Here is an 87,740-nt window from a genome sequence, read left to right as displayed (position 1 = left end):
CCGGCCGAACGGCGAAGAGGCGAGCATCAGGCAGATATATCGTGAAGATTCAAATTTTCGCGCCTGGCTACAAATCAAACCGCTAGCCCATTTTCCTATCGTTTTGGTTCTTAACTTAACGGCATTGACCGTATGCGTATGGGTTGGGGAATCCCATAATGTTCATTGATCCCAATGGTTTGCAGACCAAAGTTTTCCAATACATAAATATAGACAATGGCACTCGCGGCTGGGTTTATATTCATGAAGACGAATTCAATAGAGCAATAAGCGGAAAAGACTTTATGTACTCTACTGCTGTATATGATAATCCGGTATTCCCAAGTGCTGGCGAGCTTCGGTTTCATGATGCAATTAGAGGGAAAACATCAGACGAGATTCGTCTATATATCATGCGAGATCTGGGCGGAATAGCACTTGGGAGTCGATATAAAAGATTTCTTATATTGGACTCCTCTACATCTAAGCTGGACAGTAGTTCTCCAACGGAAATAATTGAAGATGCGGGATGGAATATTATTGCAAAATCAAGAGCGCTTCCTGGTGGCATTTTGGATGTTGCGGCAACCAATCTTGAAACTTTTTTGACTGGATCTGCTCAAGTTGAAAAAATGAAGAACGGGAAATGGAGAAGAGTCGTATATTTTGATCCAGAATTTGTAATGGAGTCTTCAGTAGTGCGAGATACCCAAGAACGCAATATAGATGCGGCAGTTTTAAAGTTGGCTACAAAGAGTGGTAAATTGAGGCCAGGAGAACAAGGAACCATTAAAGAAGAACAAATAGGATGGGTTGTTTATCAAGATGGTTTTTATTTTGATCCATTTTTCTGGGCCGCCGGAAGTTCAAAATTAACTAGCAACGTGGTTTTGAACTTTTCGAAAGAGAGAGGAGTTATTGTTGCTGAAGGCTATGTCTACAATGTTTGGAGTGATGTTTACGATTGGAACCCAGGGCAAGATGAACATGGGGATTACTACGACAAGTCTGTTGTTTTGCCAGGTATTTTATTTGGCCAGACGAGAAAGAAGTTGGTTGTTTTTGATTCTGCTTGGTTGTCCCTAGAGGAGTCAAGCCTTCATCCGGCAAAATCCTTTGAAATGGAGTCCACATGGCGACAAAAAATTAAGATTGTTATTTCTGGGTCCAAGATCGACATCATTCTATCTGAAAGGTACGAACAAAGGTGAGGTCAATGAATCGTTTCGTTTTTGTGATAATTTTAATGACTTCTGCATTCCTTGTTGATTTATGGGTTGTCAGAGTTGGCACAGCGAGAACTGCTTCCTTTTTCTTTTTATTTCACTATCCTGTTGTGTACTTTTTGTGGCCATCATATTTACTTACCGCTGTATTCGCTGCAGTCAAAGTCGACTTAGCTAAAAGAATATTTTTGTTCCAAGCCGTGATTCAACTTTTCTCGATTGCAGTTTTTATAATTTTTACATTTGGTGTAGTGCCTCACAATGCAATATTGTTAAAGCTGGTTAATGCCGTGCTGTTTGTCGTTGTGGTTTTTTATATAAAACCTAAGAAGCGCGTAGTGTCCCAAAAATAAACACGTAACCCAATTCCCTCGAAGCCCAAGCAGTGAAACAAGAACCGACCCGTAGTGTCCCAAAAATATACAGGCCGCCCAATCACCCTGAATTCCCTGCCGCGCAACAAGAGCCGACCTTCCGTTTTCTGGAAATTCGCCAAAAACTTTGCCCGAGCGAGGTGTTTCTTTGATGTAAAGGCTTCATTTGGGCGCACTTTGGCCTTGGATTTCGCTCCGAATCCACCGTACTCTTAACCTGAAACGCGATCATAAAAACTGAGCAAGCCGCCCAAACGGGTTCGTCGCCGGATCCTTCCCTCTGACTTCCCCTGCATGCCGGAGATCAACCGGTTTCCCAGCCCTTGGTGGGGGCGCTCCTCATGGTAGTGCGCCACATATTCACGCAAAAGGTATTCAAGTTGTCCTTTCGAGAAAATCACGAATCGGTCCAAACATTCTTCACGAATGCTCCGAATCACACGCTCCACATGTGCGTTCAGGTTGGGCGAGCGGGCCGGCAATTTGACCGTGGTCACACCAGTTGCGGCCAAGGTGGCCTTAAACTTTTCGCCGAAAACCGCCGCTCGATCATGAATCAAATAAGCGCCCTCTTTCAGGAAGCCGCGTTCCTCGTCCGTTTCGTTGCGTGCGACCTGCACCAGCCATGCCTGCGTCGGCTCGTTCACAATGCCGGCGATGTGGATTCTTCGTGTCGCCAGGTGCATCATGACCAAAACATGCACCCGCTGAATCCCCCAGTCACGTGTCAGTTCCACGGTGAAGAAATCGGCGGCGACCATGCTCGACCACTGCTGCTCCAAGAAACAACGCCATGAGCGCGTGCGTTTCGGGGCCGGGCTCAAACCCGCATCTTCCAAAATCCGAGCCACGGTGTTTTTTGAAAGCGTTACCCCGAGATGCTTCAGCGCCCCGACAATCCGCCGGTAGCCCCAACTTGGATTTTGTTCGGCCAAACGCCGCACCAAAGCGGCCGTTTCAGGCGAAGTGACCGGCCGTCCTTGCCGCCGACGCGGTTCGGGCTTATATTTCTGATGCACCAACCTTTGATACCAACGCAAAAACGTGTCCAGGCTGTAAATCAGCGCCGCGAGGCTTTGCAAAAAATCATTGGGAACCGCCCTTGCCAGGATCGCAAGCCGGCGCCGCTGCCGGTCGGTCAAACGTTTATCCCTACCTTTATTTAATGAACGAATCGTTTCCCGCTGAACCTGAATCAGACAAAAAAGTAAATCAAACACGGCTTTTTGGCGCGTTTCCATCTTCCCAAGAAACAGGACCAACCACAAAACGTTCAGCCAGGACATCGATCCTCTTTTTGTACCCATCCAAGTTGCATGGTCTTTCGTTGATTTGGAACTGAAGACAGAAAGCAGGTAATATCCATAAATCCAAGCGGGGTGTTGCGCCACTGCAGCACCCCGTTGTTTTCCGAGAAAGGGCAGTCTTCTGCAAGAAGCTGAAAAAAGCGGGATTACCTTTCGGGCCTTGTCGGCATTATTGCGTTGACGGGGGCCGCTTTACGGGAATTGCTCGTGGGAATGAGGGCAAGGCAAGGGGTCATTCACCGACCGTTGGAGCGGGGCTATCCTGGGAGTCAAAGCTGTTGGCAAATCCTGGCTGCTCAGCACACGAACCTAATCAAGGGGTGTCCGTTTTGTCTCTCCCGCTTTGGTTTGTGCCGTGGTGGCATCACGATTCAAGGACGCGCCCGGGGGACGCGTCCTTGAATCGCGGCGAAGGATCGCCGCATCTCGTGTGCTTGGGTTAGCCCGTATTTCTCACAAGGAATTCTGCTGCGAAGCCGAGAGCCATGCGATTACTTCGATTACTCGGTCGAGCCGCCTTCACCGTAGCGCTGCTACGCCTGTGCCGTCTCTCGGTCGTAATCTTCGTACTCACAAGGCTTTCTGCTTCTCGCGACGAATCCTTGTGAGAAATGCGGGTTAGGGGTTGATTTTGAAGGCGATGGTTACCTTGTTGTTGTTTTCGTTGGTTTCGGGAACCACGTTGTTGGGGTCAATTTTGTAGATCAAGTAGTAGTCGCCGGGGGTTAAACCCAAGCTGTTGGGCCACAGCATTTGTTTGGTTTTTGAGTAGGACGCGCCACCTTCGAGGTTGGGGACCGAGAACCAGGTCAATCGGGGATCGTCCGAGGACAAGGAACTGTCCGTGTAGATGTAGACGTAGACCGCGTTAGATTGGGCGAAGCTGGAGGAAGATCCGCTGTTTTCCGCGGTGATGCGCAGGGTGATGGGATCGCCCACTTGGATTTCGCTCAGGGCCACGCTCGCTTGGGTGAGTTCCAAGTCCGGCAGAGAGCCGGTTGCGGTGCGGCTGATTTCAATCGCGGCGACGTTGTTGTTTTCGTTGCTTTCGTCGATGACGTCGTCACGGTCCGCGACGAACAGCAGGTAGCTGGTACCTTCCGGCAGGTTGCTCGGCATGGTGATGTGCCGTGCGTTGTAAGAACCGGCGCCGGAGCTCAGGACACCTACGGTACGCTCGAACAACAAGGTGTCGTTTCCGCTAAGGGTCTGGTCGGTGGAAAGGTAGATGGCCGCGGTGGTGTTGCCGGCGGTGCTGGTGCCGCGGTTGGCAACGCGGTGGGTGACCCACAGCGCGTCGCCGGGCATTATGTTGGACGTGGGGCTTGCGGTAAAGCGCTCGTTGTAGAGGTCCTTGCCTTCGCCGGTGATGAAGATTTCGAAGCTGCCGGCGTTGTTGGTTTCGTTGAGTTCATGGATCACGTTGTGGAAATCAGCGACCCACAGGATGTGCCAGGTACCGCCGACGTTGGGGACGTCGATGAAGTTGTGGATGCTCATGACGGGGTTTACGACACCGACGTTTTGGAATTTCAGAGGGATGTCGCCGTCGTCGTAGGTTTGGTCTTGGGACAAGAAGTAACCCACGGTTTGCTCCGGTGGTACGCCGTGGCCGGCGTTGCGCAGGGTCGCGCTCAGGGTGATGCGGTCACCGGCAACCACGTTGGTTGGGGTGGCGGTGGTGTTTTCAACAACCATGTCGGGCAAAAGCGTGTTGTTGACGTGAATGGCGCGGTATTCGATGTTGTTGTTGGTGTTGATTTCGGTGACGCTGCCGGTGGTGTTGGCAACGAAGAAGATGTACTTGGGGCCCCAGGGCGTGCTGGGGGGAATGCGCACGGAGTGGCTTTGCGCGCTGGTGGCGCCGGCGCCCAGGGGTGGGACGTTTTCGACTCCCAAGCGTACGTCGTCTTGGGGGTTGAAGCGAATGTCGTTGGAGAGGTAGTAGTGCAGTTCGCTGCTTGATGCGTCTTGTGAACCGATGTTTTCGACGATGGCGGAAACGTAGAGGTAACGGCCGGCATCGATGTTGTCGGTGTGCGTGTCGTGGGTGGAGATGGCCAGGTCAACGCCGTCCAAGCCGATCTGGAGTGGCAGGGCGCGATCATTGTTGCCGATGGGGCCTTCATCCAAGGTGGCGCCGTGGTTGACGACGGCATGCAGCCATTGGTCGGTGGCGCCGGCATTGGCGGGGATGGTGTAGGGGATGTTGAGGACGAACTGACCGTTTACGGGAACGTCTTCGACGGTGTAGGTGCGGGGCGCGACGTTGTAGTCGATGCGGTCGGTATCGCTGAGGTACAGGGCCAGGCGGGAGCTGCCCGCGTGGGTTTCGCTCAAGTTGGCGACGGTGATGCTCAGGTTAATGGTCTCGCCGGGCATGGGTGCGGGGTTGGCGGTGGTGAAGCCGGTCACGGCAAGGTCGGGTTTCACGTCTTCTTTGATTTGAACGGCGCTGCCGGGGGTGATGTTGGTCAGGGTTTGTTGTTTGCCGGAGGCCCAGTCGACGGTGATGGAAACGGGGGCCGGATTGGTGCCCAGACCGAAGTGTTGTTCCAAGCTGTTCATGATGCCGAAGCCGTGGCCGGCGCGAACGTCGCGGATTTGGGTGGTTTCGGTTCCGGTTGCGCGGGTGCTTTCACCGAAGCCGTCGTTTTTGGCGGACTGCGTCACGGTGATGCGAGAGCCGATGCCGTGGGCGGGGCTATCGTCGCCGGTCAGCGAAACCTTCACAAAGCCGTTGCTGTTGCCGTTGTTGAGCCACAGTTGGTCGGGGCGGTTGGCGGCGGCGACGTTGGCGATCTTGCCGAAGCCGTCGATGAAGTCGACGTAACCGGCGTAGATGTCGAGGAAGCCGTCGTTGTTGAGATCACCCACGGAGAGGGTGCCGGGATTCTGCATGGCACCGTTGATGGAGACACGGAAATCGGTGACGGGGGTGAAGTCGCCGGTGCCGGTGTTGCGCCACAGGCGGGTGGTGCCGTTGGTGTCGCCGGCCAGCAACAGGTCTTGGTAGCCGTCGTTGTCAAAGTCGGCCAGAATCAATTGGGCGCCTTTGAAGCCGAGTGAGACGCCGAAACTGGTGTCTTCAAAGAAACGGCCGTAGCTGTCTTGACGGAACAAACGCGCGCCGCCGTGGGCGCTGCCGGGTTTGGTGTGGTCCAGAACAATCGCTTCCATTAAGCCGTCATTGTCAAGGTCGGCGAATTCAGCCGCATAACTTTGTTCGCTGTCGTTGAGGCGAATGGTTGATGCGCGTTCGCGGTAGCTGTGGCTGCCGTCTTGGGCGAATTGGCTCTGGAAAAACATGTTGCGGCGACGCAGGTCGCTGCTTGAGGCGCCGTCCAGTGCTTTGGCGAGGTACAGGTCGAAGTCGCCGTCGCCGTCGACGTCGGTCCAGGTAGCGGAACGGTTACCGCCGCTGGGGGTGGGGTTGGAGGAGAGCAGGTGGTCGGCGGTCTGCAGGGTGGTGCCGCCGGCGTAGGTCCACAGCATGTTTTTGCCTTCGCCGCCGGCGACGAACAGTTCCAAGTTACCGTCGTGGTTGAGGTCGAGGAACGACGCGCCTTGGGCAAAGAAGGTTTGGCCGGAGGGGAGGTTCAGCGGGAGGCGTGCGCCGCCGAAGTTTTGCCAACCGTCTTTGCCGAGCAGCAGGTTGCGGCGGTTGTTGTCACCGCCCGCGAAAATGTCCATGGTGCCGTCGCCGTCGATGTCGGCCATCGCGGTGGACCAGACGGGATAACCCAGATCAATGGTTTTGTGGTTGGAGAAACCACGGCTGCTGTTTTGCAGGGTGATCACGACTTGGGAGCCTTGGTGGATGCGGACAATATCGTCGCGCCCGTCGCCGTTCATGTCAACGACACCGATGGCGATGCCGCTGTAGGCGGGTTCGCCGCTGGTCGAGCCACCGCGGGTGCCTTCGGAAGCGAAGCCGCCGCCGATATCGGGAAGTTGGCTGCTTTGATTGGTAAAGGATTGGGCTTGGGCTGAAACACAAGCGAAAATTGCGAATATGAGTAGATGAACGATAAATCGTGCGTTTCGCACAATTTGCGAACAATGCAACATAGGACACCTCTGAGTAAGATACTGACCCTGATCGGATAAGGTAGGGATGGGCGGGAATAACCAGTCGCCCCTTGTCAGAGGTACACGTGCCGATGTGTACAAAAAGCGGTCACACTTTTTTAGATGGGATGATGACAGATGGTTTTAATACCTAAGAAGCGCGATAAGAGCGAGGGATTTTGGCTAAAGATCTGGAGCGAAATGGTTTGGGGGAAGCGGAAGCTCACCCATTGGGTGCGGTGAGCATTTTCACAGACCGTTGCAGCCCAGAGGTTTAGTCAAAATCGCCGCGAGTTATCGCGCTTCTTAGGTAATAGGGTTAGGAGGTTGTTTTTTTTGAGGGGGCCGGGTTGGCGTGGTTTTATTTCTCAGGACGTTTGGATGAAATGAGGATGGGCGGTGTGTGTTGTGCCCGGCCACGGGGGAATCGCGCCTTGGATGGATGGTGTCGCGTTGAGGCGGCCGTGTGCAACCATGGAGGGATGCGTCTTGCGGGCGGGCGGCGGCGCCTTGGTCTATGGGGCTCTTTGGCGAGGGCGGAGGTGGAACTATCCGTTTTCCCACAAAGAAATAACGGCTTCATCCGTGTCGGGAAGCGGTGACAGAGGGAAAAGGGCAAATCCGCATCCTCAAGTTATCGAAATATACTGAGAAATAACGAATACCAAGCCAGGCCTCGAACGAGCGTTCAGCCAAACAATCCCCAACCCATCCTAGCCAATGAAGCCGACGGCGGCGCGAACCCGGCGCATCGTTTCTTGGGCGGTGGCGCGTGCGGTTTTGGCGCCGGCGCGCAGAACATCCAACACCTCGTCCTCGTTTTTGACCAGGTGGTTGTAGCGCTCGCGATGGGGCTCGAGGAAGTGGTTGAGTTTTTCGAGCAGGGCCAACTTGGCGTGGCCGTAGCCGTACCCGCCGGCGCGGTAATTGGCAGCCATCTCGGCGATCTCTTCCTTGTTGGCGAAGAACTTGTACAGGGCGAACACGTTACAGGTATCGGGATCCTTGGGCTCTTCCAGGCCTTTTGAATCGGTTTCAATGCGCATGACCTGTTTTTTGAGTTCTTTTTTGGTGCCGAACAGGTCGATGGTGTTTTGGTAGGACTTGCTCATCTTCTGGCCGTCGATGCCGGGGATGACGGCGACCTCGTCTTTGATCATGCCGTCGGGCACGACCAAGGTCTCGCCGTAACGGATGTTGAATTTTTGGGCCAGGTCGCGGCACACCTCAATGTGTTGCTTTTGGTCGGAACCGACGGGAACAAAATGGGAATCGTAAATGAGGATGTCGGCGGCTTGTAACACGGGATAGGCGAACAGGCCGTGATTGGCTTCAATGCCGCGCGCGACCTTGTCTTTGTAACTGGTGCAGCGTTGCAACAGACCCATGGGTGCCAAGCAGGTGAGGATCCAAGCCAGTTCGGTGACCTCGGGGACGTCGGTTTGCATGAAGAGCAGCGACTTTTCCGGGTCGAGGCCGAGCGCGAGGTAGGTACGGGCGACGTCGAGCGTCCATTCGCGTAGGGTTTCCGGGTCGGGATGGGAGGTGAGTGAATGGTAATTGGCGATAAAAAAGTAACGGTCCCAATCGGCTTGGTTCTGGCTGTCGATATGCTGGCGAATGGCGCCGAGATAGTTGCCGATATGCAATTTACCGGAAGGTTGAATGCCGGAAAGTACGCGTTTCTTCATGGTGGGTCCCCCGCCGCGCGGCCAAAACGGCCGAAATCAAATTAATAACGCGCGATTTTACCTAAAAAGTGCGCGGCGTGCCGATGATTTTCGTGGATGGTGCGGCTTATCGGGTGGGGATCTGGCGCCGCGGTCGGATTCGGGCTGTCGGGGACGGCCCGAATCAAGGGGGCGGTATCGGGGGCTTTACCAAAAAATGACGCGAGGCGACCTTGTTACAAAGTTGTTAAAATTGAGGAGGTTGCCGGAGTGATGCCGCAATGCGACGCGTTTTTGTGAACGGCGGTTCAGTTTCTTCTTTACAGCGCTTGTTCATTTTGGTTTACTAAAATCCAGCCAATTCGGAAACGGTTTCCGGCATTTTATTTTTCGTGTTATCTTGGCCTCAAATTTCGGGCAACACGCCGGTTACCTCGCTCACTTTTCTTTACCTTTTCACACACACGAATTTGCGCTGCGACATCGCAAAACGGCTGCCCGACGAAACCTTTATTTTCGGAAAAGTGGCAACATCTTCTAAGGAGTTCCTGCATGAGCAACCTCAACATCGCTTGTCTTCTGTCACCGATGGCGGATACGGAAGGGCCGATGGACATCGCCGGCGGTAACACGCTGACCGGCTCCAAAAAGATCATGGGTAAGTACGGTGAAGTCGGCTTGGAAGCCACGATCACCTTCGCTGAAGAAAACCCGAACAGCATCCACACCGACCTTCTTTCCATTGGTAAATCCAAAGAAGTTACCTCGCTGCAACAAACCGCGATTGCGATGATTCAACCCAAAAAACACCCTGGCACCTTGGGTGTGCATGCAGTGAATGACGATGCGATTGATTCGCGCGATGCTTTTGAAGTTGCCGAGATGTTGGTGGCCATGGTCAACAAGCTCGAAAACAAACCCGACATGATTTTTGCCGGTCGTGAATCATGGGACTACGCGCACGGTGTGGTCGGTCCCGCCGTCGCGGCCAAGTTGGGTTACCCTTACTATTCCGGTGTCAACGAGGTGAAGTTGAACGACGGGATGAAATCGGTCACCGCGACCTTTATCGAAGGCAACGACAAGATCGTTTACGACATCCCCCTGCCCGCGGTCTTCGGCACGACCGATTGGTTGAACGGCAAAGACAGCGCGCGTTTCACCTCTTTGAAAGGTGTGATGGGTGCCAAAAAGTTCAAGCGCAACCAAATGACGGTGGAAGATCTGGGCATTAGCGCCGCTTCCAAAACCACGATCACCAACATTGAAGTGGTGAAGTCCGAGCGCAAGAACCGCAAAGTGGCCGCCGACGAATCCGGCGCCATCGCCAAAGAAATGATCGACGTGTTGGTCAACCAAGACAAAGCGCTCGCCGCCGGTGGTACCGGTGACAGCGATGCCGGCGCCGGTGGTACCGCAAATTGGGCGGCGGCCGACGCGGCAAGTCTCAACCTTGCCGACGACGTGGTGGTCATCGCCGACCACGACCACAAGGCGTTGCGCCTCTCCACCAAACAAGCGGTTAGCCAAGCACGCAAGGTCGCCGACGCGACCGGTAAAAAAGTTACCCTGTTGGTTCTGGCCAAAGAAGCGGGCACTATTGGTGATTCTTGCTTTGGTTTCGGCGTTGACCGCGTGGTTGCGGCTACCTCCGATCTCTTCGAACACACCCACGTGAACTCCGCCGGCAAAGCCATCGCCCAACTCTTGGGTGGCGCGCCGAGCTTCCTGGTCACCATCGCCAACGACCTGGGTCGTGATTTGGCGGCTTCTCTGGCGACCCGATTTGACGGCGGCCTGTTACAAGACGTGGTTTCTCTGGAAGTTGACGGCGGCAAATTGGCCGGCACGCGTATCGTTTCCAACGCGCGTTTCATCACCTCCGAGAAAATCACCGCCGACGGCCCACAAATCGTCAGCGTTCGCGCGACCGCGTTTGACCCCATTGCCGGCGACATCCAACCCAGCTTCCACACGGTTGCCGTTTCCGGCATCGAGGTGAACGCCAAGGTTTCCGGCGTGACCAAAGGTGAAGCGTCCACGGGCGTGCCCCTCAACGAAGCGAAAATCATCGTTTCCGGTGGTCGCGGTATGAAAGACGCGGCCAATTTCGGTCAACTGCAAGAGCTGGCCGGCATGTTCGGTGGCGCCATGGGGGCTTCCCGCGCGGTGACCGATCTGGACTGGGTCCCCCACAATCTGCAAATCGGCCAGACCGGCACCACGGTTGCCCCTGATGTTTATTTCGCGGTTGGTATCTCCGGTGCGATCCAGCACTTGACCGGCATGCTCGGTTCTAAGTACATCGTGGCGGTGAACCCCGACGGCGACGCGCCGATCCACAAGCACGCGGATCTGAGCGTGGTTGACAAGTGGGAGAACGTGATCCCCGCGTTCAGCGCGGAAATGAAAAAAGCCCTCGGCTAACGAGGACGATTCGCCAAAAAGAAAGGGCCCCGCTCGTTTGAGTGGGGCCTTTTTCTTTTTGGGGCGAGGACTCGGCGGGTTAGTCACGTCGGAATTAATTCGGCGGGTTATAGCTCGATGGTGGGATCCAGGAAAACGGCCTCGGGAAAAAGGAGTTTGGTGAAGGCGGAACCGCCGTCTTGGTTGGTGACCAAATCCATTTTGCGGAGCGCCGCCTTTCGGTCGGTTTCCGAACCCATCTCAAGAAAGGTCCGTTCACCGCGTTTTTGGTCCTCGGCCACGACGGGTTCCAATTGCAGGGACCAGGTCGGGCGATCATCGAAACGCGTCACGAAAAGCGCTTTTTCTTTTTCGTAGATGGTGAGCGAACCTTCCGGTGCCAAACCCAGGGATTTGGCGATGAGGATCAAACAGGTACGTTCGGTGTCGTGCATGTCGGGATCCTGGTCGGCGGCTTTGAACATGTCGGCGACGGTTTCTTGGGCGGTGCGGCCAATGCCGGTTTCGCCGCGCAGGTTTTTGGCAAAGGCGGCGACGGTTTTCAAGAAGCGGGTGATGGGTAGTAACATGACGGGGTTGTCGTTGCGCGGCACGTAGTAAGCGAAATTGACACGGTAGTAGAAACCGCGGGTGATGTTGGTGGTGTGAAAAAGCTGGCGCAGGGCCAGGTTGGTGTCGCCGGAGGTGCGCAGTGGTTGCGCTTTTTCGGTGCCGATAAAGTGGTAGAGCGAATTCACCACCAGGTCCAACTGAATTTGACGGCTGAGGCGGAGTTGGCGGAACACGGTTAAGAGCAGAATCGCGGTGTAGAACTGGATCCGCAAATCCTTCAGGGGCAGATCAATGTTAAGCAGGCCGCGGATGTAACGGGGATAGCGTTCGTTGACGCGAATCAGGTTGAGAATCACCCGGTAGGCGGCGTCCATCGGGTGGTTGACGTCTTGAATGACGGCCTCGTTCATTTGCTCGAGGAAGTAGAGGAGTTTTAGGGCGTTGCGCATGGCGTATTGGGCGGCATGGCGTTCGTCGATCATGGTCGATGGAAAGGTTTCTTCCTCGAGGTTGTCGAGGGCGGTGATTTTGTAGCAGTCGTACCCGCTTAAGGCTTCTTGAACCTCGATGACGCCGCTGACCGGTTCGCGAACCATGACATTGGCCAGGGCGATCAGGTTTTTGGGTAAGTCGGTTTCTTCCACGAAGTTGGCGCTGAAGGAAATGCCGCCGATATCGATGCGTTCGAACAGGCCGGCGAGGTGCTGAACCGGTTCCAACATGCTTTTCTCGATAAAAATTCGCCGCTCGACGATGTGGACGCTTTGACGGGTGACCCGCAGCGAACAACCCTTGAGTTCCTTAAACGAGGTTTCAATGACCTCGCGTAATTCGCGGGTCAGGTCGTCGTAAGAGCCGACCATGTTTTTGCTTCCGCCGGTGAGGTTGCGAAACAGCTTGCTGAGCTGGAAGGTGAGCCGTTGGCCGAGCGCTTGAATGCGTTTGAAGTCCTTGCGTGAGGTGGTTTCCATAAGTTACTTCTCCAGCAAAAGCTTGCAATAGCGGATCAATTCTTTGTTGCCGCCAATCTGAAACTTGCCGGCCGCTTTTTTGAGGGCGTTCATGCCGGCGGGCGACCCTTCTTGTTTGAGGAGGTAGGCGGCGTGTTTTTGGTGAACCAGGGTAATGCCTTCGGCCTCCGCGCCTTTGGCGGTAAGCACCTGAATCAAAAACTCCTGGCCGTCCCAAGACTTGGTGCGTTCGGCCAACTCAAAGACTTTTTCTTTTTCGGGTTCGGTCAAACGCGCGAATTTGCGCACCTCGTAAAACACTTTTAGGGTTTCTTCTTGGGCTTGCGGGGCAATGATTTCGAGCGCATGCCACGCGGCTTTTCGCGATGCATGGTAAGCGTCGTCCTCTTCCTGTGCGCAGTTCTGGAGGATCGAGCGGCGTTCGGGGAAATCCCGTTGGCTGATCAGGTCGATCAAGGCGAGTCGGGTTTTGGTGCCGGGATGATTGAGCCAACGCAGGAAAATTTTGCTGTCCACATCCTCGGGTAACTCGCTGAAGCAAGGGAGGAACATCGCGGCGGCGGCGTCGCTGAGGTTCACGGCCCAATCGACCAATTTGAGCGCCTCGTCCTCGCGGGCGGCGTGCAGGCATAACTTGGCGAGGAATTTTTTGTGAAACGGCTCCTCCTCTTCGACGAAGAGGTGGAAGAGTTCGGTGACGGTTTGCTCGGCGTTACACCATCGGCAGATCTGTTTGAGTTCACTTTCAAATTGATTGAGCTCGCGCTCCTGCTTGTGGTTGATCATGCGGAAAAATTCCGGGCTCGCCAGTTGGATGCGTGGGTCGGTTACCCCGGAGCGAACCAGTTCGCCCTCGCTGCGCCACTTATCAAGGTGGTGGAGGATGCTGACGGCCATGTCGAAATCGTTGTCCGACACGCAGTTACGGATCAGTGCGTCGACCAAGCGAGCTTGGGTATGGCCGAGTGGGCCGGCAGGTCCGTCTTGAATGTGACGCAAGCAGATGTCGATTGCCTCGCGGCGCATGATGGGGTCGGCGTCGCGGCCGAGCTGCTCGCGAATCTTGCGGGGTTTGATTTGGCTGAACTTTTCCTCGATGTCCAGGTACAGCGATTCCAACTCGGTGAAGGGGATCGCATCGCCCTCGATGAAGCGGTTTTCGTCCCAGGTATCGGTGTAACGCAGTTGCTCTTCCAGCTCACGCAGACGATCCCGCGAGAAGTCGTCCTCATAAACGGTGTCCACGTAATCGGCGCGGATGCGGCCCAGGTCCAGTTGGAACATCAGCGTGACCGCATCAATGCCGTTGACCTTGCTGCCGTTGAGGAATGCGACGATACCCTCCATGAAGGCTTTCAGATCGTTGAGCAACAGGCCTCGGTAAAAGGTGATGTTGCGAATGCCGTCCTCGTAGAAATGGAAGCTGAAGCTTTTGGGGCCTTGATCTTCTTGGTAAACCAGGGTGCCGTCGTGCATCAGACCGATGGCGGTGACGGTCAGGTCGAGTCGGTCCCAGGTTTCAAAGTAACGCATAAAATAGAGATGGAGACCGCGCAATTCCAAAATCGGGGTTTGATCCAATTTGACGGCCATGAAGGCGCGGCCGAATTGATCCATCAGTTTCTGCACCAACCCTGCTTTGGTATCGCCCGAGTTGGGGGCCATATCGGCTTGGAGGTAGCGCATCAAATCTTCGATGCTGTGCAGCACCTCGGAGGCCGATTCAAAACGGTTATCGGGATTCTTTTTCAGGCATTTAAGCACGAAGTATTCGAAGTTGGGGTTGACCGAGGCCTCCAACTCACGCAAGGTCGGCGGGGGTTCCTTCAAGTGTTTGGTGACCACGTCGTACCAATTATTGCCGGTGAAAGGGCGTTTCCCGGTCACCATCTGGAAGGCGGTAACGCCCATGCTGTACAGGTCGGCGCGGAAGTCCACGATCCGTCCGCCGCCCGCTTGCTCAGGTGCCATGTAATAAGGGGTGCCGGTGAGGTTTTTCAATTTAACGCTCGGTTGCTGCGTATCCTCACCATGGCTGTCGTAGTCAAGAATTCTGGCCAAGCCGAAATCGGTGATGAGGACCTGGCCGTTCTCGTGCAACATGATGTTTTTGGGTTTGATGTCCAGGTGGACCACGTCGTGGTTGTGAGCGTATTTTAGGGCGCCGGCCACATCGCGCAAAATTTCCAGGGTGCGGATCTGGTCAAAGCGGCCTTTGGTTTTTAAGACCCGATCCAGCGACCAACCTTTAATGAACTGCATGGTGTAGTAAACCATGCGCTGCGGGTGGTCCTTGAGCACAGCGGGTGGAAAATCCAAGTAGGCGCTGTATTCCTCTTCCTCAATTTCGCCGGTATCAAATTCCTGGGCGATGTTGGGATGACGGAACTTTGAGACAATCTGTGCCTCGTGGATGAACTGGTCGCGGACCCGTTGCTTGCGTGCGTACTTGGGTTTCAGTACCTTCATCGCCGCTTCGATGTTCTTTTTGCGATCTTGAACCAAATAAATTTCGGCAAAGCTACCCTCACCCACCTTGCGAATGAAATGGTAACGGCCTTTTTTGCCGATGGTCGGCGGGGCGCTGGTTTCGATTTCCTCGAGGTCGTAGTCGAGGGATTCCGGGGCGATGGGCGCGACGGCGAGGCCGCGATCCTGCAGGAATTGTTTAAATTCCTTGGAGGCGCCCAAGATGCGCACGCCGATGCGGTAGAAATCGCCTTCCTCGCGGGAAATCGTTCGCCGGTTTTTTTCGGTGACCTTAAGCGAGAACACGGAACGATCCGGTAGCTGACATTTAATGAGGTAGTAGCGGTTGGCCGGGAAATTGATCGGGGCGTAGAAGCACAGGCCCTTGGGGCCGAAATCTTGGCTGCGTCCCCGGAACACGGTTTCGGCGACCTTGACCAGAATGGGTAATTTAACACGCAGGCGATTTTGTGAGCGGCGGTCGTTGAGGGGATCCTCGCCGTCGTAACCGGCGGCCAATGCTTGGTCGATGACCTCGTTGTGGTTGGGGAGGTCGCCGCGGTTGAACATATCGATTTTGACCAGGAACTGGTCGAAACCTTCGTTGGCCGAGATGATGCCGAGGCCGATGCGCCACAGCTTGCCGAAGGGAGTGTGTACCTCGGCGCGGCTTTTTTCCTCAACACGCAGGTCAAAGGTCAGCTTCTGCTGGCCGAAGCATTTGATCGGGAACCGTTCCAGTTTGGGGAATTCCATGGGGGCCAGAATGCTGAGGCCTTTGGCGCCGAACTCGATGGAACGGCAGCGGTGGGTTTTTTCGCCCGCCTTGGCCAGCACCGGGATTTGCACATAGGCGCGTCGCTGGCTGCGTCGGTTGTCGTTGCCGAGTTCCAGCTTGAGACCGGCGGCGAGGGCGCGATCCACATCACTCAGCTCGGAGCGCGGTTTGAAGATGCGGTGCCGCGACAGAAAGGTTTCGAAGTTAGGACTGTATTTGAGGATTTTTAGGCCGATTCGGGTTTGGTAACCCGATTCCGTCCACACTTGCTCGCGGTGTTTTTCCTGGACCTTGAGGTCGAATTCCATCAATTGGTTTTCGCGGCATTTTAGGCGGAATTGATCAATGATCGGGATGTCGCTGGTAAATACCGCGCTGAGCCCTTTGGCGCTGAAATCGACGGTAGCGCCTTGGAACATCAATTGCCCGATCATGGCGTGACAGTCCAGTTGGAGCTGCACCCGCTTGGTCAAACGTTTGTCCGAGCGGGTTTCGATTTCTTCGTCCACGGGGGTTGCTTCCTGAACAGCCGTGGTTTCGGCCAAGGAGTCGAGTCCGTCGGCGTAGGTCATGTCCATGCTGTGGTCGAGTGGCGGCGATTCGGGGTCGCCGGGCCGTGGCGTGTCGCGGTTGCTTTCCACGCCGGGCATGGGAATGGGGAAGGCGTTGAAGTTGCCGGAGATGTTGAGGGTGCCTTCCAGTTCTTCGATGCTGTCGGCCGAATCGTCGAGGATGTAGGTCGGCGGCGGGCCGTTTTCCTGGATGACCGTTTCGTCAAGCGAGCGGCTGGGCACCAAAACTTGGTTGAGGGTTTCGTCCAGGGAAAGCCAAGGGGGAAGGGTTTGGGTGACCGAGACGTCTTCGAGATCTTCCAAGCTTTTGATGTTGTCCGTGTGGGCTCGGTCCAGGGCGTCGCGCAGCTCTTTTTCCAAGTCGATGTCGCTGGGCGCCAGGGATAAAATACGTAACCCGTGTTTGGTAAAACGTTTGTTTTTCAGGGCGACTGGTTTGCGGTTACGGGCTTCGACATGGATGACGATTTCCAAATCGGCTCGGGGCATCATCGTTATGCGAAACTGATTGGCAAGCGGCATTTCCGAGGTGGAAAGGATGCTCAGGCCCTTGGGCCCGAAGTCAATCGTCTGCGCGCGATAGGGACGTCCGTTAATATGGCACTGAATGTCCATTTTCAGGACAATACGTTCCGTTAAACGGCGATTGGGTGGGTTTTCGTTGTCGATCATCTGTGGCCGGTCTCCGACAAGGGCGAATCCTGCAAATAAGATCCATCAGGTGTGGCGTCAAACGATAGGAACACCTGAAGCGCTTAAGTTAAGGGAAGGGCGCATCGGTAGCAGGAAGGTGGAGCTCCATTATAGAGAATGCCGCCGAAATTCGAAAAGCGGATTCGCGTTTCGTGGTGCTGAATTCGAAAGTGTGGCTATTGTCCCCTCACATGGCGGGACTGTGGTAATTTAAGCCGGTAGCTCCAGACCTCTTGAATCGGCTTTTTCCAGGGTAAAACGAACCGCTTGTGATCATGGTTTCGTCAAGGTGCCGGTTGTGGCCGCGTGGTCGACCAGGTTGCCCGTCTGAGCGAAACGAAACTATGGTTGATGAGCCAACCCATGCGACGGCCCGCGTCGGTCGTTTGCGCCGTCAAATTGCCATTGGCAAGGAAGTGACTGTGACGACACAAAACGCGGAGGCGACGGCCTCGCGCAACCAATTTGGGACCTTCGGCGGGGTATTTACACCAAGCATTCTCACCATTCTTGGTGTCATAATGTTCCTGCGTGCCGGCTTCGTGGTGGGGCAGGCGGGTGTACTTGGGGCGATCTTCGTTTTGATCGTCTGTAAATTGATCACCTTTTTTACCTCGCTTTCGATTGCCGCGGTGTGTACCAACATGCAGGTTCGCGGTGGCGGCGCCTACTTTATGATTTCCCGCGTGCTGGGCCCCGAGTTTGGCGGCGCCATCGGCATCGCCCTTTATTTCGCCCAGGCCTTGTCCGTCCCTTTTTACATCCTCGGTTTCGCCGAGGCCGTGGTGGTCACCTTTCCCGGCTTACAGCCCTACTTCATGATCATTACCCTCACGACCGCCGCGCTTTTGTTTGTGGTCTCCTATGTAGGCACCTCGTGGGCCATCAAAGCGCAGTACTTCATCATGACGCTGCTGGTCTTGTCGATTATCGCCTTCCTCGGTGGTGGCCTGGCCATGTTTTCCACCGAACGTTTGGCTGAAAACATCGCTTCCGGTTACACCGCCATTCCCGGTAAAGCCGGTGATTACAACTTCTGGATCATCTTGGCCATTTACTTCCCGGCCGTGACCGGTATCCTCGCCGGGGTCAACATGTCCGGTGATTTGCGCAACCCAACCCAGTCGATTCCCAACGGGACCTTCGCGGCCATCGCCGTGGGTTTTGTCATTTATCTCATTCAGATCGTCATTTCCGGTGGCGCCTTTGAGCGTCAAGCCATGATTGACCAGCCCTTTGAGATCTTGAAAGACAATGCGCTGTTTGGGATGGGTGCCGTGGTGGTGGCCGGTATGTTTGCCGCCGCCTTGTCCAGTGCGCTCGGCAGTTACCTCGGCGCGCCGCGTATTTTGCAGGCCGTCGCTCGCGACAATATCTTGACCGTGATTCGTCCCTTCGCCAAGGGCAGCGCCCAGGGCGATGAGCCCCAACGCGGTTTGGTGTTTACCGGTATCATCACCGCGATTGTATTGATTGGGGTCGGCAACGATTCCGGCGGCGGCGCCCTCAACGCGGTAGCCGCGCTGATCACCATGTTTTTCCTTTACACCTACGGCATGGTCAACCTGGCCGCCTTCATTGAAGCGGTCAGTGAAAACCCCAGTTTCCGGCCCCGTTTTCGCGTGTTCCACTGGACCACCGCGCTCCTGGGCGCCTTGGGTTGTGTCGGTGTCGCCTTCCTCATCGATTCGGCGGCGGCCTTGGGTGCCGTGGTCGTTTTGGGTTTGCTCCTGTGGTACATCAAACGTCGCGATTTAAAAGCCACCTTCGGTGACGCCCGCCGCGGCTTTATTTACGCCGGTGCCCGTAAGAATCTGCTGCGCCTGCGCAACATGGAAGAAGATCCCAAGAACTGGCGACCTTCGATTTTGGTGTTTTCCGGCAACCCCGCCGTACGTGAATCCTTGGTTTCCTTCGCGGTTTGGTTGGAGGCCGGTCGCGGCATCGTCGTCATGTGTAACGTGTTAATCAACAGCTTTGACGAACTCGGTCATCGAAGACCGGTTGCGCTTGAGCGGCTCGAGAAATTCTGTCGCGAGAAAAACGTCTTGGCGTTCCCGTCCGTCGTGGTTACGCCCGACCTTTACAACGGCATTCTCACCACCATTCAAGCGGTTTCGATTGGACCGATCCGCCCCAACCTCATTATGTTTGGTTGGGCCTCCTCGCTGGAAGGGTTCCAAAAGCTAAACAATCCGATGCGGGCCGCCCAACGCATGGGCAAAAGCTTGATTTTCATGTTTGCCGATAAACTACCCGAACCCGGCGGCGCCAAAACCATCGATGTCTGGTGGCGCGGCCATAAGAACGGGGAACTCATGATGATCCTCGCCCACTTGCTCACGCGCAACTGGGAATGGGGTCGCTCCAAAATTCGCGTCCTGCGCCTGATCAATGATCAAAGTGAATTCAAACAATCCAATGCCGAGCTGGAAGAACTGATCGATGCTTCTCGCGTGGAAGCCGAGGTGGTCATTTTCACCGCCGACAAACCCTTCCGTGACGTGCTCCACGAGCAGTCCGGTGGCTCCGACGTTGTGTTCCTCGGATTTGAACCCCCTGAATCGGAAAACGAGTCGGCTTGGCACGAGCTTTATGTTCATTTACTCGACGGCATGCCAACCACCTTGCTGGTGAGCAGCATGGGTGGTGCCGACCTGCGTGCCTGATGGAACGGGAAAACGACCTGGCGCGCCCCAATCGGGGCCGCCGGGGATCGGGCTTTGAATCTACACCTTCGACACCCAGGCCGGCATTAGCCGGCGGCAACGGGCGTTAGGGTTCATGGCCGCAATCGGGCGCGTCAACCAAATGGGCCGGCGGCTTAGCCCGCCTGGTTCTTGATGAGCCACGAAAAAAGGCCGCTACCCTTGCAGGTGACGGCCTTTTTGTTGTTGGTGCGTGAACCGAGCGTTATTTGTTGGCTTCGTCCCGTAAGGCGCGGCGCAAGATTTTGCCGACGTTGGTTTTGGGGAGCTCGTCGCGGAATTCGACGTGTTTGGGGCGCTTGTAGCCGGTGAGTTCGGTTTTGCAGAACGCCAGCAGCTCCTCTTTGGTCAGGCTGTCGTCTTTTTTGACAACGAAGATTTTGACCGCTTCGGTGGACTTGGGGTCGGGAACACCAACCGCCGCGACTTCCAAAACTTTCGGGTTGGAAGCAACCACGTCCTCGATTTCGTTGGGGTACACGTTAAAGCCGGAAACCAGGATCATGTCTTTCTTACGGTCGACAATTTTCAAGTAACCGTCTTCGTTCATGACCGCGATGTCACCGGTGCGCAGAAACCCGTCCTCGTGGAACACATCACGGGTTGCTTCCTCGCGTTGCCAGTAGCCCTTCATCACCTGGGGGCCGCTGATGCAGAGTTCGCCCGATTCGCCCAAAGGCATGAGCGCGCCGTCGTCATTGCGGATTTGAACGACCGTCGAGGAAATGGGAACCCCGATGAAGCCGTTAAATTCAGATGTAGAAGAAAGTGGGTTAATGCAGGCCGCGGGGCTGGTTTCGGTGAGGCCGTAGGCTTCGACCAACGGTGTTTTGGTGACTTGCTGCCACTTTTCAGCGACCGGGCGTTGGACCGCCATGCCGCCGCCCAGTGTCATTTTCAACGAGGAAAAGTCCAGGTTGCAGAACTCTTGGTTGTTGAGTAGGCCGTTAAACAGGGTGTTCACACCGGTGAGTGCCGTGAACCGCCATTTTGCCAGTTCTTTCGCGAAACCGGGTATGTCGCGCGGGTTTGGGATCAACACGTTGAGGGCGCCGATGGACGAGAAGGTCAAGCAGTTGGCCGTTAACGAGAAAATGTGGTAGAGCGGGAGCGGTGTGATGATGATTTCTTTGCCTTCTTCCAAATCCTTGCCGATCCAGGCCTGAGCCTGACGGACGTTGGCGGAAACGTTGCGGTGGGTCAGCATGGCGCCCTTGGAAACGCCGGTGGTGCCGCCCGTATATTGCAGGAAGGCCAAGTCTTCCGGGACGATTTCCGCTTTTTGGAAATTGCCGCTGCCGCCTTGGGAAAGGGCGGATTTAAAAGACGTTGTCGCGGGAAGGTTAAAAGCAGGCACCATTTTTTTGACGAACTTGACCATGAAGTTCACGATCATGCCCTTGGGGAAACCAAGCATGTCGCCTAGTTCGGTGAGAACCACGTGCTCAACCGGCGTTTTATCCAGCACCTTCTCCAGTGTGTTGGCGAAGTTGGCAAGGATGACGATGCCTTTGGCGCCGGAGTCCTTGAGTTGGTGCTCCAGCTCGCGCGGGGTGTAGAGGGGGTTGACGTTGACCACGATCAGGCCCGCGCGCAGGATGCCGAATAATGCAACAGGATATTGCAAGATGTTGGGCATCATGAGCGCAAAACGGTCCCCTTTCTTTAATTTGAGTGTGTTTTGCAAGTAAGCGGCAAACTGGGCGCTGAGCAGATCCAGTTCCGCGTATTTTATGGTCTTGCCCATGCAGGAAAAGGCATTGTGTTCGGGGTATTTACGGAAACTCTCTTCAAATATATCAACCACCGAATTACACGAAGCTACGTCAATGTCGTGCGGTACACCGTCGTTGTAGCTTTTTAACCATATTCTTTCCATTGTCTCCTCTCTTTCTTCGCTGCCGAGCGCAAAATGGGAACGGACCCGAGCATCGGTTGCGGGGAGCAATGGAAGCCAATGCCGGGGGTAGATGTTGGGCTGAAGGGACGCGTGCCGCGTCGGGAAGGGTCGTAAATCGAAAGAGATGCTCTTGCGATGACCACCCGTCACACCGCATGATGCGGTGGCGAAACTGTGAAACGGGTTTGATCCAGATTGCCTGACTGGGGTTTCCCTAAGAACAGGAAGCCGAGAACAACGGTGCCCGATGGATTGCCGACCCAGTCGATGTGCTGTTGGCAACCATAAGGTTCACGCGGGTTTGCGACGAGGGGCCGCGGCGGCGGTGCGACCAATGATCGCGATCTCCGCGGGCGCCCGTGTGGCGCGAGGGAACCATGGTTTCGGATCCGGCGTGTTCACGCGTTGATCATGGTGGGAAACCTTTTCAGGCAAGCTTGAAGTACGGCCTAAGATAACGCAGTTTAGCCCTGAAACCAAGCAGGGATTGCGCTGAGCGCGGGAAATGGCGTCGTGGCTGTTCGCTCCTAGCGGTTATTCGCTAACCCCCAGGTTCCTTTGAAGAACGCGCCAAGGGGCTTGGTTTGCCTTGTCGGATGATGCCGCGCGGGTACCAGGAATGGTCTTGGTATAAAATCCTTCGCTGAGGATTGATGGTAACTTTATTAATTTGAGGCGGTTGTGTGTTTTTTTCGGGCGTGTGCTTATTCGTGCGGCTCCGCCACCCTCTGTGTCGGTGTTTCCGACGGGCTTGTGTGCTCGCCCAGCACATTGTACAAAATGCGGCGTTTCTCTTTGTTTTTGAGGGTTACCTCGCCAATGCGCTCACACGCGAACTGGTCCTTGATTTGTTCCATGATGTCATGGCCGACAATGATTTGGTCCGGTTGGGCCTCGGCTTCGTATCGTGAAGCGGTGTTGACGACGTCGCCGATGACGGTGAAATCCAGGCGCTGAAGTGATTCCGAGCCGATGTTACCGGAAATCATGTTGCCCGAGTTGATCCCAATCGAAACTTGGGCCGGGGTCCGGTTGCCGAGGAGGGGGTTCTCGTTCCCGAGCCGATCCTTGACGGCCAGGCCTGTTTGGATGGCGCGGGTGAGGTGGGCCCCGCCGCGGAAAACCGCCATCACCGCGTCCCCAATAAATTTGTCGACGTAACCATCGTGGCGAATGATTTCGTTGACGATGGTGTCGAAATAACGGTTTAGCAGTTGGACGACCTCGTCCGGCGGCTGCTTTTCACTCATGGCGGTGAAGCCGCAGATATCGATGAAAATAACCGTGCCCTGGATCGATTCATTGACCATTAACTGGTTCTGAAAATGGGGTTTGGTCATCATGTGAAGCACGTTTTCGTTGACGTACATCTTAAGGATGTTGTTCTCACGAATCGCCTTGGCCGTTTTTTTGAGTTGGTTGACATGGTCCAAGGTTTTTTGGATCGTGATCTGGAGATCTTTAATCTGCAAGGGTTTGGTGAGGAAATCGAAGGCACCGATGTTCATTGCGGTGCGGATGTTGCGCATGTCGCCGTAGGCCGAGGTGATGATGCTTTTCATCCAAGGTCGGATTTCACGGGCCTTTTGGATCAAGGTGAGCCCGTCCATCTTCGGCATGTTGATATCGGTGATCATGAGGTCGAGGTCCGGCTCGCGTTCGATCACCTCGAGTGCTTCTAAACCATTAAGCGCGAAGAAAAGCAGGTATTCGCCATTGCGGACGGGATGGCGAAATGCTTGACGAATGAGTTCTTCGGTATTGACTTCGTCATCGACAAACAGGATTTTGGACGGCATGACAGACCTTTACTACCAGAACGGTGTCGAAACACCGTCGCAGGACGAGTTGGTGGAAAGCGAATGAAGGAACGACCCAGGCACGCCACGCACCTATCGCGACTAAGAAGGTTTTAGCACGACAAGACGAAGGGATTGTGAGAGGGCGGTTGAAGGACCGACACGACGGGTCGCGGCACCGTCTGGGGAAGCAACACGGTATGCGCGATGATGGAAACGGTAGGAAAAAGGAATGGAAACGAAATGAATGAAAAGAAAAGCGAAACACGGCATGCACACGTTCAACACCGGGTTCGGTCACGCTGCAGATTGGCCCCTGAGAAATGCGGGCGAATCAATGGCGGCGACAGCCGTATTCTAACAAAAAACGCCGTTGAAGCCAGAGTCCTTTTGTTTGAAGGACTTCCGAAAAAAGTCCCGAAATTTCCCTATGTTGGAAGTTGGCGCGCCGGCGGTTCTTACCGGGAACAATCGGCGGGCGAAGAAAAGATCCCCGCTTTTCTTCGCCGAATCTGTATGGGGAGCAGGGAACGAACGGATAACCCGCGGGGGCCTTGATTTGCCGCCTTGTTCCCAAAACGACGAAATCCCTCGACACCTGATGAAGTGCCGAGGGACCGACGGGATTGTGGTGGAATCGGGTGTGACAGGTGGTGATCCCGCCGGCCCTCGTGCTCCTTTAGCACTGGCTTCAGTCAGTGCGTTTCCATGAGCATAGGGTGAAGCCTATGCGTTCGTGTGGTCTGGTTCGGGTTTTCGACCTCCTCACACGAGACGGTTGCCTCGTGCAAGACGCCAAAGGTCGCCAAAAAGCCTTTTTTGCCCGCATGTACTCACAAGGCTTTCAGCTTCTCGCTTCGAATCCTTGTGAGAAATGCGGGCTAGACCAGTGGGGTGATCGGCGCGGCAAACGGTCGCGCCTTGAGAAGCGGGTTGAGGGCAAAGAAAAACCCAAGCGGATTGCTTGGGTTTGGGACAGGGTTTAGTTAACAGCAACCGCGGTCGCGTGTTGCTCCATCAGGTGCATGCCGATGTATTTGGCGGCGAGTTCCTCGGGGAAGGTGCCGAGTTTGACGTCAACTTTGCGTTCTTTGGCGCCGTGTTTGATGGTGTAGGTCACGGTGTTGCCGGGTTTAACCTGGGCGTAGACACTTTTCATGCCTTCTTTGTCGCCGTACTTTACGCCGTTCAGGGCAACCAGAACATCACCGGATTTCAAACCGGCGGCGGCCGCGGGACTGGCCTCGATAACCCGCTTAACTTTTAGGGCTTTGCTGTCTTTAACCCAGTCGAGTTCAACACCCAGCCAGCCTTTGTTTTGGAATTTCTCGACCATGGCGTTTAAGCAGGTCTGAGACTCGGCACTGCATTTGTGCCCTTCGCCGGCGAACAGGGTGCCGGAAAAAGCGAGCGAAACAATGGCCAGAACAGCGAGTGAAATGTGACGTTTCATATGGGTAATCCTCCGAAAAGATCTTGAAGTCTTGGTTGTACCGGCGAAATGGCCGGTGTGAGACGGCAGGCAATGAATAGAAGAAGAAATGCCTGCTACAAGACAACACGTGGGGGTGTGGGACTGGACCGTCGGTTACGCGATGCGTGATGGAATGCCGTACCGTTTCGTGAAATGAGATGATGGGTAGCCAGGTCCGCACGAAAACTTCTTAGCTCCGATTTCTTTCTGTTGAGCTTATACGGGGACAAATCCTTCGCTGTTTCCAAAAACTTCAAACTTTTTTGACCCTTTTTGCGACCTCTTGTTTTCCACCATGGTTTTTGGCGCCTGTTTTGGTCGGGTGCGGTGCTTGTTTTGTGGTTCTCCGCGAGGGCGGTTTGGTGGGCAAAAACCACCAACGACGCCATGAGGTGGTGCCGGTCAGACACCTTAACCTAAGAAGCGCGATAACTCGCGGTTATTTTAGCTAAACCTCTGGGCTGCAACGACCTGTGAAAGTGCTCACCGCACCCGGGGGGGGCGGTTCCGCTTTCCCCAAACCATTTCGCTCCAGATCCTTAGCCAAAATCCCTCGCGCTTATCGCGCCTCTTAGGTTTTGTACTAGGTGTCATTTGCGCATCTGTGCGATGATAGGGCGTATAATTCAACTTATCTGTTCTTATTTGTGCGGGATTTTTCGTAACTGCGAAATCATCGTGCGCGCCGGAAAGGGACGCCTTGGCCGCCGTCCGGCGCGATCAAGTTACGTCATTGGTAAGAGATGGGAGTATCGTGCGTGACGGCTGACATCAGACCCGTGAATGTATTATTGGTGGACGACGACGACATCGACCGCATGGCGTTTGCGCGTTTCGTGCGCAAGGGCAATCATCCGTTCGTCGTCCATGAGGCGGCTTCGAAGCGGGCGGCAATCGCCCTGCTGGCTGAGCGGGCTTTTGACGTGGTCGTGCTCGATTATCATTTGGGGGACGGGGTCGGCTTGGATTTGTTGCCCCATCTGGGCGATACCCCGGTGATTTTTATTACCGGTGGCGGAAGTGAAGAGTTCGCCATCCAAGCCTTGAGCCGCGGCGCAACCGACTACATGATCAAAGATGCCGACCGGTATTACCTACAGTTGTTACCGGCGGCGATTCGCGGGGTGCGTGAGCGCAAAGCGGCCGAGCTTGAGCTGCGTCGATCCGAGGAACGTTACCGGGAGTTGGCTGAATTTGCCGATACGGTGATCCACAATGTCGGCAATGTGTTGAACAGCGTAAACGCCTCCTGTGAGTCGATTATGAACATCCTCAACCGCTCGCGCGTCGGCCAGTTGGAGCGGGTCAATCAGTTACTCGAACACTGCCGGGATGAAACGGATTTTTTCACCGACCATCCCAAGGGCAAACAAATTCCCGATTACCTGCAAGGGCTTCAGGTGAAACTCGATTCGGAGCAGCAGAGCATTCAAGAAGAAACCCAGGGGATTCTCAAGCGGTTGCTGCTGGTGCGGGAGATTATTGAGACGCAGCAATCCCAAGGCAAAATGCGCGAGGCCGGGGAGCCCTTGGTTCTGTCCGAGATTGTGGAAGATGCACTGCGGGTGCGTGCCGCGGCCCTGCAGAAAAACGGGATCGACCTTGAGGTGGTGATACCGGAGGGCATGCAGGTATTTGCACCGAAAATCAAACTGACCCACATTCTGATCAACTTGCTCAAAAACAGCATTGAGGCAATTAACGAGTATGCCGAATCCACCCGCAAAATGTGGCTGCTCGCCAACCAGAACGAGCAGGAGCAGGTGGTGTTGGAGCTTCGCGATACCGGTGTCGGCATCGACGAGGAAGCGTTCAAACAATTATTCCGCCACGGGTTTACGACCAAGGAAAACGGCCACGGTTACGGGTTGCATTACTGCGCGCGGGTTATGAAGGAATTGGGTGGCGAGGTGAAGGTTTTTAGCGACGGCTATGGAAAAGGGGCCCGGGTAAGTTTGCTTTTTGCCCCGCCTGCCAAGGACGCGTCCGGCCAGGGCGGCCGAAAATGAAAAAGCACCCCGCGGGGCGGAGCCCGGGGGTGCCGTGGAACAAGAAGGGGTGTTGTTGCTGACTTAGGCGGCTGCCGTAAGCGCCATTTTGGCGTCTTCAATGGAATCGTAAATTGGCAAAACGGTAATCAACTGGGTCAGGGTCATCAAATCGTAAATTTTGGCGTTGAGGTTGGCCAAAAACATGCACTTGCCCATGGTTTGAACTTCGGTGTACTGGGAAATCAACTCGCCCACGCCCGAGCTGTCCATGTAACTGACTTTTTTGAAATCGAGAATGATGGCCTCGGTGCCGCTTCGGGCAACGTCGCTGATGATGTTGCGTAGCTGGACATCGCCGTTTCCGATGTCAATGCGGCCCTGTAGTTTAATAATGGTGAAATGTTCATGGGTTTCAATACTGTTTTTCATGGGCTCACCTCCAAGTGGACCAAAGAAACGTGGCGGCGGCGACGGGTACGCCGTGGGCCGCGGCGGTAGGCGCGTCGAGGGAGACGCGGGTAGGAGAAGGCATCTAACCGGCTGCGCGGCTAGCATGGGTGGTTGGTGCTGGGTGCGTTGAAAAGGGACGATTGATGACCTTGGCGTGTGTGCCGAGCAACACCTCATCGGGTTGCTCATGGATGCGCATCGGGAAGGCGCGATTTGGGTCCCTGGTTACGACGAATCAAACCTAAATTGATCGATTCTTGGCGGCGCACTCGCACAACCTGTTGGGCTGCAACATGTCGTGAAAATGTTCGACGTACCTTACAAGTCCGCCTGTGCTTTTCCCAACATGTTTCGCGATTGCATCCACCCGAATCGCACACTTTAGGTTAAAAAATGAACCAAACGCGGTACCACCGATGGGTGATGGGTCGCGCTGATTTGGTTGCGGATAACAGGTGTCGCTTTTTTGCTGATGAATCATGTTCTACCACGCCACCACTCGCTAAACCTAAACGAAAACCTTTTGGAAAAGTTTGTTATTTTTTTTGAGAAAAATTCGTGATTGATTGCGGGGTGACGCGGCCATGGTTTTTGGGTCGCATCGCGAACCCATTTCCCGGCTCTTCGAAAACTTGCGGGTTAAGCTCCAACCGCTCCCAGCCGAAAAGATTCACATCAATGGTTCTCAGAGATCATCGTTCCCCTGTTGGGGAATGAGGCCTTCGCCCCGCGGGGATGTTCCTTCCGTGGGGGCCGGTGGCTAAGGAGCAGCTTATGTTGAAAAATATTACCCTCAGTGCCGAGGAATCGCTGATTCAGCGCGCCCGTGCCCGAGCGGCTCTGGAAAAACGAACCCTCAACGCCCTGTTTCGCGAATGGTTGGCACGTTATGCCGGGAAAGAACGCGATCTCGACGGCTACCAACAACTTATGCAAAAAATCAATTACGCCAAACCCAAGGTCGCGCCCGCGCCCGAGGAGAATGCCTAGGGTGTGATTTCACAACATCAGGAAGGTTTTGAACATGGTTGGAAGATACTTTATCGATACCGGGATCTTTTTGGCGAGTTTTGACGAAAGCAATCCCGGCCGGTGCGAAATAGCGCGCAAGCTGATTGGCACGGCTCTGGCGGAACACGTCGGCATCATTAGCTACCAGATCGTGGAAGAGGTGCTGACCTTGGTCCTGGATCGCTTCGAGGTGAAGTTAAGCCAGCCCGACGCCGAATCCTATTTGGAGCGGGTCCTCCTCCCACTGTGCGAGGTTTATCCGACGTCCGAGCTGTATCAGTCGGCGCTAAGTTTAGCTGACGAGCGCAAACTCTCCTGTCGCGATGCCTTGGTTGTGGCCGCCGCCCGTTGGGGCAGTTGTCGGGTGTTGTTCTCCGAGAAGTTTCGGAGCGGTGGCCAGATTGGTGCGCTTGCCCTGCACGATCCCTTCACGGCTTAACCGCGATCCATTGTTTTCCAAATGATTTCTTTCATGATCTCTTGCGTGCCGCCGCCGATCGGCAACAGGCGCGCATCGCGGTACAAACGCTCGACACGGACGCCCTCCATGTAGCCCAAGCCGCCAAAGATCTGTACGGCCTGGTCAACCACAAAGGAACAGATTTCAACCGCCTGGTTTTTGGCAATGGCTGCTTGCTGGAGCGCGATTTGGCCGGCCTCAATCAACGCGGCGGTATGGTACACATAGGCGCGGGCCACATCGATTTTGCTCTGCATGTCGACCAGCTTGTGGCGAATGACTTGGTTGGCGGTGAGCGGCGCACCGAAGGCCTGGCGGGTGCGGGCATAAGCCAACGCGTCCTTGAGCGCCAGATCCGCGGTGGCGTAGGCCATGACCGCCAACTGCAGGCGTTCCGCCAAGAAGTTTTGCATGATGAGTTGGAAACCCTCATTTTCCGCACCGATGAGGTTGCTTTTGGGCACCCGGCAATCCTCAAAACTGAGTTCGGCGGTATCGGAACAGCGCCAACCCATCTTCTTCAGCGGCGCGGCGACCTTAAATCCCGGTGTATCGCGTTCAATCAGGAGCAGCGAGACGCCTTTGCGGCCTTCGCCGCCGGTGCGCACCGCGGTGGTGTAGAAATCGGCGCGGGTTCCGCTGGTAATAAAGGTTTTGGCCCCGTTGACCCGGTAGTGGTCGCCGTCGGAAATCGCGCGGGTTTGGATGCCGGCCACATCCGAGCCCGCGTTGGGTTCGGTGATTGCCAGCGCGGCAACGGCTTCGCCCGTCAGCACGGGTGGCAGGACTTTTTGTTTGAGTTCTTCCGAGGCGCCCATGAGCAGCGGGGGACAGGCAATCATGTGTGAACCCAGTCCGGCGGGGATGCCTTGCGCGCCGCAGGCGGTGAGTTCCTCCGAAACCACAATGGTGTGGAAAAGGTCGGTATCGCTGCCGCCGTAGCGTTCTCCGAAACCGACGCCGAGAATGCCGAGGCTGCCGGCCTTGCGGTACAGGTCGCGCGGGAACAAACCTTCCTGCTCCCAGGTATCCACGTAGGGGAGGATGTCTTCATGAACAAAGCGGCGAACGAGGTCGCGGAGCAAATCGTGCGAGGACGAAAAATAAACCATGGCGTTTCCTTTACGAAGGGATTCGATCAGGGCAAGGTCTTGCGTAACAGGCGGCCCAAGCGGGCAAGGGGTTCCTTAATGAGCCAGGATTTGGGATCGCGGGGGCCCACGAGGTTGCTGACCGCGCGGAGCTGAGAAAAAGGGATACCCTGCTGGGCGGCGGCCAGCGCAACGGCCGCGCCTTCCATGTTTTCCAACGGGGCACCAAAGGCCTGCCACAAGGCGTCGGCGCGTTCGGCGCTGCTGGTGATGGTGGAAACCGTGACCGCGGCGGCTCGCGGTAGATCGAACGGGGTCGCCAAGGTAAAGCGACAACCCGCGGCGCCCTTGCTTTGGGGTAAGTGGGGCAGCTTCATGTGGTCTAAATTGAAAAATGCGCGTTGATCCTGGTAACCGAGATCCGCAAAGCTGTCTTGGTTTACTTGAAGCAAATCGCCGGGTTGTGGACCCGCCTTGGGAAATACACCGGCAATACCCACCAAAATGATGCGGCTGGGTTGGTAGCGCGCCGCCAAGGCATAGGCGCTCATGGCCGCGGCGGCCGGGCCGATCCCGCACAGGGCGACGCGGTGCGGGCCGATGCGGGCGACAATCCAGTCGGGTGAAGCTTGTGGAATAAGGGTGTCGGCACCAAATAGGAAATCGCGCTCGAGCGCGGTTGGCACCAAAATCAGTTGTGTCACGCGGCAACGGCCTCCTTGGGCAGCGCGATGGTAAAGGTGGTTCCCACGCCGACGCGGCTTTCGACATCAATGCGGCCCTGATGGCGTTCGGCGATCCGCAACGCAATCGGCAAGCCTAGGCCGGTGCCGCCGATGCGGGTGGAGTAAAAGACCTTAAAAATGTTTTTGAGCTCCGGCTCTGAAATGCCGGGTCCGTTGTCGCTGACCTTAATATGCACCTTATCACCGGAGGCGGCTTGGGTCGAGATCTCGAGGACTTTTCCGGGCTTGAGGATTTGGACCGAGTTTTGGATGATGTTGAGCAATGCTTGCCGCATTTGGGCTTCGTCCATGGGGATTTTGGCGAGGTCTGCGTCAAAGTTGGTTTTTAAAACAATACCGCTTTTGCGGATCTCGGGTTCGAGGAACTGTAAAACTGCTTGAATCAAGTCGTTGACACTGCAGGGGCGCAGCTCGATATCACCGGGTCGCGCGTAGCTTAGGAACGAAGAAACGAGGCGTTCCAGCCGCATGATTTCCTTGCGCGTGGCGCCCAGCATGTCGCTTAAATCCTCCATATCGTGCACGCTGCGTTCTTCCAGTTCTTCTTGAATAAGCTGGACGTTCATGTTCATCGAGTTAAGCGGGTTGCGAATTTCATGCGCCAATCCGCTGGCAAGGGTGCCCACGTAAGCCATTTGGTCTGCTTTGGTTGCTTGTTCTTGGAGTTCTCTGTTTCGGCGGTACGCCCAAATCACATACGCCAAACCCAATCCCAAGAGCACGACCGATAACACGATGGCGATGGTGAGTTTGCGGTTTAAGTCGCGGCGCAGGGTGGCCACTTCTTGCTCGATCAGGCCGGGATGGTATTCCAGGGCGAGTTGTTGGTCGGAAGGCAGGTTGGTGGATTGCGTGCCGACGGGGATCATGCTAGGGCCGAGCTTGTTTTCGGGGTGGGGGCGGGGTGGGTTTTGGTTGGTGCCGACGACCACATCACCGCGGATTTTCTCCCGGTGAAGGACACGGCCGTTGCGGTCGAGGATGACCACCGAAACAAAAAAAGAAAATTTACGCAATCGTGGTGCTATTTGGCGCGAAAGGGCGAGTCCGGCGGTTTCACCGTCGAGTGGATCTAAACCAAGCTCTTCCTGCATGAGGCGTTCGGCCTCGTGTAAACCGTTTACCAGCTTTTCGCGAACCAGGGTTTCGGAGAGGACCCCAAAACTCAGAAAACCAAATACCGCCAAATTGGCAATGATTAGCAAGGCAAATGTCAAAATGGCCAGGATCAGACCGCGCGTCATCATTCCACACCCTTTAAAATGAGCAATTCTTGTTGGGTTTTACTTAAGAGGCGCTGAAGCGAGGGGTTTTCGATAAAGATCTGGAGCGAAAGGGTTTGAAAAAAGCGGACCGGGGTCGCGCCCGACCGCACCCACCAGGTGCGGTGCGTATTTTTACATGCCTTTGCAGCCCAGAGGTTTAGCGAAAATCACCGCGCGTTATCGCGCTGCTTAGGTTTCAGGCTTGCCGAAAGGAAACCCAGCTTGATCAGAAGCAAAGGGCGAGCCAATTTTGGCTCCATGTCAACGCGGGCGGGGTGGCCCGAATCGCCGTGTCAATTGTTGCAACATCCAGGGGGTTCGGTCGGACATCACCGCATCGACGCCCGCGTCCAAGGCCTGTTGCATGCGCGCTTCGTCGTTGATGGTAAAACAGTAAACCGGCTTGCCCGCGCCATGCACGGTTTCGACGAAGTTTTGGGTTAGGCCGCGAATGCTGCACGAATAGGCGCCCAAGAAGGAAGCCTCCGGCAAAAAACGCGGTTTGCGCTGGTTGAGGACACAGGGGATTTCCGGCGCCAGCTTGTGGCAATATTTCAGGGTGTCCAGATCAAAACACAAAATTTCGACAGAGGCGGCGGCGTTGTGGCGGCGCACGGCGGCGGTGACGATTTCGGCCAGAAGGTGCCGTCGCTTGCCGCGCGTTACCCCTTTTTCCACCTTGAGTTCCAACAGTAATCGGGTTCGTCCACGGTACCTGGCCAGAAAAGTATCGAGATCTAAAAGCGCGGTGCCTGTAAATTGCGTGTCGAACCATTTACCGTAATCGAGGTCGCCCATTTGGGCGGCGGTTCGAAAGCGAACCAGGGCCAAGCTGCCGGACACTCTGCGCAAGCTGCTGTCGTGAAAAAGGATGGGCACCTCGTCGGAGGTGATTTGTACATCGAACTCGAAGCCGTCCACGGGGTGTTCCAGGGCGGCGTCAAACGCGGCAAGGGTGTTTTCCGGGTATGCTTGGGAAAAGCCGCGGTGGGCGATGGCCAGGGGGCGGGCCGAAGGAGCGACCATGAGGCACCTACTTGGTTCGTGCGGCGGGCCGCGCATCGGCAACGCCACGCTAATATGAGGGAGCAACCATTGAATTCACGCTGGTGAAGATGCAGGTTAGCAGAACCAGCACGGGTTGATACAAGGAAAGTGGTGCAGCCGGTGCCGGCGAAGCGGATGCCTTTTCGTACACCGGCACCTTTCGCCGTCAATCCCGCGCGCATCGGGTACAATGAACCATGTGCTGTGACACAATTCGCCGAGCGGCGAATGGTCCATCTCTCGAGATGGACGGACCGCCTATCGCGACGGTTTTTTGTGTGCGACCCTGTGCCTAAAACGTCGCGGTTGCGCCGGCGGCAACAGGGGGGTCGGCTGAGTGCGATTTCGGGGGAAAGGCATTCGCCGAACGTTGTTGTTGGCTTCTAAGGCAGCACCTGTGAATGGATCCACGAGAAAGATATGGGAGGCGTCATGACGACACCTGTTGCCGAATCGGCAGAGTCCAAGCGGGGCGACGGCCCGTCCAACCGCCAGAATAAAATTCGTTTTGTTACCGCGGCATCCCTGTTCGACGGGCACGACGCTTCGATCAACATTATGCGTCGTATTTTGCAGTCGCTTGGTGCCGAGGTCATTCACCTCGGCCATAACCGTTCCGTTGGGGAAATTGTCGATGCCGCCGTTCAGGAAGACGCCCAAGGGATCGCGGTAAGCTCCTACCAGGGCGGCCACATGGAGTACTTTAAATATATGTACGATTTGCTCCGTGAACGCGGGGCCGGCCACATCAAGATCTTTGGCGGCGGTGGCGGGGTCATCGTACCCGCCGAAATCAAAGAACTCCACGATTACGGCATTTGCCGCATTTTTTCGCCGGAGGACGGCGCGGTGATGGGTTTGGTCGGCATGATCGAACACATGATGGAACAGGCCGATTTTGACACCACGGCCTTGGCGGGCGACGATCTTCCGCCCGTGAACCGCGTCGCGCGTGCGATTACGGCCCTGGAACTGGGTCAAAGCACGGGGCCGGAACGCATCAGCACCATCCCCGTGGTCGGCATCACCGGCACGGGCGGCGCCGGTAAATCCTCGCTCACCGATGAATTGGTGCGCCGTTTTATCGATCACTTTCCCGACAAAAAACTGGGCATTATTTCCGTTGATCCCTCCAAACGCCGCACCGGCGGCGCCTTGCTCGGTGACCGGATCCGCATGAACGCGGTGGCCTGTCCCGATGCGGAGGGCCACGCGCAAGTGTTCATGCGCTCCCTGGCCACCCGCGCCTCCAACCGCGCCACCAGTGAATGTATGGAAGGCGCGATTGCGACCTTGCAGCATGCGGGCTACGATTTGGTCATCGTGGAAACCGCCGGGATCGGCCAGGCCGATTCGGAAATTGTCGATTTGGTGGATTACGCCATTTATGTGATGACCAGCGAGTACGGCGCCGCCACCCAGCTTGAGAAAATTGATATGCTCGATCTTTCCGATATGGTGGTGCTCAACAAGTTTGAGAAACGCGGGGCCGAGGACGCCTTGCGCGATATCCGCAAACAGGTCAAACGCAACCGCGGCTGGTTTGATGTTGCCGACGAAAAACTTCCTGTTTTCCCCACCATCGCTTCTCAATTTAACGACAAGGGCACCAATCACTTCTTCCGTTCCCTGATTGAAAGCCTTAACAGCAAGTGCCATCTCGGCTGGCCTGTCCCGCAAATGGATTGGGTCGGTGTTCCCACCAAGGCGCCGATCATCCCCGGTGAGCGTCAGCGTTATTTGGCGGGGATTGCTGAAACGGTGCGTGGTTACAAGCAATGGGTTGGGGAGCAAGCAGAACATGCGCGTGTGCTTTACCAACTCAACGGTTCGGTGGCGGCGCTTAAGGCACGCATGGGTCAGACTGATCTCAATATTTCGGCTGAAGCCGACGGCACCGCCGAGGTGAATTTGTCACCACCCGATTTCCAGCCGGTGATTGAATCCCTCCAGCGGGAAATTGCCTACTACGAGGCCAAACTCGATCCGCGTTGTCGCAAATTGCTCGACGCTTGGCCGGCCGCAAAACAAGCCTATCGCGGTGACGAACTGGTAACGCGCATCCGTGACAAAGAAATTCGCAGCACCTTATTCACGACCTCGCTTTCCGGGTCACGGATCGCCAAGGTCAGTTTGCCTGACTATCAGGACTGGGGCGATTTGCTCAAGTGGATGATGCTGGAAAACGTGCCTGGTTCTTTTCCTTACACGGCCGGTGTGTTTCCCTTTAAGCGGCAGGGCGAGGACCCCACGCGGATGTTCGCGGGAGAGGGGACCCCGGAACGAACCAACCGTCGTTTCCACTATGTATCCAAGGATCAGCCCGCCAAGCGTTTATCAACGGCCTTCGATTCGGTAACCCTTTACGGTGAAGATCCGGCGCGGCGGCCTGATATCTACGGAAAAATTGGCAACTCCGGGGTTTCGATTTGTAACCTCGACGATATGAAGAAGCTCTACAGCGGCTTCGATCTTTGCGATTCCAAAACCTCGGTGTCGATGACCATCAATGGACCGGCACCGATTATTCTCGGTTTCTACATGAACGCGGCGATTGATCAACAGATCGAACGTCATCTCAAAAACGCGGGGCGGCTGGATGCGGCGAGGGCCACCATCCAACAAAGCTACCAAGACAAAGGCCTCGCCCTGCCCTACTACGAGGGCATGGACTACGATGCCGATAGTGATCGCTGCTTCGGGCTGGGTTTGTTGGGGATGTCCGGCAAGGAACTGGTTGACACCGAGACCTACGAACGGATTAGCGCCGACGTTTTCAAATCCGTGCGCGGTACGGTTCAAGCCGATATCCTCAAGGAAGATCAGGCGCAAAATACCTGTATCTTTTCCACCGAGTTCTCGCTCAAACTCATGGGTGATGTGCAGTCGTTTTTTATCGAAAAAGGCGTGCGCAATTACTACAGCGTTTCTATCAGCGGGTACCACATCGCCGAGGCCGGCGCGAACCCGATCAGTCAGGCGGCCTTCACCCTCGCCAACGGCTTTACCTTTGTCGAGTACTACTTGGCGCGGGGCATGAATATCAACGATTTCGCGCCCAACCTGAGTTTCTTCTTCTCCAACGGGATTGATCCCGAATACGCGGTGATCGGGCGCGTTGCCCGTCGGATTTGGGCCGTGGCGATGGAACGCCGTTATGGCGCCAACGGTCGCTCGCAAAAGCTGAAATACCACATCCAAACCAGTGGTCGTTCGCTGCATGCCCAGGAGATCGATTTCAACGATATCCGCACCACCCTGCAGGCGCTTTATGCGATTTATGACAACTGTAACTCGTTGCATACCAATGCATACGATGAAGCCATCACCACGCCGACGGAAGCTTCCGTTCGCCGCGCGATGGCGATTCAGTTGATCATCAACCGCGAGTTGGGCCTCGCCAAAAACGAGAACCCCCTGCAAGGCGCCTTCATTATCGAAGAACTGACCGAGTTGGTCGAAGAGGCCATTCTCACCGAGTTCGTGCGCATTTCCGAGCGGGGCGGGGTGTTGTCCGCGATGGAGACCCAATACCAGCGCGGCAAAATCCAAGAAGAGTCCATGTACTACGAGGAACTGAAACACAACGGCAAGCTGCCGATTATCGGGGTGAACACCTTCCTGAATCCCGATGGTGAGGAAGAGCATGGCGCGCCGGAGTTGATTCGTTCCACGGAAGAAGAGAAAGAGCAGCAGATCCAATACCTGGCCAACTACCAACAGTTCCACGGTGGTCGCTTGGCGGAAGCGCTGAGCCATGTCAAAGGCGCGGCCGAGAACAACGACAACGTATTCGTCCAACTGCTTGATGCAACCCGTTACTGTTCGCTGGGGCAAATCTCCGGCTTGCTGTACACCGTGGGTGGTCAGTACCGACGAAATATGTAATTCGCTGTTTTTGCGGTATGCTTACCAACCCTGCTTCTACCTGGCGGCCGGTTTTGGCCTGGTCTAGCCCGCATTTCTTGTGAGAAATGCGGGCTAGGGAGGGAAGCAGGGTTTTCTTGTTGGGTGAGGCCTTTTTATGGAGATTCGCAAAGTTCATTTGGAACTCAACGACGTCAACCGCGAGACGTCCTACGACTTGGGTTATTTTTCCATTCAATTCGAAGACGGCGAGGTTACCTTTCGCCTTTACGCCACGATCTGTGCGACCCACGGATGTCCCTGTGACAATCTGAAATGTGATTGGTTCGCGGGTGATGAACCCAAAACGACTTGGTACACGGCCGACGGGCAATGGTTGGATGAACATCAGAAACCGCTGCCGGACGAAGTCCAGCAGGTCTTTCGCATTGCCGAGCAGACGGAAGAATTCCAGGAACGCTACCTTCACTTGATGTACCTCCGACGACGCATGGTGTTGCGTGAATTGAACTTTGAGGAATCAGGCGCCTTTGAGGTGCCCAAGGCATTGCTGTTGCGCGGTGCCGCGCCGGAACAGGGGAGTTTGGGCAGTATCCGAAGCGGCGGTGAATCCTGGCAACTCGACACGGGGTTCTGCGGCGATCCCGAGTGTTACTGCTACGATGTGTTTTTGAACTTATCACCGGCCGACTCGGCCAACCCGGTTTGCGTTCGCGTTGATTTAGAAGGGCGTCACGATTTGGTGGCGCCGCCCGCGGATCAAGCCGGTGGCCGTGAGCAATCGGTCGCGAAGGCCGTGGCGAAAGAGCCCGGCCTTAAAGGTTTGCTGGATTTCATGCGGCAGCGCCGGCGATTGGAGAACTACGCGCGTTTTACGCGAAAGTACGAAGACAAACACATGCTGTTTTTCTAGACGGCGAAACCCGGCGGCGGCCCCTTCCTGAGTGGGCGGGCGATGCCGCTATTCAGCAGCGAAACCGGATTTGAGGATTTCTAAAAAGGTTTTGTTCCGTGCCGCCGCGTCCTTGATAAACGCCTGGTAATCAAGGACAAAAATGCCGAGGGGAATCGGGTGGTGTTTGTCTTCTTGGTTGGGAATGATGGGGTATTCCCGGTAATAAAGGTTGCCTTTTGAATACAGCTCGATGAATTGGTCCTCAAGCAAAGAGACGTGGAAGGCTTCGTCAAAATCGACAATGCCGTAAAGCCAAATCCGTTGGATTTTGCTTTTGTACCAACGCGCCAATTTACGGGCCCGTTGCCTCAATTGGCTAACCACTTCTTCCTTTCCCGCTAGCGGTAACCCCCTTTTTTTGAGTTCCACCATGACCACGTCGACCTTCTCGGTTTTGTTGACATCGTCCGAAAAAATAATGGTGATGTCGGGCCGTTCTTTGCCTTTGAATTCGTTGTCCTCTATTTCGAGTTCTTTGGCGATGGCGGTAAAATCTTGGTTGCTCAAAATCGTGCGAAAGTTCATGAACTTGTCGTCGATAAGCCAGGCGTTGTTGAAGAAGATGTGTTCGTTAAATCCCTTGTTCTGAAGGGTCTTTCGCATGGGCACGATGGCGTTGTGAATGGCGGCTTCAGCTTCACGTTCGTCCATCTCGGTGAGTTTTTTGATGATGAGGTTGCGGTAGAGAAGGTACTCGGTAAGCAGTCGTGATGAAATTTCCAGCGATTTTTCGTAGGTTTCCCTATCGAAATGATCCGCGTCCAAGATTTCCCGCTGCGCTTCGAAAAACTTGCGTTGGGCTGCTTCCAAAACCTGGCGGCGTTCCATTAATCCGGCGCCGCTGCTGTGGAAATAGCCTTGCAAGTGGGGGTATCGATCCGCGTAATCGCCCATCAAGCGTTGGTTAAACGCACGAATTTCAGGAACCTGTTCGTGGAGGATCCCCGCCGGTTGTTCCGTTAAGCATTCTTTTAACTGTTTTTGCTGGGTTTCCTCCAGTTCCAAGCGCTGTCGCGAGGAATCCGACTTACCTTTGAAAAACGGGGACACCACCAAAAACACCAAGTTGGTGCCTGGCGGCAATTGTTTGCGGCCCAATAAATTGAGGGGGATGGTTTGACCGTCGCAGCAAACGGCGGTGACCACGGTGGTGGGCCCTTCCGTTTTTTTGACGGCATAAAGCACCTCAAAAGGAACCGCGGTCCCGGCCACTTCCGCGCTAAAGGAGGCGCGGGTGAGGTCCTCGATTTCATCAATATTAAAAGATTGTTCCGTAATAATAGGTTCTGTTTGGCCATGTTCGTAAAGCTCTTGTCGAAACTGAATATTTAAATATTCATGACGCAGTTTCTTGTCGTAAAAATATGGGAAAAAATGCCGCATCATGGATGCTTTTAAATTGCCTGGGTTAATCGCATCATATGAACGAATTTTTCGATGATTAAAGTGCTTGAAATGCAGTTCCGTCTTGTAAAGCGTATCTGTCACCGGCTTGAGTTCGTGTTCGCCTTCAAACGCCTTGTCGAAGACGAAGTTTATTTTTTCACTGCCGAAGACACTCGAAATTTGGACGGTATCGAAGTAATTCAAGAACACCAAGCGACCAACGCCTTTATGGTCGTCGCCGTCTGTTTTCAGTAGCTTGGAGAATTTGGCGAAATTCTTTCCGGTAAACCCTACGCCGTTATCCGAAATGATGATTTCGATGGTGGTCGGCCTGGTGCGGGTGTCAATGATGTTTTCGACCACGATTTCCGAGGCTTTCGCGTCCATCGCATTGGCAATCGCTTCGAAATAGACGAGCTCCAGTTTTGGGTTCGGGAAGAAGAGCTCAATGGCTTTTGATATTTTAATGTGCATTAATCCGCTCTCTTTTTTTACGTATCTTGGCGACTTGTTGGATAATTATTCGTGATGCTTTATTAAGCTTGTCCGGGTGACGCAATCTACCAAGAAATGGGGAGGAAGTTAAGGTGAAAGTTTTGAGTTGGCAAAAGTTTTACAGTTTGGAAATTTGATTCGCGAGTGATATCTGTTCCCAGACGGTTGAACCATCTGGACTCCCTCAATGGAAAAAGGCCGCATTCCCCATTGCGACCGCGGGATGCCTTTGCGTGGTAGGTGGTCCAAACGATGGAAAAACCGGCGTTCGGACGCTTGCGAAAAGCGTCGTGCGGATGGTGCTTTGGAAATACGGCCTTTGTTGAAAGGTGTTAATGGGTAAAACCTAAGAAGCGCGATAAGCGTGAGGGATTTTGGCTAAAGATCTGGAGCGAAATGGTTTGTAAAAAGCGAGCCGGGGTCGCGCCCGACCGCACCCGTTGGGTGCGGTGAGCATTTTTACGGGCCGTTGCAGCCCAGAGGTTTCGCCAAAATCGCCGCGAGTTATCGCGTTTCTTAGGTAAAAGGGTTTAGGGGAGTGGGGTGGCTTGGATGCCCGCCAAATGTTGACGGGCCGGGACGCCTTGGTCGCCCCAGAGCACGAAGCCGGCCCATTCGGACCCGTCCGCTACCGCTTCAACCCAGGCGCCGTTGGCCAAGGTTTCCGCGTTTTGGAACAAACCGGCAAGGGTGGTGACGTATTTTGTTTTGGCTGAAACCGCTTCAATCGTGCGTGATTCGAGACGGTTGCCCGCGGCGTCATAGGCGTGGAAGGTCAGGTTGGCCGGTTGATCGCCCAGGTTGACCGCCACCACGCCGGTGAAGGTTTCGGCGGAGCTGTTGAAATAGGGATACAGCCACCGTTGACCGCCGCCGTAGTTGCCTTGGAGGCCGGTGAAGTAGTCGTTGTTTGAGATGCTCGGGGCCCCGAAAAGGGCGTACCCGATGAGGGGTTGGGTGGCGACCACCTGCACCCAGGCGGTGCCGGCGGGAACCTCTTCCTGGTTTTCGAAGTCGAAGAGCAGGGTGATTTTTTCTTTGGCGGTCAGGTTGCGTTCCCCGGTTTTCAGGACTTCGCCCGCCGCGTTGTAATAGGTTTCGGTGACGTCGGTGGCGACATCGCCGAGGTTGATGTAGACCATGCCCGTCCAGAACTGATTGGTATCGGTGGCGACATGGAGAAAGTTGAGGGTGTTGCCCGCCGTTTGGTTAAGACCGAGCGCCGCGGTTTGGGTGCGGTTGGGGAGTCGGGTGAAGGATTCCATGGCGGCGATGCCCGTTCCTGGTGCTGTTAACTCGGCCCATTGGCCGGGTTGCAGCTCGGAGCCGAGGTGGTCGGTGATGGGTTGTGAGCTGAAGCCGAAGGCACCGCTTGCGCGGTCGATGGTTGCGGTTTGATCGCCGGGAAACCCATTGAGGGTGATTGCTGTTTCGGCTTGTTCGGGGTTCACAACATTCAAGACGGTTTCAAAGTTGGTGGTGTCCCTCGCGATGTGGGGGAGGTACACGCGCTGATCCGCCGACGATGCTAGGTAGGCCGCGCGGGTGGATGCGTCACGGATTTCGGCAAAAACCGAGAGTTCGGCATCGGCGCCGATTTGAAGCCAGGCAATGCGTTCGGCCGTGGTGGGGAAGAGGTTGGTAACTGAGCGGAAGGTGCTTGCCTTGGCGGTGAGGCTTAGGAGCACGCCGCTGCGACCGAGCGGTTGACCCGCGCTGTCGAACGCGAAGATCTCAACTTGGGTTTCCGCCTCCGCGCTGTTGACGATGCCGACATAGGTATCGGCGCCGTCGCTGGTGCGAATATCGGCGAGGTGGTAACGGTTGGGTTGGGTCGAACTAACGGCCCCGTTGCCGGCAAAAGTAGCCTGGAACATGCCGTTGCCGTGGGTGCCAATGATGAGGTTGTTGTCACTGGGACGTAGGGCGAGTTGGGAGACGACTGCCGAACCGACGGTGTCGAGGCCTTCGCGTTGCCAAACCGTGTTGGCGCCGTCGAGGGTTTCGGTGCTCCACAGGCCGGCGTTGGTGCCCACCAAATAAATCGTGCGTTCGGGTTCTTGAACGATGGCCGAAGAACGGAAGCTGAGCTGTTCGATGTTGCCTTCGACCAAGGTCCAGGTCGGGTTGTCGCCGGTTGCGTCGTCGCTGTAGAACACGCTGGGGGTTTTGTAGTTAGAAACGGTAACCACAACCTTGCTATCGTCACCGGGATGAACGGCGATGCTGCTGATCAACCCGCCGCTAACCGGCAGGGTCATGGCCAGGAGGGTACCGGGATTCTCGGGGTTGGCGGGGTCGCTTAAGCGGAAGAGGCGGCCGTCGTTCGTGCCCACAAAGAGGTGGTTTTCGGCACCATAAGGTCCACGGGTGGTTGCCATGGCGCGAATGTCGGCCCCTTCCCCAATGGCTTCGCTCAAACTGGTGCGTTCAAACCAACCGTCGGGGTCGACCGTCAAGGCTTGGTCGGTCGCGAACAAGCGGTGCCGTGCCGCGTAGTAGAGGTGTTGGGTATTGTCGGGGTCGAGATGGAAATAGGTGACGAAGATGCTGTCTTCGGCTTCGGTGGGTCGGATGGATTCAAAGTTCTCACCGTTGAAACGTCGGATGGGTCCGCGTTGAAAGCCGTAGTAGAGAACGGGTAACTGTTCTCCATCCACGATGCGGTAGTCGCCGAAGCCGACAGCGACCCCGTCACCGCCGGCAAATTCGATGTGCTGGGTGCCGCCGATCGCCGCGGTGGTGCCGTTATCTTGGGCGCCGCCCAGGGCGGTTACGTCGCCCATTTGGGGTGAGAGGGCCACATGGTAGTACTGGTAGGTGAAGTAGTCGTTGTTGAGGTTTTCCCAAACCACGGTTCCGTCTCCGACCAGGGCGGCGTGAAGCCCGCCGTCGGAGCCACTCACGATGATGTCGGGGTTGGTGGGATCAAAAACGACCGCATGAATATCGGGGTGGTGACCCTCGTAACTTCGGTACGTATCCGCGGCCGCGTACCCGCCGATCCGCCGTGTTTGGGTGTTGGTGGTGAAGGCGTCGTCGGAAACGTAAAGGTTGGTACCGCCGACATAGATGCGACTGGGGTTGTTGGGTGCGATGTTGAGGGTCAGGTCATAACCGCCCTGGGCGGCGAAGGGATTGTTGCCGCTGAGGCAATCGCCGTCGTTGGGCATGTTGGCGGTTAAATCCGTCCAGCTGTTGCCGGCCAAGTCGAGACGTAGCAGGACCGCCTCGGACTTGACCTCGGCTTCTTCACAATCGTTGAAGTGGCCGTTAACCATCAACGCATAAAGTTGGCGGTTGGCGGTGTCCAGTGCAATCACGGCGCGGCGCGTATCGCGCGGCCATCCGGTTGGGAGCGGGAAGGTTCCGCCTGCCAAGCGTTCCCAGGAGCTAAAGTCGCCCGTGGTTGAGCGGAAAATGCCGGCATTGCGTCCGGCTTGTTGACTGATCACCACAAAGATTTCGCTGCCGTCGGGGTTGATTTCGATATCGTGCATATCCCAACTGGCGTAGTTGGGCAGGCTGCTGGAAAGGACAAATTCGAGGGCCCCGGTGTCTTGCCGCAAGCGGTAGATGCCCTGGGGACTGGAGATGTAAAGATCACTGGTGACGGGGTGGACCACCAGTTCCGAGACATAATCGTAAACATTGTCGCGGCTTTCCACCGAATTGCCGCGGGTGGCTTCGATCTGCGACCAGGTGCGGCCGCCGTCCTCGGAACGCCAAATACCGTCGCCATAATAGGTTGCGCCTGCATCGGATGCGGAGTTTCCACTTAACTCCCCGGTCCCGTAGTACCAGACGTTGGGGTTGCGGGGATCCTGGGCAATGGCGGTGACGTTGTGCATTTCATCCTGGGCCGAGACCTTCGTCCAGCTTTGGCCGCGATTTTCACTGCGGAATAAACCGGAAGACACGCCGCCGGCCAGCATGGTTTGACCCGTTGCGTCGGAACGATCAAATGCGAGTGCACGGGTTCGCCCGCCCAAGTTGCCCGGCCCACGTGGGACCAGGGATTCCAGACGTTTTGGTGCGTTTTTGGCGCGCGGGTTGTCATTGAGGACTTGGGCGCGGATGCTTGCTGCATCCGGCGGGATGAGGCCGGTGCTCGGATCTTTGAGGAAGTCGAACTCCCAGCGTTGGCGCTCGATGGTGTTGCGGCGGCGCTGTTCTTCCTTGGGGAGATTTTTAAAGGCGGAACCCTGGCTGGGTTTGGTGGGATCCTTCAGGCTGAGTGGCAAGTTTAAGGTTGAATCTGTAGGTTGGTTGATGTCTTTGATGCCGATAAAGGCGCATACAGAAACGAGGCACATCACGGTCAGTGACAACATCGTTCTTTTCATGGAATTCCTCCGGAATAAAGTCGTCGGTGGAGCCGTCCTCGAGTAACAGAATGAATGCTAAATTCGAGGTGTTGTCGGATTCGAATGCAGGGCAACAGGGAGACATCTTGGTTTGAAAAAAGAGAAATGATTGAATTCGGGGTGGTATGCAGGCTCCGTCGCAAGGGAGACGGTTGCTGCATTCCTGCTGTCGTAACGCATCGATAACCAGACTAATATACAGAATTTACAAGCTTCTTGCTTGATAACGCGTCTCAGAGACGAATTTTCGGTGGCTAGGCTTTCTGTCAGGAAATGAATGTGGTGACGAATTTTCGTCTCGACATGCTCGTTCGTTCCAAAACCCTGAATAGCCGGCGGTGTGCTTACCGCCACCAAGAGGCTGGTAATCAAGTACAAAGGCTTCTGAAATAAGCGAGAAGGGCATGAAAAAGAGGTCGCTCGCGGGCACATTTTTTTACTTTTTTTGGTGCGCTCCGGGTTTTGGGCCTTTTTGAGTGCGGAGTCCTGGACGGAAATCAGCGGGATGGTCTTGCTTGCATCTGAGAAAACCGAGCTGTTCACGGCCCCAAAATCTTTGAGGTGATGAGGCCGTATTCGCCATTGAATCCTGCGTTGGTCTCGTCCCCAGGGTGGCTTCAAATAAGCGGGTAACCGCCTTGTGAAGAACCACTTTGGTTTAGTTTTGACGTGTAGATTGGTGACGGAATACGGCCTTGGATGCGGAATTGATTCGTTGAGAAGTTTAGGGGAGCGGGGTGGCTTGGATGCCCGCCAAGTGTTGACGGGCCGCGACCCCTTGGTCGCCCCAGAGCATGAAACCGGCCCATTCGGAGCCGTCCGCTTCTGTTTCAACCCAGGCGCCGTTGGCCAAGGTTTCCGCGTTTTGAAACAAACCGGCAAGGGTGGTGACGTATTTTGTTTTGGCTGAAACCGCCTCAATGGTGCGTGTTTCCAGACGGTTCCCCGCGGCGTCATAGGCGTGGAAGGTCAGGTTGGCGGGTTGATCGCCCAGGTTGACCGCCACCAGGCCGGTGAAGGTTTCGGCAGAGCTGTCGAAATAGGGGTAAAGCCAGCGCCGACCGCCGCCGTAGTTGCCCTGGAGGCCGGTGAAATAGTCGTTGGTGGAGATACTCGGGGCCCCGAAGAGGGCGTACCCGATGAGCGGCTGGGTGGCGACCACCTGCACCCAGGCGGTGCCCGCGGGAACCACTTCCTGGTTTTCGAAGTCGAAGAGCAAGGTGATTTTTTGTTTGGCGCTCAGGTTGCGTTCCCCGGTTTTCAGGACCTCGCCCGCCGCGTTGTAATAGGTTTCGGTGACGTCGGTATCGGCATCGCCCGAATTGATGTACAGCATGCCGGTCCAGAACTGTTGGGTGTCGGTAGCGACATGGAGAAAGTTGAGGGTGGTGCCTGCATGGTGGTTGAGACCGAGCGCCGCGGTTTGGGTGCGATCCGGCAGCCGGGTAAAAGATTCCATGGCGGCGATGCCGCCGCTGTTCGTTGTCAATTCAGCCCATTGTCCCGGTTGCAGGTCAGGCCCAAGGTGGTCGGTGATGGGTTGGGTGCTGAAGCCGAAGCCGGTGGCGGCGCGGTTGATGGTTGTTGTTTGTTCGCCGGGGAAACCGGCGAGGGTAATGGTGGTTTCGTTTTGTTCGGGGTTGACCACGTTGAGCATCGTTTCGAATTGAGCGGTGTCGCGGGCAATGTGGGGGAGGAAAACGCGTTGATCCACTTGGGTGGCCGTGTAGGCGGCACGGGTCGTTGCGTCGCGGGTTTCGGCAAAAACCGAGAGTTCGGCCGGTGATCCGATTTGGAGCCAGGCAATGCGGCTCGCCGCCGCTGGGAACAGATCGCTGATTGAGTGGAAGCCACCCGCTTTTGGTGCAAGACCCATCAGGGTGTTGCTTCGACCGATGGGACGACCCTCCGTATCGAAGGCAAAAATTTCGACCTCGGCTTCAACTTCGCCGGGGTTGACGATGCCGATGGTGGTATCGCTGCCGCGCCCTCCGCGAATATCGGCGAGATGGTAGCGATGGGCTTGCATCGATTGCACCGCGTTGTTGGTTGAGAAGGTGGCGTGGAACATACCGTTTCCGTGGGTACCGATGATGAGGGTGTTATCAACCGGACGCAGGGCGAGTTGGGACACCACCGCGGAACCGATCAGATCCAAACCTTCACGCTGCCAAATCGTGTTGTCGCCCTCCACCTTGCGGGTGCTCCACAAGCCGGCGTTGGTGCCCACCAAGTAGAGCGGGCCCGCTCGATCTTCGATGATCGCGGAAGCGCGAAAACTGAGGGGTGCGATATTGCCTTCAACGAGCGTCCAAGTGGGATCCTCGCTGTCGGCGTTGTCGCTGTACAGCACGCTGGGTGTGTTGTAGTTGGAGATGGTCACCATCACCTGGGAATCGTCCTCGGGATGAAGGGCGATACTGCTGATTAAACCACCGTTCACGGGCAGGCTCATGGCGAGCATGGCGCCTGTTCCCTCGGGATTGGCGGGATCCTTGATGCGAAAAAGGCGTCCGTTACTCGTGCCGACAAAGAGGTGGCTTTCGGGGGTGTAGGTGCCGCGCGTTGTCGCCATGGCCCGAATGTGATCGAAGCTGCCGATCGCCTCGGTGAGGGCCGGCATTTCCCGCCATCCATCGCTGGTGACGGTGAGCGCCTGGTCCGTGATGAACAATCGGTTGAGTGCCGCATAATAAAGGTGGTTGGTATTGTCGGGGTCGAGTAAGAAGTAGGTGACAAAGAGGTTGTCCTCGGCATCGGTTGGACGAATGTAATCGTGTTGTAGGCCGTCGTACCGCATGATGGCGCCGAGCTGAAATCCGTAGTAGAACACCGGACGTTCTTCGCCGTCGATGGTTCGATAGCCTGCCATGCCGACGGCGACCCCGTCACCACCGGCCAGTTCGACGTGGTCGGTGCCGCCATGGGTCACCGTGGTGCCGTTATCTTGCGCGCCGCCCATGGCGAGTGGATCCCCTAAGCGTGGGGAAAGTGCGACGTGGTAGTACTGAAAGGTGATGTAACCGTTGTTGAGGTTTTCCCAGTTGACGGGGCCGCTCCCGACGAGGGCCGAGTGGAGGCCGCCGTCGCTCCCGGTAACAATGATGTCGGGGTTTGTCGGATCGAAAACAACCGCATGGATATCGGGGTGATGGTGGTTGATGGGCCCAATTGCTTCCCAGGGTAAATACCCGCCGATGTGATCGATGTCGGTGGTGGTGAAGGCATCCTCGGACACGTACAAATTGGTGCCGCCGATAAAGATGCGATTGGGTTTGTGGGGGGCGATTTCAAGCGTCAGGTTGTAACCGCCCCAGGTGACCAACGATGCGATATCGCCGCCGCCACAATCGCCGTTGGGCAAATTGGGGGATAAATCGGTCCAGGTGTTGCTCGCCAAATCGAGGCGTAAAAAAGCGGCGGCGGGTTTGTTCTCTGGATCGTCACACGCCAGATTATCTTGGGTAACCATAAGCGCATAGAGGCGGCGATGGGTTGCATCCAAGGCAATTTTTGCGCGACCGGTGAAGCGCGGCCACCCGTCGGGAAGCGGTGATAAGCCACCGGCGAGGCGTTCCCAAGAATTGAGATCGCCGCTGGTAGAGCGGAAAATTCCCGCGCTTTGCCCCGTGAATTGTGAGATGACGACAAAGATTTCGCTTCCGTTGGGATGGATTTCAATGTCGTGCATGTCGTGACTGCTAAACGTGGGGGCGCCGCTGGACAAGACCAGGGTCGGGGCTAAGTGTTCAGGGTCTAGCCGATAGATGCCCCGTGTACAGGAAAAATAGAGCTCGCTGGTAACCGGGTGAACTTCCAAGTCAGATACGAAATTGAAAACATTGCCTTCCAGTTCAAGGCTGCCACCACGGGTGGCTTCGATTTGGGTCCAGGTTCGCCCACCGTCCTCGGATCGCCAAATGCCGTCGCCGGCGTAGGCCGCGCCCGCGGCGGATGCGGAGTTGCCGGTCAATTCACCGGTTCCGTAATACCAAACATCGGGGTTGCGCGGATCCTGGGCAATGGCGGTGACGTTGTGCATTTCGTCTTGAGCCGAAACCTTGGTCCAGCTTCGGCCTCGGTCTTCACTTCGAAACAGGCCGGAAGAGACGCCGCCGGCCAGAATGGTTTGGCCGGTTGCATCGGCGAGATCAAACGCGAGCGCGCGCGTGCGGCCACCCATATTGCCGGGACCGTGGAAGGTCAGTGATTCAAGCCGCTTCGGCGCGTTTTTGCCGCGTGGGTTCGCGTTGAGCACTTGGGCGCGGATTTTTGCCGCCTCGGGTGGCAGTTGTCCTGTTGCCGGGTCCTTGAGAAAGTCGAACTCCCAGCGTTCCCGCGCCATGGTGTTAAGGCGGCGTTGTTCCACTTTCGGCACGTTGCGAAAGTCGGGATCAAGCGGCGGCTTGAGCCGGTCGGTTTGGCTGATTGCCGGCGGGGAAGGTGACGTGAGGGGTTGGTTGATGGTTTTGAGGCCGAAAAAGACACTCACGAAAACGAAGCAAATTGCCATCAGTGACAACAGGGTTTTTTGCATATAAAAATCCTCCGGGATAGGGCTCCTTGATCGAGCCGTCCTCGAGCAGCGGAATCAATCATGAATTCGAGGGCTCGTCGGATCTGATTGCATGGCAACAGGAAGTCTTCTTGAAATGAAATGACAGGAGTGAATGAATTATTAACGATGAGGCAATGCCGTCGCGAGGGCGGCGAAATAGTTTTCCTGTTGTCCTAAAGCATCCATAATCAGACGGATGTACAGTGATCACGGATTTTTTTTAAGCGTCGCCTTGCTAAGGCGAGACGTGTCGACTTGATCCTTCTGTTGAAAGGGAAGGTGGCGGCAAAATGCCGCTGAACCATTCCCGTTCATGGTGAGACCATGAAAAGGTGCAAACGAGCCTGTCTGCAACCGAAGGTGTTTCATCAAGGTTGACGTTACTAAAATAAGCGAGAACGGTTGTCAAAACCTGCCGTTCCCGACCCAAAATGTTAGCTTTTTAGGGATTTCACCAAGGCCTCGGCGTTTTTGAGGGTCATGCCGTAAATGGAAACTTGCGGGTTGGAGCCGATACTGGTGGGGAAGACCGAGCCGTCCATCACCCACAAATGCTGAAGATGGTGGTGGCGGCCTTCGCTGTTGACCAGGGCTTGGCGGGGATCCTCGCCGAGCGGGCAGCCACCCATCACGTGGGCACTGAACAAGCGCACCATGGTTGGATCCATCGGCAAAGCGTCGAGCGCTTTTTTCGCCTCGGCCCAGGTTTTATAGGGCTGTGAATGACGGTGGAGGGGGACGACTTCCTTGGCGCCGGCCGCGAATTGGATTTCGACCATGGCCTTGAGCGAGCGCCGAAACCCGTCGCGTAGAAAATCGGTGAAGGGGTAATCGAGGAGGGGGCTGCCGTCGGTGCGCAGGTTGACTTGGCCGCCGGGGCTGTCGGGATGGAAACCGTCGCGGCAAAGGGCCAGCATGCCTTGGATGTGGGCCAAGCGGGCCATGGCCGTGTGGTGGGCCGAGCCGGGGAAGTCAAGAACGGTGGCGCTGATGACGGGGTGCAGCGGCGGTACCTCGAGTTTAAAACCCATGGGGCCGTCGGCGCCTTCCGGCCAAAGGTATTCGTCGCTGTAAATCGATTGTGGGGCACCCTCGAAGGGACGGATTTCCTCTTCGAAAAACGCCGTGGCGGCGGTAACCGGATGCAGGAAGGTGCGTTTGCCCGCGAGTTGGTAGGGATCGGGTGTACCGGAGCGCAACAGCAGGGCCGGGGTGCCGATCGCGCCTCCTGCCAGAACCACCGCTTTGGCGCGAACCTCGATTTGGACACCGGTGGGGAAGACGCCGCGCTCATCCAGTGCCGCGCAAACCACGCCTTGGACCCGATCACCTGAGAACATCAGCCTGACCGCGCGCGTGCGGCTGTACAGGGCGGCGCCCGAATCAAGCGCGGCGGGGATGGTGGTGATCAACATCGATTGCTTGGCGTTAATCGGGCAGCCCATGCCGCAATAACCCAGGTTGGCGCAGCCGCGGACGTTGCGCTGCATGATTTCAAAGGACAGGCCCAACTGTTCGGCGCCCCGTTGCAGGGCCGCGTTGTTGGGGTTGGGCGGTACCGGCCACTGGTGGATGCCGAGCCGGGCGAACGCCTTGTCGAACCAAGGTTTCATGGCCGCTTCATCACAGCCGGCCACGTCGTGGTGTTTTTGCCAGTGGGCCAAGGTTGGCGGCGGGGTTTCGAAACTGCTCGTCCAATTCACCGTGGTGCCGCCGCCGACACAACGACCTTGCAAAATATTGATCGCTTTGTCTTTGGTTTTGCGGCTTGCCGACTCTTGATAAAGCTCTGGATAAGCAAAGCTTTCGCGCATGGTGAAGTCACGGGAGGAGCGCAGCGGGCCTTCCTCAATCAGCACGACCTTAAAACCGGCGGCGCACAAGACCTCGGCGCACATGCCGCCGCCCGCGCCGGTGCCGACAATAACCACATCGGTTTCCAGCGTTTTGTTTTCAGACAAGCCCGAGGCGTCGACCGCGGACCAGCCGTTCGCCAGGCCTTCAGCAATGGGATCGGGAATCATTCAGTGACCTCCCCGTTGTTGTGAAAAGGGGGTGGCCCCGCGTAACCCAGTGCCGGCCAGGAGCGTGGGTTGCCGTACCAGGCCGCCGTGATTAATTGTTGTAAACCGTCGTAGGCCGAGCGCAACAGGGCGGTTCGGCTTGCATGCCAGCCGCGCAGCATCGCGTCGGCGTCGTCGGGGGTTACGGCCGGCCAATCGCGCCACAAGCCGCAGACCAATACCCGTGTCGGGGCCAAGGTCATGAGGGTAAAGAGCTGACGCAGTTCCGCCTGGACCGAGGGCTGAAAGGCCGCAATGGTTTGGTCTACCGCGTGGACCACCTCTTCCGTGAGTTTGGGGTTTCCCGCTGCTTCACTGCCCGCCAAAACCGCGGGTGCCAAGGCGCTGACCACCGCGTGGTCGGCCTCGGTTAGAAAATCATAGCGATGATCGCCTTTGGCTGCTAAATGGGTGCCTTTACCCCAGAAGGTATCGTGACTGAGCCACCCGGCGCAGGCCAAAGCCGTTCCGCCAAGCAAGCCCGCCTTTAGAAAGGTCCTGCGCTGCATACCCCAACTTCCCGTGCAAAAAATCGTCGACCCAATGATGGAACCTGGGCGCGCCCGCGTTGCTCACAAGACGTTTTGCGACAAAACGGGAACACTTGCAAGGAAGGAGGGTCGGCACGGGTGGATGGTCGAACCTGAAATTTAACCAAACAATAACAATGAATCCTAACTCAGTTCGAGGCACCTGGCAAACCGGGATCCCCGCATTGCCCACCATGAAGCGCTTCCATCGCCACATTTCCCTTGCCGACCGGCCCGAGCTTTGGCAAGGTGGGTAAGCTTTTTGCCCTAGCCCGCATTCATTGAGGAGCCAACAGCATGTCGTTCACGCTAAACAACCAATGGGCGGTGGTCACCGGTGCTTCTTCCGGGATTGGTACCGAAATAGCCCGTCGCCTGGCTGGATCGGGCTGTCACGTGGTGCTGGTCGCCCGCCGTCAGGAACGCCTTAACGAGGTCGCGGCGCGACTTGAGCAGGAACATCGCGTGCAAACCCGTGTCTTGCCCTTGGATCTGACCGAACCGGGAGCCGCGCAACGTCTGGGTGAGGCCGTGGCCGATCTTCCCATCACCGTGCTGGTGAACAACGCGGGTTTTGGCAAAACCGGCCCCTTTAACGGCGAGGACTTTGCTGTTTACCAGCGCATGGTCACCCTCAACATTCTGTTTCTTTCTGAACTCACCTACCAGCTGCTGCCGCGGTTGCGCGAAGCCGCGGGTGGCGCGCGAATCCTTAACGTCGGCAGTATTGCCGGCTATCAGGGTGTGCCCAACATGGTCGTTTACAGCGCGACCAAGGCCTACGTCAATCATTTCTCCGAGGGCCTGCATTGGGAACTTTCGGATACCAAGGTTCGGGTCACCAACCTCGCGCCCGGCAAAACCGAAAGCGAATTTTTTGATGTCGCTTCCATGCGTGGCACCCAATTCGCCCGCACCGGCGTGTTAAGTGCCGAACGGGTCGCGAATCTTGCCGTGAAAGCCATGGTTGCCGGGAAGCGCAATGTGATCACCGGTTGGGATAATCGGCTCAATGTCTTTGCCCTGCGCTTTAGCCCGCGTTGGCTGGTCGGCGTGGTTTTGCGGTTTCTCTTCCGTGAGATGAAATAGGGTTAACCTGTTAGGAGCGCTAACCTGCACTTCTCACCAGAAGTTCTGCTCCGGCGTTGAAATAGCTGCAATGACTTAGGTTACTTGGTTGCACCGTTGCAAAGCAAGGGTGGGGCAGCCTCGACGTAGCGCCTCTACGCCGAAAGGTCGGCCCCGCTGCGTTTGCCCTCGGTCGTAACCTGTGTCCTCACAGCGATTTCAAAGCCTCGCAACGAATTCTGGTGAGAAATGCGGGCTAAGGATTTCGTGCCTTTTCGGCGGGAACGCCGTCGGGGTCGATGGGTTCCGGGTGATGCTGATCGCAGGTCTCGCGATGCGTTTCCCAAAAGGCCCGGCTTTTGGTACGAACCTTGGTTAAACCGGGATACGCCCGGCTCCGCGCCATCCCTTGCTCAAACAAGGCGTCCCCTTCCGTGCAACGCCCCAAGCCCAGATGGGCCCGGCCCAGTTCAAGCAGCATCGAGGCATAGGTCTCTTGAATCAGGGTCGCGTTTTCCAGTTGTTGAAGCAGCGGGCGGCCGGCCGCGATGGCACGTGTGTAGTGTCCGGCTTGGTTCAGGCAATGGATGCGCAGATAGGCCGCCTGCATGCTGCGCATGTGGTCGGCCCCGTAGTGACGGGAAAGGGTTTCGTTACATGCTTCGACCAGGTGAAGCGCCTCTTGATGACGGCCGGTTGCCGCCAGGACCTTGACCAAGCGCAGCCCAAACCACGCGTAATCGGGGTCGTCTTTTTCGTACAAACCGGCCAGCACCGCCATCCCTTGCCGGCAGCGTTGTTCCGCCTTTTCATAATCGTTGCTATTCAAATGAACCTGGCTTAAATAGATCAGGGTCTCGCCGTAAAGCAGGGTGTCCACCGTCCGGTTTTTTTCAAGCACCGCCAACAAAGCTTGGAAGGCGAGAACCGATTGGTCCAGCTGGTTGGCGTCGGAATAGATCAGGCCAAGGCCTAGCAGGCATTGTTGATAGAGGTTCCCGTGTTTGGCGTTGTTCGCGGCCAGAATATCCCGCGCGGTGCGTAGCATTTCGCCCGCGGCTTCAAGATTGCCGTTGAATTGATGGACGATCCCGAGTGACATGGTCAGTTCAAGTTCCTGGGATTGGCGGTAATCGGGTGTGTCACGGTATTGTTCCAAGGCCTGTTCTAGGACGGCGGCGGCATGGTCCAAGCGGCCGTTAAGGATCGCGAAATTGGCTCGGACAATCGCGTTTTCGATCAGAGTGCTCGCTTGGTCGAGGAGGGCCGGTTCCTCGTCCAAGCGGCGGTCGAGCGCTTCCATATAAGGTTTTGCTCTTTCCACAAAACCTTGGTGAATCATCAGGTTGGCCACATCGATAAGAACGTTGGCGCGGATGCGGCGGGTTTTGGGGTCGGATTGGGTGAGCTGCGCCAACAGGGTTTGGTAATCGCGTTCCAGTGCGTCCAAATCGCGATGGTTTTTTTCGAAACCGAGGATGGCCGCGCGTGTGGCGAGACGGTCGGGATGTCCGTCTTCTAAAAAGGTTTTTTTAAGGTCGAAGCCGGCGCGAACCATTTTTAGCCCTCGCGTTTCGTCGCCGATTTGTCCGTAGATGGTCCCCATGGTTTCGAACAGTTTGGCTTTAATCGGGGCTGCCGGCGTGTCGGGGTCGGCCATAAGTTGGTTTTCCGCCCGCTCCAAGATGTGGATGAGATCGGGGGGGCCCGTGACCTCGTATTGGGTGGGGTCGATGGACGTAAACATCTCGGTCACGAATTGGAGGACGTGCTCCGCGTTTTGGCGTTCATCGGCCGCAATTTGTGCTTGGCGGCGTGCTTCTTGGCGTTCGTTGAGGACCCAGGCCTGAAAACCGCCCACGGTGGCCAAAAAAACCAGGGCGGCGGTGGTCAAGCGACGGTTGCGCCACAAGAGGGCGCGCAGCCTTAGGAACGGATTGGGCGGTGTCGCTTCTACCGGATCGCCGCGCGTGATCCGCGCCAACTCGCGGGCGAAATCGTAAACCGTTTGGTAGCGGTGTTCCGGCTGGTGGGCCATGGCCTTGTGAACGACCCATGCAAGGTCTTGGTTGAGCAGGCGGCCCAAGGCGCGGACGCTTGTACCGCATTGGGCGGCGAGCGTTTGCTGTTTCGTCCGACCGAGGCGACGCCAGCGATCCCCCAGGGGAATCCAGGCCCCGGCGGCCACCTGCCGGCGCAGGGTACCGTCGCCGGGTTGCGCCTCGAACGGGGATGTTTCCAGCAGCAATTCATAGAGGAGCACGCCCAGGCTGTAGACGTCCGTGCGCGCGTCGGGTACCCCATGCGTGCCCTTGATGTCGTGCCCACCGGCCTGCTCCGGGCTCATGTAACGCGGGGTGCCCGGGAAAAAACCCGTGGCCGTGAGTTGTTCGTCGCTGCCCATCGGTTTGGCAATGCCGAAATCAATGACCTTGGGCAAGACCTGTTCTTCTTCCCGATGCACCAAAATGTTGCCGGGTTTGATGTCGCGGTGGATGATCCCCCGTTGGTGGGCGCCCGCGACGGCCATGGCCGCTTTGGCGACCAAATCGATGCGGGTGGCCAACGTGCATTGTTGTTGTCGGCAATATTCGGTAATCGGCACGCCGTCCACGTATTCCATCACCAAATAGGGAACACCCGCGGGCGTGGTCCCCGAGTCGTACAAGCGCGCGATCCAAGGATGGGTTAAGCGGCCCAGAATTTGACGTTCTACCTCAAACCGCTGCCTTGCCTCGCGACTCACGGCGAGATGGGCGAGGACCTTGATTGCCACCCAGCGCGAAATGGGCGTTTTTTGTTCCGCCAGGAGAACCACACCCATCCCGCCGCTTCCAAGCTCTCGCGTGATGCGGTAGGGTCCCAATTGGCTGCCGATCGCGGGCGGGGCCGCAAACAAGGCGGGGCCGAGCAGAGCGGCTTCTTGGTCGGCCGCCGACAGCAGGCTTTCCAGCTCGCCCCGCAAGGCGGCATCCTCGCCGCATTGCGCATCAAGCCAGAGCGCCCGTTGGTCTGAATCCTCGATATCACGGGCTTGTTGCCACAGCCGTTCGACTTTTTGCCAATGGGTTTTATCCATCGAGGGCTCGCTGCCGAACCTTTGCATCGGGCGCACGGGTTTCGGGGCGACGCAAGGCTCTCGCCAGCCAGCCACGTGCAAAGCGGACCTCGCGCTGGACGGATCGTTCCGAGAGGCCCAGAATTTCGGCGATTTCCGAGGTCGTCAACCCAAGAAAGAACTGCCATTCCAAAATGCGCAACTTGCGTGGATCGCGGTCGCCCAATTCTTGAAGAAAGTCGTCGAGGACCATCATTTGCTCCACGGCGAGGCCGGGAAAGGCAATGCGGAGTTGGTCGTCAAAGGGCACTTTTTCCACGTTGCCGCCCCGTTTGAGGGCGTTGCGCGCACGTGCATAACGCATGAGGATTTGCCGCATCATCATGCCGACACACGAAAAGAAATGATCTCGGTTTTCAAAAATCGGCGGGCTACTCGCCTGAAGTTGTAGAAACACCTCGTGCACCAATTCGGTTGCTTGCAAACTGCGCTGCTGATTACCGCGGCGGAAATAAAAGCGGGCCATTCTTTGTAAGTCTTGATAAACGTGGGGGATAAGCTGTTCGAGTGCCTGCGAATGACTTTGGTGCCACTGTTGCAACAGCGCGGTGATATCGGGTTTGCTCAGGCGTTCCCCGGTCAGGGTTGCCACTTCTTGCGCGTCGGACGGGGTCTCCTTTTCCGGTGTCTGTGTTTGTTTTAGGCCCATGCGGTGTTCTCCATGTCGGGTTGTTTTCTTCCCGGTAGGGGCCGGCCGGCGGCAACGCGGGAAAGCAGGAAAGCGCCGCCCCATTTTGAATACGGGTCCCGAGCCCGTCCGGCGTGGTCCACGGCTAAGGTACCCAGATTTTCAGAATTCGGAATCGAACGGGCTCACGTTGTTGCAGATTTTCCTCTTTGTTCGGGAAAAGGGGCGGATGATACCCGCCCCATTAGCCACCGAACGAAATGAAGCGTTCAGGTTAGGGGACATCCACCGCGGTGAGAACCAAAGTCCCCAAGTAACAGTAGCGTCCGGTTCCGGCCGGGCTGACCGCGACATCCAAGGTTAAGGTGCCGTCTGTCCCGGCCTGAACCCCGTCGAAATCGACCGTGGTCGCCGTATTGTCGGTCACATCAAAATCGATGAAGTGCCCGCCCAACGTGTAACGGGTTAAGCGATCGCGATCTCCGTCGGCACCCTGGCGGGAGGCAAATAGGGACACATCGTAAACCGCGCCCGGGGTCAGGCCCGTGAGCCTCACTTGACCGGGGCGGGTCAAACCGGCTTCGTGGCTTGCATGGCTGCCGCTCCAGAAGGTATCCCTTTGTGCCTGGGCGGGAAACAAGCTGTCGTCAACAACACCCAGGCCGTTGTAGCCTTGGAAGCCAACCGGAATCACCATGTTAATTCCGGTCGCCGCGCCTTGGTCGTCCACACCGTTTTCCAACGAGGGATTGGCGGCCGTGCTTTGTCGGAGGGTCACATTGTTCCAGAACCGGCCGTGGCCGTCTTGCGCCGGACAGGTCAAAGTCGGGGCACCGAAGTCAACCATCAAGGAACGGCCCTCTTCTAAACGGGGTTCCAGCGGTTCGTCCTCGGGGAGCGCCGTGACCGACAAGGCGTTCATCTGCGCGTAACGCGTGCCGCCGTCCGGCGCGACGCCGACCGTCATCGCAATGCGGCCCGTGTCGTCGGCGTATACTTTTTCAAACACGGCCCATTCGTTTTGGTTATCCGCCGCGTTTACGTCGCGGACCAACCCGTCAATCGTCGCACGGGTGAGCCGACCGCGTCCGTAATCGTCGCCGCTAGCCGAGGCAAACATCGCCACGCGGTAAGGCGCGTCGGGGGTTAAACCGGCAATGATCACCCGGCCGTTCTGATCAAGTGCTGCATCGTGGCCGCTCCGATCACCCACAAACACGCCGTCGAAGGCCGCTGTTTGCGGCAGATCCCCGCCCACCGTTTCCGTTCGCGCAAAAATGCCGCTGAAACCTTCCTCAATACCGATAGAGGCGGAGGTGGTCCGTCCGGTCTGATCGTGCAACCGCGCACTAAACGCGGTTTGTTGGTACTTGACAAAGTTGTTCCAAAGTCGCCCTTGCGCATCCGCGCCGATGGTTTCTTGGTTCGGGTTGTTGTTGGTATCGGGCCAACCGAGTTCCACCCAAATGGTTTGATTGACCGACAGGGGTTCCGGGCGCGCTTCCGCCGCCAGGCTTTGGGCGAACAACCAATCGTAAAACCCTTCCGTGGGCGGATCCGCGGGTGAGCCGCCTTCATAGTCGCCCACATAGCGGGGGTCCTCGGCGAAAATCCGCGACCAGCCGCCGTGTCCCATGCCGTCAACCTCCGTGTAACGCGGGGTTCCCCCTTGCTCTTCCATCAGGCGGCGCATGGTGATGCTGTGGCTGTGACCGACCTGGCTGTCGCGATTTCCGTGGATCAGCCACATGGCGCGCTGGGCGCATGCCGCGGCGGTATTCGTCCGTTGGGGCGCGGAAAGCGGGACCCCGGCCGCGAAGGTATCCAATCCAGAGGCGACGGCCTCGTAGGTGCCGCTTCCGCCCGCTGAAATGCCGACCACCACGATGTTAGCCGGATCGATGTACAGACCCGGATCCTGCAGGAGCGAATGGGCGAGGTCGGCAACCGCCGTGCCGTTCCACCAGCCGTTGCTGCTCTGAGGAACCACCAGGTATCCGTGGTAATCGGGGTCGTTGACCAGGGTTTCGATCATCGGTTGAATATGGCGCTTCACCGGACGCTCGTTGTCAGTGCCGCGTTCGCCCAATCCGTGGAGGTACACGACAAGGGGACGGGGCGATGCGGGGGTCGCCGCCTCGTCGACGAACAGGCGATAGACGAGGTGCTGGCCGCGGCTAATCAAGGCGCCGGGTTCAGAATCGCGTATGGGATCCACTTGGGCCTTTAACAAGGGGCCCAACAACAACAGGCCCAGAATCCATCCCAAACGGATTTGCCACATAGGGCGAACAAAGGTAGTTTTCATATCAATAACACTCCCAAGGTTTTAACACGGGGAGGGTTCATGCTTTGCGCCGCAATACGACGTCGGCGCGGTCACCAAACGCGAGACCCAACCCTCCCGGCTACTTGGGGGTTAAACCGTCGGCACGAAAAACCGACAAAGGATCCAAGCTGGATTAGGAAAGCGTGACTTGGGTCACCGGGGGGCGGCCGGTGGGTGTCTCGTCGCGGGCACGTCCTATTCTCAGAGTTAGGGCCCGTAGCTCACCGCTTCCACCAAGCCGATGCGATTCACCGGGATCGCCTCCGGGAATTGGAACTGGTAGACACGCGTCCCTTTTTTGCGTTCCTTGCGGCTTTGCGGCACCGAGTCCATTTCGACGCGGTGGGTAAACACCTTGACGCCCTTGAGGCTGTAAAAGCGCAACTCCAGCGCCGTGCCGTCGGTGGAGGCGGCCAGGTCCAATTTCATTTGACGGTAACCGGCTTCTGTTTCTCCCGTCAGGCCCAGACTCTTGACGCGGTTGGCGACCGGCAGCCCCGCCGCGGAACGACCGTTTTTGGTCACATGGACCACACGGAAGGCTTCTTGCCCGGTTTTTCCGTAAGCGACCGTACCGCCGCTGAGGCGGCGCTTGACCGAAGAAGGAATCTGTAGTTCCGGTTTTTTGGCGTTCGGTACGTAGTAACTGAAGTAATCGACCGATTTCACCTTGGTGATGTCGATGGCGATGTATTCCCCTTCCTCGTACCAACCGTAGTAGTACTTGTCCTCCTTAACTACCTGGGTCGTTTGGATCACGGTGCCGTTTTTCAAGGTAAGGGTTGTGCCGTCGACGAAATAACCGTCTTCCTGGACAAAAAAACCAAAACTCACCAAAAAAACCAAAAACGTCATTGGGGCCTCCGTGGTTGGTAGGGGATGGGTTGGTCGCCGCGCCCGGTGCGATGCGCGATCAGTGTAACACGGCCCGGGAACGGGTTAGCCGGGCGAAGTCACCGAATCGGTTGATGCGGCCGGCTTCTGGAAGTGACGGGGACACGCGGGGATTTTGGCCGTATCGGCAACGCGGAGGCCGAGAAAATACAGCAAAGGTTGAATTCGGACCAATCTTGTACTATTTTGGTTTAGGCAATTAGGACCAAAATGATCCTAATTGAGATCGTGTCTCACTTTCGCCTCGCACTTCACCCTTCACGGGTGCCTGGGAACCCATCATGAGTTTGAGTTTTACCCGAAAAACCGATTATGCGCTGGTCGCCCTTTCCGAGCTTGCTCGCGAGCACCACCAGGAGCAGAGCCCGCTTAGCGCACGTCGTTTGGCCGACGAGTTCAAGCTGCCGCTGCCGTTGTTAATGAACGCGCTCAAAGAACTTCACCGTGCCGGGATTCTCAGTTCGCGGCGTGGCGCGGGCGGCGGCTACAGCTTGGCCAAACCACCCGAGGCGCTTAGTTTGCTCGAAATCATCGAGTGCTTGGAAGGGACCATCAACATCTCGCTGTGCAGCGACGGCGGGGCCCACGCCGAGGAAGAGGAATGCGGCGGCTGCTCGATTGTGCATACCTGCCCGATCAGCATGCCGATTCAACGGCTTAATACCTTGCTGCAAAACTTCTTGGCGGGCATCAGCCTTGCCGATTTGACCACCAACACTTCAATCATTCCACTGACGGGATTAGGGGTTCGCGTATGACCACAACTGAAATCGAACAACTCGCAAAAAAAGAGTATAAATACGGCTTTGTTACGGAGATTGAATCCGAAACCTTTCCCCCCGGTCTCAACGAGGATGTGATCCGCGCCATCTCCGCCAAAAAAGACGAGCCACAATGGCTGTTGGACTGGCGACTGAAGGCGTTCGCGACCTGGCAGAAAATGGAAGAGCCGGACCACTGGCCCCAGCTCAAGTACACGCCCACGCCTTACAATGAGATTTCTTATTATTCTTCGCCCAAGAAAAAAGACGGGCCCAAAAGCTTGGAAGAGGTCGACCCCAAGTTGCTGGAGACCTACGAGAAATTGGGGATTCCGCTCAACGAGCGCGCACGCCTGGCCGGCGTGGCCGTTGATGCGGTGTTTGACAGCGTCTCTGTCGTGACCACCTTTAAAGACACCCTCAAAAAAGCCGGCGTCATTTTCTGTCCCATCTCCGAGGCCGTGCGGGATTATCCCGAGTTGGTTCAAAAGTACCTGGGCAGCGTGGTGCCCCACTCCGACAACTTCTTCGCCGCGCTCAACTCGGCCGTGTTCACCGACGGCAGTTTTGTCTACATTCCCAAGGGCGTGCGTTGCCCGATGGAATTGAGTACCTACTTCCGCATTAACGAGGCTTCCACCGGCCAATTCGAGCGCACCCTGATTGTGGCCGAGGAAGCGTCTTACGTTAGTTACCTCGAAGGCTGTACCGCGCCCATGCGCGACGAAAACCAGCTGCACGCCGCCGTGGTGGAATTGGTGGCGCATGACGACGCCAAGATCAAATACTCCACCGTCCAAAACTGGTATCCCGGCGACGAGGACGGCAAGGGCGGGATTTACAACTTTGTCACCAAACGCGGCAAGTGTGCCGGTCGCAACAGCCACATTTCCTGGACCCAGGTGGAAACTGGTTCGGCCGTGACCTGGAAATATCCCTCCTGCATTTTGCAAGGCGACAACTCTGTCGGCGAGTTTTACTCGGTGGCCTTGACCAATAACTACCAGCAAGCCGACACCGGCACCAAAATGGTGCACATTGGCAAAAACACCAAAAGCACCATCATCTCCAAGGGGATTTCCGCGGGCAAAGGGCAAAACACCTACCGCGGCTTGGTCAAGATCATGAAAGGCGCCGAGAACAGCCGCAACTATACCCAGTGTGATTCGCTGCTGATTGGTGATCGCTGCGGCGCCCACACCTTCCCCTACATCGACGTGCGCAACACCAGTTCGACCGTGGAGCACGAGGCGTCCACTTCCAAAATCGCCGAGGACCAGCTTTTCTACGTCCAACAGCGCGGGCTCGACCTGGAAAACGCCGTCTCCTTGATCGTCAATGGTTTCTGTAAAGAAGTCTTCCGCGAATTGCCCATGGAATTCGCCGTCGAGGCCACCAAATTGTTGGCCGTTAGCCTGGAAGGCAGCGTCGGTTAACCCCGACCCCATACCCAATACAACTGCGTCCCCCACGACCCAAACGCAACACGAACAGCTTGAAATGAGGATAAACCATGCTTGAAATTAAAGATCTGCACGTCAACGTCAACGGCAAACCCATTTTGAAGGGTTTGAATTTGACCATGGGAGAAGGTGAAGTTCACTGCATCATGGGCCCCAACGGCTCCGGTAAAAGTACCCTTTCCCAGGTATTGGCCGGCCGCGATGCATATGAAATCACCGGCGGGAGCGTGACCTTCCGCGGTAAAGATCTGCTTGAGCAAGAGCCCCACGAACGCGCCGGCGAAGGCCTGTTTTTGGCGTTCCAATACCCCGTCGAAATTCCCGGCGTGAGCGGCAACCAATTCTTGCGGGCCGCCCTGAATGCCGTGCGCCAATACCGCGGCGAAGACGAACTGGATGCCGCGCAAATGATGAAAGTGTTTCGCGAGCGCGCCAAGCAAGCCAAAATTGACCTCGCATCCTTGAAACGTTCCGTGAACGAGGGTTTTTCTGGCGGAGAAAAGAAACGCAACGAAATGTTGCAGATGGCCATCCTTGAGCCGCGTCTGGCGGTGTTGGACGAGGTGGATTCCGGTCTCGATATTGACGCGCTTAAAATTGTCTCCGACGCCGTGAACGCCATGCGTTCGGCCCAACGCTCCTTCCTCGTGATCACCCACTACCAGCGCCTGTTGAACCACATCGTTCCCGACCATATCCACGTCTTGGTCGACGGCCAAATCGTCAAATCCGGCGGTAAGGAACTGGCCCTTGAACTGGAAGAAAAAGGTTACGCCTGGGTTGAAGAACACACCAACACGGTGGCCGGCTAAGGCCCCACGCCCGCTGCACAAACGTAAGGAAGGACGATGTCAACGCTGACCGTACACAACAAACTCCATGAAGATTTTTCCCAAAACAGCGGCGCCGGCCCGGCCGCGCTGCGACCGCTCCGCGAGCAGGCTTTTGCCCGTTTCGCCGCAACCGGCTTCCCCACCACCCGCGACGAGGCTTGGCGATTTACCAGCACCCGCGCGCTGACCCAGGTTGACTGGCAACGCGCCGATCAGCAGGCTCAATCCCAGCTGGACGATCTCAAAGCGACCGTCGCCCACCACGCGCTCAAGGATGTGGCCGCGACGACCTTGGTGTTCGTCAACGGGTTCCTGCGAGAGGATCTTTCGCAACGCCGTTTGCCCGCGGGTGTTCGTTTGCTTTCCTTGGCCGACGCGGCTCAAGAAGATTGGTTTTCCGAATACTACGCGGTGGCGGATGCCGAAACCGCCTCGGCTTTGCCCGCGCTAAATACCGCCCTGGCCGACAGCGCCACCGTGCTGGTGCTGGACGCCGAAGCGCGGCTCGAGAACCCACTGGAAATCATTCACCTGAGTTGTGGGATCAGCCCGCACCGCGCGACCTTCCCCCGCACCATGGTGGTCGCCAAACCCATGGCCGAGGCTACCGTGCTGGAAACCTTCATCGGTAGCGGTGGCGAGGCCTATTGGCAGAACTCTGTTTCGCAATTGCACCTGGCCGACGGCGCGCGGGTGACCCACGTCCTGGCGGAACTTGCCACCGAGCAAGCCTTCCATACCCACGCCACCTTCGCCCATTTGTCACGTGACAGCAAACTTGTGAGCGAAAACATGTTGATCGGCGGTGCGCTCGCCCGCAACGACATCCACGTGAACCTCAACGGCCCCGGTGCCGAGGCGCACATCAACGGCTTGTTCCTCGGCCACGCGCGCCAACACCTCGACAACCACGTCGTGGTGCGCCACAACGAACCCCACGGCTGTAGTTTCCAAAACTTCCGCGGCATTCTCGACGACAAAGCGCACGGTGTGTTTACCGGCCGCATTTTTGTGGCCCAAGACGCCCAGAAAACCGACTCGGCGCAGTCCAACCGCAACCTCTTGCTTTCCGACGAGGCACGCATTGATACCAAACCGCAGTTGGAGATTTACGCCGACGACGTCAAGTGCGCCCACGGCGCCACCACCGGTCAACTTAACCAAGACGCCTTGTTTTACCTGCAATCGCGGGGCATGGCCCCCGACGCCGCGCGTAACTTCTTAATCTACGCGTTCGCCCACGAACTCATCGAGAAACTGGCGATCCGCGAACTCCGCGAACACCTCGAAGCCGTGTTGGTAGAACGGTTCGGTCAAGCCGGCGCCCTCGCGCCCGAAGCCTAATCGGTCCTAACCGAAGGAGTCACCATGAGTCAATCAAGCCTTGCCGCCCATCAAACCCACACCCTTGACATTGCCAAAATTCGCGCTGATTTCCCGATTTTGCAGCGGACCGTTCACAAAAAACCACTGATTTATCTGGACAACGCCGCCTCTTCCCAAAAACCCAATCAGGTGATCGAAGCCGTGGCCCGTTATTATCGGCGCCATAACGCCAACGTTCACCGCGGCCTGCATACCCTCAGCGAGGAAGCAACCACCGCCTATGAATCGGCGCGGGAAAAGGTTCGCGCGTTTATCAACGCCGCTGAAATTGCCGAGGTGATTTTCACCAAAGGCACCACCGAGGCGATTAACCTGGTGGCCTCCAGCTACGGTCGCGCGCACCTTCGCGCGGGCGACGAGGTGCTGATCACCTATATGGAGCACCACTCAAACATTGTTCCTTGGCAGATGATTTGTGAACAAACCGGCGCGGTGTTGCGGGTTTGTCCCATCAACGAACGCGGCGAACTCTTGATGGACGAATTCGAGCGTTTGCTCAATGACAAAACCCGGATTGTTGCCTTCAACCATATTTCCAACTCATTGGGCACCGTAAACCCGGTGAAACGCATGGTGCAGTTGGCCCACGCCGCCGGCGCCGTTACCCTTGTTGACGGCGCCCAAGCCGTCCCGCACCAAGGTGTCGACGTTCGCGATCTCGACTGCGATTTTTATGCCTTTTCCGGTCATAAAATGTTCGCGCCCACCGGCATCGGTGTCTTGTACGGCAAACGGTACTTGCTCGAGCAAATGCCGCCGTACCAAGGTGGCGGTGACATGATCAAAAGTGTGAGTTTTGAAAAGACCGTCTACAACGAACTGCCTTCTAAATTTGAGGCCGGCACCCCGATCATCGCGGGCGCCGTTGGCTTAGGTGCCGCCATTGACTACCTCAACGAGGTGGGTCTCGAGGCGATTAGCGACTATGAGTACGGGTTGTTGACCTACGGCACCGAACAGCTCAAAACCGTGCCCGGCCTGCGCATGATTGGTGAAGCCGCCGAGAAAACCAGCGTGTTTTCCTTTGTGCTCGACGGTGCCCATCCCCACGACATCGGTACCATTCTCAGCCATACCGGTGTGGCCGTGCGCACCGGGCATCACTGCACCGAACCCTTGATGAAGTTCTTTAAGGTTCCCGCTACCGTGCGTGCCTCGCTCGCGTTTTACAATACCCGCGAAGAAATCGACGCGCTTGTTGTCGGCCTCGGCAAGGTGCGGGAGATGCTGCTCTGATGAACGGCATTGCCCCGGGGGTCAAGGCGCTTTACCGCGAAGCGATTAAAGACTACGCCGCTCGTTTGGCCGATTGGCCCCCACCCGAGGTGGTTACCCACCGCGCCGAGGGGTTTAACCCCCACTGCGGTGACGCCTTGGAAACCGCTTTGCATTGTCGGGAGGGCCGCATTGCCGCGCTTGGCTTTGACAGCGAATCCTGTGTGGTTTGCCATGCCTCGGCCGCGCTCATGGCCCAGGTGCTCCAGGGAATCGCGGTTGAAACCGTACCCAAGGCGCTCGAGTCCTTTGAAAACGCCTTGCGTGGTCACATCGAATGGCCCGAGGTTTTTGACGAGGCGTCTTGCTTAGAACCCGTTCGCGACTTTCCCAGTCGCATTCAATGCGCCCTGTTACCTTGGCATACCCTCGCCATGTGTTTTCACCCCCAACCCACCACCGCTTGTACTGAAGAGGAGATTCCAGAATGAACGAAACGCTCCCGGAACCGGTCGACAACCTGGTACCCGGTGACGGCGGGGACGCCATTTTGCGTACCGACATCACCGAGGCCTTGCGCCAGGTTTACGACCCCGAAATTCCCATCAATATTTATGAAATGGGATTGATTTATCGTGTTGATGTGGATGAAGCCAAAAAAGCCGATGTGCAAATGACCCTGACCACCCCCAATTGCCCGTCCGCGCAAGAACTGCCGATGATGGTGCAGCAACAGATTGAGATGATTCCCGATATCACCCAGGTGATTGTCGACATCGTGTGGGATCCGCCCTGGACGCCCGACATGATGACCGAGGAAGCCAAATTCGAATTGGGCATGATTTAAATAGGTTGTGATGCGCCGACTGGGTTTTTAACCCGCGGCAAGAGAAAGGATCTCCATGATTTTCGGCCGGTTCCGCAAGAAACAGGCGACGGTGACCGAAGCACAGGTGCTTGACGCCCTGAAACAGGTCATCGATCCCGACCTGCATCGCGATATCGTCAGCCTGGGTTTTATCAAAAACCTGGTGATTGACGGTGACACTGTTGCTTTTGACGTCGAGTTGACCACGCCTGCTTGCCCCGTTAAGGAACAACTCCAAAAACAATGCGAAGAAGTGGTGCGCGCCCTGGGCGTCACCAAGGTCAAGGTCACCATGACCGCGCGGGTGCGCAATGCCCCGGGTCGCCGTCAGATTCCCGGCGTGCGCAATGTGATTGCGGTGACCAGTGGTAAAGGCGGTGTGGGCAAATCGACGGTTAGCATCAACCTGGCGCTGGCTTTGTTGCGCCGCGGCGCACGGGTCGCCCTGCTTGACTGTGACATCTACGGCCCGAGCTTACCCGATCTCGTCGGCTTTACCCGCCCCGTGCGACAGCTTGGTGACGGCTCCTTTAAGCCCCATCAGGTGTATGGCATGAACGTGATGTCGATGGGTTTTCTGCTGGACGGCGACCAATCCGCCACCATGCGCGGACCCATGTTGCACCGTTTCGTGCAGCAGTTTCTGTTTAACGTCGCCTGGGGTGATACCGATTATTTGGTGCTTGACTTGCCGCCCGGAACCGGGGATATCCAACTCAGCCTCACCCAAAATACCCCGATTAACGCCGGCATCGTGGTGACCACCCCGCAAAAAGCCGCCCTGCTCGACGCCCGCAAAGGGGTCGAAATGTTCGCCAAGGTCGACGTTCCCGTGCTCGGCTTTATCGAAAACATGAGTTATTACCTGTGCGGCAAGTGCGACAAGGAACATCACCTCTTCGGCAGCGGCGGCGGCCAAGCCTTGGCCGATGAATACCAATTACCGCTTCTGGCACGGTTACCCCTGGATCCGACCATTAACGACGACGCCGGGGAAGGCGTCCCCGTGATCCTGCGCCAAAAAGAAGGCCCCTATCTAACCGCCTTTGGAAACCTTGCCGGCCGCGTCGCCGCTGAGCTGGGGAAACGCTCCGTCGGTTGGGCCGTGCCGAGTCCGCAAGCATTTGAGGTTTAGCCATGAACATGGGAATCGGCGCCGTGCGCCACATTATCGCCGTTCATTCGGCCAAAGGCGGGGTTGGGAAGTCGACCTTAACGGTTAACCTGGCGATTGCGCTTTCGCAAAAAGGGTTCCGGGTCGGTGTCATGGATACCGACATCCACGGGCCCAGTATGGCCTTGATGTTGGGCGATTCCTCGCGACCCCCTTTGGTGGATGACCGCAAGGACGCCGTTGAACCCATTCAAGCCCACGGCATATCTTTTGTTTCCATGGGCAATCTGACCGATGAACGGGTACCGCTTATTTGGCGGGGTGCCATGGTTCACGGCATGATCCAGAAATTCACCAACCACGTCCATTGGGGCGAACTCGATTATTTGTTGCTCGATATGCCGCCGGGAACCGGTGACGCCGTTTTAACCATCGGTCAGTTGTTGCCGATCAGCGCCGCCGTGGTGGTGACCACCCCGCAAGGCCTCAGTTTGACCGACACCCGGCGCGGTTTGCACGCCTTCAAGCAACTGGAAATTCCCGTTTTGGGTTTGGTAGAGAACATGAGTTGGTTCGTCTGTGACGGCTGCGACGACCTGCGTTACCTCTTCGGCGACGCCGGTGGCAAAGCGTTGGCCAAGGAATTGGACCTACCCCTGCTGGCCCAAGTCCCCATCGAGGGGACCGTGTGCGAGGCCGGCGACGACGGCACCCCGATGATGATTGCGTTCCCCGAATCCCATAGCGCCGTCGCCGTCCGCCAGGCTGCTGACCGTATTCTGGCGGAACTGGAACAATCCGGCCAGATCGCCGTTTTTCGGTTTGATTGGCGTGAGATGGGTTTCAATGAACGGGAAACCGAACCGCCCAAAATTGTTCCCGCCGATGAACGGGTGCTTGTTCAGGCCGTTTGGCAGGTGAGCAGCGACGAACTCGGCGTGCAGTGGCATGACGGGGTGCGCGATATACTTTCCGTGCGCAAACTCCGGCAAAACTGCCCCTGCGCTGTTTGTGTCGACGAGATTACCGGCGAGCGCACCTTGCAACAGGATCGCGTTCCCGCCGATATTCGCCTCAAGCAGGTGAGTTCCGTCGGTCGTTACGCCTTGGGCTTGGTATTTAGCGACGGGCACGACTCGGGTATTTTCCGCTATGACCGCCTGCGGGAACTTGCCCGAAAACCCTCCTCCGTCTGATTTCGATCCGTCGAAAACGCGGTTGCGTCGATTTTGTGTCTGGTTTTGGCGGCGGTATTCGCATTTACCTCTGGTGTTTGCGTTTCTGTGCATGACGATGGTTTTATCGGCTATGAATGCCCATTTTTTGTTTTGACAAGCGGTTGAATGGACGCAATGGTTGTGAACAAACGGTTGCCTTCGCTGCTTGACCTTCGCGCGGTAGGTGAGGTGTCGCCTTTTTGGTGACCCGTGCCTCATGGTCTGATTGGCGGCCCGAGATGTGACGCTTGAAGGCCACCCGTTGGATTTATTTGCGATGGCGCGATTTTAATTTTCTTAGGGTGTGAAATAGCTGTTGTGTGAAAAAAAAGATGAACCTCGGTGGATTGTTCGCCGATAGGGTCATCGTTAACTCTCCTTACATCTTTTCGCGGGAAGTTTACCGTCCCTGCCGCCCCTGCCCGGGATCGACCCGGCTTGGGTCCATCGTCCTGCCTGCCACCATCCTTAGGAGGAAGATCTCATGAACCAGCGAATTTGGTTCCTATTTGTGTTGGCCTTCGGCCTGCTGGGCTGCCTCGCTTGGCAAAACTACGGCACCGAAATCCCTCAAATTGCCCAACAACTTGAAGACCAAACACGGACAGAACGGGGGCAGGGCATGCCCCGCGCGGACCGCGCCGACCGGAAACCCCTCTTAGAGCGCCGTCGCGAAGCGGTCGCCGCGCGCGCCGCCTGGGAATATGACCTGTTAAAGAACCCCGCAACCGGCAAAATTCCGGCTGATGCCGAAACGCTGCGGGCGCAGGTTTTACGCGCTTTTCCCCGCGCTAAAAATGCCGAGAAACGCATCGAATCCGTGATCTCGCGCGGCCCCGGCAACCTGGGTGGCCGCACCCGCGCCATTGTTTTTGATCGTGCCGACGCCTCGGCGCAAACCCTCCTCGCCGGTGGGGTTTCCTCCGGTGTTTTCCGCACCACCAATCGCGGTCAAACCTGGACCAAGGTTTCGCCTCAAGACCAGATGCACAATGTCACCGCCTTGGCCCAGGATCCCAACCAAACCAACGTTTGGTATTACGGCACCGGGGAAATCTCCGGCAACTCCGCTTCTTTTGAGGGCGCTTTTTACTGGGGTAACGGCATCTGGCGTTCAACCGATGGTGGCCTGAGTTGGTCGCAAATTGAGGCGACCGCGCCCGGTACGCCCGAACAATTCGACAATTTTTTTGACCTGGTGTCGCGTTTGGTGGTCCATCCGCGAACTTCCGACCTGTACATCTCCACCTTTGGCGGTATCTTCCGGCTGAACAACAGCGACGGCAGTATCGAGCGCGTGATCGTCGGCGCCGATGCGTTTCAATCCAGTGAGGCCATGTTCGACATTGAAATCAGCGCCGACGGCAGCGTGCTTTATGCCGCGCTTGGTGGTGCCGTCGGCAGCGAAGGCGGGATTTACCGCTCGACCACGGGTGATGCCGGGAGTTGGGAGAAAATTGCCGGCGAAGGCGCCGCCTCGCCCGTCGGTTTCCCCGCCAACGCGGATTTCGGTCGCACTGAAATTGCACTGGACCCCGTCAACACTGCCTTTCTGCTCGTATTGATGGACAACTTTCACGAAAATGATTGCGAATCGCGAGAGGCAAAACCCGAGGGCTTTTTGTGGCGTTACGACACCGCCGCCGGTACCTGGACCGATTTGAGCGCCAATCTTCCCAATGACGGGGACTGCCTCGCCGGCAACAACCCGCTCGCCGTGCAGGGCGGTTACAACCTCACGCTGGAAATTTCGCCGGCCGACAGCAACCAAGTATTTGTCGGTGGGACCAACCTCTGGGTTTCCCGCGACGGTTTTTCCACCGCATCCACCACCTCGCGCCTGGGCGGTTATGCCGACAACAATAGTTACGCGCTGTATCCCAACCACCACCCCGATATTCACGTGGTGGTGTTTGATCCCAACAACCCTGACCAAATCTTGTGTGGGAGCGACGGTGGCGTTCACGAAGGTTCCGTTAGCAGGAACCCCTTTGCCTGGACCAACCTCAACAACAACTACCTGACTTATCAGTACTACCACGTGGCGCTGGCCCCCAATGCCGGGGACAGTCGCGCCATTGGCGGGGCTCAAGACAACGGAACCACCTTAACCCTCAGCGGCACCAGCCACACCGAGATCTTTGAAGGGGACGGGGCCGCGGTGGCCATCGGTCAGAACATCGGTGACCAAGAGTTTTATTACGTTGCCGCCCAAAACGGCACCTTTTTCCGTACCGATAGCAGGGCCGTTTACGACGACATTCGACCCGCGGCTGCCGAAGAAAGTATTTTTGTGACCTATTTCTTCTTGGATCAAGACAACACCGAGAACCTGTACTATGCCGCGCGCAATCGGTTGTTCCGCACCAACGCGGCGTCTACCGTGACACCCGATGCTTGGGGTGAGTTTTCCGCATTGGGAACCACCATCGGCGAAGCGGAAATTCGCTCCCTCGCTGCATCACGGGGAACCTATTCCGCCGCGAGCAAGCTGTACGTGGGTTCCAGCGACGGGCGCATTTTTCGCATTGACGATCCCGTTAACAGCGACGGTTCCGTTTCACCCGTGAACATCACCCCGGCCGCCGCCCAAGGGGGTGTGGTCAGCAGTATCGCCGTGGATCCCAACGACGACCGCATTGTGTTGGCGACCATCGCCAACTTTGAGGTGCCCAGCGTGTTCCTCACCATGGATGCAAGCGTCGCCAACCCGACCTGGATGCAAATCGAAGGCAACATCGGTGTGCTTAGCTTCCGTGCCGGCGCCATCGCGCGCGACGCCCAAGGTCCCCTTTACCTGGTCGGCACCAACGCCGGCTTGTGGAGCACTCGGTCACCGCTGGCGGACGGAACCACTTGGCAACGGGAGGAAACCGCGACCATCGGCTCCGCGGTGGTTTCTCAGCTGGTTCTTCGCCCCGCCGACAACAATCTTCTCATCGGTACCCACGGAAACGGCATGTACCAAGCCACCTTGGCCTCCGGGAATAGTGGGCGGGTCATTTCCAGTCTCGCCAATCGCTACCACCTCCCCGACGTACGCACCAACGGCACCGATGCAACCACCTGGGTCGGCCTGGTGAATTGGGGCGATTCCACGAGCGCTGTCGAAATCTTCGCATTTAATGATGAGGGCGAACCGCTCGGTCAAAGCCAAGTCCTCACATCCTTGGGTGCGAAAGCAAGTCGCTTTGTCTCTGTAAGCGATTTGTTTTCAGCGGATGCGACCCAGATCGCATGGCTGCAAGTTGGTTCGGCACAGGCCCTGAGCATTTTTGCCGAGAACCGAACCGGTACCACGCGTGCCGCCTACCAGGGCACGCAAGCAGAAAGCCAAGTGCTTTTACCGCACATCGCCAAGGACCTGACCAATTTCGAAACCGTGCTGAATGTGGTTAACGGAACCGACACCGCCGCCGGTGCCGAACTCACCGAGTTCCCAGGCGAGACCACGCTTGCCGTCACCGAAACAGAAAACGCCTATGGCTTCAGCTCTCGCCCCATTACCGACTACCTCGGTACCGATTTGGCCGCCGGCCCCGACCTCTGGGGTCGGATCACCGCCACCGCGCCACGCATTGCCGGGATGGAATATTTCACCCGTTTGCCAAACCGCACGCAGCAAGCAGCCTTGGGCCTCAACAATGAAAGCGGTACTACCCTAAACTTCCTCCACGTCGCCACCGATACCGGTCAATTTTGGACCGGCATGCTTTACATTAACGTGGGCGAAAACGAAACCACCGCCTTAGAAACCTATTACGATGCCGGGGGTAACATCCTGCGTGAAAGTGAGCGCCTTCTTGCACCCAACAGCAAGGCCACCCTGTTCTTTGATTTCGCCAACCAGGAGGTCGTCCCCGCCGGAACCGCTTGGGTCCAGGTCACCAGTGACGCGCCCTTAATCGGCTATGAGTTGTTTGGTGCCCCTTCCATTTCCGACAACGATTACTTCACCGGTTTGCAAGGCAATTACCAGGGCGGACGCGGTTGGGTTTACCCTTACTTCAATTCCAGCGCTTCCGAGTTCACCGGTCTAGTGGCTGTTAACTTGGGTGAAGCGAACGCCTCCGTCACCTTCCGCGCTTATGACACGGCCGGCAACCTGTTGGAAACACAAGCCGTCGACAATTTGGCCGCGAAAACCAAGTTCGTTACGACCCTGTCGGGTTTGTTCCAGAGTAGCGAGACCTTGAGTCGGGGCGCTTGGATTGAAGCTCAGGCCGACGGGTCCGAATTCGCCGGGTTCCTTCTGTGGGGAGACCAAGGGGGAGGTTCTCGCGCGTTCCTGTCGGGCATCACCGCCACACCGATACCCTAGGCCTAGCTTGGGCTCAAAAGCAAGGCCGCGCCCTAGCCCGCATTTCTCACGAGAAGCCAAAAGCCGTGTGAGAAATGCGGGCCGGCCAAAATCATTGCGCGTTATCGCGCTTCTTAGGTTTTATGCTTGCCCGTTGATGAATTCTGTGAAATCGCCCACGCGGCGGGTGCCGTTAAGGTTTAAAATAATCTTCCTGAGTTCCGAGACCGGGGAGTCCCTTCATGGAAGAAACCAAATGTGACGAAGTTTTGATGAATCTTCGTAAAATCATTCGTGCCGTTGATTTGTCCTCAAAAAAACTGGCGAGAGATTTTGGGTTAACCGGCCCTCAGGCGCTTATTTTGGCCGAGGTTCGCAAATCGGGAGGGTTACCCGTAAGTGTTTTGGCTGAAAGGGTTACCCTCAGCCACGCAACCGTCACCGACATTTTAAATCGCTTGGCAAAACGGGCCTTGGTCACGCGTACACGGGATCAGGTGGACAAACGTCGTCAGTTGGTGTCCATTACCGAGGAGGGTTTGGCTTTGTTGGCCTCGGCACCCACCTCGCTCCAAAAACGGTTTGTAGAGCGTTACGAGATGCTGCCGAATTGGGAGCAATCCATGATTCTAGCTAGCCTGGAACGCGTCGCGCACTTAATGAATGCCGAGGACCTCGATGCCGCACCCATGCTCACCTCGGGTGCGGTCAATCGTCTTGAAACCGAGGTTTAGCCGGCCCTAGCCTTTTTTTTTGGTTGCGACAATCCCTGGCGACAGAGACGGACGGTTTCTTTTGTCCGGCAAAGGCGAGCAGGGCTTGCGACCGAGCACCATGCGGGTGAACCAACCCGCCGAATTCGTATGGTGTTGGGTTGCTCGGTCGCAAGCCTTGTTCGTCCATCGCGACTTGTTCGCGATCCATCGAGGCTATTAGAATTTGACAAAACCATTTTGGATTGCGAATCGGGTTAAGTCGGAGTTATTGCGCAAGCCAAGTTTACGAAGAAGGTTGGCGCGGTGTGTGTCAATGGTTTTAACGCCGACATAGAGCATTTGAGAGATTTCACGATTGGTATTTCCCTGTGCCAATAGGCGCATGACTTGGAATTCGCGATCAGACAATTGCTCTTCGGGATTCGAGATACTTTCCGGGCGAACATAGCGTTCTGCAAAGCTTCGTTGTAACTCCGGCGGTAAGTACACCTTGCCACTATGGACCGTTCGAATCGCCTCCAGGATCTGTTCCAGGTCAACGGTTTTCGGGAGCCAGCCCATGGCGCCCGCGCGCAACATGCGGAACGCGTTGTGGCTCGTTTTATCCATTGTTAGTATCAAGATGCGGACATTCCGCTCCAAAGAGATGATGTCCTTGGTCAGATCGATGCCGTCTTTTTTGGGAATCAACGGCTCCATTAATAAAACATCCACCTCTTTCTTTCGGACCAGATCCAAGGCTTCGAAACCGTCGGATGCTTCTCCCACTAACACAATGTCGTCTTGTTTGGTAAGTAATGTATCCAGAGCCTGCCGGATCATGGTGAAATCGTCGGCAATCGCAATTCGAATTTTTTGTGATTCACTCAAAGGAACCTCCTTTTTGGCCAAACGCGGGCATAAGCTTGGGAATGCTCCCTGCTCTCTTCCGTTTGTCGTTGGAAATCAGTTGTTATATTTTCGAAACTTTGGGCTTGGGTGAATTGGAAAATTCTAGATTTTCCTCTAAGAATTTGAGTCGTTGAATTATCAGAAAAGATTGTAGAAACTGGTGAAAATAGACCCTGTTACCACTTCGCCTTTTGAAATGAAAGGTGAGTTATGTGGTTTAAGAGAAGGACGGAGGGTTTATTACCCCAATCTCTTATGGTTCTTTCAGTCATGCACGGATTGACCGGCCCTTGAATTTCTGGGTTGAAAATCAGGCCGGAATCGGACCAAAGCGCCGCGATTCATTGCGCTTCTTAGGTTCTTTGCCCGCATTTCTCGCAAATATTTGTCGCGAGAAGCTGAAAGCCTTGTGCGTGCAAAGATGACGACCGAGTGACGACACAGGGGGCCGACCATTCGGCGTAGCATAGCTACGCCCCCTCGTAATCGCATGGTTTTCGGCTTCGCAGCAGAACGACTTGCGAGAAATGCGGGTAAAGTCTCATGATGAAGAGCGTGTGAATGGATGGGTCCGCGGCGGTATCGGACCCCATTCGCGACGTGGCGCCAGGAAGAAAAGGTCGCCTAGGAATGGCGACCCCTCGGACCACAATCGATGGGCTAACACGTGCGATTGCGTGTGCACGGTTTGATGAAATGCCAAGATTTTTGATGGCGACCCGGTTTTTGTTGCGGGTATTTTTGCCTGATCGCCATGAAAAATCTGAGCATGCGGGTTGGGAAGTTGTTGTGATTGAAGGGCTTTGGTCAAACTCCGTTGGCTACTCGGAGATGACAGCGCCGCTCTGCCCTTAAATTTATTCGAGAATCCCTATTGAGTCAAGTGGAAAGGTTGTTTTTTGGTTGTTTAATTGCTGATTTGATCTAAGTCTTTTTCTTTTAACAACTTTCCAGGCGTCGGCCCGTCTGATGTGTAAGGGATTCGGTGAATTATTTCCTTGTTTTATCTTAAATGTAATGAATTAATAGGTTTGTGTGGGTTGTGTCGGCTCGTTGGTGGTGATCTTGAAAAGCGCCGTCACCCCACTCAGGTTCCTGGTTTCCTTGATGACGCCGGACACCGGCCAGTGGCTGGGTGTTGCGTAAGTTGTGGAGTGGTTGGTTTTTAAGACGATTGCCATGGTCATCTCCGGGTTCAGCCGAATCAGGGTTTCCATGATGTTTCGTCGTTCCTCAACCAAACCGTTGTCCAGCAACACATGGTTTACCTTGCGCCCCATCGTGCGGAAGGCGTCGGAATCTGGATCCTTGTCTTGCAGGAAATGGGCTGAAAAGCCCGCGTGTTGCAGCATGGCGACCTGTCGGCGTCCCTCCTCCGGGTTGGCGTCGAGAACCAGAAAATGCACCAGATTGTTCCTGAACGGCGACTGGTTTTTTGGGATACTGAACGTGACCTTGCAGCCTTGGCCCGGTTTTGATTGGAGTTTGATAAAACCGTGGTTGCGTTCCACAATCTTTTTCACAACCGAAAGGCCGATTCCTGTATTGCCTTGGTTCCGGTCGCCTTCCGTGACGGTTTGGAACAACTTGAAGACCCGTTCTTGTTGGTCCTCGGGAATTCCCACGCCGTCGTCGGCCACCGAAAAAAGCCAGTCCGTTTCGTTTTCGTCCCCAAATATCTCAATGCGCCCCTCGGGTTTTCCCATGTGTTTTACCGCGTTGCTAACCAGGTTTTGAAAAACCTGGAACAGTTGGGTTTGGTCGTAAAGCACCTCGGGGAAAGTTCCCCTTCGCACGAGACTGAGCCCCGTTGGAACCGTGAGGTTTCCCATCACCGCGTCAGCCACCGCGCCGCTGTCTAAATGTTGGATCTCCGAGGCGTTGCTGATGCGTGAGTAGTCTAGAATGCCTTCGATCAGTTGGGTCAATCGTCCCGCGCGTTCGCTAATGGTGGCCAAATAACCGGATCCGGTCTCGTCCAGGCGATCCCCGTAATCTTCCGCCAGCCATTGCGCCATGGAGTTGATTCCCCTGAGCGGCGCCTTGAGATCGTGGGAGGTGACATAGGCAAATTCCTCGAGGTCTCGGTTGGCCCGTTCCAGCTCGTGGAGGGACTGGTTCAGGTGTTCTTCGATGATCCGACGCTGTTTGATTTCGTGAAGTAACTCGTGATTGGTCGCCTTGAGTTCGTTGGTTCGTTGCGCCACGATTTCTTCCAGGCGGTTGTGGTGGCGCAACAGTTCTTGTTCCGCCTCGATGCGTTCGCTGACGTCTGTAATGAACCCTTCCATCGCGACAATGCTGCCGCGCCAATCAAAAATGGCGCAGGTGCGGTCCCATACCCAGCGTGAAATACCGCTGCGCGTCCGAATTCGGTAGATGGTTTCCGTGGGGCTTTTGGTTTTACAGGCCGTGAGGCGCATTTTTTCGAGGGCCGGTTTGAACTCATCAAAAATGAGGTCGCTGTAACAGGCCCCGCGGCCGTCGATCAACTCTTCATCCCGGTATCCGGTCAAGGAATACGCCCCCTGGCTGACAAATGACAGCGTATAGGGTGTACGCAACGCATAGCGGTAAACCATCCCCGGTAAATTCTCCATCAGGGTCATCATGGTCCGTTGCTGTTCCTGTTGCTGCACCTGGCGATAAAGAATGACCCGGATCGAAAACGAGAACAGCAAGACCATCAACAACCCGACAATGAGCAAGATATTCCCGGTTTGTTCCGCGCTTAGTCGGCCTAGCCGTTGTGTGTGGCCGACCTCAAGGCGCCACGGGTTGCCCCGGATGGTGAAGGTGTGACTCAGGGCTTGCGGTAGGTGTTTGGGTAAATTGGGACGGCTCGCATACAGCACCAAATCCTCATTGGTGATGCGGAAATCATACGCCGTGTATTTTGCCTCGCCCAGGAAGGTTTCGAACAAGGGTGCGCTGCGGAACACCAAATTCAGAAAACCCTTGGTGCCGTCGCGGAAGGTGATGGGGAAATAGGCGGCAAAACCCGTGCCTGACTGGAGCAGTTCCAGGCCCGGGGTGACCGTGTAGCTTTGTGTGATTTTTGCGCGTCGCCAAACCGGACCCGCGACCGGATGCTCGCTGAGATCGAAACCCAAGGCCGCGCTGTTGGTTTCGGGCGGATAGACCCATTGAATTACCCCTTGGTCGGTGACCCAATTCACCGCCTGAAATCCTGGGAATTCGTCAAAAATTCGGTTGCACCAATCCATAAAGGCGCGTCGGTCGGGCGCGGCCTGGGCCGCCCACTGATCCCGCATCAGCTTAATCAGACCCAATCGGCCTTGGACGCCCTGCTCCACGCTGTGTTTGATCTGCTCTGAGATGAGTTCAAGGCGCACCTGGTCGGCCTTGGTCTGGCGGCTCTGGTGGCTCCACCAAACGCCCATGATCAACCCCGCCGTTAACAAAAATACGACCAAGGGGACGATATCGGCGATTCGGGTCAAAGACACGTGTTGGTGCAAAGGGCCCACCTTTTAAGCGGTTTCTTGGTAAGCGAGGGCGGGCCGGTTGGTTCGGCCGCCACCCTCCTTCATCCGCTGAAAAACCAAGTGCCAAGGTGTATCTTGCTTTCCTCGTTAGCAAAAAGAAACGCGGCATCCATCCACTTGGAATTTCAGGGTCTCTGAAATTGCTTAACGGATGTCGCCGCGTTTAGCTGAGTATTGGTTGGCCGGTCGTCGCGTTTATTCCGCCGCGAGTTTGGCGCGGGCGTCTCTTGCCGCGTTGCGGACGATTTCATTCAAGGCCGGGTGAATGAAAATCGTGCTGAGCAGATCGTCCAGCGTGCCTTTCATTTGCATCAAGGTGATCACCTGGTGAATCAAAACCGAGGCCTCGTGGCCGATGATGTGACAGCCGATGATTTTGCGGTCGCTCCGGTCCACCAGTAATTTGACAAAACCTTCCGTAGAGCGCAGCGCCATGCCCATGGCACTGGCACTGTAGTTGCGGAAGCCCACCACGTAATCGTTGCCTTGGGCGCGTGCTTCTTCTTCTGTCAAACCCACGCCCGCGACTTGCGGGGTGGTGAATACCGCGTGGGGCATCGCGCCGTAATCAATCGGGCGATCCTCGGGATGGGCGACCGTGGTTTCAAACAGGTATTCGCCCTCGACATTTACCGAGTGACGGAACATGTAATTGCCAACCACGTCCCCCAGGGCCCAGGTGTTGGGTGCCGAGGTACGCAGGTGGTCGTCCACGACGATGTAGCCGCTTGCATCGGTTTTCACGCCCGCCGCTTTCAGATTGAGGCGGTCGCTGTTAGGAACCACACCTGCCGCGATCAACAGGGCGTCTGACTCCAGGGTTTGCACTTTGCCGTCACGGCCCGTGACCTCAATCGTGTAGGTGTCGTTTTCGAAGGCGACTTTGGTGATATTGGCCTGCAGGTGGATATCGGCATGGCGTTGAAAGGCCTTGGTGAAGGCCTCGCGGACTTGACCGTCTTCCGCGCGCAACATGCTGGAGCGGACGATGAGGTCGACGTCCGTGCCTAAGGCGCTGTAATAAAAGGCCAGCTCTGTTGCAATGTAACCGCCGCCTAAAACCACCAAACGTTTGGGTTGTTTCTCCAGCCGAAGGGCCTCGGTACTGGTCAAAAAGGGTACTTTGTCCAGGCCGGGAATGTCGGGGATGCGAGGGCGTGAGCCGGTCGCGATGTAGACCTTGTCGGCGGTAAGGGTGAAGCCGCGAACCGTCACCTGGCGTTCGCCGGTGAACACCGCTTCGCCGTGGTAGTAATCGAGGTTTTCGTTCTTGCGATAGGCGGGCAGAATGCTGTCCGATTCCCCGTCTATCGTTTCGCTTACCCGCTGAACCAAGGCCTGGAAATCCACCTCGAAGCCGGCGGGTTTGAGGTTGTATTTGGCCGCCGTGCTGATGTGGTCCGCGACCTCGGCCGCGTGAATGAGCATTTTTGAAGGAATACAGCCGCGGTTCAAGCAGGTGCCGCCGAGGCGGTCCTTTTCGATGATGGCGGCTTTGAGGCCTAGGTGGCTGGCGGGCGTTGAAATTTTGGTGCCCCCGCCTGAGCCGATTACCAGCACGTCGTAGTGACGATGGTGCATCACGAAACTCCTAGTTGACCTTCTGGGTGAGGTCTGTTTGATGAATGGCTCAACGGTAACGCGGAACCCTTAGTCTAAAGTGGGCGGTCCGGGTGGATGCAACCACCCTAGTATCGGCGCAGGACGCGCCAAGCGTTGAGGCGAAACGTGTTGGGAAAAGCGCAGGCGTACTTGGAAAGGACGTCGAGCATTTTCACGGTACGTTGCAGTCCAACTCTTAGCGCAGGACGCGCTGATGATGGGGTGAGTGCGCCGCCATGAACCGTTCAATTTAGGCTGTATTCCAAAGAAAAAAAAGCGGCTTTTGGCCGCTTTTTCATCCGGGAGGTTTCCCGTTTGCGAGGAACAGGTCCTCGCGTGGTATCAAACTCGGGGTGATTATTCCACCGCGTCGAGAAGGTTCTTGCCTGGTCTAAACTTGGGTACCTTTTTCTCGGGAATGATAATGGCCTCGTTGGTGCGAGGGTTGCGACCGGTACGTGCAGCGCGGTTGGCAACTGAAAAGGTCCCGAAGTTTACCAGGGTCACTTTGTCGCCATCCTTGAGTGCGGCAACAACCGCGTCCAGCATGGCGTCGAGGGCCTTGGTAGCCTGAGCTTTGGAAATATCAGCTTCATTTGCCATCACACTAACGAGATCGGCTTTATTCATTTCGAATTCCTCCCCTAAGCAATTAAAGCACGGAATCTTAACATGGAGATTGTACATCTACCCGGCTGTCCCTCGGGTCTCTACCGGTGGCCGGCGGTTCCCGGGGCGACGAGAAACATGACGAAGGTTACTTTTATCAGCCGCTATCCCTAGGGTCAAGCGGATTCTTGGCAAATCGTGCTGAATGGCATCAAACGCGATGGATCTAACCAAAATCCGCCGAAAAAGCCCGTGGGCCGGGGAAAAAGCACGTGGGGCGCAAGGGTTTTGTTGCCTAATGAATCGCTGCCCGCGCGAACCTATTGAAGCAAAGCTGTTTTTGAGCCGACGACCATGCCGCCCTGATTTTGACGAAGCCTTGACCCATTGGGACCGGTTCCTTTATATATGGGCTGGGTCGTAGGACCTCAAAGGAAGGAAACGTGAAATTGGTGATCCCTGATCTTGAAGAATTTTTACTCTGCGCCACCCCACAAGCATGGGTCGATTGTGCCCTAAAACAACAGGAAACCATGCTCATCGACCACGCCAATTGCGAGAAAAAAGCTGCCTCAACCGCCTTGAACCTCATGTTTCGCTACATTGACCGGCCCGAGCTTTTGACCAAAATGTCGCGCCTGGCACGCGAAGAGTTGCGCCATTTTGAGCAGGTTTTGGCCATTATGGAAGACCGCGACATTCGCTACACCCATGTCAGTGCGTCTCGGTACGCGGAAGGCCTGCGCGTGCACATGCGCAAACAGGAGCCGGGCAAGCTTATTGATGTGTTGATTGTCGGTGCGATCATTGAGGCGCGTTCTTGCGAGCGTTTTAGGGTCATTGCGCCGCATTTAGACGAAACCCTATCCAAGTTTTACACCTCGCTGCTGCGCTCGGAACGGCGCCATTTCGCCGATTACCTCAAATTGGCTTACCAATATGCCGGCGAAGATATCAGCGAGCGGGTTACCTTCTTCCTCGAAAAAGAGCGTGAACTCGTCCTCGGCCCGGACGAAACCTTCCGTTTCCACAGCGGGATCCCCGCCTAACGCCGGCTGTCCTAGCCCGCATTTCTCACAAGGAATTCTGCTGCGAAACTGAATCCCATGCGATTACGCGGGGGCGGCCATCCGCGGGGCGGCCATCCGCGTTACCTGGTCGAGCAATACTCGACGTAGCGCTGCTGCGCCGAAGGGTCGGCCCCGCGAAGGGTCGGCCCCGCTCCGTTTGCGCTTGGTCGTAATCTTCGTACTCACAAGGCTTTCTGCTTCTCGCGACGAATCCTTGTGAGAATTGCGGGCTAGTGGGGCTTTCGATTCATCACGGAAAACGTGGGGGCGATGTGACCTCGAGGCGTAGGTTCCCCAGAAACACAAAAAGCGGCGCCGAGGCGCCGCTTTCCGATTGATTTAAGGCTTGGCTTAAAACTCGAACGTAATCCCTTGAGCCAGGGGCAATTCGGAAGAGTAGTTGATCGTGTTGGTTTGACGACGCATGTAGGCTTTCCAGGAGTCGGAGCCCGATTCGCGTCCGCCGCCGGTTTCTTTCTCGCCGCCGAAGGCGCCGCCGATTTCGGCACCGGAGGTACCGATGTTGACGTTGGCGATGCCACAGTCGGAACCCACGTGGCTCAGGAAGGTTTCGCCTTCACGCATTTCGTTGGTGAAAATGGCGGATGACAAGCCTTGGGGAACGCCGTTTTGGTAACCGATCGCTTCGTCCAGGTTGCTGTAAGGGATCACGTACAGAATCGGCGCGAAGGTTTCGTTTTGTACGATGTCGAATTCGTTTTTGGCCTTGGCAATCGCCGGTGTGACGTAAAAGCCGGGACGGTCGACGCGTTCGCCGCCGCACAAGACTTCGCCGCCTTCCTGACGAACTTTTTCCAGCGCGGCTTGCATTTGTTGAACCGCGTCTTCGTCGATCAGCGGGCCCATCAAGGTGTCCGCATCCAGGGGATCGCCGATGCGAACCTGGCCGTAGGCGTTAACCAGTTTCTCAACCACTTGGTCAACCAGGCTTTCGTGGCAAATCAAGCGACGGGTGGTGGTGCAGCGTTGGCCCGCGGTGCCGACCGCACCGAACACGATGCCGGGGATGGCTATGTTGAGGTCGGCGCTCGGAGTCAAAATGATCGCGTTGTTGCCACCCAATTCCAAGATGGAGCGACCGAGGCGACCGGCTACTTTGGCGCCGACGATTTTGCCCATCCGAACCGAACCGGTGGCTGAAACCAAGGGGATGCGGTGGTCGTTGACCAAGGTTTCGCCGATGACCAAGTCCTCACCCGTGCACAAGGTGAACAGGCCGGGGAAGCCGTGTTTGGCCAGTACCGGAGCGAACAGGTTTTGCATGGCGACCGCGACGAGCGGGGTTTTCAAAGACGGTTTCCAAACGACACTGTCGCCGCATACCGCTGCAATCATGGCGTTCCAGCCAAACACCGCCGCGGGGAAGTTAAAGGCCGTGATCACGCCGACCACACCCAGCGGATGGTATTGGTCGTACATGCGGTGGCCGGGCCGTTCGGAGTGCATGGTGAAGCCGTAGAGCTGGCGAGACAAACCGACCGCGTAGTCGATGATGTCGATAATTTCCTGGACCTCGCCCAGGCCTTCTTGGTGGATCTTACCCATTTCCAAGGTGACCAGGCGGCCGAGATCGTCTTTATGGGCGCGCAATACCTCGCCCAATTCACGCACGACTTGACCGCGGATGGGAGCCGGCACCGTGCGCCATTTTTTGAAGCTTTCCTGCGCCGCGGCCATGACTTCTTCGTATTCTTCCTTGGTGGCCAGGGTTACTTTGGCAATGGCCTCACCGTTGGCGGGGCTGTAACTGGTGACCTCGCCGCCTTTGCCTTCCAACCATTTGTCGGAGAAAACCCCACTATTTACTTCTTTAATTCCAAGACGTTTTAAAAAATCGTGCATTCGGTACCTCATTTCTGCGATTTGGACCCAAGACGGTTTGGCAAGACCTTTTCTTGCCGCGCCTGACAGTGTCGCAATGGTGCGGCCGTCCGTTGGTGAATAGGTAAGGACAGAGGAGTCCACGAGACGGTCGCGGTCAGGCGAATGGGCACCCGCGGGGGGTTCCCTGGATGCCGGACTAGGGACAATTTGGCGGTGTTCAGACGAACCGCCAAACCCAACATCATAGCAAATCCGAAAGGGAAACCAAGTTTTTCGAAAAAAACCCGGGTTCTCAACTCGGTCAAGCTTTTGTTGGTTTCTTGTGCGCTTTTTGATAGACCGTTTTCAGCAGGAACCGAGATGGGTGGTCTGCCGTGAATGGCAAAAAGATGAAGGTTCCCGCCGGCTTTAACTTAAGCGGAACTGAAGCGAGGGGGTTTTTGCTAAAGATCTGGAGCGAAATGGCTTGGAAAAAGCGGGCCGGGGTCGTGCACGACTGCATCCACTGGGTGCGGTGAGCATTTTAAAAGGCCGTTGTACCCGAGAGGTTTAGCAAAAATCACCGCGAGTTATCGCGTTCCGGTAGGTTTAAGGCGCCTTTCGACCCGGTCCTTCCCCGGGTGCCGCCGGCCACCCGTGGGGAGATGCCTCGCCAATGCCATTTTTCGGTTGGCTTTAGCCAGGCGAATTGATTTAATGCGTTTGGGCCAAGGGCCGTTTCGGCGCCTTGGTTGCTCGGGACACGAGATTCATTTCCGTTAACGAAAGACCGATCTGGTTTGGGTTACGAAGCGAAAGGGGAGATCGCGGCACCAACGGGAATCGTATTTCCAAGCATGTTCGCATCAACCTTGTAACGAACGCCGCGCGCGTTCGCCCAGGCTGGGAGGGTACACAGCTATGGCTGAAACCGATCAAACACTTAAAAAAACCCCGCTTGCTGAAGCGCATCAGCAATTGGGTGGAAAAATGGTTCCTTTCGGGGGCTGGTTCATGCCGGTCCAATATTCAGGTCTTGTAGACGAGCACACTACCGTGCGTACGAAAGTTGGGTTATTCGACGTGTCGCATATGGGCGAGGTCCGTATCCAGGGGGAAGACGCGCTCGCGTTTACCAACTACCTGACCGTCAACAACGTCACCAAATTAGAGGACGACCAGGCCCACTACAGTGCCTTTTGTACGCCGGAGGGCACGGTGGTCGACGACCTGCTGGTCTACCGTGAGGCCGCCGATAATTTTCTCTTGGTCATTAACGCCGCCAACATCGAAAAAGATGTTGCTTGGATTCGCAAAAACCAGGGCAATTTCAAGGTAACCATTACCAACGAGAGCGACGACACCGCGCAAATTGCCATTCAGGGCCCACTCGCCCAAGGCATTCTCCAGCGCGTTTGCGACGCTGATTTGAGCGAAATGAAGTACTACTGGTTCAAACGATGTAAGGTGGGCCCCGTGTCGGCTTTGGTGTCGCGGACCGGTTACACCGGCGAAGACGGTTTTGAATGTTACGTCGCCGCCGCGGATGCCGTTGCGGTTTGGCGGTTGTTGTTGGAGACCGGTGCCGAGGAAGGTATCAAACCCGCCGGTTTGGGTGCGCGCGACAGCTTGCGCCTTGAGGCGCGCATGCATCTCTACGGCAACGATATGGACGAAACCACCACCGTGCTCGAGGCGGGTTTGGGGTGGATTGTGAAAACCAAAAATACCGACGATTTCATTGGCAAAGCGGCGATTGTCGCCCAGAAAAAAGCCGGTGTAGAACGCAAGTTGGTCGGTTTCCGTTTGTTGGGGCGCGGCATCGCGCGTCCTGATTGTGCGGTAATAGAAGACGGTATCGCCGTTGGTCGTGTGACCAGTGGGACCCAGGGCCCGACGCTCAAGCAGAGCATCGGCATGGCCTATGTGCCCACGCATCTCAGCCGGCCCGGTACCACCTTGCAAATTCAGATTCGCAACAAATTGGTCGATGCTGAAGTGGTAAAAGGGCCTTTTTACAAGCGTGCTTGATTTGGGACAGGATTCCCTACGGAGGATGGATATGTATTCAGAAAAACACCTTTATTCAAAAGAACACGAGTGGATTGAAGTGGATGGAGATACCGCCAAGATCGGCATTACCCATCACGCTCAGGAACAGTTGGGTGACATTGTTTATGTGGATCTGCCCGAGCTGGATTCCGAATTTGTCGCCGGCGACGAGTTTGGCAGCGTGGAATCCGTAAAAGCTGTTGCCGAGGTGTTCATGCCGGTTGACGGTGAGATCTTAGCGGTTAACGAGCAGTTGGAAGAAACGCCCGAAACCGTGAACCAAGATCCTCACGCCGGTGGCTGGCTGGTAAAGGTCAAGTTGACCAACACCGCGCAGTTGGAAGGGTTGATGAGCCACGCCGACTACGCCAAGTTTGTCTCGGAAGAGTCCAACTAGAGTCGCCGGTTAAGCGGCCCTATGTGGTGGGGCCTCGGCTCGAATTTTTGCAAACCCCCGTTGCTTCGGCGGCGGGGGCGTTCATTTATTTGTGCCTGTTTTTGCACCGCGCGCCTTTCTGTTTTAGAATGCCACATCCGACACCCGTTCGCTCTCTGGTTTCGCGCTGCTCCTTTGCCGTGTTGGATGAGACTGAAAAGCAGAAAAAAGTTTGGGGAATGTTTGTTAAAGAATTGGGGTAAAAAGGGTTGAGAGCTTTTTCTCTGGTTGGTCTTCGCGAGACTACCCTGGTTGTTCCAATTTTTGACACACGGTCACTTCAGGCTGGGGGCTTTTTGGTTGAAACCCTAAGCCCCACTTTTCGTTGGTAACGGGTACCCCTGCTGGTTCGCCCGCGTGTGTTGCAGCGCGAATCAGCCAACGTCACGGATGTAGGTCACTATGGACGAAACCTCACTGACAGATGAGGCCCTGGTTGAACAAATTAAGCAAGGCAACATTGAGTTGTTTGAAGAGATCGTTGCCCGCTACCAGCGCAAGCTGGTCAACTATATTTACCGGATGATTAACGATTACGATTCGGCGATGGAGCTCTGCCAAGAGGTCTTTATCAAAGTTTTTAGTTCGCTGGATAAGTACAACCCCGAATATAAGTTCACCACGTGGATTCACCGCATCTCTTCCAACGCCACCATCGACTGGATGCGCAAAAAGAAACTCGATACCTACTCCATCGAGGGGCAGGATGACGACTCACCCGGGTTGCGGGCGCAATTGGAAGCCGGTGGTTTAAGCCCCTTGCAAGACTTGGAAATGAACCAACTGCAAGGGCGTATTGAACAGGCGATCGCCGAATTGCCGTTTATTTATCGGCAACTCATTATTCTTCGCCACCTAAACGAATTGAGTTACGACGAAATCGCCAGTGCTGTTGAATTACCCTTGGGTACGGTAAAGAACCGAATTTTCCGTGGGCGTGAGATACTTAAGGGTAAGCTTTCCGAGGACATGTCCCGCAAAGGAGGTTCCAAACGTGGTTGATTCCCGCTCAATGGAGCCGCACCAAAATCCCGCCGACGACGCATCCTTGTCGGCCGACCAGCAAGCCGTCGAGATTCCCGAGGATCCCGATTTCGATCAAGCCTTCAAAGGCCTTCCCGAAATCAAGGTGCCCCAGTCCTTCTTGCCCAGCGTGATGTTCCAGGTCTATGAAAAGCATGCGCGTGAAAAAATTGTGCTCTGGCAGGTTGCCTTGATTGCCGTGCTGCTTTTGGCCGGGGCGGGAGCCTTTTTGTCGCTTGATGTGTTGGCGCATATGGAAGTCGGCGGGCACTTGTCCTTTGGACAAGCCTTTAGCGATAAGGTCGACACCGTGCTCCAAAGTTTCGATCAGGTGATTGCTGCATTCGGCACCTTGGTTTCGATTTCTTGGTCCTTGGCCAAAGGGGCCGGGGGTCATTTGGTTAAGGAAACCCATCCGCTGGTGTTGGTCGGCGGCGTTGCCGTGTTGGTCGGCTTATTTGTGGCGGTTCGCCGCTTTTTGGATCGCTGAGGTATGCCATGATGAAGTTGACACCCGCCTTGCTTAAAAACGGCATCCCCGCGTCGGTAGTGAAGCTGCCGATTTTGCTGTTGTTCTGGTGCTTACCCGCCTTGTTTGCCGCCGATGTTCCCGTGCGCGTCTTGCCGGGCGTGAGCTACCAAAATGACCTTTTTTCGCTGGGCCAGCAGGTGATTGTTGAAGGTTCCGTCGAAGGTGACGTCTCCGCTGTCAACGGCGATGTGCACGTAAAGGGAACCATCTCCGGTAACGTGACCGCGCTCAACGGCAATGTCACCTTGTACCGCAACGCCGAGGTCGGCGGCAACCTCGTGTGTATCGGCGGGGAGGTCACCCGTCACAACGTCTCGAGGCTGCAAGGTCGGTCGATTCACCATTTTGCACCTTCTCGTGCGCAGGACACCCAGTTGTTGCACAGTTTCAACGGGCGCATGGCGTTTATCTTTTCGCAAACCTTTGTTCTTTTTCTGCTATTGATCGGTACCTTTTACATTTTTCCGAATCAGGTGAACGAGGCCGGTTTCCAGTTGACCCAAGACCCAGCCCGCCATTTTGTGATCGGTCTGGTGACCGTTGCCGCTTTTTGTACCGCGCTGTTTTTTAGCGTTTTGTTGATGGTGGTGTTGATCGGCTTTCCTTTGTTTTTGGTTTTTGCCGCCGGTTTGACCGTCGTCGGCGTTTTTGGTGCCATGGTGGTTCTGCATCGGCTTGCCCAGTGGCTTGAAACGCTGTCGGGCGGTTTGGTGACCACCGTACCCGCGTCATTGCTGGCCGTGGCCGGTTTTGTGCTGCTAAGCCAGGTGCCTTGGGTCAACCAGTTCGTGTTGGCCGGGTGTTTGGTGTTGGGCAGTGGGGTTGTGATTGAGACCCGGTTTGGTACCAACAAGCAATGGTTTACCAAAAAGAAGCGTTACTGGGGCGCCTGATCTCCGCGTGAGGTAGGCCAAGAAAAGTGGGTTAAAATGGTGTCCAATCTAAGGTTACCGTTTCGGTTCCGGGTGTCACGTGTTTAAATAGTCGGCAACTCAGGATAAGCGGCCGGTCCGCATCTCGTATTGGAATT

The 87,740-nt window shown here is 56.2% G+C and carries 54 protein-coding genes; 27 read left to right on the top strand and 27 right to left on the bottom strand.

The window, feature by feature from the left end:
• Positions 1-158 precede the first annotated feature (158 nt).
• A complete protein-coding gene (locus J3U88_RS16915) occupies positions 159-1,190 on the top strand; it encodes a hypothetical protein (protein WP_207860108.1) in 1,032 nt (343 codons plus the stop codon).
• Between the two features lie 5 nt (positions 1,191-1,195).
• Positions 1,196-1,558, top strand: a complete 363-nt coding sequence (locus J3U88_RS16910; RefSeq protein ID WP_207860107.1) for a hypothetical protein — start codon at positions 1,196-1,198, stop codon at positions 1,556-1,558.
• Between the two features lie 233 nt (positions 1,559-1,791).
• On the opposite strand, the gene J3U88_RS16905 is transcribed toward J3U88_RS16910, so the two are convergent.
• The 3 genes from J3U88_RS16905 to trpS form a co-directional block, all read right to left on the bottom strand.
• Positions 1,792-2,865 carry an integrase core domain-containing protein gene (locus J3U88_RS16905; protein WP_207860106.1) on the bottom strand — a complete coding sequence of 358 codons (1,074 nt, stop codon included), beginning with the start codon at positions 2,863-2,865 and terminating at the stop codon, positions 1,792-1,794.
• A 639-nt stretch (positions 2,866-3,504) separates the two neighbouring features.
• Entirely contained in the window at positions 3,505-6,957 is a 3,453-nt protein-coding gene (locus tag J3U88_RS16900) for a CARDB domain-containing protein (RefSeq protein WP_207860105.1), read from the bottom strand.
• 713 nt (positions 6,958-7,670) lie between these two features.
• Positions 7,671-8,648: a tryptophan--tRNA ligase gene (gene trpS, locus J3U88_RS16895; RefSeq protein ID WP_207860104.1), complete on the bottom strand. Its 978-nt coding sequence runs from the start codon at positions 8,646-8,648 to the stop codon at positions 7,671-7,673.
• A gap of 531 nt (positions 8,649-9,179) precedes the next feature.
• Between trpS and J3U88_RS16890 the strand changes: the two genes are divergently transcribed.
• Positions 9,180-11,054 (top strand): FAD-binding protein, encoded by a 1,875-nt coding sequence (locus J3U88_RS16890; RefSeq protein WP_207860103.1) that lies wholly within the window; start codon positions 9,180-9,182, stop codon positions 11,052-11,054.
• Between the two features lie 107 nt (positions 11,055-11,161).
• Here the strand turns inward: J3U88_RS16890 and J3U88_RS16885 are convergent, their stop codons facing one another.
• Together J3U88_RS16885 and J3U88_RS16880 are read right to left on the bottom strand one after the other, a co-directional pair.
• The gene (locus J3U88_RS16885) at positions 11,162-12,577 is read right to left on the bottom strand and encodes a hypothetical protein (protein WP_207860102.1); all 1,416 of its coding nucleotides are present in this window, start codon (positions 12,575-12,577) and stop codon (positions 11,162-11,164) included.
• Between the two features lie 3 nt (positions 12,578-12,580).
• Positions 12,581-17,068, bottom strand: a complete 4,488-nt coding sequence (locus J3U88_RS16880) for a serine/threonine protein kinase (protein WP_207860101.1) — start codon at positions 17,066-17,068, stop codon at positions 12,581-12,583.
• Between the two features lie 365 nt (positions 17,069-17,433).
• Here J3U88_RS16880 and J3U88_RS16875 point away from each other — a divergent pair, with 365 nt between their 5' ends.
• Positions 17,434-19,758, top strand: a complete 2,325-nt coding sequence (locus J3U88_RS16875) for an amino acid permease (protein ID WP_207860100.1) — start codon at positions 17,434-17,436, stop codon at positions 19,756-19,758.
• Positions 19,759-20,002: 244 nt separating this feature from the next.
• Here the strand turns inward: J3U88_RS16875 and J3U88_RS16870 are convergent, their stop codons facing one another.
• The 3 genes from J3U88_RS16870 to J3U88_RS16860 form a co-directional block, all read right to left on the bottom strand.
• The gene (locus J3U88_RS16870; protein WP_207860099.1) at positions 20,003-21,676 is read right to left on the bottom strand and encodes a long-chain-fatty-acid--CoA ligase; all 1,674 of its coding nucleotides are present in this window, start codon (positions 21,674-21,676) and stop codon (positions 20,003-20,005) included.
• Between the two features lie 725 nt (positions 21,677-22,401).
• Positions 22,402-23,496, bottom strand: coding sequence for an adenylate/guanylate cyclase domain-containing protein (locus tag J3U88_RS16865; RefSeq protein ID WP_207860098.1), 1,095 nt, complete (start codon positions 23,494-23,496; stop codon positions 22,402-22,404).
• A 982-nt stretch (positions 23,497-24,478) separates the two neighbouring features.
• Positions 24,479-24,949, bottom strand: coding sequence for a PDZ domain-containing protein (locus tag J3U88_RS16860; protein WP_207860097.1), 471 nt, complete (start codon positions 24,947-24,949; stop codon positions 24,479-24,481).
• Positions 24,950-25,728: 779 nt separating this feature from the next.
• On the opposite strand from J3U88_RS16860, the gene J3U88_RS16855 reads away from it, so the two are divergent.
• The gene (locus J3U88_RS16855) at positions 25,729-26,979 is read left to right on the top strand and encodes an ATP-binding protein (protein WP_207860096.1); all 1,251 of its coding nucleotides are present in this window, start codon (positions 25,729-25,731) and stop codon (positions 26,977-26,979) included.
• Between the two features lie 63 nt (positions 26,980-27,042).
• Here J3U88_RS16855 and J3U88_RS16850 read toward each other — a convergent pair whose 3' ends face one another.
• Positions 27,043-27,390 (bottom strand): STAS domain-containing protein, encoded by a 348-nt coding sequence (locus tag J3U88_RS16850; protein ID WP_207860095.1) that lies wholly within the window; start codon positions 27,388-27,390, stop codon positions 27,043-27,045.
• Between the two features lie 795 nt (positions 27,391-28,185).
• On the opposite strand from J3U88_RS16850, the gene J3U88_RS16845 reads away from it, so the two are divergent.
• Positions 28,186-28,401 (top strand): hypothetical protein, encoded by a 216-nt coding sequence (locus J3U88_RS16845; protein WP_207860094.1) that lies wholly within the window; start codon positions 28,186-28,188, stop codon positions 28,399-28,401.
• A gap of 34 nt (positions 28,402-28,435) precedes the next feature.
• A complete protein-coding gene (locus J3U88_RS16840; RefSeq protein WP_207860093.1) occupies positions 28,436-28,861 on the top strand; it encodes a PIN domain-containing protein in 426 nt (141 codons plus the stop codon).
• On the opposite strand, the gene J3U88_RS16835 is transcribed toward J3U88_RS16840, so the two are convergent.
• The 4 genes from J3U88_RS16835 to J3U88_RS16820 form a co-directional block, all read right to left on the bottom strand.
• Entirely contained in the window at positions 28,858-29,994 is a 1,137-nt protein-coding gene (locus tag J3U88_RS16835) for an acyl-CoA dehydrogenase family protein (protein WP_207860092.1), read from the bottom strand. The genes J3U88_RS16840 and J3U88_RS16835 overlap by 4 nt on opposite strands.
• A gap of 26 nt (positions 29,995-30,020) precedes the next feature.
• Positions 30,021-30,677: a futalosine hydrolase gene (gene mqnB, locus J3U88_RS16830; protein ID WP_207860091.1), complete on the bottom strand. Its 657-nt coding sequence runs from the start codon at positions 30,675-30,677 to the stop codon at positions 30,021-30,023.
• The gene (locus J3U88_RS16825) at positions 30,674-31,966 is read right to left on the bottom strand and encodes a two-component system sensor histidine kinase NtrB (protein ID WP_207860090.1); all 1,293 of its coding nucleotides are present in this window, start codon (positions 31,964-31,966) and stop codon (positions 30,674-30,676) included. The genes mqnB and J3U88_RS16825 overlap by 4 nt, the downstream gene beginning before the upstream one ends.
• 279 nt (positions 31,967-32,245) lie before the next feature.
• Positions 32,246-33,010 (bottom strand): glycerophosphodiester phosphodiesterase, encoded by a 765-nt coding sequence (locus tag J3U88_RS16820; RefSeq protein WP_207860089.1) that lies wholly within the window; start codon positions 33,008-33,010, stop codon positions 32,246-32,248.
• A 453-nt stretch (positions 33,011-33,463) separates the two neighbouring features.
• Between J3U88_RS16820 and J3U88_RS16815 the strand changes: the two genes are divergently transcribed.
• Positions 33,464-36,919 carry a methylmalonyl-CoA mutase family protein gene (locus tag J3U88_RS16815; protein WP_207860088.1) on the top strand — a complete coding sequence of 1,152 codons (3,456 nt, stop codon included), beginning with the start codon at positions 33,464-33,466 and terminating at the stop codon, positions 36,917-36,919.
• Between the two features lie 136 nt (positions 36,920-37,055).
• Positions 37,056-37,811: a hypothetical protein gene (locus J3U88_RS16810; protein ID WP_207860087.1), complete on the top strand. Its 756-nt coding sequence runs from the start codon at positions 37,056-37,058 to the stop codon at positions 37,809-37,811.
• Between the two features lie 48 nt (positions 37,812-37,859).
• Here the strand turns inward: J3U88_RS16810 and J3U88_RS16805 are convergent, their stop codons facing one another.
• From J3U88_RS16805 to J3U88_RS16785, 5 genes are all read right to left on the bottom strand, one after another.
• On the bottom strand, positions 37,860-39,713 hold the full coding sequence (locus J3U88_RS16805) for an ATP-binding protein (RefSeq protein ID WP_207860086.1): 1,854 nt from the start codon (positions 39,711-39,713) through the stop codon (positions 37,860-37,862).
• A gap of 551 nt (positions 39,714-40,264) precedes the next feature.
• Entirely contained in the window at positions 40,265-44,080 is a 3,816-nt protein-coding gene (locus J3U88_RS16800; RefSeq protein WP_207860085.1) for a WD40/YVTN/BNR-like repeat-containing protein, read from the bottom strand.
• 745 nt (positions 44,081-44,825) lie between these two features.
• Positions 44,826-48,638 (bottom strand): WD40/YVTN/BNR-like repeat-containing protein, encoded by a 3,813-nt coding sequence (locus J3U88_RS16795; RefSeq protein ID WP_207860084.1) that lies wholly within the window; start codon positions 48,636-48,638, stop codon positions 44,826-44,828.
• A gap of 455 nt (positions 48,639-49,093) precedes the next feature.
• Positions 49,094-50,683, bottom strand: coding sequence for a GMC family oxidoreductase (locus J3U88_RS16790; RefSeq protein WP_207860083.1), 1,590 nt, complete (start codon positions 50,681-50,683; stop codon positions 49,094-49,096).
• The gene (locus J3U88_RS16785; RefSeq protein ID WP_207860082.1) at positions 50,680-51,231 is read right to left on the bottom strand and encodes a hypothetical protein; all 552 of its coding nucleotides are present in this window, start codon (positions 51,229-51,231) and stop codon (positions 50,680-50,682) included. Before J3U88_RS16785 ends, J3U88_RS16790 begins: the two co-directional genes overlap by 4 nt.
• A 318-nt stretch (positions 51,232-51,549) precedes the next feature.
• Here J3U88_RS16785 and J3U88_RS16780 point away from each other — a divergent pair, with 318 nt between their 5' ends.
• Positions 51,550-52,341, top strand: coding sequence for an SDR family NAD(P)-dependent oxidoreductase (locus J3U88_RS16780; protein WP_207860081.1), 792 nt, complete (start codon positions 51,550-51,552; stop codon positions 52,339-52,341).
• A 235-nt stretch (positions 52,342-52,576) separates the two neighbouring features.
• Here J3U88_RS16780 and J3U88_RS16775 read toward each other — a convergent pair whose 3' ends face one another.
• The 4 genes from J3U88_RS16775 to J3U88_RS16760 all read right to left on the bottom strand — a co-directional run bounded on the left by J3U88_RS16775 (position 52,577) and on the right by J3U88_RS16760 (position 59,250).
• The gene (locus J3U88_RS16775) at positions 52,577-55,399 is read right to left on the bottom strand and encodes a serine/threonine-protein kinase (protein WP_207860080.1); all 2,823 of its coding nucleotides are present in this window, start codon (positions 55,397-55,399) and stop codon (positions 52,577-52,579) included.
• Positions 55,392-56,087, bottom strand: coding sequence for an ECF-type sigma factor (locus J3U88_RS16770; protein ID WP_207860079.1), 696 nt, complete (start codon positions 56,085-56,087; stop codon positions 55,392-55,394). Before J3U88_RS16770 ends, J3U88_RS16775 begins: the two co-directional genes overlap by 8 nt.
• Positions 56,088-56,340: 253 nt before the next feature.
• Complete coding sequence (locus J3U88_RS16765) at positions 56,341-58,374, bottom strand: carboxylesterase family protein (RefSeq protein WP_207860078.1); 2,034 nt, start codon at positions 58,372-58,374, stop codon at positions 56,341-56,343.
• A gap of 228 nt (positions 58,375-58,602) precedes the next feature.
• Positions 58,603-59,250 carry a hypothetical protein gene (locus J3U88_RS16760; RefSeq protein WP_207860077.1) on the bottom strand — a complete coding sequence of 216 codons (648 nt, stop codon included), beginning with the start codon at positions 59,248-59,250 and terminating at the stop codon, positions 58,603-58,605.
• A 320-nt stretch (positions 59,251-59,570) separates the two neighbouring features.
• Between J3U88_RS16760 and J3U88_RS16755 the strand changes: the two genes are divergently transcribed.
• The 11 genes from J3U88_RS16755 to J3U88_RS16705 all read left to right on the top strand — a co-directional run bounded on the left by J3U88_RS16755 (position 59,571) and on the right by J3U88_RS16705 (position 73,180).
• Positions 59,571-60,047, top strand: a complete 477-nt coding sequence (locus tag J3U88_RS16755) for an RrF2 family transcriptional regulator (RefSeq protein ID WP_207860076.1) — start codon at positions 59,571-59,573, stop codon at positions 60,045-60,047.
• Positions 60,044-61,486, top strand: a complete 1,443-nt coding sequence (gene sufB / locus J3U88_RS16750) for a Fe-S cluster assembly protein SufB (RefSeq protein ID WP_207860075.1) — start codon at positions 60,044-60,046, stop codon at positions 61,484-61,486. The genes J3U88_RS16755 and sufB overlap by 4 nt, the downstream gene beginning before the upstream one ends.
• Before the next feature lie 77 nt (positions 61,487-61,563).
• Entirely contained in the window at positions 61,564-62,325 is a 762-nt protein-coding gene (gene sufC / locus J3U88_RS16745; protein ID WP_207860074.1) for a Fe-S cluster assembly ATPase SufC, read from the top strand.
• A gap of 36 nt (positions 62,326-62,361) precedes the next feature.
• Complete coding sequence (gene sufD, locus J3U88_RS16740) at positions 62,362-63,690, top strand: Fe-S cluster assembly protein SufD (RefSeq protein WP_207860073.1); 1,329 nt, start codon at positions 62,362-62,364, stop codon at positions 63,688-63,690.
• Between the two features lie 24 nt (positions 63,691-63,714).
• Complete coding sequence (locus tag J3U88_RS16735) at positions 63,715-64,968, top strand: cysteine desulfurase (protein ID WP_207860072.1); 1,254 nt, start codon at positions 63,715-63,717, stop codon at positions 64,966-64,968.
• Complete coding sequence (locus J3U88_RS16730) at positions 64,968-65,438, top strand: iron-sulfur cluster assembly scaffold protein (RefSeq protein WP_207860071.1); 471 nt, start codon at positions 64,968-64,970, stop codon at positions 65,436-65,438. Before J3U88_RS16735 ends, J3U88_RS16730 begins: the two co-directional genes overlap by 1 nt.
• Complete coding sequence (locus J3U88_RS16725) at positions 65,435-65,794, top strand: iron-sulfur cluster assembly protein (RefSeq protein WP_207860070.1); 360 nt, start codon at positions 65,435-65,437, stop codon at positions 65,792-65,794. Before J3U88_RS16730 ends, J3U88_RS16725 begins: the two co-directional genes overlap by 4 nt.
• A gap of 55 nt (positions 65,795-65,849) precedes the next feature.
• The gene (locus J3U88_RS16720; RefSeq protein WP_207860069.1) at positions 65,850-66,950 is read left to right on the top strand and encodes an Mrp/NBP35 family ATP-binding protein; all 1,101 of its coding nucleotides are present in this window, start codon (positions 65,850-65,852) and stop codon (positions 66,948-66,950) included.
• A 2-nt stretch (positions 66,951-66,952) separates the two neighbouring features.
• Entirely contained in the window at positions 66,953-68,125 is a 1,173-nt protein-coding gene (locus J3U88_RS16715) for a P-loop NTPase (RefSeq protein WP_207860068.1), read from the top strand.
• Between the two features lie 505 nt (positions 68,126-68,630).
• Complete coding sequence (locus J3U88_RS16710) at positions 68,631-72,467, top strand: WD40/YVTN/BNR-like repeat-containing protein (protein WP_207860067.1); 3,837 nt, start codon at positions 68,631-68,633, stop codon at positions 72,465-72,467.
• 221 nt (positions 72,468-72,688) lie between these two features.
• Positions 72,689-73,180: a MarR family winged helix-turn-helix transcriptional regulator gene (locus tag J3U88_RS16705; RefSeq protein WP_207860066.1), complete on the top strand. Its 492-nt coding sequence runs from the start codon at positions 72,689-72,691 to the stop codon at positions 73,178-73,180.
• Positions 73,181-73,378: 198 nt separating this feature from the next.
• Here J3U88_RS16705 and J3U88_RS16700 read toward each other — a convergent pair whose 3' ends face one another.
• From J3U88_RS16700 to J3U88_RS16685, 4 genes are all read right to left on the bottom strand, one after another.
• Positions 73,379-74,032, bottom strand: coding sequence for a response regulator (locus J3U88_RS16700; protein ID WP_207860065.1), 654 nt, complete (start codon positions 74,030-74,032; stop codon positions 73,379-73,381).
• Between the two features lie 1,043 nt (positions 74,033-75,075).
• Positions 75,076-77,535, bottom strand: a complete 2,460-nt coding sequence (locus J3U88_RS16695) for an ATP-binding protein (RefSeq protein WP_207860064.1) — start codon at positions 77,533-77,535, stop codon at positions 75,076-75,078.
• 222 nt (positions 77,536-77,757) lie between these two features.
• Entirely contained in the window at positions 77,758-79,143 is a 1,386-nt protein-coding gene (locus J3U88_RS16690) for a dihydrolipoyl dehydrogenase family protein (RefSeq protein ID WP_207860063.1), read from the bottom strand.
• 378 nt (positions 79,144-79,521) lie between these two features.
• Positions 79,522-79,794 (bottom strand): HU family DNA-binding protein, encoded by a 273-nt coding sequence (locus J3U88_RS16685; RefSeq protein ID WP_207860062.1) that lies wholly within the window; start codon positions 79,792-79,794, stop codon positions 79,522-79,524.
• 422 nt (positions 79,795-80,216) lie between these two features.
• Between J3U88_RS16685 and J3U88_RS16680 the strand changes: the two genes are divergently transcribed.
• A complete protein-coding gene (locus J3U88_RS16680) occupies positions 80,217-80,822 on the top strand; it encodes a MiaE family protein (RefSeq protein ID WP_341535186.1) in 606 nt (201 codons plus the stop codon).
• A 372-nt stretch (positions 80,823-81,194) separates the two neighbouring features.
• On the opposite strand, the gene amaB is transcribed toward J3U88_RS16680, so the two are convergent.
• A complete protein-coding gene (gene amaB / locus J3U88_RS16675; RefSeq protein ID WP_207860061.1) occupies positions 81,195-82,706 on the bottom strand; it encodes an L-piperidine-6-carboxylate dehydrogenase in 1,512 nt (503 codons plus the stop codon).
• A gap of 882 nt (positions 82,707-83,588) precedes the next feature.
• Here amaB and gcvT point away from each other — a divergent pair.
• The 5 genes from gcvT to J3U88_RS16650 all read left to right on the top strand — a co-directional run bounded on the left by gcvT (position 83,589) and on the right by J3U88_RS16650 (position 87,603).
• On the top strand, positions 83,589-84,698 hold the full coding sequence (gene gcvT, locus J3U88_RS16670; RefSeq protein ID WP_207860060.1) for a glycine cleavage system aminomethyltransferase GcvT: 1,110 nt from the start codon (positions 83,589-83,591) through the stop codon (positions 84,696-84,698).
• Between the two features lie 31 nt (positions 84,699-84,729).
• A complete protein-coding gene (gene gcvH, locus J3U88_RS16665; RefSeq protein ID WP_243435981.1) occupies positions 84,730-85,116 on the top strand; it encodes a glycine cleavage system protein GcvH in 387 nt (128 codons plus the stop codon).
• Positions 85,117-85,557: 441 nt separating this feature from the next.
• A complete protein-coding gene (locus tag J3U88_RS16660) occupies positions 85,558-86,157 on the top strand; it encodes an RNA polymerase sigma factor (protein WP_207860058.1) in 600 nt (199 codons plus the stop codon).
• Entirely contained in the window at positions 86,150-86,668 is a 519-nt protein-coding gene (locus tag J3U88_RS16655; protein ID WP_207860057.1) for a hypothetical protein, read from the top strand. The genes J3U88_RS16660 and J3U88_RS16655 overlap by 8 nt, the downstream gene beginning before the upstream one ends.
• A gap of 8 nt (positions 86,669-86,676) precedes the next feature.
• Positions 86,677-87,603: a bactofilin family protein gene (locus J3U88_RS16650; protein ID WP_207860056.1), complete on the top strand. Its 927-nt coding sequence runs from the start codon at positions 86,677-86,679 to the stop codon at positions 87,601-87,603.
• The last annotated feature ends 137 nt before the right edge of the window (positions 87,604-87,740 follow it).

The organism is Acanthopleuribacter pedis, from assembly GCF_017377855.1.
Classification (GTDB): domain Bacteria; phylum Acidobacteriota; class Holophagae; order Acanthopleuribacterales; family Acanthopleuribacteraceae; genus Acanthopleuribacter; species Acanthopleuribacter pedis.
The sequence above is the reverse complement of the archived record's forward strand: the minus strand, read 5'-3'. Positions and strand labels throughout refer to the sequence as shown.

Bases quoted from the DNA above. Each gene is read 5' to 3' on its own strand.
- J3U88_RS16915 (WP_207860108.1), top strand. From the start codon at position 159: ATGTTCATTGATCCCAATGGTTTGCAGACCAAAGTTTTCCAATACATA.
- J3U88_RS16910 (WP_207860107.1), top strand. From the start codon at position 1,196: ATGAATCGTTTCGTTTTTGTGATAATTTTAATGACTTCTGCATTCCTT.
- J3U88_RS16905 (WP_207860106.1), bottom strand. From the start codon at position 2,865: ATGTCCTGGCTGAACGTTTTGTGGTTGGTCCTGTTTCTTGGGAAGATG.
- J3U88_RS16900 (WP_207860105.1), bottom strand. From the start codon at position 6,957: ATGTTGCATTGTTCGCAAATTGTGCGAAACGCACGATTTATCGTTCAT.
- trpS (WP_207860104.1), bottom strand. From the start codon at position 8,648: ATGAAGAAACGCGTACTTTCCGGCATTCAACCTTCCGGTAAATTGCAT.
- J3U88_RS16890 (WP_207860103.1), top strand. From the start codon at position 9,180: ATGAGCAACCTCAACATCGCTTGTCTTCTGTCACCGATGGCGGATACG.
- J3U88_RS16885 (WP_207860102.1), bottom strand. From the start codon at position 12,577: ATGGAAACCACCTCACGCAAGGACTTCAAACGCATTCAAGCGCTCGGC.
- J3U88_RS16880 (WP_207860101.1), bottom strand. From the start codon at position 17,068: ATGATCGACAACGAAAACCCACCCAATCGCCGTTTAACGGAACGTATT.
- J3U88_RS16875 (WP_207860100.1), top strand. From the start codon at position 17,434: ATGGTTGATGAGCCAACCCATGCGACGGCCCGCGTCGGTCGTTTGCGC.
- J3U88_RS16870 (WP_207860099.1), bottom strand. From the start codon at position 21,676: ATGGAAAGAATATGGTTAAAAAGCTACAACGACGGTGTACCGCACGAC.
- J3U88_RS16865 (WP_207860098.1), bottom strand. From the start codon at position 23,496: ATGCCGTCCAAAATCCTGTTTGTCGATGACGAAGTCAATACCGAAGAA.
- J3U88_RS16860 (WP_207860097.1), bottom strand. From the start codon at position 24,949: ATGAAACGTCACATTTCACTCGCTGTTCTGGCCATTGTTTCGCTCGCT.
- J3U88_RS16850 (WP_207860095.1), bottom strand. From the start codon at position 27,390: ATGAAAAACAGTATTGAAACCCATGAACATTTCACCATTATTAAACTA.
- J3U88_RS16845 (WP_207860094.1), top strand. From the start codon at position 28,186: ATGTTGAAAAATATTACCCTCAGTGCCGAGGAATCGCTGATTCAGCGC.
- J3U88_RS16840 (WP_207860093.1), top strand. From the start codon at position 28,436: ATGGTTGGAAGATACTTTATCGATACCGGGATCTTTTTGGCGAGTTTT.
- J3U88_RS16835 (WP_207860092.1), bottom strand. From the start codon at position 29,994: ATGGTTTATTTTTCGTCCTCGCACGATTTGCTCCGCGACCTCGTTCGC.
- J3U88_RS16825 (WP_207860090.1), bottom strand. From the start codon at position 31,966: ATGATGACGCGCGGTCTGATCCTGGCCATTTTGACATTTGCCTTGCTA.
- J3U88_RS16820 (WP_207860089.1), bottom strand. From the start codon at position 33,010: ATGGTCGCTCCTTCGGCCCGCCCCCTGGCCATCGCCCACCGCGGCTTT.
- J3U88_RS16815 (WP_207860088.1), top strand. From the start codon at position 33,464: ATGACGACACCTGTTGCCGAATCGGCAGAGTCCAAGCGGGGCGACGGC.
- J3U88_RS16810 (WP_207860087.1), top strand. From the start codon at position 37,056: ATGGAGATTCGCAAAGTTCATTTGGAACTCAACGACGTCAACCGCGAG.
- J3U88_RS16805 (WP_207860086.1), bottom strand. From the start codon at position 39,713: ATGCACATTAAAATATCAAAAGCCATTGAGCTCTTCTTCCCGAACCCA.
- J3U88_RS16800 (WP_207860085.1), bottom strand. From the start codon at position 44,080: ATGAAAAGAACGATGTTGTCACTGACCGTGATGTGCCTCGTTTCTGTA.
- J3U88_RS16795 (WP_207860084.1), bottom strand. From the start codon at position 48,638: ATGCAAAAAACCCTGTTGTCACTGATGGCAATTTGCTTCGTTTTCGTG.
- J3U88_RS16790 (WP_207860083.1), bottom strand. From the start codon at position 50,683: ATGATTCCCGATCCCATTGCTGAAGGCCTGGCGAACGGCTGGTCCGCG.
- J3U88_RS16785 (WP_207860082.1), bottom strand. From the start codon at position 51,231: ATGCAGCGCAGGACCTTTCTAAAGGCGGGCTTGCTTGGCGGAACGGCT.
- J3U88_RS16780 (WP_207860081.1), top strand. From the start codon at position 51,550: ATGTCGTTCACGCTAAACAACCAATGGGCGGTGGTCACCGGTGCTTCT.
- J3U88_RS16775 (WP_207860080.1), bottom strand. From the start codon at position 55,399: ATGGATAAAACCCATTGGCAAAAAGTCGAACGGCTGTGGCAACAAGCC.
- J3U88_RS16770 (WP_207860079.1), bottom strand. From the start codon at position 56,087: ATGGGCCTAAAACAAACACAGACACCGGAAAAGGAGACCCCGTCCGAC.
- J3U88_RS16765 (WP_207860078.1), bottom strand. From the start codon at position 58,374: ATGAAAACTACCTTTGTTCGCCCTATGTGGCAAATCCGTTTGGGATGG.
- J3U88_RS16760 (WP_207860077.1), bottom strand. From the start codon at position 59,250: ATGACGTTTTTGGTTTTTTTGGTGAGTTTTGGTTTTTTTGTCCAGGAA.
- J3U88_RS16755 (WP_207860076.1), top strand. From the start codon at position 59,571: ATGAGTTTGAGTTTTACCCGAAAAACCGATTATGCGCTGGTCGCCCTT.
- sufB (WP_207860075.1), top strand. From the start codon at position 60,044: ATGACCACAACTGAAATCGAACAACTCGCAAAAAAAGAGTATAAATAC.
- sufC (WP_207860074.1), top strand. From the start codon at position 61,564: ATGCTTGAAATTAAAGATCTGCACGTCAACGTCAACGGCAAACCCATT.
- sufD (WP_207860073.1), top strand. From the start codon at position 62,362: ATGTCAACGCTGACCGTACACAACAAACTCCATGAAGATTTTTCCCAA.
- J3U88_RS16735 (WP_207860072.1), top strand. From the start codon at position 63,715: ATGAGTCAATCAAGCCTTGCCGCCCATCAAACCCACACCCTTGACATT.
- J3U88_RS16730 (WP_207860071.1), top strand. From the start codon at position 64,968: ATGAACGGCATTGCCCCGGGGGTCAAGGCGCTTTACCGCGAAGCGATT.
- J3U88_RS16725 (WP_207860070.1), top strand. From the start codon at position 65,435: ATGAACGAAACGCTCCCGGAACCGGTCGACAACCTGGTACCCGGTGAC.
- J3U88_RS16720 (WP_207860069.1), top strand. From the start codon at position 65,850: ATGATTTTCGGCCGGTTCCGCAAGAAACAGGCGACGGTGACCGAAGCA.
- J3U88_RS16715 (WP_207860068.1), top strand. From the start codon at position 66,953: ATGAACATGGGAATCGGCGCCGTGCGCCACATTATCGCCGTTCATTCG.
- J3U88_RS16710 (WP_207860067.1), top strand. From the start codon at position 68,631: ATGAACCAGCGAATTTGGTTCCTATTTGTGTTGGCCTTCGGCCTGCTG.
- J3U88_RS16705 (WP_207860066.1), top strand. From the start codon at position 72,689: ATGGAAGAAACCAAATGTGACGAAGTTTTGATGAATCTTCGTAAAATC.
- J3U88_RS16690 (WP_207860063.1), bottom strand. From the start codon at position 79,143: ATGCACCATCGTCACTACGACGTGCTGGTAATCGGCTCAGGCGGGGGC.
- J3U88_RS16685 (WP_207860062.1), bottom strand. From the start codon at position 79,794: ATGAATAAAGCCGATCTCGTTAGTGTGATGGCAAATGAAGCTGATATT.
- amaB (WP_207860061.1), bottom strand. From the start codon at position 82,706: ATGCACGATTTTTTAAAACGTCTTGGAATTAAAGAAGTAAATAGTGGG.
- gcvT (WP_207860060.1), top strand. From the start codon at position 83,589: ATGGCTGAAACCGATCAAACACTTAAAAAAACCCCGCTTGCTGAAGCG.
- gcvH (WP_243435981.1), top strand. From the start codon at position 84,730: ATGTATTCAGAAAAACACCTTTATTCAAAAGAACACGAGTGGATTGAA.
- J3U88_RS16660 (WP_207860058.1), top strand. From the start codon at position 85,558: ATGGACGAAACCTCACTGACAGATGAGGCCCTGGTTGAACAAATTAAG.
- J3U88_RS16650 (WP_207860056.1), top strand. From the start codon at position 86,677: ATGATGAAGTTGACACCCGCCTTGCTTAAAAACGGCATCCCCGCGTCG.